The organism is Bradyrhizobium sp. MV1.5 (assembly GCF_055807615.1).
Genome location: NZ_JBVVPL010000003.1, coordinates 1 through 109481 on the forward strand (window position 1 = coordinate 1; position 109481 = coordinate 109481).

The 109481-nt window shown below is 64.6% G+C and carries 121 protein-coding genes, 3 tRNA genes and 2 pseudogenes (1 of these 126 running past the window's edge); 79 read left to right on the plus strand and 47 right to left on the minus strand.

Going from position 1 to position 109481, the window contains the following annotated elements; translation table 11 throughout:
- Positions 1-126: 126 nt before the first annotated feature.
- Entirely contained in the window at positions 127-858 is a 732-nt protein-coding gene (gene phnF, locus AC0L2J_RS03530) for a phosphonate metabolism transcriptional regulator PhnF (protein WP_007615543.1), read from the minus strand.
- Between the two features lie 108 nt (positions 859-966).
- Here phnF and phnG point away from each other — a divergent pair, with 108 nt between their 5' ends.
- Genes phnG through AC0L2J_RS03575 form a run of 9 tightly spaced genes read left to right on the plus strand, consistent with a single transcriptional unit; the run spans position 967 to position 7972 of the window.
- Positions 967-1431, plus strand: coding sequence for a phosphonate C-P lyase system protein PhnG (gene phnG, locus AC0L2J_RS03535; protein WP_473387243.1), 465 nt, complete (start codon positions 967-969; stop codon positions 1429-1431).
- 4 nt (positions 1432-1435) lie between these two features.
- Positions 1436-2044 carry a phosphonate C-P lyase system protein PhnH gene (gene phnH / locus AC0L2J_RS03540; RefSeq protein ID WP_473387246.1) on the plus strand — a complete coding sequence of 203 codons (609 nt, stop codon included), beginning with the start codon at positions 1436-1438 and terminating at the stop codon, positions 2042-2044.
- Positions 2045-2046: 2 nt separating this feature from the next.
- Positions 2047-3162: a carbon-phosphorus lyase complex subunit gene (locus AC0L2J_RS03545; RefSeq protein WP_473387249.1), complete on the plus strand. Its 1116-nt coding sequence runs from the start codon at positions 2047-2049 to the stop codon at positions 3160-3162.
- Positions 3159-4055, plus strand: coding sequence for an alpha-D-ribose 1-methylphosphonate 5-phosphate C-P-lyase PhnJ (locus tag AC0L2J_RS03550; protein ID WP_007615533.1), 897 nt, complete (start codon positions 3159-3161; stop codon positions 4053-4055). Before AC0L2J_RS03545 ends, AC0L2J_RS03550 begins: the two co-directional genes overlap by 4 nt.
- Complete coding sequence (gene phnK / locus AC0L2J_RS03555; RefSeq protein ID WP_007615531.1) at positions 4048-4845, plus strand: phosphonate C-P lyase system protein PhnK; 798 nt, start codon at positions 4048-4050, stop codon at positions 4843-4845. The genes AC0L2J_RS03550 and phnK overlap by 8 nt, the downstream gene beginning before the upstream one ends.
- 38 nt (positions 4846-4883) lie before the next feature.
- The gene (gene phnL, locus AC0L2J_RS03560) at positions 4884-5579 is read left to right on the plus strand and encodes a phosphonate C-P lyase system protein PhnL (protein ID WP_007615529.1); all 696 of its coding nucleotides are present in this window, start codon (positions 4884-4886) and stop codon (positions 5577-5579) included.
- Positions 5580-5590: 11 nt separating this feature from the next.
- Positions 5591-6745 (plus strand): alpha-D-ribose 1-methylphosphonate 5-triphosphate diphosphatase, encoded by a 1155-nt coding sequence (locus tag AC0L2J_RS03565; protein WP_007615527.1) that lies wholly within the window; start codon positions 5591-5593, stop codon positions 6743-6745.
- The gene (gene phnN, locus AC0L2J_RS03570; RefSeq protein WP_473387255.1) at positions 6742-7338 is read left to right on the plus strand and encodes a phosphonate metabolism protein/1,5-bisphosphokinase (PRPP-forming) PhnN; all 597 of its coding nucleotides are present in this window, start codon (positions 6742-6744) and stop codon (positions 7336-7338) included. Before AC0L2J_RS03565 ends, phnN begins: the two co-directional genes overlap by 4 nt.
- A 22-nt stretch (positions 7339-7360) precedes the next feature.
- Positions 7361-7972 carry a pyridoxamine 5'-phosphate oxidase family protein gene (locus tag AC0L2J_RS03575; RefSeq protein ID WP_007615524.1) on the plus strand — a complete coding sequence of 204 codons (612 nt, stop codon included), beginning with the start codon at positions 7361-7363 and terminating at the stop codon, positions 7970-7972.
- Between the two features lie 270 nt (positions 7973-8242).
- Here the strand turns inward: AC0L2J_RS03575 and AC0L2J_RS03580 are convergent, their stop codons facing one another.
- From AC0L2J_RS03580 to AC0L2J_RS03590, 3 genes are all read right to left on the minus strand, one after another.
- Positions 8243-9025, minus strand: a complete 783-nt coding sequence (locus tag AC0L2J_RS03580) for an alpha/beta fold hydrolase (protein ID WP_473387259.1) — start codon at positions 9023-9025, stop codon at positions 8243-8245.
- A 4-nt stretch (positions 9026-9029) separates the two neighbouring features.
- The gene (locus tag AC0L2J_RS03585; RefSeq protein ID WP_473387261.1) at positions 9030-10325 is read right to left on the minus strand and encodes an O-acetylhomoserine aminocarboxypropyltransferase; all 1296 of its coding nucleotides are present in this window, start codon (positions 10323-10325) and stop codon (positions 9030-9032) included.
- 246 nt (positions 10326-10571) lie between these two features.
- A complete protein-coding gene (locus AC0L2J_RS03590) occupies positions 10572-11381 on the minus strand; it encodes an IclR family transcriptional regulator (RefSeq protein WP_473387264.1) in 810 nt (269 codons plus the stop codon).
- Positions 11382-11512: 131 nt separating this feature from the next.
- On the opposite strand from AC0L2J_RS03590, the gene AC0L2J_RS03595 reads away from it, so the two are divergent.
- The 6 genes from AC0L2J_RS03595 to AC0L2J_RS03620 are packed head-to-tail and all read left to right on the plus strand — an operon-like array spanning position 11513 to position 16116.
- Positions 11513-12478, plus strand: coding sequence for a Bug family tripartite tricarboxylate transporter substrate binding protein (locus AC0L2J_RS03595; RefSeq protein WP_063994180.1), 966 nt, complete (start codon positions 11513-11515; stop codon positions 12476-12478).
- A 3-nt stretch (positions 12479-12481) separates the two neighbouring features.
- Entirely contained in the window at positions 12482-13099 is a 618-nt protein-coding gene (locus tag AC0L2J_RS03600) for a flavin reductase family protein (RefSeq protein WP_063994179.1), read from the plus strand.
- A 43-nt stretch (positions 13100-13142) separates the two neighbouring features.
- Entirely contained in the window at positions 13143-14003 is an 861-nt protein-coding gene (locus AC0L2J_RS03605; protein ID WP_473387267.1) for a fumarylacetoacetate hydrolase family protein, read from the plus strand.
- A 2-nt stretch (positions 14004-14005) separates the two neighbouring features.
- A complete protein-coding gene (hpaH, locus tag AC0L2J_RS03610; RefSeq protein ID WP_063994177.1) occupies positions 14006-14809 on the plus strand; it encodes a 2-oxo-hept-4-ene-1,7-dioate hydratase in 804 nt (267 codons plus the stop codon).
- 25 nt (positions 14810-14834) lie between these two features.
- The gene (locus tag AC0L2J_RS03615) at positions 14835-15227 is read left to right on the plus strand and encodes a RidA family protein (protein ID WP_063994176.1); all 393 of its coding nucleotides are present in this window, start codon (positions 14835-14837) and stop codon (positions 15225-15227) included.
- Positions 15228-15240: 13 nt separating this feature from the next.
- A complete protein-coding gene (locus AC0L2J_RS03620; protein ID WP_473387271.1) occupies positions 15241-16116 on the plus strand; it encodes an amidohydrolase family protein in 876 nt (291 codons plus the stop codon).
- A 174-nt stretch (positions 16117-16290) separates the two neighbouring features.
- On the opposite strand, the gene AC0L2J_RS03625 is transcribed toward AC0L2J_RS03620, so the two are convergent.
- Positions 16291-17286, minus strand: coding sequence for an LLM class flavin-dependent oxidoreductase (locus AC0L2J_RS03625; protein WP_473387274.1), 996 nt, complete (start codon positions 17284-17286; stop codon positions 16291-16293).
- Between the two features lie 234 nt (positions 17287-17520).
- On the opposite strand from AC0L2J_RS03625, the gene AC0L2J_RS03630 reads away from it, so the two are divergent.
- The 4 genes from AC0L2J_RS03630 to AC0L2J_RS03645 all read left to right on the plus strand — a co-directional run bounded on the left by AC0L2J_RS03630 (position 17521) and on the right by AC0L2J_RS03645 (position 19889).
- Positions 17521-17943, plus strand: coding sequence for an MgtC/SapB family protein (locus AC0L2J_RS03630; RefSeq protein WP_063994173.1), 423 nt, complete (start codon positions 17521-17523; stop codon positions 17941-17943).
- Positions 17944-18078: 135 nt separating this feature from the next.
- Positions 18079-18582 (plus strand): peptidase associated/transthyretin-like domain-containing protein, encoded by a 504-nt coding sequence (locus AC0L2J_RS03635; protein WP_473387276.1) that lies wholly within the window; start codon positions 18079-18081, stop codon positions 18580-18582.
- 11 nt (positions 18583-18593) lie between these two features.
- Positions 18594-19223, plus strand: a complete 630-nt coding sequence (locus tag AC0L2J_RS03640) for a ferric reductase-like transmembrane domain-containing protein (protein ID WP_473387277.1) — start codon at positions 18594-18596, stop codon at positions 19221-19223.
- A gap of 189 nt (positions 19224-19412) precedes the next feature.
- Positions 19413-19889, plus strand: coding sequence for a Crp/Fnr family transcriptional regulator (locus AC0L2J_RS03645; RefSeq protein ID WP_473247417.1), 477 nt, complete (start codon positions 19413-19415; stop codon positions 19887-19889).
- Between the two features lie 185 nt (positions 19890-20074).
- Here the strand turns inward: AC0L2J_RS03645 and AC0L2J_RS03650 are convergent, their stop codons facing one another.
- Positions 20075-20479 carry a VOC family protein gene (locus AC0L2J_RS03650; protein ID WP_473387279.1) on the minus strand — a complete coding sequence of 135 codons (405 nt, stop codon included), beginning with the start codon at positions 20477-20479 and terminating at the stop codon, positions 20075-20077.
- A gap of 158 nt (positions 20480-20637) precedes the next feature.
- Here AC0L2J_RS03650 and AC0L2J_RS03655 point away from each other — a divergent pair, with 158 nt between their 5' ends.
- Positions 20638-20967, plus strand: a complete 330-nt coding sequence (locus tag AC0L2J_RS03655) for a hypothetical protein (RefSeq protein ID WP_063994167.1) — start codon at positions 20638-20640, stop codon at positions 20965-20967.
- Positions 20968-21112: 145 nt separating this feature from the next.
- Here AC0L2J_RS03655 and AC0L2J_RS03660 read toward each other — a convergent pair whose 3' ends face one another.
- Both AC0L2J_RS03660 and AC0L2J_RS03665 read right to left on the minus strand, forming a co-directional pair.
- A complete protein-coding gene (locus AC0L2J_RS03660; RefSeq protein ID WP_473387280.1) occupies positions 21113-21379 on the minus strand; it encodes a hypothetical protein in 267 nt (88 codons plus the stop codon).
- Between the two features lie 836 nt (positions 21380-22215).
- Positions 22216-22290: transfer RNA gene (locus AC0L2J_RS03665), tRNA-Thr, on the minus strand.
- Positions 22291-22606: 316 nt separating this feature from the next.
- Between AC0L2J_RS03665 and AC0L2J_RS03670 the strand changes: the two genes are divergently transcribed.
- From AC0L2J_RS03670 to AC0L2J_RS03690, 5 genes are all read left to right on the plus strand, one after another.
- A complete protein-coding gene (locus AC0L2J_RS03670; protein ID WP_473247414.1) occupies positions 22607-22831 on the plus strand; it encodes a hypothetical protein in 225 nt (74 codons plus the stop codon).
- A gap of 24 nt (positions 22832-22855) precedes the next feature.
- Positions 22856-24562 (plus strand): FAD-dependent oxidoreductase, encoded by a 1707-nt coding sequence (locus AC0L2J_RS03675; RefSeq protein WP_473387282.1) that lies wholly within the window; start codon positions 22856-22858, stop codon positions 24560-24562.
- Between the two features lie 273 nt (positions 24563-24835).
- Entirely contained in the window at positions 24836-25144 is a 309-nt protein-coding gene (locus AC0L2J_RS03680) for an EthD family reductase (RefSeq protein WP_007615494.1), read from the plus strand.
- A gap of 292 nt (positions 25145-25436) precedes the next feature.
- Positions 25437-25946 (plus strand): hypothetical protein, encoded by a 510-nt coding sequence (locus tag AC0L2J_RS03685; protein ID WP_007615486.1) that lies wholly within the window; start codon positions 25437-25439, stop codon positions 25944-25946.
- 19 nt (positions 25947-25965) lie between these two features.
- Positions 25966-26790 (plus strand): alpha/beta fold hydrolase, encoded by an 825-nt coding sequence (locus tag AC0L2J_RS03690; protein WP_473387284.1) that lies wholly within the window; start codon positions 25966-25968, stop codon positions 26788-26790.
- 6 nt (positions 26791-26796) lie between these two features.
- Here AC0L2J_RS03690 and AC0L2J_RS03695 read toward each other — a convergent pair whose 3' ends face one another.
- On the minus strand, positions 26797-27450 hold the full coding sequence (locus AC0L2J_RS03695) for a TetR/AcrR family transcriptional regulator (protein WP_473387286.1): 654 nt from the start codon (positions 27448-27450) through the stop codon (positions 26797-26799).
- Between the two features lie 82 nt (positions 27451-27532).
- On the opposite strand from AC0L2J_RS03695, the gene AC0L2J_RS03700 reads away from it, so the two are divergent.
- The 10 genes and pseudogenes from AC0L2J_RS03700 to AC0L2J_RS03745 all read left to right on the plus strand — a co-directional run bounded on the left by AC0L2J_RS03700 (position 27533) and on the right by AC0L2J_RS03745 (position 33893).
- Entirely contained in the window at positions 27533-28471 is a 939-nt protein-coding gene (locus tag AC0L2J_RS03700; RefSeq protein WP_007615480.1) for an SDR family oxidoreductase, read from the plus strand.
- 26 nt (positions 28472-28497) lie between these two features.
- Positions 28498-29156: pseudogene (locus tag AC0L2J_RS03705) on the plus strand (NAD(P)H-binding protein).
- Positions 29157-29236: 80 nt separating this feature from the next.
- A complete protein-coding gene (locus tag AC0L2J_RS03710; RefSeq protein WP_007615475.1) occupies positions 29237-29674 on the plus strand; it encodes a DUF2948 family protein in 438 nt (145 codons plus the stop codon).
- A 150-nt stretch (positions 29675-29824) separates the two neighbouring features.
- Complete coding sequence (gene hisD, locus AC0L2J_RS03715; protein WP_007615474.1) at positions 29825-31120, plus strand: histidinol dehydrogenase; 1296 nt, start codon at positions 29825-29827, stop codon at positions 31118-31120.
- Entirely contained in the window at positions 31117-31614 is a 498-nt protein-coding gene (locus AC0L2J_RS03720) for a UPF0262 family protein (RefSeq protein ID WP_063994163.1), read from the plus strand. Before hisD ends, AC0L2J_RS03720 begins: the two co-directional genes overlap by 4 nt.
- 5 nt (positions 31615-31619) lie before the next feature.
- Positions 31620-32087 carry an arsenate-mycothiol transferase ArsC gene (locus AC0L2J_RS03725; protein WP_007615472.1) on the plus strand — a complete coding sequence of 156 codons (468 nt, stop codon included), beginning with the start codon at positions 31620-31622 and terminating at the stop codon, positions 32085-32087.
- Positions 32088-32243: 156 nt separating this feature from the next.
- Positions 32244-32873 (plus strand): Maf-like protein, encoded by a 630-nt coding sequence (locus AC0L2J_RS03730; protein WP_007597557.1) that lies wholly within the window; start codon positions 32244-32246, stop codon positions 32871-32873.
- 155 nt (positions 32874-33028) lie between these two features.
- Positions 33029-33211, plus strand: a complete 183-nt coding sequence (gene yacG / locus AC0L2J_RS03735) for a DNA gyrase inhibitor YacG (protein WP_473387288.1) — start codon at positions 33029-33031, stop codon at positions 33209-33211.
- A gap of 174 nt (positions 33212-33385) precedes the next feature.
- Positions 33386-33461, plus strand: a tRNA-Phe gene (locus AC0L2J_RS03740).
- Between the two features lie 183 nt (positions 33462-33644).
- Positions 33645-33893 (plus strand): hypothetical protein, encoded by a 249-nt coding sequence (locus tag AC0L2J_RS03745; protein ID WP_007615460.1) that lies wholly within the window; start codon positions 33645-33647, stop codon positions 33891-33893.
- A gap of 31 nt (positions 33894-33924) precedes the next feature.
- On the opposite strand, the gene AC0L2J_RS03750 is transcribed toward AC0L2J_RS03745, so the two are convergent.
- From AC0L2J_RS03750 to AC0L2J_RS03760, 3 genes are read right to left on the minus strand one after another with little or no spacing between them, the layout of a single operon-like run.
- Positions 33925-35142 carry an SAM-dependent methyltransferase gene (locus tag AC0L2J_RS03750; RefSeq protein WP_007615459.1) on the minus strand — a complete coding sequence of 406 codons (1218 nt, stop codon included), beginning with the start codon at positions 35140-35142 and terminating at the stop codon, positions 33925-33927.
- A gap of 10 nt (positions 35143-35152) precedes the next feature.
- Entirely contained in the window at positions 35153-35935 is a 783-nt protein-coding gene (locus AC0L2J_RS03755; protein ID WP_473387289.1) for a DUF1365 domain-containing protein, read from the minus strand.
- Between the two features lie 3 nt (positions 35936-35938).
- Positions 35939-37252: an NAD(P)/FAD-dependent oxidoreductase gene (locus AC0L2J_RS03760; protein WP_473387291.1), complete on the minus strand. Its 1314-nt coding sequence runs from the start codon at positions 37250-37252 to the stop codon at positions 35939-35941.
- Between the two features lie 201 nt (positions 37253-37453).
- Here AC0L2J_RS03760 and AC0L2J_RS03765 point away from each other — a divergent pair, with 201 nt between their 5' ends.
- The 3 genes from AC0L2J_RS03765 to AC0L2J_RS03775 all read left to right on the plus strand — a co-directional run bounded on the left by AC0L2J_RS03765 (position 37454) and on the right by AC0L2J_RS03775 (position 39322).
- Positions 37454-38260, plus strand: a complete 807-nt coding sequence (locus tag AC0L2J_RS03765) for a DUF1295 domain-containing protein (RefSeq protein ID WP_473387293.1) — start codon at positions 37454-37456, stop codon at positions 38258-38260.
- A 157-nt stretch (positions 38261-38417) separates the two neighbouring features.
- Positions 38418-38819 (plus strand): DUF2177 family protein, encoded by a 402-nt coding sequence (locus tag AC0L2J_RS03770; RefSeq protein ID WP_063994157.1) that lies wholly within the window; start codon positions 38418-38420, stop codon positions 38817-38819.
- A gap of 2 nt (positions 38820-38821) precedes the next feature.
- A complete protein-coding gene (locus tag AC0L2J_RS03775) occupies positions 38822-39322 on the plus strand; it encodes a TspO/MBR family protein (protein ID WP_007615453.1) in 501 nt (166 codons plus the stop codon).
- 54 nt (positions 39323-39376) lie between these two features.
- Here AC0L2J_RS03775 and AC0L2J_RS03780 read toward each other — a convergent pair whose 3' ends face one another.
- From AC0L2J_RS03780 to AC0L2J_RS03795, 4 genes are all read right to left on the minus strand, one after another.
- Positions 39377-39673 (minus strand): hypothetical protein, encoded by a 297-nt coding sequence (locus tag AC0L2J_RS03780; protein WP_063994156.1) that lies wholly within the window; start codon positions 39671-39673, stop codon positions 39377-39379.
- Positions 39674-39693: 20 nt separating this feature from the next.
- Positions 39694-40278, minus strand: coding sequence for an RNA polymerase sigma factor (locus tag AC0L2J_RS03785; protein ID WP_473387295.1), 585 nt, complete (start codon positions 40276-40278; stop codon positions 39694-39696).
- 79 nt (positions 40279-40357) lie between these two features.
- On the minus strand, positions 40358-41005 hold the full coding sequence (locus AC0L2J_RS03790) for a ChrR family anti-sigma-E factor (protein ID WP_473247404.1): 648 nt from the start codon (positions 41003-41005) through the stop codon (positions 40358-40360).
- Positions 41002-41547 (minus strand): sigma-70 family RNA polymerase sigma factor, encoded by a 546-nt coding sequence (locus AC0L2J_RS03795; RefSeq protein ID WP_035975266.1) that lies wholly within the window; start codon positions 41545-41547, stop codon positions 41002-41004. Before AC0L2J_RS03795 ends, AC0L2J_RS03790 begins: the two co-directional genes overlap by 4 nt.
- Positions 41548-42066: 519 nt before the next feature.
- Between AC0L2J_RS03795 and AC0L2J_RS03800 the strand changes: the two genes are divergently transcribed.
- The 4 genes from AC0L2J_RS03800 to AC0L2J_RS03815 all read left to right on the plus strand — a co-directional run bounded on the left by AC0L2J_RS03800 (position 42067) and on the right by AC0L2J_RS03815 (position 45039).
- A complete protein-coding gene (locus tag AC0L2J_RS03800; RefSeq protein ID WP_473387296.1) occupies positions 42067-42192 on the plus strand; it encodes a hypothetical protein in 126 nt (41 codons plus the stop codon).
- 160 nt (positions 42193-42352) lie between these two features.
- A complete protein-coding gene (locus AC0L2J_RS03805; RefSeq protein ID WP_473387298.1) occupies positions 42353-43027 on the plus strand; it encodes an FABP family protein in 675 nt (224 codons plus the stop codon).
- A 19-nt stretch (positions 43028-43046) separates the two neighbouring features.
- On the plus strand, positions 43047-43757 hold the full coding sequence (locus tag AC0L2J_RS03810; protein WP_473387550.1) for a RibD family protein: 711 nt from the start codon (positions 43047-43049) through the stop codon (positions 43755-43757).
- A gap of 10 nt (positions 43758-43767) precedes the next feature.
- Positions 43768-45039, plus strand: a complete 1272-nt coding sequence (locus AC0L2J_RS03815) for a flavin monoamine oxidase family protein (RefSeq protein WP_473387300.1) — start codon at positions 43768-43770, stop codon at positions 45037-45039.
- Positions 45040-45097: 58 nt separating this feature from the next.
- Here AC0L2J_RS03815 and AC0L2J_RS03820 read toward each other — a convergent pair whose 3' ends face one another.
- The 8 genes from AC0L2J_RS03820 to AC0L2J_RS03855 all read right to left on the minus strand — a co-directional run bounded on the left by AC0L2J_RS03820 (position 45098) and on the right by AC0L2J_RS03855 (position 52485).
- Positions 45098-45418, minus strand: a complete 321-nt coding sequence (locus AC0L2J_RS03820) for a hypothetical protein (protein ID WP_473387301.1) — start codon at positions 45416-45418, stop codon at positions 45098-45100.
- Positions 45419-45582: 164 nt separating this feature from the next.
- Positions 45583-46152 (minus strand): cysteine hydrolase family protein, encoded by a 570-nt coding sequence (locus tag AC0L2J_RS03825; RefSeq protein WP_007615434.1) that lies wholly within the window; start codon positions 46150-46152, stop codon positions 45583-45585.
- A 127-nt stretch (positions 46153-46279) separates the two neighbouring features.
- Positions 46280-46627, minus strand: a complete 348-nt coding sequence (locus tag AC0L2J_RS03830; RefSeq protein WP_007615432.1) for a DUF3088 domain-containing protein — start codon at positions 46625-46627, stop codon at positions 46280-46282.
- Positions 46628-46693: 66 nt separating this feature from the next.
- Positions 46694-48205 carry a sensor histidine kinase gene (locus tag AC0L2J_RS03835; protein ID WP_473387303.1) on the minus strand — a complete coding sequence of 504 codons (1512 nt, stop codon included), beginning with the start codon at positions 48203-48205 and terminating at the stop codon, positions 46694-46696.
- 505 nt (positions 48206-48710) lie between these two features.
- On the minus strand, positions 48711-49286 hold the full coding sequence (locus AC0L2J_RS03840; RefSeq protein WP_473387552.1) for a hypothetical protein: 576 nt from the start codon (positions 49284-49286) through the stop codon (positions 48711-48713).
- Positions 49287-49483: 197 nt separating this feature from the next.
- A complete protein-coding gene (locus AC0L2J_RS03845) occupies positions 49484-50797 on the minus strand; it encodes a tetratricopeptide repeat protein (RefSeq protein WP_473387304.1) in 1314 nt (437 codons plus the stop codon).
- Positions 50798-50810: 13 nt separating this feature from the next.
- Positions 50811-51821: an aldo/keto reductase gene (locus AC0L2J_RS03850; RefSeq protein WP_007615423.1), complete on the minus strand. Its 1011-nt coding sequence runs from the start codon at positions 51819-51821 to the stop codon at positions 50811-50813.
- 238 nt (positions 51822-52059) lie between these two features.
- On the minus strand, positions 52060-52485 hold the full coding sequence (locus AC0L2J_RS03855; RefSeq protein ID WP_473387306.1) for a PaaI family thioesterase: 426 nt from the start codon (positions 52483-52485) through the stop codon (positions 52060-52062).
- 66 nt (positions 52486-52551) lie between these two features.
- Between AC0L2J_RS03855 and AC0L2J_RS03860 the strand changes: the two genes are divergently transcribed.
- Together AC0L2J_RS03860 and AC0L2J_RS03865 are read left to right on the plus strand one after the other, a co-directional pair.
- Positions 52552-53181, plus strand: a complete 630-nt coding sequence (locus tag AC0L2J_RS03860; protein WP_473387308.1) for an NUDIX hydrolase — start codon at positions 52552-52554, stop codon at positions 53179-53181.
- Positions 53182-53251: 70 nt separating this feature from the next.
- Positions 53252-54466, plus strand: coding sequence for a hypothetical protein (locus AC0L2J_RS03865; protein WP_473387310.1), 1215 nt, complete (start codon positions 53252-53254; stop codon positions 54464-54466).
- A gap of 171 nt (positions 54467-54637) precedes the next feature.
- On the opposite strand, the gene AC0L2J_RS03870 is transcribed toward AC0L2J_RS03865, so the two are convergent.
- Entirely contained in the window at positions 54638-54940 is a 303-nt protein-coding gene (locus AC0L2J_RS03870; RefSeq protein WP_007615414.1) for a hypothetical protein, read from the minus strand.
- Positions 54941-55134: 194 nt separating this feature from the next.
- On the opposite strand from AC0L2J_RS03870, the gene AC0L2J_RS03875 reads away from it, so the two are divergent.
- From AC0L2J_RS03875 to AC0L2J_RS03895, 5 genes are all read left to right on the plus strand, one after another.
- Positions 55135-55614 (plus strand): hypothetical protein, encoded by a 480-nt coding sequence (locus tag AC0L2J_RS03875; RefSeq protein WP_007615413.1) that lies wholly within the window; start codon positions 55135-55137, stop codon positions 55612-55614.
- Between the two features lie 163 nt (positions 55615-55777).
- Positions 55778-56725: a TAXI family TRAP transporter solute-binding subunit gene (locus AC0L2J_RS03880; protein ID WP_007615411.1), complete on the plus strand. Its 948-nt coding sequence runs from the start codon at positions 55778-55780 to the stop codon at positions 56723-56725.
- 162 nt (positions 56726-56887) lie between these two features.
- Positions 56888-58999, plus strand: a complete 2112-nt coding sequence (locus tag AC0L2J_RS03885) for a TRAP transporter permease (RefSeq protein WP_473247389.1) — start codon at positions 56888-56890, stop codon at positions 58997-58999.
- Positions 58960-59373 (plus strand): DUF1850 domain-containing protein, encoded by a 414-nt coding sequence (locus tag AC0L2J_RS03890; protein ID WP_473387553.1) that lies wholly within the window; start codon positions 58960-58962, stop codon positions 59371-59373. The genes AC0L2J_RS03885 and AC0L2J_RS03890 overlap by 40 nt, the downstream gene beginning before the upstream one ends.
- Positions 59374-59467: 94 nt before the next feature.
- The gene (locus tag AC0L2J_RS03895; protein WP_473387313.1) at positions 59468-60274 is read left to right on the plus strand and encodes an SDR family NAD(P)-dependent oxidoreductase; all 807 of its coding nucleotides are present in this window, start codon (positions 59468-59470) and stop codon (positions 60272-60274) included.
- Positions 60275-60406: 132 nt separating this feature from the next.
- Here AC0L2J_RS03895 and AC0L2J_RS03900 read toward each other — a convergent pair whose 3' ends face one another.
- A complete protein-coding gene (locus AC0L2J_RS03900; RefSeq protein WP_007615402.1) occupies positions 60407-61177 on the minus strand; it encodes a hypothetical protein in 771 nt (256 codons plus the stop codon).
- A 78-nt stretch (positions 61178-61255) separates the two neighbouring features.
- Positions 61256-62833 (minus strand): cation:proton antiporter, encoded by a 1578-nt coding sequence (locus tag AC0L2J_RS03905; RefSeq protein ID WP_473387317.1) that lies wholly within the window; start codon positions 62831-62833, stop codon positions 61256-61258.
- A gap of 95 nt (positions 62834-62928) precedes the next feature.
- Here AC0L2J_RS03905 and AC0L2J_RS03910 point away from each other — a divergent pair, with 95 nt between their 5' ends.
- From AC0L2J_RS03910 to AC0L2J_RS03930, 5 genes are all read left to right on the plus strand, one after another.
- The gene (locus AC0L2J_RS03910) at positions 62929-63687 is read left to right on the plus strand and encodes a tetratricopeptide repeat protein (protein WP_473387319.1); all 759 of its coding nucleotides are present in this window, start codon (positions 62929-62931) and stop codon (positions 63685-63687) included.
- Positions 63688-63832: 145 nt separating this feature from the next.
- Positions 63833-65218 carry a tetratricopeptide repeat protein gene (locus tag AC0L2J_RS03915; protein WP_473387321.1) on the plus strand — a complete coding sequence of 462 codons (1386 nt, stop codon included), beginning with the start codon at positions 63833-63835 and terminating at the stop codon, positions 65216-65218.
- A gap of 144 nt (positions 65219-65362) precedes the next feature.
- Positions 65363-67297 (plus strand): propionyl-CoA synthetase, encoded by a 1935-nt coding sequence (locus AC0L2J_RS03920; RefSeq protein WP_473387323.1) that lies wholly within the window; start codon positions 65363-65365, stop codon positions 67295-67297.
- Between the two features lie 169 nt (positions 67298-67466).
- Complete coding sequence (locus AC0L2J_RS03925; RefSeq protein ID WP_007597509.1) at positions 67467-67727, plus strand: hypothetical protein; 261 nt, start codon at positions 67467-67469, stop codon at positions 67725-67727.
- Positions 67728-67890: 163 nt separating this feature from the next.
- The gene (locus AC0L2J_RS03930; RefSeq protein ID WP_473387325.1) at positions 67891-68637 is read left to right on the plus strand and encodes an OmpW/AlkL family protein; all 747 of its coding nucleotides are present in this window, start codon (positions 67891-67893) and stop codon (positions 68635-68637) included.
- 87 nt (positions 68638-68724) lie between these two features.
- On the opposite strand, the gene AC0L2J_RS03935 is transcribed toward AC0L2J_RS03930, so the two are convergent.
- Positions 68725-69420 carry a DUF1013 domain-containing protein gene (locus AC0L2J_RS03935; protein ID WP_007597507.1) on the minus strand — a complete coding sequence of 232 codons (696 nt, stop codon included), beginning with the start codon at positions 69418-69420 and terminating at the stop codon, positions 68725-68727.
- Positions 69421-69673: 253 nt separating this feature from the next.
- Between AC0L2J_RS03935 and ispH the strand changes: the two genes are divergently transcribed.
- From ispH to rnhA, 3 genes are read left to right on the plus strand one after another with little or no spacing between them, the layout of a single operon-like run.
- The gene (gene ispH / locus AC0L2J_RS03940) at positions 69674-70642 is read left to right on the plus strand and encodes a 4-hydroxy-3-methylbut-2-enyl diphosphate reductase (protein WP_007597506.1); all 969 of its coding nucleotides are present in this window, start codon (positions 69674-69676) and stop codon (positions 70640-70642) included.
- 6 nt (positions 70643-70648) lie between these two features.
- A complete protein-coding gene (locus AC0L2J_RS03945; RefSeq protein ID WP_473247382.1) occupies positions 70649-71632 on the plus strand; it encodes a homoserine kinase in 984 nt (327 codons plus the stop codon).
- Entirely contained in the window at positions 71629-72093 is a 465-nt protein-coding gene (rnhA, locus tag AC0L2J_RS03950) for a ribonuclease HI (RefSeq protein WP_007615393.1), read from the plus strand. The genes AC0L2J_RS03945 and rnhA overlap by 4 nt, the downstream gene beginning before the upstream one ends.
- A gap of 156 nt (positions 72094-72249) precedes the next feature.
- On the opposite strand, the gene AC0L2J_RS03955 is transcribed toward rnhA, so the two are convergent.
- The 6 genes from AC0L2J_RS03955 to AC0L2J_RS03980 all read right to left on the minus strand — a co-directional run bounded on the left by AC0L2J_RS03955 (position 72250) and on the right by AC0L2J_RS03980 (position 79908).
- Positions 72250-72735, minus strand: a complete 486-nt coding sequence (locus AC0L2J_RS03955; protein WP_027565673.1) for a peroxiredoxin — start codon at positions 72733-72735, stop codon at positions 72250-72252.
- 119 nt (positions 72736-72854) lie between these two features.
- Complete coding sequence (locus tag AC0L2J_RS03960) at positions 72855-73409, minus strand: DUF924 family protein (RefSeq protein WP_473387327.1); 555 nt, start codon at positions 73407-73409, stop codon at positions 72855-72857.
- 15 nt (positions 73410-73424) lie between these two features.
- On the minus strand, positions 73425-75110 hold the full coding sequence (locus AC0L2J_RS03965) for a long-chain-fatty-acid--CoA ligase (RefSeq protein WP_473247378.1): 1686 nt from the start codon (positions 75108-75110) through the stop codon (positions 73425-73427).
- Between the two features lie 191 nt (positions 75111-75301).
- Entirely contained in the window at positions 75302-76762 is a 1461-nt protein-coding gene (locus AC0L2J_RS03970) for a D-alanyl-D-alanine carboxypeptidase family protein (RefSeq protein WP_473387329.1), read from the minus strand.
- Positions 76763-76975: 213 nt separating this feature from the next.
- Positions 76976-78772: a glucan ABC transporter ATP-binding protein/ permease gene (locus AC0L2J_RS03975; protein ID WP_007615389.1), complete on the minus strand. Its 1797-nt coding sequence runs from the start codon at positions 78770-78772 to the stop codon at positions 76976-76978.
- Positions 78773-78861: 89 nt separating this feature from the next.
- Positions 78862-79908, minus strand: a complete 1047-nt coding sequence (locus AC0L2J_RS03980) for an ABC transporter substrate-binding protein (protein ID WP_473387332.1) — start codon at positions 79906-79908, stop codon at positions 78862-78864.
- Positions 79909-80134: 226 nt separating this feature from the next.
- Here AC0L2J_RS03980 and AC0L2J_RS03985 point away from each other — a divergent pair, with 226 nt between their 5' ends.
- The 7 genes from AC0L2J_RS03985 (at position 80135) to AC0L2J_RS04015 (ending at position 85611) form a co-directional block, all read left to right on the plus strand.
- Complete coding sequence (locus AC0L2J_RS03985) at positions 80135-80491, plus strand: hypothetical protein (RefSeq protein WP_007615387.1); 357 nt, start codon at positions 80135-80137, stop codon at positions 80489-80491.
- Between the two features lie 117 nt (positions 80492-80608).
- On the plus strand, positions 80609-81013 hold the full coding sequence (hisE, locus tag AC0L2J_RS03990; RefSeq protein ID WP_007615386.1) for a phosphoribosyl-ATP diphosphatase: 405 nt from the start codon (positions 80609-80611) through the stop codon (positions 81011-81013).
- A 45-nt stretch (positions 81014-81058) separates the two neighbouring features.
- Positions 81059-81661 carry a YqaA family protein gene (locus tag AC0L2J_RS03995; RefSeq protein WP_007615385.1) on the plus strand — a complete coding sequence of 201 codons (603 nt, stop codon included), beginning with the start codon at positions 81059-81061 and terminating at the stop codon, positions 81659-81661.
- Positions 81662-81708: 47 nt separating this feature from the next.
- Positions 81709-82245 (plus strand): hypothetical protein, encoded by a 537-nt coding sequence (locus tag AC0L2J_RS04000; RefSeq protein ID WP_473387334.1) that lies wholly within the window; start codon positions 81709-81711, stop codon positions 82243-82245.
- A gap of 31 nt (positions 82246-82276) precedes the next feature.
- Positions 82277-83677, plus strand: a complete 1401-nt coding sequence (locus tag AC0L2J_RS04005) for an aspartate ammonia-lyase (protein WP_063994130.1) — start codon at positions 82277-82279, stop codon at positions 83675-83677.
- A gap of 149 nt (positions 83678-83826) precedes the next feature.
- Positions 83827-84795: an NAD(P)H-dependent flavin oxidoreductase gene (locus AC0L2J_RS04010; protein ID WP_473387338.1), complete on the plus strand. Its 969-nt coding sequence runs from the start codon at positions 83827-83829 to the stop codon at positions 84793-84795.
- 42 nt (positions 84796-84837) lie between these two features.
- Positions 84838-85611, plus strand: a complete 774-nt coding sequence (locus AC0L2J_RS04015) for a thioesterase family protein (protein ID WP_473387341.1) — start codon at positions 84838-84840, stop codon at positions 85609-85611.
- 37 nt (positions 85612-85648) lie between these two features.
- Here AC0L2J_RS04015 and AC0L2J_RS04020 read toward each other — a convergent pair.
- Positions 85649-87211 (minus strand): annotated as a pseudogene (locus AC0L2J_RS04020) (AMP-binding protein).
- 108 nt (positions 87212-87319) lie between these two features.
- On the opposite strand from AC0L2J_RS04020, the gene AC0L2J_RS04025 reads away from it, so the two are divergent.
- The 4 genes from AC0L2J_RS04025 to AC0L2J_RS04040 all read left to right on the plus strand — a co-directional run bounded on the left by AC0L2J_RS04025 (position 87320) and on the right by AC0L2J_RS04040 (position 90335).
- Positions 87320-88294, plus strand: a complete 975-nt coding sequence (locus tag AC0L2J_RS04025) for an NAD(P)H-dependent flavin oxidoreductase (protein WP_473247374.1) — start codon at positions 87320-87322, stop codon at positions 88292-88294.
- Positions 88295-88433: 139 nt separating this feature from the next.
- A complete protein-coding gene (locus AC0L2J_RS04030; RefSeq protein ID WP_007615367.1) occupies positions 88434-88682 on the plus strand; it encodes a hypothetical protein in 249 nt (82 codons plus the stop codon).
- Between the two features lie 132 nt (positions 88683-88814).
- The gene (locus tag AC0L2J_RS04035) at positions 88815-89522 is read left to right on the plus strand and encodes a hypothetical protein (RefSeq protein WP_007615364.1); all 708 of its coding nucleotides are present in this window, start codon (positions 88815-88817) and stop codon (positions 89520-89522) included.
- Between the two features lie 102 nt (positions 89523-89624).
- Positions 89625-90335, plus strand: a complete 711-nt coding sequence (locus tag AC0L2J_RS04040; RefSeq protein WP_473387343.1) for a hypothetical protein — start codon at positions 89625-89627, stop codon at positions 90333-90335.
- Positions 90336-90433: 98 nt separating this feature from the next.
- Here AC0L2J_RS04040 and AC0L2J_RS04045 read toward each other — a convergent pair whose 3' ends face one another.
- The gene (locus AC0L2J_RS04045; protein ID WP_231170997.1) at positions 90434-90739 is read right to left on the minus strand and encodes a cysteine rich repeat-containing protein; all 306 of its coding nucleotides are present in this window, start codon (positions 90737-90739) and stop codon (positions 90434-90436) included.
- A 152-nt stretch (positions 90740-90891) separates the two neighbouring features.
- Here AC0L2J_RS04045 and AC0L2J_RS04050 point away from each other — a divergent pair, with 152 nt between their 5' ends.
- On the plus strand, positions 90892-91173 hold the full coding sequence (locus tag AC0L2J_RS04050; protein WP_007615357.1) for a hypothetical protein: 282 nt from the start codon (positions 90892-90894) through the stop codon (positions 91171-91173).
- Positions 91174-91290: 117 nt separating this feature from the next.
- On the opposite strand, the gene AC0L2J_RS04055 is transcribed toward AC0L2J_RS04050, so the two are convergent.
- Positions 91291-93228 (minus strand): sensor histidine kinase, encoded by a 1938-nt coding sequence (locus AC0L2J_RS04055; protein WP_473387346.1) that lies wholly within the window; start codon positions 93226-93228, stop codon positions 91291-91293.
- Complete coding sequence (locus AC0L2J_RS04060; protein WP_007615353.1) at positions 93225-93908, minus strand: response regulator; 684 nt, start codon at positions 93906-93908, stop codon at positions 93225-93227. The genes AC0L2J_RS04055 and AC0L2J_RS04060 overlap by 4 nt, the downstream gene beginning before the upstream one ends.
- 407 nt (positions 93909-94315) lie before the next feature.
- Between AC0L2J_RS04060 and AC0L2J_RS04065 the strand changes: the two genes are divergently transcribed.
- Positions 94316-96220: a diguanylate cyclase gene (locus AC0L2J_RS04065; RefSeq protein ID WP_473387350.1), complete on the plus strand. Its 1905-nt coding sequence runs from the start codon at positions 94316-94318 to the stop codon at positions 96218-96220.
- 78 nt (positions 96221-96298) lie between these two features.
- On the opposite strand, the gene AC0L2J_RS04070 is transcribed toward AC0L2J_RS04065, so the two are convergent.
- The 3 genes from AC0L2J_RS04070 to AC0L2J_RS04080 form a co-directional block, all read right to left on the minus strand.
- Entirely contained in the window at positions 96299-96532 is a 234-nt protein-coding gene (locus AC0L2J_RS04070) for a hypothetical protein (RefSeq protein ID WP_473387353.1), read from the minus strand.
- A gap of 156 nt (positions 96533-96688) precedes the next feature.
- Positions 96689-96991: a hypothetical protein gene (locus AC0L2J_RS04075; protein ID WP_063994123.1), complete on the minus strand. Its 303-nt coding sequence runs from the start codon at positions 96989-96991 to the stop codon at positions 96689-96691.
- 169 nt (positions 96992-97160) lie between these two features.
- Positions 97161-97245 (minus strand) — tRNA-Leu (locus AC0L2J_RS04080).
- A gap of 154 nt (positions 97246-97399) precedes the next feature.
- Between AC0L2J_RS04080 and AC0L2J_RS04085 the strand changes: the two genes are divergently transcribed.
- Positions 97400-97939: a disulfide bond formation protein B gene (locus tag AC0L2J_RS04085; RefSeq protein ID WP_063994122.1), complete on the plus strand. Its 540-nt coding sequence runs from the start codon at positions 97400-97402 to the stop codon at positions 97937-97939.
- A gap of 3 nt (positions 97940-97942) precedes the next feature.
- Here the strand turns inward: AC0L2J_RS04085 and AC0L2J_RS04090 are convergent, their stop codons facing one another.
- Entirely contained in the window at positions 97943-99028 is a 1086-nt protein-coding gene (locus AC0L2J_RS04090; protein WP_063994121.1) for an AbrB family transcriptional regulator, read from the minus strand.
- Positions 99029-99127: 99 nt separating this feature from the next.
- Positions 99128-99412 (minus strand): PsiF family protein, encoded by a 285-nt coding sequence (locus AC0L2J_RS04095; RefSeq protein ID WP_007597424.1) that lies wholly within the window; start codon positions 99410-99412, stop codon positions 99128-99130.
- Between the two features lie 202 nt (positions 99413-99614).
- Here AC0L2J_RS04095 and AC0L2J_RS04100 point away from each other — a divergent pair, with 202 nt between their 5' ends.
- Positions 99615-100106 carry a hypothetical protein gene (locus AC0L2J_RS04100; protein WP_473387356.1) on the plus strand — a complete coding sequence of 164 codons (492 nt, stop codon included), beginning with the start codon at positions 99615-99617 and terminating at the stop codon, positions 100104-100106.
- 47 nt (positions 100107-100153) lie between these two features.
- Here AC0L2J_RS04100 and AC0L2J_RS04105 read toward each other — a convergent pair whose 3' ends face one another.
- Positions 100154-100702, minus strand: a complete 549-nt coding sequence (locus tag AC0L2J_RS04105; RefSeq protein ID WP_018453212.1) for a TetR/AcrR family transcriptional regulator — start codon at positions 100700-100702, stop codon at positions 100154-100156.
- 109 nt (positions 100703-100811) lie between these two features.
- On the opposite strand from AC0L2J_RS04105, the gene AC0L2J_RS04110 reads away from it, so the two are divergent.
- The 4 genes from AC0L2J_RS04110 to AC0L2J_RS04125 all read left to right on the plus strand — a co-directional run bounded on the left by AC0L2J_RS04110 (position 100812) and on the right by AC0L2J_RS04125 (position 103187).
- A complete protein-coding gene (locus AC0L2J_RS04110) occupies positions 100812-101240 on the plus strand; it encodes an acyl-CoA thioesterase (protein ID WP_473387359.1) in 429 nt (142 codons plus the stop codon).
- A gap of 97 nt (positions 101241-101337) precedes the next feature.
- Positions 101338-101709, plus strand: a complete 372-nt coding sequence (locus AC0L2J_RS04115) for a CidA/LrgA family protein (RefSeq protein WP_473387361.1) — start codon at positions 101338-101340, stop codon at positions 101707-101709.
- Positions 101710-101717: 8 nt separating this feature from the next.
- Positions 101718-102440: an LrgB family protein gene (locus tag AC0L2J_RS04120; RefSeq protein ID WP_007615340.1), complete on the plus strand. Its 723-nt coding sequence runs from the start codon at positions 101718-101720 to the stop codon at positions 102438-102440.
- 87 nt (positions 102441-102527) lie between these two features.
- On the plus strand, positions 102528-103187 hold the full coding sequence (locus AC0L2J_RS04125) for a DsbA family protein (RefSeq protein WP_473387362.1): 660 nt from the start codon (positions 102528-102530) through the stop codon (positions 103185-103187).
- A gap of 78 nt (positions 103188-103265) precedes the next feature.
- On the opposite strand, the gene AC0L2J_RS04130 is transcribed toward AC0L2J_RS04125, so the two are convergent.
- The 3 genes from AC0L2J_RS04130 to AC0L2J_RS04140 all read right to left on the minus strand — a co-directional run bounded on the left by AC0L2J_RS04130 (position 103266) and on the right by AC0L2J_RS04140 (position 105625).
- The gene (locus AC0L2J_RS04130) at positions 103266-103472 is read right to left on the minus strand and encodes a hypothetical protein (RefSeq protein WP_027514183.1); all 207 of its coding nucleotides are present in this window, start codon (positions 103470-103472) and stop codon (positions 103266-103268) included.
- Positions 103473-103554: 82 nt separating this feature from the next.
- Positions 103555-104625 (minus strand): phospholipase, encoded by a 1071-nt coding sequence (locus AC0L2J_RS04135; protein WP_473387365.1) that lies wholly within the window; start codon positions 104623-104625, stop codon positions 103555-103557.
- Between the two features lie 28 nt (positions 104626-104653).
- Positions 104654-105625, minus strand: coding sequence for a S1C family serine protease (locus AC0L2J_RS04140; RefSeq protein ID WP_473387366.1), 972 nt, complete (start codon positions 105623-105625; stop codon positions 104654-104656).
- A 283-nt stretch (positions 105626-105908) separates the two neighbouring features.
- Between AC0L2J_RS04140 and AC0L2J_RS04145 the strand changes: the two genes are divergently transcribed.
- The 3 genes from AC0L2J_RS04145 to AC0L2J_RS04155 form a co-directional block, all read left to right on the plus strand.
- Complete coding sequence (locus AC0L2J_RS04145) at positions 105909-107327, plus strand: M20 family metallopeptidase (protein ID WP_007615335.1); 1419 nt, start codon at positions 105909-105911, stop codon at positions 107325-107327.
- A gap of 262 nt (positions 107328-107589) precedes the next feature.
- Positions 107590-109380, plus strand: a complete 1791-nt coding sequence (locus AC0L2J_RS04150; protein ID WP_007615334.1) for a peptide ABC transporter substrate-binding protein — start codon at positions 107590-107592, stop codon at positions 109378-109380.
- Between the two features lie 28 nt (positions 109381-109408).
- Positions 109409-109481 carry the 5' portion of an ABC transporter permease gene (locus AC0L2J_RS04155; protein ID WP_007597394.1) on the plus strand. The gene runs 887 nt beyond the window's last position, so only the first 73 of its 960 coding nucleotides appear in the window; it begins with the start codon at positions 109409-109411; the stop codon falls past the right edge of the window.

The window sequence follows — 109481 nt, forward strand, 5'->3', positions numbered from 1 at the left end:
GCGGTTTTGGGGGGCTCCTCCCTCACATTCTTTTCGGTGGGCGCTTTCACAAACCCCCCACCGGGCGCGCCCATAAGGCGGCGAGCCACCCTCTCCCACAAGGGGCGAGGGGAGAGAACAGCCCGTTCACCCGTTCTCCACCAGAAACTCCACCCGCTCCGCGGCAAAGCGCGAATGCTTGGTGACCAGCGGCTTGCCGTCGAGATCGTGGTCGGTGGCGTCGACCACGAGGATCGGCCGTCCCAGCGCCAGATCGAGCCGTGCGGCGTCGGTGGCGTCCACGATGCCGGCGGTGATCCGGGTCGCGCCCCTGCGATAGTCGCGGACGCCGTAATGCTCGAGCAATTTCGTCATCGAGCGGGTCGCGGCAAAGACGTCGCCCGCACCCGGGAACAGCTGCGCCGACAGCCATGTCGTGGAGACGCAGATCGGCGTGCGGTCGGCGAGGCGCATCGCCTCGATCCGCACCAATGGTGCGCCGGCCTTCAATCCAAGTTCCCGCGCGAGTTCGCGGGTCGCGACATCATCCGACGCCTCGATCAAGCGGCCATGCGGTTCGCGGCCGTCCGCGCCGACGATCTCGGAGAAACGGGTCCGCGAGCGCAGCGGATAAGCGAGCTTCTGCGCCTCGACATAGGTTCCGCTGCCGCGTTCGGCCCGCACGAGGCCGCGCTCGGCAAGCGCGGCCAGCGCGCGCCGCACCGTGTGGCGGTTGACGCGATAGGTTTCGGCGATCTCCACCTCGCCCGGCAGCTTGTCGCCGGCCGCAAAGCGGCCATCGGCGATGCCGCGCTCGATGCCGTCGGCAACGAGGCGCCACAACGCGACGCCGGAGGAGGCTGTGTCCTGCATGCTCATGCTACTCCAGAAATCACGCCTTTGTCACGAAACAGTCATGGCGCTCCGCTATCAAGTTGTCTAGTATCATAGACAACTTGGATTCGGCAAGGTGTTGAGAAAAGTTCGGTGGATCTGGTGACCCAGCACAACAATCAGCAAGCCCAGCGCAAGGCCGCAATGGCCGTGCTGGCGCACGCGGAGGTGGGCGAGATCGCCGCTCGCCTCCGCGCTCTCGCTTTGCCGGCGCATCAGGATCTGCGCGCGCCGGAAAACGGCCTCGTCATGCTGCGCGGCCGGGTCGGCGGCGACGGCGCGCCGTTCAACCTCGGCGAAGCCACGGTGTCGCGGGCCGCGGTGCGGCTTGCCAGCGGCGAGGTCGGCTTCGGCTACACGCTCGGTCGCGACGGTGAGAAGGCGCGGCTGATCGCGCTGTGCGACGCGCTGGTGCAGTCCAGCGATTTCGGCGACGCGGTGGAGCGGGACATCATCGCGCCGTTGCGTGAGCAGCTTATGGTCAGGCGCAAGCAGGCGGCGGCCGAGACCGCCGCGACGAAGGTTGATTTCTACACCATGGTGCGCGGTGAGGGGTGAGATCATGACCACGATTGCGGAACTGCCGCCGGGGTTCGCCGACAAGGTGCTGTCGGCGCAATCGACCTTTCGTTCGGTCATGGACGCGATGGCGCGGCCGGGCTCGGTCCAGCGCATCGTGCCGACATCAGGAGCGCCTCACACGATGATGCGCGGCACGGCCGCGATCGCGCTGACGCTGTTCGATCACGACACGCCGCTCTGGCTCGATGCGCGCATGCATGAGAGTTCCGACGTCGTGAAATGGCTGAAATTCCATACCGGCGCGCCGGTGGTACAGGATTCCTCGATCGCGAGCTTCGCGCTGATCAGCGACGGCGGGGCGCTGCCTTCGCTCGACCGCTTCGCGCTGGGCACCAGCGAATATCCGGACCGGTCGACCACGTTGATCCTTCAGGTCGAGAGCCTGATTTCGGGGCGCAGCTTCGAGTTGCGCGGTCCCGGCATCGACGGTGTCGCGACGCTCCAGGCGTCGATCAAGCCGTTTGACCTGTTCGATCGCCTGCGTATCAACGAGGCGCTGTTTCCGCGCGGCGTCGATGTGGTGCTGGTCGCCGACGATGCCGTGGTTGCGATCCCGCGCACCACGCGCGTCGTGAGCAAGGGAAGCTAACCATGTATGTCGCAGTCAAAGGCGGCGAACGCGCCATCGAGAACGCCCATCGCCTGCTCGCGAGTGCACGGCGCGGCGACCAAAGCGTTCCGGAAATTTCCCTGGACCAGATTTCGGAGCAGCTCGGCCTCGCCGTGGACCGCGTCATGAGCGAAGGCTCGCTCTATGACCGCGAACTCGCGTCGCTCGCCATCAAGCAGGCGCGCGGCGATCTGATCGAGGCGATCTTCCTGGTCCGCGCCTTCCGCGCCACGCTGCCGCGCTTCGGCGCCACCGAGCCGGTCGAGACCGGCGCGATGCGGGTGCGGCGTCGGGTGTCCTCGACCTTCAAGGACATTCCCGGCGGCCAGATCCTCGGCCCGACCTTCGATTATACGCACCGCCTGCTCGATCCCTCGCTCGCCGACGGCTTTGTGCCGGAGGCGCCGGCGACGGCCGAAGCATCGACAGCGCCCACGCCGCGCGTGACGGATATTCTCGGCCGCGACGGGTTGATCGAATCATCTCCGCAGGCCGAGGAAGGCGCCAGCGTCGGCGATCTCACCCGCGAGCCGCTGAATTTCCCGGCGGACCGCGATCTGCGTTTGCAGAACCTCGCGCGTGGCGACGAAGGGTTTCTGCTGGCGATGGGCTATTCCACCCAGCGCGGCTACGGCCGCAACCACCCCTTCGCCGGCGAGATACGCTTCGGTGAGGTCGAGGTTGAATTTTCGGCGGAAGACGTCGGCTTCGCCGTTCCGCTCGGCTCGATCGAGCTCACCGAGTGTCAGATGGTCAACCAGTTCAAGGGCTCCGCGACCGAAGCGCCGTGCTTCACCCGCGGCTATGGCCTTGCCTTCGGCCAGAGCGAACGCAAGACCATGTCGATGGCGCTGGTCGACCGCGCGTTGCGCGCGCGCGAGCTCGGCGAAGAGGCGCTGGCGCCTGCGCAAGATGAGGAATTCGTGATGTCGCATTCGGACAACGTCCAGGCGACCGGCTTCGTCGAACATCTGAAGCTGCCGCATTATGTCGACTTCCAGTCCGAGCTCGGCCTGCTGCGCAAGCTGCGCCAAGAGTTTTCTGAAGCGTTCACGGAGGCCAATGCGCCTGACACCCTGAAGGAGGCCGCGGAATGAACGCGCCCGCCTATAATTTCGCCTATCTTGACGAACAGACCAAGCGGATGATCCGTCGCGCGATCCTCAAGGCGATCGCGATCCCGGGCTATCAAGTGCCGTTCGCCAGCCGCGAGATGCCGATGCCCTATGGCTGGGGCACCGGCGGCGTCCAGGTCACCGCGGCGATCCTCGGGCCGCAGGACGTGCTGAAGGTGATCGATCAGGGCTCCGACGACACCACCAACGCGATCTCGATCCGAAAATTCTTCGCCAAGACCGCCGGCGTCGCCACGACGACCGCGACTGAAGATGCGACCGTGATCCAGACCCGTCACCGCATTCCCGAGACGTCGCTGCACGCAAATCAGGTGCTGGTCTATCAGGTGCCGATCCCGGAGCCTTTACGTTTCCTCGAACCGCGCGAGACCGAGACGCGGCGCATGCACGCGCTCGCCGAATACGGCCTGATGCATGTCAAGCTCTACGAGGACATCGCCCGCTTCGGACACATCGCGACAGCCTACGCCTATCCGGTGAAGGTCAACGCGCGCTACGTGATGGACCCGTCGCCGACGCCGAAATTCGACAATCCCAAGATGGACAATTGCCCGGCGCTGCAATTGTTCGGCGCCGGCCGCGAGAAGCGCATCTATGCGATCCCGCCCTATACGCAAGTCGTGTCGCTCGACTTCGAGGACCACCCCTTCGAGCCGTATCGCTTCAACGCGCCCTGCGCGCTGTGCGCCGCGGAAAACTCCTATCTCGACGAGATCGTCACCGACGATAAGGGCAGTCGCATGTTCGTGTGCTCCGACACCGATTATTGCGAGGGCCGCCAGGCCGCCGGCCATCACGGCAGCCTCAGCGCTGCGCCGTACAAGGAGAAGGCGCAGGAGGCATCCAATGGCTGATCAAGACATGCTCGAAAACGACGAGCCGCTGCTGGTCGCAAAATCCCTCAGCAAGTCCTACGGCCGGATCGCCGCCTGCCGCGACGTGTCCTTTGCGCTTTATCCCGGCGAGGTGCTGGCAATCGTCGGCGAATCCGGCTCGGGCAAATCGACGCTGCTGCAGCTGCTGTCGGGTCAGCTCGCGGCCAGCGGCGGCCAGGTCTCCTATCGGATGCGCGACGGTGTCGCCCGCGATCTCGCCACGCTGGGCGAGGCCGAGCGGCGCTTCCTGTTCCGCACCGATTGGGGTTTCGTCCACCAGGATCCCGCGCAGGGTCTGCGCATGGCGGTCTCGGCCGGCGCCAATGTCGGCGAGCGGCTGATGGCGGTGGGGTGGAATCACTACGGTCGCATCCGCGATACCGCGTCGGACTGGCTGACCCGCGTCGAGATCGACATCGCACGCATCGACGATGCGCCGCGGACCTATTCCGGCGGCATGCGCCAGCGGCTCCAGATCGCCCGCAACCTCGTCACCGAGCCGCGGCTGGTGTTCATGGACGAGCCGACCGGCGGCCTCGATGTTTCCGTACAGGCGCGCCTGCTCGACCTCGTGCGCAGCCTCGTCGCGGAGCTACACCTCGCGGTAATCATCGTCACCCATGATCTCGCGGTCGCGCGCCTGCTGTCGCACCGCGTGATGGTGATGAAGGGCGGCCGCGTCATCGAGACCGGGCTCACCGATCAGGTGCTCGACGATCCCCGCGAGCCCTACACTCAGCTCCTCGTCTCCTCGATTCTGCCGCCATGAGCCTTCAACGCCATGAGCCTTGCAAGAAGAGTTTTCCAATGGCCGCCATGATCGACATCGCCGACGCCAACAAGACTTTTACGATGCACCTGCAGGGCGGCATCGAATTGCCCGTCGTCAGCGGTGTGACCTTCCAGGTCAACCCGGGCGAATGCGTCGTGCTGTCGGGGCCATCAGGCGCCGGAAAATCGTCGATCCTGAAGATGATCTTCGGCAATTATCGCTGCGACTCCGGCCGCATCGGCATCCGCCATCGCGGGGCGTTGGTGGATCTTGCCACGGCCGAGCCGCGGCAGGTCCTCAACATCCGCCGCGCGACCATCGGCTATGTCAGTCAGTTCCTGCGCGCGGTGCCGCGCGTCGCGACCGTCGACGTGGTCGCCGAGCCCCTGATCGTCAACGGAGCCCGAGCTGAGGCGCAGCAGCGCGCGGGCGAGTTGTTGCATCGGCTCAATATCCCCGAGCGACTCTGGCAGCTTCCGCCCGCGACCTTCTCCGGCGGCGAGCAGCAGCGCGTCAACATCGCGCGCGGCTTCATCTCGGATCTGCCGATCCTGCTGCTCGACGAGCCCACCGCCTCGCTCGACGCCGCCAATCGCGCCGTCGTGGTCGAGCTGGTCGCCGAAAAGAAGCGCCACGGCGTCGCCATGGTCGCCATTGTCCATGACGACGAAATCCGTCATCAGATTGCCGACCGCATCGTCGACGTCACCAGCTTCGCCGCCGCGGCCTGAAGGAAATGGACATGAACGCCAAGAAGGACATCGTGATCGCCAACGCCAGGATCGTGCTGGCGGAACGGGTGATCGAGCAAGGCTGGCTCGCTCTTGCCGATGGACGCATCGCCGAGATCGGCGAGGGCAGGGCGCCTGCGGGAGCTGAGGATGCTGGCCGCGATTTGATCATGCCCGGCCTGATCGAGCTCCACACCGATCACCTCGAGGCGCATTACGTGCCGCGGCCAAAAGTGTTCTGGAATCCGGTCGCCGCCGTCGTCTCCTATGACGGCCAGCTCGCGACATCGGGCATCACCACGGTGTTCGACTCGCTCCGGGTCTGGCGCGAGGATGGTGCCGAGGAAGTAGATGGACGCGCCGGCGTGCTTGCCGCGGCGATCACGACCGCGCGCGATGCCAAATTGCTGCGTGCCGATCACTTCCTGCATCTGCGCTGCGAAATCCCGATGCCGAGCGTGGTCGAGGAGGCCAGGGAGCTGATCGACCGTCCCGACGTGCGATTGATGTCGCTGATGGACCACACCCCCGGCCAGCGCCAGTTCCGCGACGAAGGCAAGCTGCGCGACTATTACCGCGGCAAGGGCGGCGGCAAGACCGATGCCGAGCTCGACCAGCTGTTCGCGAAGCGCTTCGAATATCAGAAGGCCTATGCGGCGACCAACATGCGTGAGATCGTGGCGCTGGCACATCAGTACAAGATCCCGCTGGCGAGCCATGACGATACCACCGAGGAGAACGTCGTGGACGCCGTGCGCGATGGCGTTTCGGTGGCGGAATTTCCGACCACGCTGGAGGCCGCGCGCGGCCTGCACGAGGCTGGCATCGATATCCTGATGGGGGCGCCGAACGTCGTGCGTGGCGGCTCGCATTCCGGCAATATCGCCGCGGTCGATCTCGCCCGCGAGGGCCTGCTCGACATCCTGTCGTCGGACTACATCCCCTCGAGCCTTCTGATGGCTGCGCTGCATTTGCCCGAGCACGTGCCCGCCATCAGTCTTGCGGCGGCGATCCGCACCGTGACGAAGGCGCCCGCGGAGGCGGTCGGCCTGTCCGACCGGGGTGAGATCGCGGTCGGCAAGCGTGCCGATCTGATCCGCGTCCATGTTGCGGGCCACGTTCCCGCGGTCCGCAGCGTCTGGCGCGAAGGGAGCCGCGTCGCATGAGCGAGACCGTCACCGTGGCGGGAGCGCAGACGGGTGCGATCGGGCCCGGGCGGCTCGTGCTCGTGGTCGGCCCCAGCGGAGCCGGCAAGGACACGCTGCTGCGGCTGGCGCGGGCGGCGTGCATCGAGGATCACGACATCGTCTTCCCGCGCCGGGTCGTGACGCGCGAATCCTCGGCGGACGAAGACAATATCGCGGTGAGCTCTGACGAATTCCGGCGTGCGCGCGATCACGGGGATTTCGCCGTGCATTGGGAGGCGCATGGGCATTCCTACGCGCTGCCGCTCGACCTCAACGACGATATTCGTGCCGGACGCGCCGTCGTGGCCAATGTTTCGCGCACGGTGATCGGCGCGCTACGTCGGACCTATGCAAACGTTGTGGTGGTCGCGATCACTGCACCGCCGGATGTGCTGGCGCAGCGGCTCGCCGCCCGCGCCCGGGACAGTGACGGAAATATCGCGGAACGACTGACGCGCAGCGTCGACGACGCATCGGCGCAGGCCGATGTCACCATTCTCAACGCTGGCAGCGCGGAGTATCACGGCCGCCAGCTTCTACGCGTGATCAGGAATCAAGGCTGGCACGAATAGCCGGCACGACAAGGAGACTGGAATGTCGGTGATCGAAACCGTCGAGCAGCTGGAGGCTATCTACGGCGTCACCAACGACGCCTCGACTGTGAAAGTCGCCGACCACGTCACCCCGCTCTATCGCGTCTTCATCGAAAAGGCGCCGTTCGCCGCGCTTGCAACCATTGGACCTGAGGGGATCGACTGCTCGCCACGCGGCGATATCTCCGGCTTCGTCCGCATTCACGACCCGAAGACGCTGATGCTGCCGGATCGCCGCGGCAACAACCGGGTCGATTCCCTGCGCAACATCGTACGCGATCCCAGGGTGTCGCTGATGTTCTTGATCCCCGGCTCCGGCAATGCGGTCCGGGCCAATGGCCGGGCGCATCTGTCCATCGATCCCGAGCTGCTGGCCTCGTACAAGGTCGACGGCAAGGCGCCGCGCAGCGTGATGGTGATGAATGTCGACGAAATCTACTTCCAGTGCGCCCGCGCCATCGTCCGCTCCGATCTCTGGAATCCCGACAAGCGCATCGACCCCAAGACGCTGCCGACACCTGGCCAGATCCTCGCCGAGATGAGCGAGAACAAGGTCGGCGGCGCGGAGTATGATCGCGCCTGGCCCGAGCGTGCGGCCGCGACGATGTGGTGACTGGTTGTCCCCCCTTCCCCGTCCCACCACAGGAATCGCATATCATATTAACAACACCGTGGGGGGCAGATTGCCTGTGGCCATCCTTCGAGACGCCCGCCTTCGGCGGGCCCTCAGGATGAGAGCGGAGGGGTGGCTGCAGTTTCAAAGTTCGCGCAACCGAGCTGAGCCTCATCCTGAGGAGACCGCTGAAAGCGGGCGTCTCGAAGGACGAGGCGCTGGCTCAGACGTCGCCAAAACGCATGATCGACGCCGGGTTCCTGAGCAGACTCAGCCCGTCAGCGCTGCCAACAATTCATCCGGGCGTTCAGCCATGATCATGTGGCCGGCGCCCGGCACCACAACTGTCTTCGCATGCGGGATCGCGGCGGCAAGTGCCTTGCCGGCCTTCACCGGCGTCATCATGTCCCGTTCGCCGAGGATGAGTGTCGTGGGCACCTTCACGCTCGCGGCTGCTTGAAGCGCATTCGCGTAAGCATTGCAGGCCGACAAATCCCGGAACAGCACGCCCGGCTCGCAGTGTTTCAACACGGCCTGCGCGCCGCCATGCATCCACAGGCCCGGCGCGAGGCTGCCGCCGAGCTCGGCGCTGAAGCCGAGGCCCCAGATCGAGACCATGTCGTTGGCATCCTGCGAATTGGCTTCGGCTGCTTTCAGCAGATCCGGGCCGACGGTCATGGTCGCCGCGGTGCCGATCAGGCTGAGCGCGGACACCTTGTCGGGGTGACGTGCGGCCGTCTCCAGCGAGATCAGCGATCCCATGGAATGGCCGATCAGATGCGCCTTCGTCGCTCCGGCCACGTCGAGCAGGGCCGCCGTCCAGTCGGCCATCTCGGCGATGCTGCCGAGCGAGGATCCGGGCGAGCGGCCGTGGCCGGGCAGATCAGGCGCCAGCACGCCAAAGCCGTGATGGGCGAACCAGCGCGTGTGCAGCGCCCAGGTCGAATGATCGAAGCCGGCACCATGGAGGAAGACGACGGCGGGCAGGGATCTGTCGAAGTCGCGGCCGCCGGTTGCGACCAACACCTCGGCGCCGTTGACGGAGAGCTTCATGGTGTCAGACCTTTTGCGAGATGCGCAGCGCCTGCGCGAGATCGTCGATAATATCGCTTGCGGTCTCGATGCCGACCGAGAGCCGCACCAGCTCCTCGCCGATGCCGGAGGCCTTGAGCTGCTCGGCGTCCATCTGCTGGTGCGTGGTCGAGGCCGGGTGGATCACCAGCGTCTTGGCGTCGCCGACATTGGCAAGATGGCTGATCATGCGCAGCGATTCGATGAACTTGCGGCCAGCAGGCCGGCCGCCCTTGATGCCGAAGGAGACAATCGAGCCGGCGCCGCGCGGCAGCAATTGTTTTGCGAGCTGGTAGTCCGCGTGGTCCTCCAGCGAGGGATGCAGCACCCAGTCCACGGCCTTGTTGGCTTTCAGCGCTTCCAGCACGAGGTGCGTGTTCTGCATGTGGCGGTCCATGCGCACGCCGAGCGTTTCCACGCCCTGCAGGAGCTGGAACGCGTTGGTCGGCGACAGGCAGGCGCCGAAATCGCGCAGGCCTTCGGTGCGCGCGCGCATGATGAAGGCGGCGGTGCCGAACTGCTCGTCGAAGACGATGCCGTGATAGCCGCCATAGGGCTCGGTCAGCACGCCGAATTTTCCGGATGAGCGCCAGTCAAACCGGCCGCCGTCGACGATGGCGCCGCCGATCGCGATGCCGTGGCCGCCGATCCATTTGGTCGCCGAATGCATGACGATGTCGGCGCCGAGCTCGATCGGACGGCTGAGATAGGGCGTGGCAAACGTGTTGTCGATCAGCAGCGGAATCTTCGCGTCATGCGCGATCGCAGCGACCTTCGGAATATCAAGCACCTCGAGCCCGGGATTGCCGATGGTCTCGCCGATCACCAGCTTCGTGTTCGGCTTGATCGCCGCGCGAAACGCGTCGAGATCGCGCGGCTTCACAAAACTAGTGGTGATGCCGAAGCGCGGCAGCGTGTGCGCCAGCAAATTGATGGTGCCGCCATAGAGCGAGCTCGACGCGACGATATGGTCGCCGGCGTTCAGAAGCGTCGCGATGGCGAGATGCAGCGCGGCCATGCCGCTCGCGGTACAGATCGCGCCGACGCCGCCCTCCAGCGCCGCAAGCCGCTCCTCGAGCACGCCGGTGGTGGGATTGGAGATGCGCGTATAGATGTGGCCGGCGCGCTCGAGGTTGAACAGCGCTGCGGCGTGATCGGAATCCTGGAACACGTAGGACGTGGTCTGATAGATCGGCACGGCGCGGGCGCCGGTCGCGGGATCCGGATGCTGGCCCGCATGCAGGCTCAGGGTCTCGAAGGCGGGCGGTTTTGGCGCGGGCATGCGTGGCCTCGTTGCTCGGTCGGCGGAGGCGGCTCTTGTGCCACAAAAATGCGCGCGAAGTCAGCCCATTGACATCGCCGCATCGTCGGTGCGCTCCCTCGCCCCGTTCTTACGGGGAGAGGGTTGGGGTGAGGGGCCTCTCTCCGCACGCGAGATGGTCGAGAGACCTGTACCCCCTCACCCGGATCGCAAGAGCTATCCGACCTCTCCCCGCAAGCGGGGAGAGGTGAAGCGGCACCGTCAGCGCTATCCAGTATTCCCCCGGATCGCCTGCTCGATAATCCGCGCCTCCCGCAGCAAAATCTCCGCGACCTCCTGCTCGCGGCGCGGGCCGAGCCTCGTGCGAACGGCGGAGACGGTCATCGCGGCAGCGGGGCGGCCGTCCGGGGTCTTGATCCAGGTCGAGATCGACTTCGTGCCCTGCACGAGACCAATTTCTCTCATGCCATATCCCAGCCGCCTTGCGGCGGTGACCTGGCCCAGCACCGTCGCAGCGTCGGTCCGGTAGGCCTCCAGTCTCTTCTCATTGGCCGCGACGATTTTTCGCGCGTCCTGGGCCGGCATCGCGGCGAGGATGGCGACGCCTGCGCTGGAGACGCCGAGCGGTCGACGCGCGCCGACCTCGATCGACAGCACCTGGATCGGATAGATGCCGATCCTGCGATCGACGCACAGCGTGTCGTTGCCGGTCCGCACCGTCAGGAACAGCGTGTCGCCGATCTCGGTCGAGGCGCGGTGCAGCGACGGATTTGCCGCGATCAGCAGCCGCGAGGGCCGGGCCCGTGCCAGCGCGAGCTCCGGCACCTGGTTGCCGATCGCATAGCGGCCGGTTTTGTCATGTCGTTCGACGATGCCTTCCTCGATCAGCACGTGGACGATGCGGTGCACGGTCGGGCGGGTGAGGCCGGTCGCCCGCACCACCTCGGCCAGCGGCACGCCGTCTTCGCGGCCCGCGGCAAGAATGCGCAGCACCGCGAGCGCGCGCCGGATTGCCTGCGCGCCCTGTCGCGGTTCCCTAATGCGGCGGGCGGATTTCGCGGAAGTCGTCTTGTCCATAATATGGACAAGAACGCCACAATTCGCTCGACAGGTAAAGCGCGCATCTGGAGATTGCGCTCCGAATCGAGATGCCGTGTACGACGTCAGGCAAATCGACGTAAAATTGGAAGCGCCGCCGGGAGGTTAACATGAGATTAATCTGGATTGCCATCGCTGCCGCAGCGACGATGTTGACGGGACCGGCGTCGGGCCAGCAATGGCCGGCGCGCAACGTCAAGCTGATCGTGCCGTATCCGGCCGGCGGCAATGTCGACAGCGCCGCGCGCATTATCGCCGACAAGCTCCAGGAAAAGCTCGGCCAGCCCTTCATCATCGAGAACAAGGCGGGAGCCGGCGGCATGATCGCGGGCGAGGCCTTCGCGAAGTCCGCGCCCGATGGCTACACGCTGTTCGTCGGCGCCAACGGCCCGGTGCTGTTCGCGACCGAAATCAACAAGCGCGACGTCTACAACTGGAAGAAGGACTTCCTGCCGATCACGACGATCTCGATGACGCCGCTGGTGCTCGAGGTTCATCCTTCTGTGCAGGCGACGAATTTCAAGGAATTCATCGACCTCGCCAAGCGCGAGCCCGGCAAGCTGACGATGGCCTCGCCCGGTCCCGGCACCACCAACCATTTGCTCAGCGAGCTGATGCAGTCCAGCCTCGACGTGCAATGGGTCACCGCGCACTATCGCGGCAACGCGCCCGCGGTCAACGATCTCCTGGGCGGGCAGGTGCAGTTCGCGTTCGACCAGCTCACGGTCAGCCTGCAGCACATCAAGGCTGGCCTGTTCCGGGCGCTGGCCGTCACCAGCCCGCATCGCCTGAAGGCGCTGCCCGACGTGCCGACCTTCACTGAGCTTGGCTACAAGGACTTCGACGGCCAGACCTTCACCGGCCTGTTCGCACCGGCCGGCACGCCGGCGCCCGTGATCGACAAGCTGCACGAGGCGCTGACCGCGATCCTGAAGGACCCCGCCGTGGTCGACAAGTTCGAGAAGCTCGGCGGTGAAGCCGTCGCGATGACGCCCGACGAATTCAAGGCCTATCTCGCGCGCGAGGACGCCAAATGGATTCCGATCGTCCGCAAGGCCAACATCAAGGCGGATTGATCGATGCGGATCGACCCCACCGAGCTCGGCGCCGAGCGCATCTACCGGCTGATGACCGGCATCGTGGTGCCGCGTCCGATCGCCTGGGTGACGAGCCTGTCGTGCTCCGGCGTGCTCAACCTCGCGCCGTTCAGCGCCTTCACCTTCGTCTCGCAGAAGCCGCCGATGCTGGCCATCAGCGTCGGCCGCAAGGGCGCGGATTACAAGGACACTGCGCACAACATTCTCGACACCGAGGAATACGTCATCCACATCGCCGATACCCCGCTGATGCAGGCCGTGCACGACTCATCGGTCGAGCATCCGCCTGAGATCAGCGAGGTCGCGGAGCTTGGCCTGGAGACGATCGCGAGCGAGCGCATCAGGGTGCCGCGGCTCAGCATTGCACCCGTTGCGATGGAATGCCGCTTTCGCCAGTGCCTCGAATTCGGCGATGCCCGCAGCCGCCTCATCGTGGGCGAGGTCGTGATGTTCCATATCCGCGACGGCCTCGTGAACGACGGCAAGGTCGAAACCGCGGCGCTCGATCCGATCGCGCGCATCGGCGGGCCGCGCTACGCCCGGCTCGGCGAGATCGTGACGCTGCGCGGCGTGTTCCAGACTCCCAAATCGAAAGACTGAGCGCGCTGCCCCGGGCGCGGCTCAAGACCATTGGAGAACGACCATGCGACTCGTGAGTTATCTTGTGGACGGAGAGCCGCGCTATGGTGCCGCCATCGAAGGTGGTGTCGTCGACCTGACCCGGCGGATCGGCCGCGACTTCTCCGACGTGAGGGCGCTGATCGCAGCCAACGCGCTGGCCGACGCGCAGGAAGCCGTCGCCGGACAAAAGCCGGACCAAGCACTCGACGATCTCGTGCTGCTGCCGCCAGTGCTGGCGCCGGAAAAGCTCTGGTGCATCGGCGTCAATTACGCCGAGCGCAATGCGGAGTATAAGGACAGCTCCGACCTGCCCAAATATCCCAGCCTGTTCGTGCGCAGCATGTCCTCGATGACGGGCTCCGGTCAGCCGCTGGAAAAGCCTCATGTGTCCGACCAGCTCGATTACGAAGGCGAACTCGTCATCGTGATCGGTCAGGGCGGCCGCCACATTCCGCGCGAAATGGCCTGGTCGCACATTTTCGGCATGACGCTGTGCAACGAGGGCACGATCCGCGACTGGCTGCGTCACGGCAAGTTCAACGTCACGCAGGGCAAGAACTTCGACCGCTCCGGCAGCATCGGTCCCTGGATCGTCACATCGGATGAGCTCGATCCGCGCGGGCCTCACGACATCGTCACGCGCGTCAACGGCGAGGTGCGGCAGCAGGACACCACCGAACGGCTGATGTTCCCGTTCGACTTTCTGATCTCCTATCTCTCCACCTTCGCCACCCTCAAGCCCGGCGACATGATCGTGACGGGCACGCCGACCGGCGCCGGCGCCCGCTTCGACCCGCCGCGCTGGCTGAAAGTCGGCGATGTCGTCGAGGTCGAATCCAGCGGCATCGGCGTGCTGCGCAACACCGTCGCGGCGGAGAGTTAGCCATGCTGGATGCCCCCACGATCGAACGCCTTGCCGCGCGGCTCGACGAAGCCGAGCGCACCAAGACGCTGATCACGATGTTCACCAAAGACTATCCCGATTTCAGCATCGAGGATGCCTATGCCGTTCAGCGTGCCTGGACCAGACTCCAGCTCGGTCGCGGCCGGGTCATCAAGGGCCACAAGATCGGCCTGACCTCGAAGGCGATGCAGAACGCGGTCGGCATTTCCGAGCCGGATTACGGCGTGCTGTTCGCCGACATGTTCTATGCCGATGCCACGCCGATTCCGTTCGACCGTTTTCACGCACCGCGGATCGAGGTCGAGCTCGCCTTCGTGCTGAAGGCGCCGCTGCGCGGGCCCGGTTGCACCATCTTCGACGCGCTCAACGCCACCGACTACGTGACCCCGGCGCTGGAGATCCTGGAGACGCGCATGCACCGCGTCGATCCCCAGACGGGCAAGGCGCGCAAGGTCATGGACACGATCTCGGACAACGCGGCCAACGCCGCTCTGGTGCTGGGTGGCCGGCCGTTCCGTCCGATGGACGCGGACATGCGCTGGATCGGCGCACTGCTGTTCCGCAACGGCGAGGTCGAGGAAACCGGGCTGGCCGCCGGCGTGCTCAACCACCCCGCCAATGGCATCGCCTGGCTCGCCAACCGCCTCGCGCCGCATGACGAGCATCTCGCCGCCGGCGAGGTGGTGCTGGCGGGATCGTTCACGCGTCCGGTCGACATCCGCCGTGGCGACACCTTCCATGCCGATTACGGCGCGTTCGGCTCGGTGTCGTGCCAGTTCGTCTGAACCAATCAGCAAGAGGGAGCGCATCATGACCGGCCACACGCGGCGCAAGAGCATCCATATCGGCGGCTTCAAGCATGCCAATCCGATTCCGAACGCCTGCCGCATCGGCAATCTCGTGATGTCCGGCGTCATCCTCGGCCGCGATGCGGCTGGCGCGATGCCCGAGAGTCTCGACGCGCAATGCGCCAACATGTTCGCGCATATGAAGGCGACGGTGGAAGCCGCCGGCGGCAGCACGGACGACATCATCAAGATGACGGTGTGGCTGAAGGACCGTACGCAGCGCGGGCCCGTGAATGTCGAATGGCTCAAAATGTTTCCGGACGAGCATTCGCGCCCGGCACGCCACGCGCTGCCGATGGACAACATGGACGGCGGCGCGCTGGTGCAGTGCGACTTCACCGCCGTGATCGACTAAGGGAGATTTGCGCATGCCGACCTATCTGCCGTTCGACCCGAACCCGCGCCGTCCGGTCAAGGCGCCGCCGCCCAAAGCCGTCGACAGCCAGTTTCACGTGCTCGGCCCCATCGACAAATATCCGGAGCGTCCCGGCGCGGCCTATCGGATGCCGACCGCGACTTGGGAAGCGGCGCTGCGCGTGCACAAGACGCTCGGCATCGAGCGCGGCATCATCGTGCAGACCACCACCTATGGCGCCGATCATGCCGTTGTACTCGACGGTCTCGCCGCGATGGGCCCGAACTATCGCGGCTGCGCCAACGCGCTGGTGTTCGCGGAGGCGAACGATTCCTATCTCGCCAAACTGCACGATGCGGGTGTCCGCGGCGCGCGCTTCAGCTTCCGCCAGGAGCTCGGCGCTGTGCTGTCGGATGCCGATTTCGCGCGCGCCATTGCGCGCATCCGCGAGCTCGGCTGGTACGTCAAGATCCAGCCCGAGAAGGACGGCATCGTCTCCAGCGTCGCCAAATACGAGAATCTCGACGTGCCCGTGTTGATCGACCACATGGCGCGGCCCGATCCGGAAGCCGGCAGAAACGATCCGAATTTGCGCAAGATGCTCGAGCTGCTCGCCAAGGGCAACTTCTGGGTGATGCTGTCGCTCGGCGAGAAGACCTCGAAGCTTGGGCCGCCCTACGACGACGTGATCCCGATCGCGCGCGCCTATATCGAGGCAGCCGTCGACCGCTGCGTCTGGGCCAGCGACTGGCCGCATCCGGTCTCGGTGAAGCAGCCGCCCAACGACGCCGATCTGCTGGAGCTGATGTACCGCTACGCAGCCGATCAGGCGACGCTGGAGAAGATTTTGGTGCACAATCCGGCCAAGCTGTTCGGCTTTCCGGATTAGGGCTCACGGCCTGCCGCGAGCGCGGTGCGCTCCCTCTCCCGCTTGCGGGAGAGGGTCGGGGTGAGGGTTCTCTCCTCTAGGGGATTGTCCCATTGCGGAAACACCCTCTCCCCAGCCCTCCCCCGCAAGCGGGGGAGGGAGCGCACCTGTCTCGCCGCAACAATTCGCGCCCGCTCACCCCGCCAGCCGATCCCTGACCCCAGCTGCGATCTCGAACGAGCGCAGCCGTGCGGCGTGATCGTAGATCTGGCCCGTGGTCATCAATTCGTCCGCGCCGGTCTCGGCGATCAACGCCTTCAGCTTCGCTTCGACCATGTCAGGCGTGCCGACCGCCGAGCACGACAGCGACTGGCCGACCATGGCCTTTTCCGCCGGCGACCACAGCGCGTCCATGTCGTCGACCGGCGGCGGCAGCGGGCCGGGCGTGCCGCGGCGCAGATTGATGAACTGCTGCTGCAGCGAGGAAAACATGCGCAGCGCGTCCGCATCGCTGTCGGCGGCGAACACGTTGACGCCGACCATCGCATGGGGCTTGTCGAGCTGCGCCGACGGCTCGAACCGCGCGCGATACTCCCGCAGCGCCGGCATCATCATCTGCGGCGCGAAATGCGAGGCGAACGCGAACGGCAGGCCGAGCATGCCTGCGAGCTGCGCGCCGAAGGTGCTGGAGCCCAGGATCCACAGCGGCACCTTCGTCCCCATGCCCGGTACGGCGCGGATCGCCTGGTTCGGCTGCACATCGCCGAGCAGCGCCTGCAACTCGAGCACGTCCTGCGGAAAATTCTCGGAGCTGGTGGCGAGGTCGCGCCGCAGCGCCCGTGCGGTGAACTGGTCGGTGCCGGGCGCGCGGCCGAGCCCAAGATCGATCCGCCCCGGATAAAGCGAGGCCAGCGTGCCGAACTGCTCGGCGATAACAAGCGGCGAATGGTTCGGCAGCATGACCCCGCCGGATCCGACCCGGATCGTCTTTGTCCCGCCCGCGACATGGCCGATCACCACCGACGTCGCCGCGCTCGCAATGCCCGTCATGTTGTGATGCTCGGCCAACCAGAAGCGTTTGTAGCCCCACGCTTCCGCGTGCTGCGCGAGATCGAGCGAGTTGCGAAACGCCTGCGCCGCGTCGCCGCCTTGGCGGATGGGAGCGAGGTCGAGCACGGAGAAGGGGATCATGGGCGGGTCCGGATGGCGCGTGCGACGGGAACGTAGACTCGACATGTAGGAGCCGGCCCCGGGAATACCAGCCGAAACGATCATGGTGCTGCGCCGCCGGCTCAATTACGCGGAGGCGGAGCCATTGCCCGGCCGACCCATGCGGCATATCCGCCTGCACTGAAACCTGGGGCCCCATTGCGGCGTTGCCGGCCGGTTTGATCCATGGCGACGATTTTCATTCGGGGGCTTTCTTTGGACAGATTCAACATCGGCGTTCATGTCGTTGCGCTAGCTGCGGCCTTCGCGCTCGCGGCTCCCATTGGTTGGGACCGCGAGAGGCGGGCGCGAAGCGCGGGCTTGCGCACCTTTCCGCTGGTCGCAATGGCAAGCTGCGGCTTCGTGCAGGCCAGCGAAAGCCTGCTCGTGCATTCGCCTGACGGGATGGCAAAGGTGATCGAGGGCCTCATCACCGGCATCGGCTTCATCGGCGGTGGCGCGATTCTCAAGCAGGGGACTTCGGTGCAGGGCACCGCGACGGCCGCGAGCCTCTGGGCCACCGGCGCCATCGGAGTTTCCGTCGGGCTCGGCGCTTACGATGTCGCGGTGACGGTCGCCGTGTTCACGTTCCTGACGCTTCGCTTGTTGACGCTGGTCAAGGAAGACGACGATCACTGATGCATGCGGGAGCGGCCTGCACCCCGTTCACAACACCGTCATTGCGGCCCGTTGCGCCCCTCGGCCCAACTGGGCGTCTGGCCCCTGTTGTTGTACACTCGCTGAGCCAATGGACGCTCGCCAGGAGGAACCGACATGACCACGGTCGTACTCAATCGCCGGAGCCTCCTCGCCGCGGGCGGCTCGATCCTCGCAACCGGGGTCTTGGCAACCGGTGTTCCCGGCCTGCTATTGCCTGCCCGCGCGGACGGCCTCGCGCCGACCGAGACGATGTCAGGCGGAGCCAACAACTACCGCAAGGGCGCGGCGATCGTGGAGCGGATCGGCAAGGGCGGTTTCTGGATGAGCGGCACCGTACGCCGCGCCGGCGACGGGGCTCCGCTCGCAGGCCAGCGCATCCAGATCTGGGCGCACACCACCGAAGGGCAGGAGCACGAGCCGCAGAGCCATGGCGCCACGCTCACCGACAAGGACGGCAAGTTCCGGCTCGAGATGCCGCAGATCATTCCCATCTTCGGCCAGCCCCATGGCCATCTCGCCTATGACAGCGGCGACTTCAAAACCGTGTTCCTCCGGCCGGTGATGCGGAGCGCCAAGGAAACCAGCCTCGAAGCGCACTTCGTCCTGCAGCCGGCCTGACCGCATTGGAGATGAAAGGGCGGCGATCGGCCCGGGCGCCGCTGATCTGGGTCGGCCTTGCCTTGGCCATCGGCGTGCCGATCGCGCTCGCTGCCGGAAGCGAGCAGCTCGCATGGCGCGGCCCGGTCTACATCCTCGCCGGCTTCGCCGGGATCATCGCGCTCGGTCTCGTGCTCGTTCAGCCCCTGCTGATCGGCGGATATCTGCCGGGTCTGTCGGCCTATCGCGGCCGGCGCGCCCATCACTGGATCGGCGGCGCGCTTGCCCTGGCGGTGGTGATCCACGTCGCCGGCCTCTGGATCACCAGCCCGCCCGACATGATCGACGCGCTGACCTATACATCGCCGACGCCGTTCTCCCCCTTCGGCGTGACCGCCATGTGGGCCATCTTCACCGTCGCGCTTCTGGCGCTGCTCCGCCGACGATTGGGACTGCGGCTGCGCACCTGGCGCATCGTCCATATCCCCCTCGCGATCGTCATCGTTGCCGGCAGCGTCGCCCATTGCCTGCTGATCGAGGGGACGATGGAGACAATCTCGAAGGCGACGCTTTGCGCAGCCGTGCTTGCGGCGACCGTCAAGGTGATGGTTGACCTCTGGAGAACGAGAACGTTGCGCGGCGAGCGTGTTGCTGGGCAATGACATGGCCACGTCCGGGTTCGTAGCCCGGATGGAGCGCAGCGCAATCCGGGACGACCGCATCCACGGCCGCCGGCCCCGGATTACGCTGCGCTCCATCCGGGCTACGCCGCCTTTCACTCGCGTTGAGCATCGTCAACGCCAAGGTGTGCTCTGCTTGCTGCTGATGGCGCCGAGGCTTATCCTCGCGCGATGGCTGTCAGCGCCCCCGACCTGAAAGCATTCCTGCTCGCCACACCGTTCTTCGGCGGTATCCCGGATCAAAGTCTCGACCTCCTGATGTCGATGCTGGTCGAGTGCCGATTTGATACCGGAGCAACCGTCGTGACGGAGGGCGAACCCGGACGCTCGCTGTTCATCGTCAAGTCCGGCCGGCTGGCGGTGAGCAAGCGGGCGAACGCGGGGCGCGTCATCCCGATCTCCGTTCTGGAGCCCGGCGATTTCTTCGGCGAAATGACGCTGATCGAAATGCAGAATCGATCCGCCACGGTGATCGCGGAAAGTCCGACGGTGCTCTACGAGCTGACCGCCCAAAAGCTCTACGCCTGCTACAAGGCCGATATCCACGCCTATGTAATCGTCCTGCAGAATATCAATCGTGAGCTATGCCGGCGGCTGCGTCGCAGCGACGATCGCTTTGCGGGGCATCGGGTGGGTGGCGACAAGTGATCAAGTGATAATGCGGAGGATGGGTAGAGCACTTGCGAAACCCATCATCTTTCGTCACCGCACGAGGCCTCGATGGGCATCGCTTCGCTCTACCCATCCTACGAGCTGCAATGACTGTGGCCGAGCGTGACGGCCATTGGCGGTGGCCATCCGCATGTCGACGACACGAGCGACCCAGCTGCTCGTCAAGATCGAATCGGCTGCCCGATTCCCAGCAAGTTACCTTCGCTGTCGCGGAACCACGCGCCCCGCTCACCGACACCCTTGCTGGGGTAATTCCCGGTAATCGCGGCAATCCCATCAACGGTCTTCAAGCCGGGTAGGTCATATTCCTCGAACTCGACTCCTCGCACGCGAAGCTCGCGCACCGTTGCCTCGATATCCTCGACTTCCCAGCCCATCTGTGTGTGCGCGCCGAATGGCAGTCCGGCCGAGATGAATATCGCAAACTCGCCAGTCGCACAGACGTAACGGAGTCCACCCTCGCGCTGTTCGACCGGCTCGAGCCCGAGTTTTTCCGAATAGAACGCTCGCGCCCGATCCAGGTCTTTGGCTGGAAGCCGGGTTGCCACCTTCGCGTTCCCAAGCATGCCTCTCCCCTTTTCTTAGTCTTAAGCTTGCGTAGGATGGGTAGAGCACTTGCGAAACCCATCACCATTCGTCATCGAGCAAGTCTTCCATGGTTTTTGCTTCGCTTTACTCATCCTACGAACTTCCCGGCACCGTAGGCTTCGAATAGGAAAATAACATGGCTCAAGCCGGAGAAAATGGAAGACTCGCGGCGTTCAAGCACCACGCCAAGGTGCACTCCTTCAGAGTTAGCACTGCTTTGCTGACTTGGATTTTGCTCGGCGCTACGCTCTTTTACAAGCCTGAGTGGGTCCGATGGGCCCTGCGAACCGGCACGCACGCTATTGAAGCTGTCGGCGATGCGCTTCCTGGTTATTGGGGCGCTCAGGCCGAGATTGTTTTACGTGAACTCGGTGGTTTCCTTTGGATCCAGATCACGGCCGCGATCCTGTTTGTCAGGTTCGTGTTTTGGCTGATCGGGGCCTCATGGCGCCGTGGTCGGCGGTAGATCCAGTCAGCGCGCGTAGGATGGGTGGAGCGAAGCGAACCCCATCATGTTTCGTCACCGAGCAATGCTATGCATTTCTTCCAAATCTGACCGTAGCTCTCGCTCGTGCGATGTCCGCAAGTGACCCCAAGCGGACACGGACCGCTTAGTCCTCTGCTCGAATTTCGTAACCAAACCTGTCGACAAAGCGCTGGCGAATTTGCACTAACCACCGGTTTTCATATTCTGCGACGAAGCCCTCGGCCGTCAGTACCGCGTGTGCAAATTGGTCGGCAGTAAGAGTCTTCGTTGACGCAATTCGTTGGGCGTCAGCAGGTGGAATGCAGAAGCCCCAATCAACGCAAAGTTCGCACAGTAGGTGGGACAGGCGGTCTTCCAACGACGAATCCTGCTTGAGCGGCCGAACACCCATGGTTTGTCCCCATTGCCTTACCGGAATGACCGATAGCACAAATAAGGCTTCCGGTCCTGGCCCATAGCGGAAGTCCGCTGGATGTCGGTTTGTGTCCCCTTCCAGATGTGGGCGATATACGTGTTTGGGCCCACGATGTGCGCCAATCTGACCCATCGGGCAAAACACCCTGCCTCTCCAAAACCCCGTCAATCCCCCGCCCAAAAAATATTCCACTTTACCGAAATTCGGAATCGCAGTATCAATCCGCCATCCCGGTCCAGGGAGAGGGGCGATCGTCCGTCGTAACGAACGTGGATTGGGGTGCGGTGGACGCGGCAGTGCCGGGCATGCGAAGGCGGGACCAGGGCGAGATGAACCTCGTGAGATCTTGTCTAGCGTGCGGACGAACGGCGCCAACGCCCTGCGAAGCCCTTTTGGGCGAAGCAGGACGTGTCCGGCGAAGCCTCTTGGCGAAGCCGGATCGCTGCGTACGGCAAAATCGTGTGGTCCTGGCCGTCGTTGCTACGGTCAAGCCTTGCGGAGATGGATCGGGACTCAACCGGGTCTCAATGCATCGTCAATTCGCAAGGCGACGGTGACAAAAAGGAACTCGTCGCCGGGGAGAGCGCGGCATAAGCCGTCAACCCACTGCGCAGGGAAGGCCGAGTGTTCGGCGTCACCTGTATGCTGCTGTGCGGTCTCTTTGCGCTACACTTTCGCGCAGCGGACCGCGGGTGCCAGCCGGCACCCGGTCTTCCCTGCGCCCTCTTCACAGAGGAGGGTCAAGGTAGAAGCAAACCTCGGGCATCTCATGCCGCGAGAAGGCTGCTTCATGCGTGATTTGAGCGAGGGAATGGTGCTGCCAGACAGGATTGAACTGTCGACCTCTCCATTACCAATGGAGTGCTCTACCACTGAGCTACGGCAGCATGTGCTGGGGTAAGAATCGGCCGCAACGAGGGGCCTACCAAGCGGGCCGATATCTGCCACAAGCCCCCCTCCTGTGCAAGCTTGCTAGCTCCGCCAAAGCGATAAAATCGGGTCGATATCGGGGCCAGAATGCCTGTTTGGGCTCGAAATGGCCGACTTTCCGCGGAATTGGTCCCGATATTCCCACCCAACTGGCCAGTTGCCCGATGCGCCGGATTCGATCCATTTCGATTTTCGCACGATCGGAGCGCGCGGGCCTCTTGAGCTGCCTTATTCCTCGGGCATGTTATCGCCGATCGCTGTAATGGACCGGTGATGGCAGACGAGAACGACAAGAGCGAGCGGCAGGATTCGCGACAGGACTCGCGGCAGGCGAGGGCGTCCCGCGACGATCGGCTCAAATCGGCACTGCGCGAAAATCTGAAGCGGCGAAAGATGCAGGCGCGCGAACGGGCCGCAAGTGGCGGCCCCTCGCAGAACGAAGATGATTCCCTAAATGAGGGGCCCGCCGGCAAGATAGCCGGCAAGACCGGCGACTAAATTTTGGAGTGCATGGACGTGGCAATGGGGCAGGACGAATCGCAACGACCCGAGAGTGACGCGCAGATGTCGCGGTTCACCCGCCCTGAACAGACCTTTCCGACGCTGACATCAGCCGAGATCGAGCGTGTCAGGCATTTCGGCGAGGTCCGCAACTATGCCGATGGGGAATTCCTGTTCGAAACCGGGAAGCCCGGGCCGGGCATGTTCGTCGTGCTGAAGGGCCACGTCGCCATCACCCAGCGCGACGGCCTTGGCCACGTCACCCCGTTGATCGACCAGGGGCCGGGGCAATTTCTGGCCGAGCTGAGCCAGCTCTCCGGACGGCCGGCGCTGGTCGATGGCCGCGCCGAAGGCGATGTCGAGACGCTGCTGTTGCCGCCGGAGCGGCTGCGCGCGCTGCTGGTTGCTGAGGCCGAGCTCGGCGAGCGCATCATGCGCGCGCTGATCCTGCGTCGGGTCAATCTGCTCCAGGGCGGCGTCGGTGGCGTCGTGCTGATCGGCCCGTCGCATTCGGCAGGCGTGGTGCGGTTGCAGGGTTTCCTCACCCGCAACGGCCAGCCGCATCATCTGCTCGATCCCGCGCGGGATCGCGACGCCGCCGACGTCATCGCGCGTTATTCGCCCAAGCCGGAAGACTGGCCGCTGGTCGTCACCCCCGATGGCGCGGTGCTGCGCAATCCTGGCGAAACCGAGCTTGCGCGCGCGATCGGCATGATCGGTGGCCCCCGCAACGACCGCATCTACGACGTCGCGATCGTCGGCTCCGGGCCGGCCGGGCTCGCCACGGCCGTGTATGCCGCGTCCGAAGGCCTCTCGGTCGCCGTGCTCGACACCCGCGCCTTCGGCGGCCAGGCCGGCGCCAGCGCGCGCATCGAAAACTACCTCGGCTTTCCGACCGGAATTTCCGGCCAGGCCCTGACCGCGCGCGCCTTCAACCAGGCGCAAAAATTCGGCGCGGAGATCATGATCCCGGTGACGGTGAAGTCGCTCGACTGCACCCGCAAGGACGGCGCGTTTTCGGTGGCGCTCGACGGCTGCGACCCGCTGCATTCGCGCGCGGTCGTGGTCGCCAGCGGCGCGCGCTATCGCCGGCCCGAGATCGAGAACCTCGACAAGTTCGAGGGCCGCGGGGTCTGGTATTGGGCCTCGCCGGTCGAGGCGAAGCTGTGCGCCGGCGAGGAGGTCGCGCTGGTCGGCGCCGGCAACTCGGCGGGGCAGGCCGCCGTGTTCCTGTCGGGACACGCCAAAAAAGTGCTGATGATCATCCGCGGCGGCGGCCTCGGCGCCAGCATGTCGCGTTATCTCATCGAGCGCATCGAAGCCACGCCGAACATCGAACTGATGTTCAACACCGAGATCACGGCGCTCGAAGGCGACGAGGCCTCGCTGCTGCGGCGCATCCGCTGGAAGAGCCGGCTCTCGAGCGACGAGGATTTCGCCGACATCCGCAATCTCTTCCTGTTCGTCGGCGCCGATCCCGCCACCAATTGGCTCGACGGCTGCGGCGTGACGCTCGATCGCGGCGGCTTCGTCGTGACAGGCGCGCAGTCCGAGCAGAACCAGGGCCGGCTGGTCGCGCCGCTGGAGACCTCCGTGCCCGGCGTCTACGCCGTCGGCGACGTCCGCTCCGGCTCCGTCAAGCGCGTCGGCGGCGCCATCGGCGAAGGCGCGCAGGTCGTGGCCTCCCTGCACGGATTCCTCGGCGACGCCGCAAAACCGGCGCTTTAGAGCACGATCCGGAAAAGTGCGCAGCGGTTTTCCGAAAAGATCGTGCTCAAACAATGAGTCAAGGACAAGACAAGCAGACGGCAAGTCGAAAGTGGCTTGCCATCTTGCTAGGTGATGCGTGACTATCTCCCCTCATCCTGAGGAGCGGCCGAAGGCCGCGTCTCGAAGGATGAAGGCCCAGCTGCAAAAGCCGGGCCTTCATGGTTCGAGACGGCGCTCGCGCGCCTCCTCACCATGAGGATCGACAAAGAAAACGCTTAACGGGAGGACTAAATGGCTGAAATCGTCGTGCTGTATAAAACGCCCACGGATGCTGCGGCCTTCGACAAATATTATGCCGAGACCCACATTCCGCTCGCGAAGAAACTTCCAGGCCTGAAGAAGTACGCCATCAGCAAGGGCCCGGTCGGCTCCCCCGCTGGACCTTCCGGAATCCATCTCGTTGCCATTCTCACCTTCGACAGCACGGCCGACATCCAGGCGGCATTCGCTAGCCCGGAAGGTAAGGCGACCGGCGCTGACGTGCCGAAATTCGCCAGTGGCGGCGCCGACCTGTTGATCTTCGACACCAAGGAAGTGTGAGCCGCTTCGACTTCGTCAATAGTTGAGAACTCGTAGCCCGGATGGAGCGTAGCGTAATCCGGGGCCGCTGCATTTGCATGCGAAAATCCCGGATTACGCTATCGCTCCATCCGGGCTACGCACCACAATCTGCCGTCGTTTGTGACAGCGTTGCAAAAAATTCAGCCATGCGTTTGTCGATTCGCACGACGACGCATGGCTGCGCACGCATGTGTGACGCCAGCACCTGTGGCAATCCGATGAGGACCGTAATATCAATCCCGACCTCAATGCGGAGAGTAGGAGAGATGTCATGGTTCTTGGGTTGAGCTTGCCCGCCTTCACGCTGGTTCATGTCATCATCAGCCTGATCGGCATCGCCGCCGGCCTCGTCGTGATGTTCGGCCTGCTCGGCTCGAAGGCGATGCCGGGCCTCACCGCGATTTTCTTAGCGTTCACGATCCTCACCAGCGCCACCGGCTTCCTGTTTCCGTTCAAGGAGCTGCTGCCCTCGCATATCATCGGCATCATCTCGCTGGTCCTGCTCGCGATCGCCTGCCTCGCGCTCTACGGCATGAAGCTCGCTGGTGTCTGGCGCCCGGTCTACATCGTGACCGCGATGATCTCGCTGTATTTCAATGTCTTCGTGCTGGTGATCCAGTCATTCCTGAAGGTGCCGGCGCTCGCCGCGCTCGCGCCCGCCGTGGCACCGAATCCGCCCGGAGGCCCCGTGTTCGCGGTGGTGCAGGGCCTCGTGCTGGTGTTCTTCGTGGTGCTCACCGTCGGCGCCTGGCGCCGCTTCAAGCCGATGGCGTTCGCCTGATCATTCAAGGAGCCTGACAATGCCTATCATCACCACCAAGGACGGCGTCGAGATCTTCTACAAGGATTGGGGAAGTGGCCAGCCGATCGTGTTCAGCCACGGCTGGCCGCTGTCGGCCGACGACTGGGACGCGCAGATGATGTTCTTCGTCACGCGCGGCTATCGCGTCATCGCGCACGACCGTCGCGGCCATGGCCGTTCGTCGCAGGTCGCCGACGGCCACGACATGGATCATTACGCCGATGATCTCGCGGCCGTGACGGCCCATCTCGACCTCAAGAACGCGATCCACGTCGGCCACTCCACCGGCGGCGGCGAAGTGGTGCATTACATCGCGCGCCATGGCGAGAGCCGGGTTGCGAAGGCCGCAATCCTCTCCGCGGTGCCGCCGCTGATGCTGAAGACGGAGGCCAATCCCGGCGGCCTGCCGAAGAGCGTGTTCGACGATTTCCAGGTGCAACTCGCTGCCGGCCGTTCCAGCTTCTACCGCGACATCGCGGCCGGCCCCTTCTATGGCTACAACCGTCCCGGCGCAAAGCCGTCGGAAGCGGTGATCCAGAACTGGTGGCGCCAGGGCATGATGGGCGGCGCGAAAGCCCATTACGACGGCATCGTCGCGTTCTCGCAAACCGACTTCACCGAGGATCTGAAGAAGATCAATGTGCCGGTGCTGGTGATGCACGGCGACGACGACCAGATCGTGCCTTACGCCGACTCCGCGCCGCTGTCGGCCAAGCTGCTCAAGAACGGCACGCTGAAGACCTACAAGGGTTTCCCGCACGGCATGCCGACGACGCACGCCGAGACCATCAACGCGGACCTGCTGGCGTTCTTTAGGGAGTGAGCGGCCTCACGCCAATATCGCCCTGATCGCATCGAAGGTGCGCTTGACGAAAGCTTCCGGCTTCTCCCGCGCCCCTCCGCCGATCCAGCTCTCGCCGCCGACGCGCATCGCGCCGGTGGCGATCATGGCGACGAGCCGCGCCTTCAGCCGGTCCGATTTGGTTCTGGCGCGCTGGGCGAGCCCTTCGGCCAACGCTCGCTCGAGCTTCTCGTATTTGAGCTGGTCGCGCGCCTGAAGCGCGGGATTGTCGCGCTTGAGCCGCGACATGGCCGCGGCCTCCGCCGGATCGATCCGCTTGAGCGTCGCCGCGATCGCGTTCTCCGCCGCGCTCAGCATGGTTTCGCCCGCCGGCCGCGCCACGACCTCCGCGACCAGCGCGGCGGCGGCGCCTTCCTGCCAGGCCGCGACCACGTCCTCTTTCGAGGCGAAATAATGGAAGAAGCTGCGTCGCGACACGTCCGCCGCGGCCGCGATGTCGTCGATGGTCGTGGCCTCGAAGCCGCGCTCCAGGAACAGTGCCATCGCCGCGCGGGTCAACCGCTCGCGGGTCGCTTGCAATTTACGCTGGCGCAGGCCGGTGCCATCGGCGGATTTTGCTCCTGCCGGCAACGGCTTGGTGCGCCTGTCGACTGATTTCCCGGCGACCTTCGAAAGCTTCAAATCATTTCACCACTTGAAAAGTTGCACCCAGTGCACATTTAGACCCGTCGCGGGCCCTTTCCCAGCCCGACGGAGCTATGGCATGACCGACTGGACCACGGCAGACATCCCCTCCCTCAGCGGCAAGACTGCCGTCGTGACCGGAGCGACGGGCGGCCTCGGCTACGAAACCGCGATGGCGCTGGCGGGCGCCGGTGCCATCGTCATACTCACGGGGCGCAACGACGCAAAGGGCATGCGCGCGATCGAGGGCATTTGCGAGCGCTTTCCCAATGCGCTGATCGCCTATGAGCATCTCGACCTCGCCAGCCTCGCCTCCGTTGCCGATTTTACCAGGCGCTTTGCCGCCGGCAACGAGCAGCTCGACCTGCTCGTCAACAATGCCGGCGTGATGGCGCTGCCGAAGCGGCAGCAGACGGCGGATGGTTTCGAGATGCAGCTCGGCACCAATTATCTCGGTCATTACGCGCTGACGGCGCAGCTGTTGCCGCAGCTTCGCCGGGCGAAGGCGGCCCGGGTCGTCAACCTCTCGAGCCTTGCGCACCGCTCCGGTTCGATCAATTTCGACGATCTGCAGGCTAGGCATTCCTATCGTCCGTGGCGGGCTTATTGCCAGTCCAAGCTGGCGATGCTGATGTTTTCGCTGGAGTTGCAGCGCCGCAGCCTCGCCGCAGGCTGGGGTCTGACGAGCCTTGCCGCACATCCCGGCTACGCGCGGACCGATCTGATTGCGAACGGGCCGGGAGCGAACACGTTCCAATCGCGGGTGAGCCGGTGGCTGCAGCCCTTCATTAGCCAGTCTGCCGCGGAAGGCGCGCTGCCGACTTTGTTGGCGGCGACCTGGCCGGCAGCGGAGCCCGGCGGCTACTACGGCCCGAACGGGTTTTACGAATTGAAGGGGCCACCGCGGCCGGCGAAGATCATGCCGCAGGCAAAGGATTTCGCCTCGGCAGCCATGCTGTGGGATGTCTCGGCGACGTTGACCGGTATATCCTTCGACGAGATCGCGGCCGCCGCATGAGCCGCGAGCCTGTCGGGGAGGTCCCGATGCAGATCATCATCTTCGGCGCGACTGGCATGGTCGGGCAGGGCGTCTTGCGCGAATGCCTGATCGATGCCGGCATCGATCGCGTGCTCGTGGTCGGCCGCAGCCCGACCGGCGTGCGCCACGCCAAGCTCACGGAGATCACGCACGGCGATTTCACGGACTACTCGGCGATCGAAGCGCAGCTCACCGGCTTCGACGTCTGCTTCTTCTGCCTCGGCGTCTCCTCGATCGGCATGAGCGAGGAGCGCTACCGTCGTCTGACCTATGACATCACGCTCGCAGCGGCGACCGCGCTGGCACGGCTCAATCCGCAGATGACATTCGTCTATGTCACGGGCGCCGGCACTGATTCTACCGAGCAGGGTTCGCGGATGTGGGCGCGGATCAAGGGCAAGACCGAGAACGATCTGCTCAAGCTGCCGTTCAAGGCGGCCTACATGTTCCGGCCCGGTGCGATCCAACCGCTCCACGGTGCCCGCTCCAAGACCGCGTGGGTGCAGGCCGTGTATGCAGCAAGTTGGCCATTGTGGTCGGTGCTGCGCCGGCTCTCGCCGCGGCTCGTCACCTCGACCGAGCAGATCGCCGCGCCATGATCCGGGTTGCGCGGGAGGGGTATCCGCGAAAGGTGCTGGAGATGGAGGATATCAATAGCCTCTAGTCCAGTGGGGCGTTAGTTCTAGGGAAATTTCGCCGCCCGCGCGCGTTGAGCCCGTCCGCCCGAAGCAGAAAGCGCCGTCGATGTCTCCCCAGCTCAAACTGATCGCACTCGACGCCGACGACCTCTCCGTGATCTCGGCGCACGTCCAGGACGCCCGCGTGCAGCCCTCGGACATCATCTGGCGGCAAAGCGAAAAGCGCCTGGTCGTCGGCATGAGCCGGTTGGACTGGGAGCAGACGCTGGACGGCGAGGCCGAGCCGCGCAGGCTGGTGGCCGCCCTCCGTTTCGACCGCGTGCTCGCCTGCAAGTCGCGCAACATCGACCTCGACGCGCCGGACACTGTCCTGGACCTCGTCGGCATCGAATTCCACGGCCAGGACGCCCCCGGCGGGAGTGCGCTGCTGCTGTTTGCCCAAGGCGGCGCCATCCGCCTCGACGTCGAATGCCTGGAATGCGAGCTGACTGATCTGGGAGCGGATCAGCTGGGGACGGGGTTGGAGGCTGAAGGCGAGGGGTGAGTGGCATCCCAAGGCCACGCATCCCGCGCTCGTCAGGCGACGCCGGAGGGGAACGGCCCGGCCCAAGGGTTGACGCAGCTTCCCCGCCGCGCCATTGAGCAGGGGCCTGGTGAGCCAAACCGCGCCCCCAAAAACCAGTTAGAAGCCAAGATGCCCGTTCGTCTCGACCGCAGCAGCGCCGATTTTGACCAGCGATTCGGGGCCTTCCTCGCCGCCAAGCGCGAGGCCTCGGCAGACGTCGAGGCGGCCGCGCGTGCCATCGTCGACGACGTGGCGAAGCGGGGCGACGCCGCCCTGCTCGAGGCCACGGCAAAGTTCGACCGGTTGACGCTCGATGCATCCGGCCTGCGCGTCACCGCCGCCGAGATCGAGGCCGCGGTGAAAGCCTGCGATGCAGCGACGCTGGATGCGCTCAAGCTCGCGCGCGATCGCATCGAGACCTATCACAGCCGCCAAATGCCGAAGGACGAGCGCTTCACCGATCAGCTCGGCGTCGAGCTCGGCTGGCGCTACACCGCGATCGAATCCGCCGGCCTCTACGTGCCGGGCGGGACCGCGGCCTATCCGTCCTCGGTGCTGATGAATGCAGTGCCGGCAAAGGTCGCCGGCGTGGCGCGCCTCGTCATGGTGGTGCCCTCGCCCGACGGCAAGCTCAATCCGCTCGTGCTGGCGGCAGCAAAGCTTGGCGGCGTCACCGAGATCTATCGCGTCGGCGGCGCGCAGGCGATTGCCGCGCTCGCGCATGGCACCGCGACGATCGCGCCCGTCGCCAAGATCGTCGGACCCGGCAACGCATATGTCGCCGCGGCAAAGCGGCTGGTGTTCGGCAAGGTCGGCATCGACATGATCGCCGGTCCCTCGGAGGTGCTTGTCATCGCCGACGACACTGGCAATGCGGACTGGATTGCCGCCGACCTGCTGGCCCAGGCCGAGCACGATTCCAGCGCGCAGTCGATCCTGATCACCGATTCCGCGCGCCTTGCCGCCGATGTCGAAAAGGCCGTCGAGGCGCAGTTGAAGACGCTGCCGCGCGCCGCGATCGCCAGCGCCTCGTGGGCCGATTTCGGCGCCATCATCATGGTGAAGAACCTCGACGACGCCATTCCGCTCGCGGATGCGATTGCCGCCGAGCATCTCGAGATCATGACGCAAGATCCCGATGCGCTCGCCGCAAGGATCCGCAACGCGGGCGCCGTGTTCCTCGGGCCGCATACGCCGGAGGCGATCGGCGATTATGTCGGCGGCTCCAACCATGTGCTGCCGACGGCGCGCTCGGCACGATTCTCGTCGGGGCTTTCGGTGCACGATTTCCTCAAGCGCACCTCGATCCTGAAATGCGGCCCGGATCAGCTGCGAGCGCTGGGTCCGGCCGCGATGATTCTCGGCAAGGCGGAGGGGCTAGATGCCCATTCGCGCTCGATTGGATTGCGCCTCAATTTGTCATGACCCAGCCGCCCGAACAGGACGACTCGACCAATCGCATCGTGGGCGTCACGCTCGACGAGGACTCGATCGGCCGTTCCGGGCCCGACATCGAGCATGAGCGCGCGATCGCGATCTACGATTTGATCGAGCAGAATCTGTTCGCGCCGGAGGGCGCCAACGGGAAGGGGCCGTTCACGCTGCATATCGGCATCACGGGCAGCCGGCTGATGTTCGACATCCGCCGCGAGGACGGCACGCCCGTGGTCGCGCATCTGTTGTCGCTGACGCCGTTCCGGCGGATCGTGAAGGACTATTTCATGATCTGCGACAGCTACTACCAGGCGATCCGTACGGCGACGCCGGACAAGATCGAGGCCATCGACATGGGCCGCCGCGGCATCCATGACGAGGGTTCGCGCACGCTGCAGGAGCGGCTGAAGGGCAAGGTGCGGGTCGATTTCGAGACCTCGCGCCGGCTGTTCACGCTCATTACTGTCCTGCACTGGAAGGGTTAAGCGCGATGGCGGGTCCGCCACGCGCACGCGATCCGCAATCGGTGCTGTTCGCCTGCGCCATGAACAGCGTGCGCTCGCCGATGGCGGAGAGCCTGCTGCGGCACATGTTTCCGCAAGGCCTCTACGTGAAGTCGGCCGGTGCCAGGCGCGGCGAGCTCGATCCGTTCGCGGTGTCTGTGATGGCCGAGCTCGGCCAGGACATCTCCACCCACAAGCCGCAGACCTTCGAGGAGCTGGAGGATTGGGAGGGGCTGAATTTCGACCTGATCATCACGCTCTCGCCGGAGGCGCATCACAAGGCGCTGGAGCTGACCCGCACGCTCGCCGCCGACGTCGAGTATTGGCCGACGCAGGATCCCACCACCATGGAAGGCAGCCGCGACCAGAAGTTGGCTGCCTATCGCGACGTCTGCGACCAGCTCCTGCTGCGCATCCGCCGGCGATTTTCGAAGGTGGGCGCGGCGAACGGGTAGCATTCGGCGCCCGTAACACCCGCGTCACAGACTGCAGGCACACGCATCCTGTACCCGTCGAATCAGTAAAGTCCGGGTTCCCGGGTTGTGAAATCAGCCTCCGTCCGATAGGTTCCGCGCGCAATTCACCCCCTGCTTCATTCCCCAAATCACCTGATGCTCGGCCGCCCCAAATTCGTTCTCGCCTCCGGTTCGCCGCGGCGCCTGTCGCTGCTCAACCAGGCCGGCATCGAGCCGGACGCGCTCCGGCCCGCCGACGTCGACGAGACGCCGAAGCGGGGCGAGCTGCCGCGCGCCTGCGCCAACCGGCTCGCGCGGGCCAAGGCGGATGCGGCACTCAAATCGGTGCAGCTCGACGACGAGCTGCGTGGCGCCTTCATCCTCTCCGCCGACACGGTGGTGGCGGTCGGCCGCCGCATCCTGCCCAAGGCCAACCTCGTCGACGAGGCCGCGCAGTGCCTGCGGCTGCTGTCGGGCCGCAACCACCGCGTCTACACCGCGATCACTCTGGTGACGCCGCGCGAGGCCTTCCGCCAGCGCCTGGTGGAGACCCGCGTCCGCTTCAAGCGCCTCTCGGAGGATGACATCCAGGCCTATATCGGCTCCGGCGAGTGGCGCGGCAAAGCCGGCGGCTACGCCGTGCAGGGCATCGCCGGCTCGTTCGTAGTCAAGATGGTGGGGTCCTACACCAACGTCGTCGGCCTGCCGCTCTACGAGACCACCACGCTGCTCGGCGGCGAAGGTTTCCCGATCCGCTTCGGCTGGCTCAACGCCACCGCCGTGTGAGCCGAAAAGCCGCTCCTGCAAAAATCGCGAAAACAACCCCATGCACAGTAGAATTGCTCCGCGGGAATCTGGCCGGAACGCCTGCACTTCCGCCGGAGGAACCCCTTTGGCGACAGGCTCTTGAACTCTCTCACCGCGCGTAAGCTGAGCACCCTATGGACGACCAGGTGAAAAAGCCCGCAAGCCCCCTCAAAACCTGCCCGATCTGCGGCAAGCCGCAGTCCGAGGCCGCCCGCCCGTTCTGCTCGTCTCGCTGCCGCGACGTCGATCTGAACCGCTGGCTGAAAGGCTCCTACGTCATTCCCGGCCGGGATGACGAGGCAGACGGGGAGGAATAATTCTGGTTCATCAATTGGTTAATTGAAGAAAACGCCCGAACTGTGCTCCCGCAGCAGTTTTGTTCACAGCCGGGCCGCGCCCGGCAAAGCCACTTGGCGAAGCCGGGTGGACAGGCAGCCTTCAGCCCACTATAAACCGCCCGCTCGATGGGCTTTGGCCCCTCTTTGGAGCACGCCCAGGTAGCTCAGTTGGTAGAGCATGCGACTGAAAATCGCAGTGTCGGTGGTTCGATTCCGCCCCTGGGCACCATTTTCGCTCTCCACGGGCAACATCTTCTCCAGCGCCAGGCCTTGAGCGCCAAGCCTTGACCAGCCGGCTCGCGCAGCAATCCGTTCCGGAACCAGATCGCGCGCGCATTGCTGGCATTCTGCTTGCTCAGTCAGGACCAAAGTCTGGCCTTGGAAGAGAGGCCGTTTCAGGTTGAGGCAAGTGATGCAAGAAATGTCCCGTTCTGGTGCTGCCGGCGAACTGAGGCTCGATGCGTTGGTCGCAGATTTGTGGTGGCGCGTCCGGCTCATCAACACCGACATTCTCGAGGAAGAGGCGAGAGCAGGGGTGTTTGACGTGCTTCAGCCGACATATCCGCTTCTTGCGCTTAATCTTCGCGCGCGACGCGACAATTTGGTCTCGACGATCGGCGTGCTCGAGCAGCGTGCGCGATCAACGTCGGAAGCGGCTTGAGGGTTCGTTCACACCGGAAACGTCAGCGACGTCAGCTCCGGCGCGCGAAGACCAGCTGTCGGACGTCGATCTTTTCGGCCCTGAAACCTGCCTCGCAGTAGCAGAGGTAATATTCCCACAGCCGCCGGAACGGCTCGTCGAACCCGAGTGAGGTCAGGTCCGTCCAGGCATGGCCGAAACTCGCTCGCCAGACCGCGAGCGTCTTGGCGTAGTCCTGTCCAAAGACCCGCTCGCGGATGAGAGGCATCTGCACGCGTTCGCCGAGCGCGCGCAAGACATTCGGCGAAGGCAGCATCCCGCCCGGAAAAATGTATCTCTGGATGAAGTCCACGCGCCGCCGGTAGCTGTCAAAGAGCTCGTCACGGACGGTGATCGCCTGGATTCCGGCAAGACCGCCCGGCTTGAGCCGCTGGTGCAGTTGATTGAAGTACGTCGGCCAAAACGGCTCGCCGACGGCCTCGATCATCTCGATCGAGGCGATACGGTCGAACTGCCCGTCCTGATCGCGATAATCCTGCAACCGGACCTCGACATTGTCGCCGAGCCCGGCTTCGTGGATTCGCCGGCTGGCGAATGCGTGTTGCTCCTTGCTGATGGTGAGCGCCAAGACCTTGGCGCCGCAAGTCTTGGCGGCATATTCGGCAAAGCCGCCCCAGCCGCAGCCGATCTCGAGCAGGGTATGGCCGGGCCGTAGCTCGATCGCCTGTGCGAGTTGGGCATATTTGTGCCGTTGAGCGGCGAGCAGGTCGGTCGCCTCGGGCGAAAACAATGCCGACGAGTAGGTCATGCTTGGATCGAGCCAGGCCGCAAAGAACGCGTTGCCGAGATCATAATGGGCGTGGATATTCAGCCGCGATCCCAGTCGCGTGTTTCGGCGCAACCGATGCAGCGCGCGCCGGCAAAGCCGGACCAGTGCATTGCCGGCGAAGGCGCTGTCGACCAGATCGTCGTTCAGACAGAACACGTAAAGCAGCTGGGAGAGATCCGGCGTGCTCCAATCGCCTCGAACGTAAGCCTCGGCCATGCCGATATCGCCGCCCAGCACCAGGCTTCGCGCGAAGGCGTAACTGTTGAGCTCGATGGTCGCCGACGGCCCCGGATGCGTTCCCCGCAACACCACCGTTCTGCCGTCGGGAAGGCGAACATCCACGGTGCCGAGCTTGAGCCGCGACGCAAGCCGCAGCGCGAGCCGCGCGAGCAAGGGAACGTCATCGAAGCGAGCAGTCTGGTGAGTGGCTGCGAGGTCCATGGCTTCACATTCAGGGTTGGTTCGGACGGGGAACGAAAGGAACATTTTTCAGCCAAAGCCGGATCGCTTCCCAATGAATGGCCGCGACGACCTTGAAGGTGAGAAGTGGCAGAGTGACGAGCGTCGCCAACAGCGAGCGGCTGGTCAGCGGGCGACGTTGTCCGGAGAATGCAGCTGTAAATATAGCACCGTGCTCATCGCTCTGCACGATTCTGACCTTCACTTGATGGTCGGGCGGGGCAATGCTGAAGCGATACTGCGTTTGCATCTCCATGAATGGCGAGACGTAGAACTCCTTCGCCTGGCATTGTCGTATGGCACCGCCGGCAGCAGCATCCTCGACCGGAAGGACGTAGGAATGGATTTCGCCAAAAGTGTTGCGGACCTCGTAGATCAGCAGCGCAAGATTGCCGCTGCTGCCATAGCAGAAGTAGATCGAAAGCGGATTGAACACGTAGCCGAAGAGCCGCGGATAGCACAAAAGGAGGATGTGCCCTCCTGAGAGGTCGACATCGTGCTGTTCGGCGAGGCCTCGCACATGGCTGCTCAAGGAGGCGCCGTCACGCTTGCCGTGATCGGATTCGTGAAAGCTGAAGACTGACGCGCGATTGACGCCGAACAGGCGAGACTGGCGATCCGCTTCATCGAGCCGGTCGAGGTCGATGAGCAGGTTCATGACTCGGTAAGCGAACCTGTGTCGCGCGGGCCGCATGCGTGCGTGCATCACCCGGCCCAGGTAGAGCGCGGCTGCAGATGACGTCGCTGTTCGTTCTGGAGCGCCCGGTTGCAACATGTTCTACTCGGCAGCCTGCGCCAGCAACGCGCCGGACCCTCGCCACGGCACCGCACTGCCAAGTGCCTCGGCGACGGCGATGCCGGAGCGCAAGCCGTCCTCATGGAATCCGTAGCCGGTCCACGCGCCGCAAAACCAGGTACGGCGGCGTCCCTGGATTTCGGGGAGCTTCCTCTGCGCGGCGAACGCGCTTGCGTCATATTGTGGATGCGCGAAAGTGAACTTGCCGAAAGTGAGATGAGGCGCCGGCTCGCAAGGGGGATTGAGGCTGACGAATAGCGGCTTGCTGTCGTCGATGCCCTGCAGCCGGTTCATCCAGTAAGTCACCGCGACGTCGTTCTGGGCAGGCGCTTCGCGTCGCCAGCGCAAGAAGTTCCAGGATGCCCATGCATTGCGGCGTTTCGGCATGAGGCTGATGTCGCGGTGCAGATAGGCCGTGTTTGGAGCGTAACGGATTGCGCCGAGAATGGATCTCTCGCGTGGGTCGGCATCCGACAGCATCGCCAGAGCCTGATCGCTGTGACAGGCCATCACGACAGCGTCGTAGGAGTCCTGATGGCCGTGACTGTCGCCGATCGTCACGCCGTGCTCGGTTCGATGGATCGACGTCACCGCGCAGCCGAGCCGGATGCTGGCCTTGAACCTGGCCGTGAGCTTCTCGACATAGCGCCGGCTGCCACCCCGGACGGTCCGCCAGAGCGGCCGATCCAGATGCAACAGCCGGTGATTGTCGAAAAAGGCGATGAAGTTTTCGGCGGGAAAGGCGAGGATCTCGGCCGAGGGGGACGACCAGATGGCGGCCCCCATCGGTCCCAGATAATCGCTGAACAGGCGCGGGCTGAACGCTGACTTGCGCAGATATTCGCCGAGTGTGAGGTTCTGGAGTTGGCCAGTCCGCAAGTCGGAGACGCTTTCCTTGTTGAAGCGGCGGACCTCGGCCAGCATGCGAAAATACGACGGGGAGAAGAGGTTACGCGGCTGGGCAAACAGGCCGGAGGCGACCTGCAGGAAGGTCTCGCCGCCGCCCCGCCACTCAAATCGACCATGGTCGGCCGACATCGCGAAGCTCATGCATGTCTCCTCGGTCTTCACACCCAGGTGCGCGAACAGAGACGTCAATTCCGGGTAGTTCGGCTCGTTGAACACGATGAAGCCGATGTCGACGTCGATCTCTTCGCCATCGTAGTCAACCCGCACTGTATGACTGTGTCCACCCGGTCGCAATTCGCGCTCGTAGACGGTCACGGCATGACGTTCGGACAGGAGCCATGCGGCGGCATTGCCGGCAATTCCCGTCCCGATCACCGCCAAACGCATGCTTTGTCGCCCCCTAATACCACCAGCGACGGCCGGAACATCCGGATTCGGGCCAATGTCGTCCGTCGCCCGGCTCAGGACAGCTCTCATAGCTGACCCGACCACATGCGCTTGAGGAAACGTTCCAGCGGACGGCGTGGATCACCCGCGAAACCGGGGCACGGGGCGGACGTAAGGATCCGAGTTTGCGTATGGTGAGGTATGGATTTCGTGCAAATACTGATCGTCGCCGGCATCGCTTTCGCCCTTTCGCTGTTGATGGGGCTGGCCTGGATCGTTCAGCAGCGAACCGGCAATTCCGGGTGGGTCGATACGATCTGGACCTACTCCATCGGTATCGTTGGGGCGGTGGCGGCCCTTTTGCCGTTCGCCGAGGCGCTGCCAGTGCGCCAGATGCTCGTGGGCGGGCTCGTGCTGCTTTGGTCGGTGAGGCTCGGGACGCATATCGCCCGCCGCGCCGCGGCGGGTATCGACGATCCGCGATATGCCAGCTATGCGCGGGAATGGGGCTCGCAGGCGCCGCGTCGCATGTTCGCGTTCCTGCAGTCGCAGGCCTTCGTCTCGGTGCCGCTGCCACTCGCGGTCTTCCTGGCTGCACACGGTCCACGGGCCGCCCTGGGAGTTCAGGACTATGCCGGCGCCGCCATCATGCTTGCGGCCGTTGCAGGCGAGGCGATCGCCGATGAGCAATTGCGAGGCTTCAAGCGGGACAAGGCAAATGCGGGCCTGGTTTGCGATGTCGGGCTTTGGCGCTGGTCGCGTCATCCGAATTATTTCTTCGAATGGCTCGGGTGGCTCGCCTACCCGGTCATCGCGCTGTCGCCGGGCTACGCATGGGGCTGGGCGAGCCTGATCGCGCCGGCGATCATGTACTGGATACTCGTGCACGTGACCGGAATACCTCCGCTCGAAGCCCAGATGCTTCGATCCCGTGGCCGCCGGTATCGGGACTATCAGTCACGCACCAGCGCTTTCTTTCCACGGCTGCCCAAGAAGGTGCCGCAATGATCGGAGTTCCGGCGCCGCACGATCAGGTTCAAGGGCCTGACAGGGTTGCGCGGCAAGGCCGAACGAGGGCGCAACGTGATCCAGCGAAGGGCTCATGTCGTTTACAGGCGTTGCCTTTGTCGAACCGGTTGCGACACGACCGGAGGGGAGATCGGACATGAGCCTGCTTTTTACATATCTGTCGGTCGCCGCGACTTTCGTTGCGCTCGACATGATCTGGCTCAAGACCATGGTTGAGAGACTTTACCGCCCGGTGCTGGGCGACATGTTGCGCTCGGAGCCGGACCTCGCCGCCGCCGCAGTGTTTTATCTTGCGTATCCCGTCGGCCTGATCTGGTTCGCGGTGCTGCCGGCTCAGCAAGACGGCGGCGCTCTGCGGGCCTTCACGTCCGGCGTGATGTTGGGCTGCTTCACTTATGCGACTTACGATCTGACCAACCAGGCCACCCTGAGGAATTGGTCGACGGGGCTCACTCTTGCCGACGTGTGCTGGGGATCCTTCCTCGCCGGTGTCAGCGCCTGGACGGGATTTCTCGTCGCTCAAAGGATGGCGCATTGATCATGGACGGGACACACGACGGAGCGCTGCAGCAAGATGGCGACCGTAAGCGCGGCAGATGGTACCGATGCGCCGCTTTCCTGTTTCTGGTTCCTGCTGCGGGGATTTTGATCGGGGTCCTGAACCGTCCGGGAGCGTGGTACGCGGCGCTCAACAAGCCATCCTTCAATCCGCCGGATGCGGCCTTCGCACCGGTCTGGACGGCTCTGTTCCTCATGATCGCCGTTGCGGGATTCCGCACCTTCGAGGCGGAGCCGCGCGGAACGGCGATGCGATTATGGAGCCTGCAGATGATCCTGAACTTTGCATGGTCTCCCATCTTTTTTTCGCTTCATCGCATGGACGTGGCGCTCGGCGTCATTGTTGCGCTGTTCGCCGTGATCCTTGCCTTTGTCTGGCGTCAATGGGCGAACGATCGGCTGGCAGCGACGCTTTTCATTCCCTATGCCGGCTGGGTGGGTTTTGCGACCTTGCTGAACATCTCGTTGCTCCGTTTCAATTAGGATCGGCCGCAGAGCTGACCTCATGGCGTCGAACGGGGGAGCGTGGCGCCGAATTCAGAGATCCGTCGCTCCGTCGTCAAAGGCGTCTCTGGTCGCCGCGATCTTGTCGGAGAGCGACGTGAACGCGATCTGGACATTCCGCTTGGCATCGTCGTCAAGCACGAGGTGCGCAAGATCGACCAGTCGATCACCGAAGCGCTCCATGACGACGAGCAGTTGACCGAGCCCGTCCGCGGGCTGCTCGGCTACCAGACGGTCGACCTCTTTTACCATCTGCTCGAGCCTCGCAACGGAGGTTACGAGCGGGTCCTGGTATCCGCGGTTGGGGAATTCGATGATCTCTGCGGCCACGCGCGGGGTCCTCGCCTGCTTCAGGCTGCAGCCGATGCGGCAAGACAGTCCTTGCGTACCGCCAGAAGAGTTCGGTGCAGCCAGGTCTTGATGGTGCCGACGGGCACACCGAAGCGCCGCGACAAGCTCGCGCGGCTCTCGCCCTCGAGATAAGCCAGCGCCACCAGCCTGCGGCGGTCTTCCGGCAACCGAGCCAGCACGCTGCGTGCGATCGGTTCGGCGCGGGCGTAGTCGAAATCGTCGATCGCCGGCTGATCAGCATTTGTCGGAACCAGAAGCGCCTCGTCCAGCTCGTGAGTGGGCAGTCTTCTGACCCGCAAATGGTCGATGGCGGTATTCCGGGCGATCGCTGACATCCAGGTCATCGCCGAAGCACGGCCGCCGTCGAACCGACCCGCGTTGCGCCAGATCTTCAGATAGCTTTCCTGAAGAATGTCCTCGATGTCGTGGGGCGGAGTTCCGACGGCGAGCGCAGTCCTGCGCAGCCTGCTCCGCGTCAGCATATGCAGCGCTGCGAAGGCGCGGGTGTCGCCCGCCGAAACGCATGCCAGCAGTTCGGGCAATGTTTCGCTCTGCGCCTGTCGTGTCAGGCTTAAGCCGGCCATGACCTGTCTCCCTTGCGTTTCCTTCGAAACGCTCCGGGCTCGCGTTCGGATCACCCGGCGGAAGAAGGAGGCGAGCGGATCAAAGCCGCACGAATGGCCCGATCAACCTGCCGAGCAGGCCGTTCATGCGCAGGTCGCCCGTCATTGCGACGAGGCAAACACATGGACCCTCGTTGCCCACCACAGGCCGATGGTCGATCTCGTCGTCGCCATAGTCGAAATCACCCGGACCAAACCGGCCGCCCTCGTGGCTGAAGCTGCCCTCGAGCACGAGGGTCAGTTCGGTTCCGGTGTGCGTGTGCTCGAGCATGCGGCTCCCCGGCGCGGAGCGAAGCAGAAATGCCCGCGCCGTCCCCGAACCGGACAGCTCGATCGGTCGCATGCTCAGACCTGGAGCGATGCGCCTGCGCTTGCCGATGCGGTAGTTTCGCAGTGCCGCCGGAACATCCTGCTCGCTGCCGCGAGCGACGTGGGCAGTCCGCACCGCTCGCTCTTCAGGAGCGTCGTGAATGCGCGACATCACCTGCTCGAACGCATCCGATGCGACCGGCACCGGCTCGACATCTTCAAGCGCCAAGCCGCCAAGTTGCTCGATGGCCTGCACGAACCGGCCGCACCGTGCGCAACCAGCAACATGCACACCCACCACCAATTGATGGGCTTCTTCCAACCTGCCGGCCGCAAAGTCGGCCAGAAGATCTTCCGGCGGATGATGGCTGATGGTCATGCTTCTTCGTCCAATATGTCTCTCAAGCGGTTCATCGCCAGCCTGATTCGCGATTTGACCGTTCCGAGCGGAATGCCGAGCAGGCTCGCGATTTCCGGGTGCGGCTTCTCCTCGATGAACGACAACCTCACCACCATGGATTGCTCCATCGAGAGCTGCTTGACGGCCGAATTGATCCGCGCGGCGTCCTGCACGCGGGACATGACGGCATCCGCGGGTTCGGCGGGGTCCGGTGTCTCGGGAAGCTCAGAGGTGCCCCGCAGGCGGTCTGCCCGCGCTCTGCTGCGGAACAAATCGATGCGCAGATTGCGCGCGATGGTGAATATCCATGCCGCGGCCCCGGCCGTCGCAGGATCGAACTGACCTGCCTTCCGCCAGACGGCGATCAGGGTGTTTTGAGCAATCTCCTCCGCCTCGTCTGAACTGCACCCGGCCTTCAGCATCAGTCCCTTGATGCGTGGCGCGAAATGCTCGAACAGGCGCTTGAAGGCCTCCCGGTCTCCGGCCGAGGCGACGCGTCCGATCAGATCAGCCCAGTCCACTTTTGTGTTCGGCCCTTTGCTCGTGCCAGTCGACAGCCGCGCTTCAATCCTCCGGGGAAAACCAGCCTTCGCCCGGATTGGCGCATCTAAAGCTCGGATAGCAGCGATCATAGCGCCTCGACAAGCGATCTGTGGGTCTGGGAACGAACGAGGACGGGCCCCGGATCACCGCGGAATGATCATTTCGACAGGTTCCGGCGCCGTCCGCGCAGAGGTCCGGCCGACCGCGCCTCGAAGGATGGCCGCAGTCGAGCCTCCAGCCATATCTTTCCTCACACGCAACCGTCCTGCTCACAGCTGGAAAGACATGGTCATGACGTTGTCGTCACGCTTCGTTGCGTGTCGTTATCCTTCTCGACTGCGTTGCTGCTGTGCGACTTCAGCGGCACGGCGATGTCGCAACCGGGTGTAGCCGAAGCATGATCGCCGCTCCACATCTCCTCCGATCGGACGATGGCTCGACCGTTAGCGCATCGATCATCACCGGGCGCAGTGGTCCACCAGACAAAGGAAACACTGATGCGCAACTCCATCCTCGTGGCTCTCGCAGCGATCGCATTGGCGAACGTGGTGACACCCTCGAACGCAATGACCATCGTCCGGGACCACCGCAATCAACCTGAGGTCCGCGACCACCGCCACTAAGCGCCCTGGCGGCGGAGCCGAACTGAGGAGGTTCGGCTCCGCTTCGCGTCATGGATCGTCTGCGCGTGGCGCGGATGTCCATTCGCGATTGTGAGCCTTGAGAGCGAGCCACGCCCGCGCTCTCATGCTATTGCTGCCTTGCAATGACGCAAGGACACCCATGCTCCCCCTTCCCGCCGATATCTTCACCGAGCCCGAGGACGTCTCCCCCGACGGCCTTGCCAATCTCGGCCCGCTCCGCCGTCTCGCCGGCAGCTGGCAGGCCGACAAAGGTATCGACATCAATCCGAAGGCGGAGGGGCCGGAGCGGCGGACCTTCATCGAGCGCATCCGGATGGACCCGATCGATCCGCAAGCCAACGGGCCGCAGCTGCTCTATGGGCTGCGCTATCACGTCCACATCAACACGCCCGAGGAAGACATCACCTTCCACGACCAGGTCGGCTACTGGTTGTGGGAGCCCGCGACCGGGTTGATCATGCAGACGCTGGCGATCCCGCGCGGGCAGGTGCTGCTGGCATCGGGCAAGGCCGGGCCGGACGACAAGGAGATCTCCGTGACCGCCAAGCGCGGCGACACAGCTTACGGGATCTGCTCGACTGATTTTCTGGAACAAGCGTTCCGCACCGATGCTTACCGCTGCGACATCACCTTCAACGACGACGGCAGTTGGACCTATCTGATCCAGACCGAGTTGTTCGTGCGCGGCGCGCCGTTCAACCATCGCGACACCAACACGCTGAAACTCGTCGCGCCGCCAAAGCTCAATCCCCTCGCGTTGATCGTGAACGATCGCGCCACGGGGAGCGAGAAGGACAATGAGCCGGCAGCCTGAGCGCGGCCCGGAGATGCGCATGAAGCCTTACGTCATTTGCCTGATGCATTCGAGTCTGGACGGCCGCACCCATCCGAGCCGCTGGCGCCCGAAGGGGGCAGGGACGGACTGGTTCGAGAAGATCCACGACGAGCTCGGCGGCGATGCCTGGGTGATCGGCCGCGTCACCGGCTCGGAGTTCGCCAAGGGCGAGCCCTATCCCACGACGGCCGACGCGAACTTTCCGCGTGAAAACTGGTTCGCGCGACGCGACGCGAAAACCTATGGCGTCGTGCTCGATGCGAAGGGCAAGATCGGCTGGGGCCGCTCCGAGATCGGCGGCGATCCGATCGTCGTCGTGCTGACCGAGAGTGTGCCCGATTCGCATCTCGCGGGGCTCCGCGGCGAGGGCGTGTCCTATATCTTTGCCGGCAAGTCCGAGATCGACCTCGCGCTGACGCTGGACATTCTCAATCGCGAACTCGGCGTGAAGCGCCTGCTGGTGGAGGGCGGGGGCGTCGCCAACGGCGCGTTCCTGCGTGCCGGCCTGATCGACGAGTTCAACCTGATCCTCAGTCCCGCGATCGACGGCGCCAAGGGCGCGCCCTTCGTGTTCGATTCCACGGACTCCGACGGCGACCGGCGTGCACCGCTGAGCGCGATGAGGCTGGAGAGCACGCGGGATCTCGGCGGCGGCGTCCTGCTGCTGCGCTATCTGATCCAGAACGATCCGCAGGCCGTGGGCAAGTAGCAGCACCGAGATGTCGGCAACATCAGAGCATATCGTCATCGTCGGTGCCGGCGCGGCCGGCCTGATGGCGGCGCGCGAGCTGGCGCGCGCGGGCAGGACCGTGACGATCCTGGAGGCGCGCGAGCGCTGCGGCGGCCGCATCCATCCGCTGCCTGCTTCGGAGTTCGGCTACCGCGCCGACGGCGGCGCCGAATTCGTGCACGGCGAGGCGCCGGTCACGCGCGCGTTGCTGCGTGAGGCCGGGCTGTCCCTTCAGGAGATCGAGGGCGAGCGATGGGGCTTCGACGGCGCTGACATCGTGCGCGAGGATCGCCACGATCCGCATGAGGCTGAGCTGCACGCCGTGGTTCGGGAATTGAACGACGACCTCACGGTCGCCGATTTCCTGCGCCGGCATTTTGCCGGGGATGAGCACGCGCGGCTGCGCCATGTGATCGAGCGAATGGTCGAGGGCTACGATGCGGCCGATCCCGAGCGCGCCTCCACGCTGGCGCTGCGCGAGGAATGGATGGCTGGCGGGCACTCACCGCAGGCGCGGGTCAAGGGCGGCTATGGTGGGATGATCGACTTCCTGGCAGCCGAGTGCCGCAAGCTTGGCGTGATGTTTCGCTTCGGCTGCGTGGTATCGGCGATCGAGGAGGAGGGCGGCGCGATCGCCGTTCGCTGTGTCGGCGGCGGCCTGCAGGGCTGCGATCGCGTGATCCTCACTGTTCCGTTGCCGTTGCTGCGCGAGATCAGGCTGCCGAGCCGCGCGCGCGCAAAGGCGGCGGCGGCCGACGACATCGGCTTCGGCAACGTGATAAAAATCCTGCTGCGCTTCAGGCGGCAATGGTGGCGCGAGCGCAAGGAAGAGCTCGCGGACATGAGCTTCCTTTTGTCCGACCAGGCCATCCCGGTATGGTGGACGCAATATCCGAACCGGCATCCCGCGCTGACCGGATGGTTCGGCGGCCCGCGCACGGCAGCGCTGTCGCGCCTCGACCCGCAAGCGTTGATCGATGCCGGGCTCGATTCGCTTGCGACCGTCTTCGGTCTCTCGCGTGAGGACCTCGCGCGCGAGCTCGTCGCGGCCGTTGCGACAAACTGGGCGCACGATCCCTACGCCCGCGGCGCCTATTCCTGGGCAACGCCGCGAACGCGCGAGGCGCAGACGATCCTCGCACGCGCCGACGGTCCGGTGCTGTTCTCCGGCGAGGCGCTCTATCGCGGAGCCGACATGGGCACGGTCGAAGCGGCGCTGGCGAGCGGTCGGCAGACGGCGGGGATGATCTTGCGGGGATAGGCTGGCGCGCAAAGAAAGGCCCGCATTTCGCGAGCCTTTCGTGTTGCGGCCTTTCGTCTTACCAGCGACTGCCGCCGAAGCCGAACGTCACGCTCGGACCGCCGCCGCCGTAATATCCGTACGGTCCGCCGCCGTAATAGCCGTGGTGCCGCGGATAATAGCCGTAGCTCCGGTAGTGCGGACGATGATAGCCGTAATGGTGGTGAGGACGCCAGTGATGGCGATGGCCGTTATGGTGGTGCCTGTGCTGCGCGCTGATATCGGTTGACTGGGCGGCTGGCGCGGTGTGTTTCGCGCTTGAATGATTGGCCGCGTTCGCCGCCGATCCGCCGGCAAGCGCCGCAACGCCGACGGCCATCGCGACAATGAGATACTTCATGTCATCACTCCAGTTGAATGTCGTGTGACAACACCTGGTCATCCGGCGCGTTCCGGCCGGTGCGGGCGTCGAAACGACGCAGTTTCATTGGCGTCCGATTCGCGCGGCGGCGTGCGTCTCGTGAGATTTATTGTCGCATCTCGGGCGTGGCCGTAACTCCGCCATCACTCTGCCGCGAATGATGCAATCACGTCATCGGTGGTGACGATGCGCGCGAATTCGCCGTTGAGGTTCGACAGCGTCATCGCATGGATCTCCTCGGCAGAATGTCTGTCACCATCCGGCCCGACCCGCTCGAACGTCCAGGTTGCGTCGCGCACCAGCCGCGCGTCGAAGCCGAGATTGCCGGCCATCCGCGTCGTCGTCTCGACGCAATGATTGGTGGTGGCGCCGCAAATGACGAGAGTGCCGATGTTGCCCGCGCGCAGGCGGCTTTCCAGATCGGTGCCGATGAAGGCGCTGTTGACGCGCTTGACGATCACGATCTCGCCCGGCCGCTCGCGTGCCTCGTCCCTGACGGCATATCCGGAGCTCGTTGGCAGAAATGAGGAGGACGGCTTGGTGCCCTCATGACGAATGTGAAAGATCGGCGCGCCGCTGGTTCTGAACGCCGTCAGGAGATCGGCAATACGTGCCACTGCATCCGGGTTATTGCGCCGCTTGCCCGCCGCCTCCCATTCGTCGAACGCACGCTGGACGTCGACGACGATGAGGGCGGGAAGCGCGAGTGACATGAGGGGCGGCTTTCAGACTTACTTGCAGACTTACCTGCAGCGCCGACTATGCGAGGCGACAGTGACGACACGCAATGTCAATTTTCCCTCGTTTCGCGACGTGATTGCAGGCTACGCGCTCTCCCCCTCACGGATGCGGATCGGGAAAGCCGTGGCGTTCGGAGAGCGCGGCTAGGATGGCGTCCTTGTCAGCAATGAACGCGCGGCCCTGATAGCTGCCGGTCTGGTGCGGCGAGGTCGCTCCAACCGCCAGCACGAGCAGCGGCAACGACTGGTTCTCCTCGCCGGCCAGCGCGATCACGGCTTGCCGCGGGCGTGGCCACGGGATGCGCTCGACGTCGAGCTTGCCGGCGAGCTGCGGAAACGAGACCAGCACGCCCTCGATCAGCGCGCAATGCCAGCAATAGAAGCGGCGTCCAGGAAAAGTCGGGTCCTCGAACCCAGGACGCAGCAGAAACAGGCGGTCGCGCGTCATGGGTCGCTCCGAGGTATGGTGACCATCATATCCGATGGCTGACGTCTGGCGGCAGAAGGCCTCGACTCACGATCGCGCCGCGGCCAGCGGCAGGCTGATATGAAAGACGGCGCCTCCGGTCGGCGCGTTGTCGGCCCAGACGCGCCCGCCATGTGCCTCGACGATCGTGCGCGTGATCGAGAGGCCGATTCCCATGCCCTGCGTCTTGGTTGTGAAAAACGGCTTGAAGATTTCGGTTATCTTTTCTGTGCAGATGCCGTCGCCGGCATCTGCGATCGAGATCATGGCCTGATTGCCCGCAAGGCTGGTTCGACCGACGATGCGTCGCCGATCCTCCGGCAGATCGGCCACCGCTTCGATGGCATTCATGACCAGGTTCAGAATAGCCTGCTGGAGCTGCACTTTGTCGGCAGTTACGCGAATATCCGAGGACGATCGGTCCGTCGCGAGCGCAACGTCGTAGGTCAAGGCCTGCACGGAAAGGAACCGAAACACCTCGCCGACCGCCGCGTTGAGGTCGAGCTCGCTCCGCTCTGTGCTGGCCCTCTTCAGAAATGAGCGCACCTGAACGACGATCTCGTTGGCGCGCTTATCGTCTCGGCGAATGTCACCCAGTATATCCCTGATCACGCCAAGGTCAGGTGCCGGTATCTGCAACAGCTGCTCGGCGGTCTCAGCATTGATCAGAATGGCGGCGAGCGGCTGGCTCAGCTCATGCGCGATCGTGACAGACATCTCGCCCGCGGTGGCAAGGCGATTCATGTGGGCAAGCTCCGACATGCGTTGGCGCGCTTCGACCTCCGCCAGGAATCGCAGCCTGCGCTCGCGCAGGAGGATGACGATCATCGTCGCCTGCACCAGCACCAAGCCGACACTGATCATGACGCGCCAGTAATACTGCTCCCAGAAACTCGGTTCTCGGAAACGCACCTCGCTGCCCGGAGGCAGATTTGCTTCGTCCACATTCCAGAGCTTGAGCTGTCGCCAGTCGAAGATCGGCTTCACGTTGTCCCCGGCAACGGACGGGATGTTCGACGGCGATTCGCCGCCGAGAATCCGCATTGCCAATTGACCGGCCTCCCGTCCGATTGTTTCGGGCAGCAGCAGGAAGCCGCCAACCCCGGTTCGCCCGAGAAATGTGTCGGAGGTGATGATGATCGGTCGGTTCGCGCGCTCGGCGACACGCGCAAGCGCCGCGGCCGGCAAATAGTGGGTGCCTTCGCCGTCGGAATACATCGCCGAGGTCAGAATTGCAGAACGAGGGGGCAAGGAGCCGACCCGTTCGCGCACCTCCCGCAGCACCATCCCGGACAGATCGATGATTTCGAGATCCGGCATCGTGGCCGCGAATTCCTGTTTCCAGTGGCCATATATCAGCGGATTTTTCCATGCATCGCCAACCAGGACGACGCCAGTCAAGTCGGGAACGACCGCGCGTGCCGCAGTCAGTATTTGCGCCGGAGACACCTTGGCAAAGATTGCGGTCGTGCCGGGCAGGAACAGCGCGCGCGTCTCGGGCAGATCGGGCACGAAGCCGTAAACCACGGGTGCGGCGGGCCAGATGTCGTGCTTGCGCACCTGAAGGAATTTCGCCGACGCGACGCCGATCGAGACGATGACGCCGATCGACCGATGTGCGTATTTGGTCTTGAGATGACCGACCAGGCTCTCCTCGTAGTCCGGTCCCGGGAAACGGGCGAGATCGAGGCTTTCGCCGTAGATCACGGTGTGGATCTGTCCATTTTCCTTCGCAGCCGTGCGGATACCTGCAAAGATCTCCGAATAGAATGGCGAACGAAAGTCGGCGTCTTCCAGCACCAGGATAGAGCGCTGCCCCGGACTGTCGGCTGCAGGGCACTCATGTGCCAGGGTTGCGAACAGGCAGGCGATCAGGAGCCGTTTGATCGCGATGACCATCCTCATTGCTGACTCTGCGCCTGGCCTGTGTTTGCAACGGGCGCCTCCTCGATGAGGACGCATCCGAGCATACCTGCCGGTTCCGAAGTTTCAATGAAGGATTTGATCCGGCTGTGCCGTGCAGGTGGCGGTTCACCTCGCCCGCATGCAGAGCGAAGAAGGTCCGCTATTTGAACGGATCCTGGATCGACGGCGCCGACTGCCTGATACGACGCACGCTCACGGGCGTGCCGTCGGAAACGAACAGCAGTTCGTAGCGGCGGCCCTCGCTGTCGGTGGCGGAGCAGGTGACGTCAGTCACCTTCTTGGCGGCGAAATTGCCGGTCTGGCGGCAGAGGCCCGTGGAGGTCTGCTCGGCCGGGACCGGGAGCCCGTCGACCTTGGGGCGGTCCTTGGAATTGAGCAGCATGCGGTCGATCGGCAGCTCATAGGAATTGTCGTCGGCGCGCTTGCCGTTCTCGCCGGAGAACGACACGACGTGATTCTCGTCGGCGGGATCGTCGACCGCGACCGCGAAATTGACCCGGCCCTTGTCACCATGGGCGTAGGCCACCGTCTTGCAGGCAAAGGTGCGGCCCGCGACCTTCAGCGTCTTGCAGTGGCCGGACATCAGCGCCAGCAGGTCGACGAAAGAGTTGGCGGCCGTAGGGTTGTTCACGGAAATCGACAAGGAAGACTCGGCAAAACAAGGGCTTGCCAAGGTCATGAGGGCGGCGGTGAGGACTGGTCCGCAGAGGCGCATCGGAAGGCTCACATGCCAGGGAACCACGGAAAAGTTCCGTCCGATAACCAGCGAACCGCAAATTGGTTGCGATCCCGTTTGTTCAGCCCAATCCGTCTGAAATACCACCGCGCCACCCCAACGGCGATTCGCCCCTATCGCCCAATCCATTCCCGGCCGGCACTTGCCGTCAGGCCGGTGTTTTTTTCGTGGCAGGGCTACCCCATTGCCGCCTGCCAGCGCGCATCGCGCAAGGATGGGCGGCGGTGCAGGCGGGCATCGAGCAGCGCGCGGGCGCGGGGCAGCTCGCCGCTGCGCATCAGGGCAACGACAAAAGTGTCCTCGATCAACTCGCGCTGGGCGTGGCTGCCGCCGACGCGCACGACCTCACGGAGAACCGGCGCGAGCATTTGCACGCACGCCACGTATTGCTCGTCCGCGAAGGCGGCCAGCGCGCGGCAGACCGCCGGTACCACGGGACCGGCCGGCAGCTTGCCATCGGCGAGCCGCTGCTCGATCGCGGCAAGACGTGTGGCGAGCGCTTCGCGATTTTGCGTCGCAGCCGCGAACAGCGCCATGTGGACGTCGGCGAAGGGCAGGCTCGATTTCGGAAACAGTTTTTGCGCGGTGGCATCGGCTTCGACCCAAAGCGCCCTCGGCACGGCGTGGCCGTAAGCCGACAGGCGCCAGAGCAGTGACGCACCGTCGGTGACGACATTGAGCGGCGGCGCCTGTGTGGCCTTTGGCTGCAGCACATCGGCATAGATCGCGAGCGCCCGCGCGGCATCGCTATGCTCCAGCGCGCCCAGCGCCTGATGCCAGCGGATGTGGCCGTGCAAGATCCCGGCGCGGTCGTAACAGGGGATCCAGTCGTCGACGAGCCGGTCGGCCGCTTCGATCGAACCGTCCTCGAACATCGCATGCAGCACGGCGTGCGCGGCATGGGCATTCTGCCGGCGCAGCTCGAAGCCGCGCTCGGTGACGCCGCGGCCGCGACTGAAATTGCCGTTCTCGGTCATCGCCCAGCCGTACATGGTGAGGAACCACCAATCCTCGCCATAGTGATGCGCGACGCGCTCGCATAGCTCCTGCCGCGCGCGGTCGTGATCGGCCATGCCGGAGAACGCGTACAGGCCGAACGCGCCGAGCGGCAGCGACAGCACCAATGCATCGCGCGGCCACGCCTCGACGTGCTTCATCGTCGCCGCGATCGCCTCCGGCAGCCGGCCCTCGATTGCGAGCGCCAGCGTCTCGACATGCAAACGCTCGCGTTCCGTGCCGCGTTTCGCCACGAGCTCGCGCGCGAGGGCCGCCTTCTGCCGCGCCAGATCGCCTTGCTGATAGAAGCCATGCAGGCGGGCGCGGGCGATATGGGGCAGCGCAAAATCCGGATCGGCCGCAATCGCGCGCTCCAGCGTCTCCGCCGTGCCGGTCCAGCCCGCGAGCATGAGGTCGACGCCTTCGCGATAAGCGGATGCCGCCTCGGGCGAAGCGGTGGAGAGCGGCAGGCCGTAGCGATCTTCGAGAGCCATTCCTGTCTCCGGCTTAGGCCGTCCGCGCGCGGCGTCCTTCGATCGGATAGGCCGGGTCGTTGTAGCCCGGCGTCGAGGGATGACCCGGCACGACCAGTCTGTCGATCAGCGCCTCGTCCTCCGCGGTGAAGCGATAGTCGAGCGCGCCGGTGTAGCCGTCCCATTGCTCCTCGGTGCGCGGACCGGCAACGATCGAGGAGACAAAGGCGGAGTTCAGCACCCAGGCGACCGCGAACTGGCCGGCGGTGATGCCCTTTTTCTCGGCGTGGGCCTTGATCTCCTGCGCCAGCTGGAGCGATTCCGGCCGCCATTCGGTCTGCATCATGCGCGTGTCGTTGCGGCCCGCGCGCGTCTCCTTGTCAGGAGCAGCGTCGGGCTTGTATTTGCCTGTCAGCACGCCGCGCGCCAGCGGGCTGTAAGGCACGATGCCGAGGCCGTAATGGGAGCAGGCCGGAAAGTGCTCGACTTCGGGCATGCGGTTCATGGCGTTGTAATAGGGCTGACTCACCGCGGGCCGGTCGATGCCGAGCCGGTCGCAGATGTTGCAGATTTCGGCGACGCGCCAGGCGCGGTAGTTCGAGACGCCGAAATAGCGCACCTTGCCGGCGCGGATCAGGTCGCCCATCGCGCGCACCGTCTCCTCCAGCGGCGTCGAATGGTCTTCCTTGTGCAGATAATAGATGTCGATGTGGTCGGTGCCGAGCCGCTTCAGACTCTCATCCGCCGCCTGCAACACCCAGCGCCGCGACAGGCCGACACGGTTAGGATCGTCCCCCATGGGGTTCGCAAGTTTCGTCGCGAGCACCCAGGCGTGACGGTTGTTGCCGATGGCGCGTCCCACGACCTCTTCGGATGCACCCTTCGAATAGGCGTCGGCGGTGTCGATGAAATTGATGCCGGCCTGGTGTGCCTTCGCGATGATCCGCCTTGAGGTGGCTTCATCGGTCGGCCCGCCGAACATCATGGTGCCCAAGCAGATCGGCGACACTTTCAGGCCGCTGCGGCCGAGTTGGCGATATTGCATAGGCTGTCCTCTGCTTTGCTGGAGCGACCAGCATATCCAGCTAACTCCGTCATTGCGAGCGCAGCTAGGCAATCCCTCAGCGTCGTCCCGGCGAAGGCCGGGACCCATAACCACAGGATGTGGTTTGGCGAAGATTCGGAGTTACCAGCTTCGCGCTGCAATTGTTGCCTCGGAGTATGGGTCCCGGCCTTCGCCGGGACGACGGCGGAATGTGTGGAGCGCAATGAACATAGCACCGCTACCCCGGCCCCTTCAAAATCTTGAACACACCATTGGCCATCACCACGCAGCGGCCGTCCACGCTGACCTCGGTGCTCATGAAGATCAGGCTGCGCGTCGAGCGCACCACGCGCGGGCGGGAGATCAGGACATCGCCGATCTGGCCGGCTTCGACGAAATGAGTGTCGAGCTGCACCGTCGCCATGAACTCCTTGCCGGAGACGTAGCGGGCGGTCATGCCGCAGGTACGGTCCGCGAACGTCATCATCACGCCGCCTTGGACCATGCCGCGCCGATTGTGGTGCTTGTCCTCGGTCGCGAGTGCGAATTCGTACTGGCCGTCGACCTTACGCTCCCATAACGGGCCGATCAGGTGCACGAAGCCCGTGGTCTCCAGGATGGTCCAGCCGTCTGCTTTCAGCCGTGCGGCTGTCTTGTTGGTCATGTCGTCCAATTCCTGCGCGGATCGTGCGATCTCATTTCATCGGGGCCGGACGTGGTGTAGTCAAGCATGATGAGACCGTTCGACGATGCCACACGGCGGAATATCGCGGCCGCCTGCGCGGCCTTCACGCGGCTGGCGGAGGACGAGGCGCCGGCGGCGTTGAAGCGCGCTGCGGTGGCAGTTGCGCTGACTGCGGCCAGCGAGAACGACGACACGGCGTTGCTGCTCACGCTGCGCGCATCGCATCTGCGCGCCCATCGCGGTCAATGGGCCTTGCCCGGCGGACGCTGCGATGCCGGTGAGACGCCGGTCGAGGCGGCGCTACGCGAGCTCGACGAGGAGCTTGGCCTGCGTCTCACCGGCGCGGAGGTGCTCGGCACGCTCGATGATTATCCGACCCGCTCCGGCTATCTGATCACGCCGGTCGTGGTGTGGGCCGCCGATAGTGCCGCGATCAAACCAAACCCGGACGAGGTCGCCTCCGTCCATCGCATCGCGCTCGCGACGGTCGAGCGCGAAGATGCGTTCGATTTCGTCGGGATCCCCGAGAGCACGCGCCGTGTGATCCGCTTCCATCATCAGTCGAGCTTGATCCACGCACCGACGGCGGCGCTGATCTACCAGTTCCGCGAAGTGCTGGCAGGACGGCACACCCGCGTCACCGAGCTGGAACAGCCGGTATTCGCCTGGAAGTGACGCGATAGGCGAAAAAGAGGTAAACGGCGCGTTAACGTGACAGTTACCGGATGCCTGCTAAGAGGGCAGCATGCATCGATCGATTCGAAATGCCGTGAGACTGGTTCCACTCGCGCTCGTCCTGCTCGCGCCTGCCGCGCGCGGTGGCGAATCCGACGCGCTGCCGCCGGCCGTCCGCAATGCCAAAGCCCAGCTGTTGTCGCAGTTTTTCGCGCAAGGTGGCGCGTCACCGGCCGTGCTCGAATATCGTCGCAAGCTTGCGGAATATCAGGCGGCACGTGCCGCCTTCGACCAGGAAGCCGGCGCCTACTGGAGCCAGATCTCCGAGAAGCGGAAAGGTCGCAACGCCAAGCGGCGCAGCGGTCAGCAGATCACGCTGGACGATTACGTGCTGGAGCATCCGCCGCTCTATAGCGGCCCGAAACGGCCGGTGAATCCGGAGCCGGAGGAAAGCCCGGACCGTCCGACGAGAAAGCCGATCCCCGTGGTCGCCGATCTGCTGCGCGCGGCGCAGGAACTCTATCAGTTCACGCCGCAGCGGCCGTCCAGCGAAGTCGAATTCAAGCGCGTCTATGCGCGCTATGCGCTGGCCTCGGGGCTGACGCGCGAGCAGGCGGTGCGGGTCTACGCGTTCGAGACCGGCGGCACCGGCAGTTACGACGTGCAGGCGGGAATCGAGCATGGCGGCAAGCGCGCCATTTCGACCGCGATGGGCTACAACCAGCTGCTGACGACCAACAGCGTCGAGCTGCTGGCCGAGCAAGGCCATGAATTCATCCGCGCGCTCTCTGACAAGGTCGCGCGGACCTCAGGTCCGGCGCGTCAGTCGCTCGAGCACAAGCTCACCGTTCTGAAGAAAATGGTGGCGCATGCCAAGTCGGTGCCCGACTCCTGGTCGGAGCACGAGAAGATCGGCAACACCGCGCAGGGTTGGGCCATGCATGCCATGGTGCTCGACATCGATATCGGTCCGATGCTGCAGACCCACAAGCTGCTCACCTCGGTGCTGTTCGCGCGGGCCAAGGGCTACACCCGCCCGCTCAGCGCGGCCGAGCTCGAGATGATGAACCTCACTGGCGACGGCACCGGCCTCGACATGGTGACGATGCCGCAGGCAATGCGCGAGCAGGTGCCGACCTCGAACTTCTTCCAGCGCGGCGGCTACGAGCGCAACCCGGTCGCGATCCGCCACAACACGGTGGCGAAGCTGCTGGCGGTGACGGACACGAGGATGGACAGCAACAGCAACAATGCCGGCGCGCGGGAACTGGCCGGGGCGTTTTAGTTCACGGTTGCTGTCATGCCACGCGCAAGCGGGGCATCCAGTACGCCGCGGCGTCTCGGTTCAAGCACAACTGCCTCTGGAATACTGGATCGTCCGCCCCAGTGCGCAATTGCGCACAAGGCGGACGATGACACCGAGTGCGTGGTGGCGCCGTCGCCTGCCGTCCCGTCCCTACTGATCCGACCCGAACCTGAACTTGCCGTCGCCTTCCAGGTACGGGCCGCTGCGCATGTAGAGCTGACCGTTGTGGCCGAGGAAGAACAGCGTGCCCTTCGGCACCTTTTTGGCACCCTTCAGAAGTTCGCCGGCATTGCTCGTGCCCATCTTGTAGGAAAAGGTCTTGCCCTCCTTGTCATAGGCGTAGCCGGTGTCGGGCTTGAGCTCCCAAGGTGTTGCAGCGGTCTGCGCCAATGCGGGCGCCGCGAACGCGCCGAGCACGGCCGTCACCAAAAAAGTCTTTGTCGAAAATGCCATCACCCTATCCTCCCCATCGAGGCTCCCGGCTTGAACAAATCACGAACGGCGCTTCCAGGTCAATTTGCGAAAGCGCCGCAGCGCATCACGTCTTGCCGAGCAGTTTGTGATTTTCCCTTCGTCCCCGCGCGACTATGTTCCGCTTTCCGTCTAGAACGCAATTCGACAAAAACATTGGGTAGGGGATGATTCGAATGAACCTCGTCATTAAAGCTTGCTGGGCCGCCGGCCTGATGCTGACGGCGCTTGCGCCGGCCGCCCGGGCCGATGATTACCAGCTCAGCCACAACCAGCGGATTTCGTGCAGCCGCGGCCTGGCCCCAGGCAAGCTGAACACCGCGACCTGCAAGTCCTACACCTACCTCTTCAACACCAAGACCTCGGAATATTTCCGCTGCCAGGTCTCGCTGGCGCTGACCCGCGACAACAAGGAAGTCATCAACGTCCAGACCGACGGTGCCTGCACCAAGAAGCCGCGCATCTTCGAGAGCGACGGCCATTACGATTTCGACGCCACCGAGACCGAGCCTCCGAACACCAATTCGTTCTTCGGCCCCGGTGGCTACTCGGTCTGGGCCGCCGACGTCGGCGCGCAGAAAGTCCGCGGCTGCATCATCATCTCCTCCGGCCTCGGCTCCGACATCTCCAAATGCCTGGACATGACCTTCCAGTGAGGGGCGGCCCCGATCTGGCTGCGCCACCTCGCCGCACCCGCCGGGTTCCGCAAAAATCGAGCCAGGACAGCCATTTACCGCAGTCCTGTTTTGACTTTTGGATGGGTTGACCCGCTCCCCTCATCCGGCCAACTTCCCGGCCGGTTTGGGGAGTAGAAAGATCATGAAACGGACGATTTTCGGCGTGGCCGCGGCTCTTGTTCTGGCGGCGTCGGCACCTTGCGCGCAGGCGCAATCCTTCATCAACGTGCTGACCGGCGGCACCTCCGGCGTCTACTATCCGCTCGGGGTCGCGATCGGGAAGATCTACGGCGACAAGATTCCGAACGTGAAGACGCAGGTGCAGGCCACCAAGGCGTCAGTCGAGAATCTGATCCTGCTCCAGCAAGGTCGCGGCGAGCTGGCGTTCACGCTGGGCGACTCATTGAAAGCGGCCTGGGACGGCGAAGAGGAGGCGGGCTTCAAGACCAAGCTCGACAAGCTCAGGACCATCGGCGCGATCTATCCGAATTACATCCAGATCGTCGCGACCGCCGAGAGTGGCATCAAGACGCTGGCGGACCTCAAGGGCAAGAGCCTCTCGGTCGGCGCGCCGAAATCGGGCACGGAGCTGAATTCGCGCGCGATCCTGGCGGCAGCCGGCATGAGCTACAAGGATCTCGGCAAGGTCGAGTATCTGCCGTTTGCCGAATCCGTCGATCTCATGAAGAACCGCCAGCTCGGCGCGACGCTGCAATCGGCCGGCCTCGGCGTGGCCTCGCTGAAGGATCTGTCGACCTCGAGCCCGATCACGGTGGTGTCGGTGCCGAAGGAGACCGTCGACAAGATCGGCCTGCCCTTCGTCGCTGCGACCATTCCCGCCAACACCTATACCGGGCAGGACAAGGACGTGCCGACCGCGGCCGTGATCAACTATCTCGTCACCAGCTCGGCGGTGTCGGACGATCTCGCCTATCAAATGACAAAGCTGGTCTACGAGTCGCTGCCCGAGCTCGCCAACGCGCATGCGGCCGGCAAGGAGATCAAGCTCGAGACGGCGGCCACCGGCAGCCCGGTTCCGCTGCACCCCGGCGCGATCCGCTATTACAAGGAAAAGGGGCTGATCAAGTAAGGTCGACCCTCGTTATCGGACGTCATGGCCGGGCTTGTCCCGGCCATCCACGTTCTAAGGCCAGGCGAGGAAGATCGTGGATGCCCGGGACAAGCCCGGGCATGACGGCGCGGATGGACCGTGCCAATGCTATAAGCGCTCGACGATTGGGGATGGGTTGAAATGCTCGAGAAGGCAGAGGGCAGCGAAGCGCCCATCAAGGTCGAGTTCGATAATTTCGAGCACGGTTTTCCGGAAGGTTTTGGCCCGGGCTGGTGGGGCGCTCTCGCGTATTGGATCGGCATCGCCTTCGCGACCTTCCAGCTTTATGTCGCGGCCTTCAACTATCTGCCGAGCCAGGTGGTGCGCGGCGTCCATGTCGGCTTCCTCATTCTCCTCACCTTCGGTCTGATCGGCAACTTCACCGCCAAAAGCGATGTCGGCCGCGCGATCGGCTGGCTGATCGGCGGCGCGGGCTTTCTGTGCGGGCTCTATCAATGGATCTTCTATGCGGATTTGATCGCACGTGACGGCGATCCGACGCGCCTCGATCTCGTGGTCGGCACGCTGCTCGCCGTCCTGATCTTCGAGGGCACGCGGCGGCTAATGGGCGCGGCGCTCCCGCTGATGTGCGGCGCCTGTCTCGTCTATTGGTTCTTCGGCCAGTATCTGCCGTCGCCGCTCAACCATCGCGGCTATGATTTCGACCAGATCGTCACGCATCTGTCGTTCGGTACCGAAGGTTTTTATGGTGTACCGATCTACGTCTCGGCGACCTACATCTTCCTGTTCATCCTGTTCGGCTCGTTCCTGGAGCGCGCCGGCATGATCCAGCTCTTCACCGACGTTTCTCTTGGGTTATTCGGCAGGACCCGCGGCGGCCCGGCAAAGGTCGCGGTGTTCGCCTCGGGCATGATGGGCACGATCTCCGGCTCCGGCGTCGCCAACGTCGTCACCGTCGGCCAGTTCACGATTCCGCTGATGATCAGGTTCGGCTATCGCCGCGCGTTCGCGGCCGGCGTCGAGGCGACGGCCTCCATGGGCGGGCAGATCATGCCGCCGGTGATGGGCGCGGTTGCCTTCATCATGGCGGAGACGCTCGGCGTCCAGTACTCGGAGGTCGTGAAAGCGGCCGCGATTCCCGCGATGCTCTATTTCGCCTCCGCCTTCTGGATGGTGCATCTGGAAGCCGGCAAGCACGGCCTCACGGGCATGAAGAAGTCGGAGACCCCGAGCGCCTGGAAGGCGCTGGTGAAGGGTTGGTACCTGGTGCTGCCGCTCGCAGCCCTCGTCTACATGCTGTTCGAAGGCTTCACGCCGCTCTATGCCGGCAGCATGGGGCTCGCGCTCACGGTGGGGCTGATCCTCGGCACCGCCATCACGACGGGCGCGCCTTCGACGGCCATCCGCTACATCTTCTGGATCGGGCTCGCGCTCGTCGTCGCCGCGCTCTCGCGCGACGGTCTTCAGATCGTGCCGGTCGCAGGCGTCGTCGTCGCGCTGATCGTGATCACTGCGTTCGTGCGCGGCGGGTTTTCCGCCCTGCGCGCCTGCCGCGATGCGCTGGCCGAAAGCGCGAAATCCGCCATCACCGTCGGCATGGCCTGCGCCATCGTCGGCGTCATCATCGGCATGATGTCGCAGACCGGCGTCGGCACCATCTTCGGCGGCTGGGTGATCGGCCTCGGGGAGAAGAGCCTGTTCCTGGCGCTGATCATGACCATGCTGCTGTCGATCCTGCTCGGCACCGGCATCCCGACCATCCCGACCTACATCATCACGGCAGCGCTCGCAGCGCCCGCGCTGGCGAAACTCGGCGTTCCCCTGATCGCGAGCCACATGTTCGCGTTCTATTACGGCATCATGGCCGACCTCTCGCCGCCGGTAGCGCTGGCAGCGTTGGCCGCAGCACCGATCGCGAAGGAGAATCCGGACAAGATCGGCTGGGAGGCGATGCGCATCGCGCTCGCCGGCTACGTCATCCCCTTCATCTTCGTCTATTCACCGGCGCTGATGCTGCAGGCCGGCGATCCCATGGCCGCCAAGCTCGGCTTCTACGGCGCGGTGGCGCTGGCGACCTTGAAGGCCCTGGTGGCCATCGCGCTGTTCGGCATGGTCGCGATCGGATTCCTGTTCACGCGCCTGACGTTCCTCGAACGTGTGGTTGCGCTTGGCGCCGCGCTGTGCCTGCTCGGCGACTTCCCGTTCAGCGACACCGCGGGCTTCCTGCTCGCCGCGGCGATCGTGCTGTGGCAGTGGCGGCGGCGTCCGCCGGCGCCGGTCGAGGCGGTGTGAGCCTCTGCTTCGTCACAGCTTCAGGCGTGAAGGCGCTGGCGCTGTCCGCGTTCACGCTGGTGTGGACGCATTCGATCGCGAAGATCGACTGGCAGGAAGACTGGCGCGTCACCCCCGCCGGGCTCGAACTGGTGCAGGCACGCGTCAAGGGCACCGGCCCGGGTATGGAGCCGCCGCCCGAGGCGCGGCTTGTCGACGGCTGGTTTCAATGGAGGCCCGCGCGCGCGCCGATGCCGGAGGTGGTACTGGGCAATTCAGGCGCGGCTGGCGAATGGCGGCTATGCCATGACGGCAAGTGCCGGACGTTGTCCGAGATTGTCGGTCATCCCATTGGTGCTAACGTCACCACGATGAAGGTCTGCAACGATCCGTAGCCCGGATGGAGCGAAGCGCAATCCGGGAACAGTGGCCCCGGATTACGCTGCGCTCCATCCGGGCTACAAAGAACAACAACACGGGAGACATGCGATGGGTCGGCTCGAGGGCAAGGTTGCGATGGTGGTGGGCGCCGGTTCGATCGGACCCGGTTGGGGCAACGGCAAGGCCACCGCGGTGACGTTTGCGCGCGAGGGTGCACAGGTGTTTTGCGTCGATCGCAACGGCGCGGCCGCCGAGGAGACCGCGAAGATCATCACCGGCGAAGGCGGCAAGGCGACTGCCTTCACTGCTGACGTATCTCGCGCGAGCGAGGTCGAGGCGATGGTCGCGGCGTGCCTGAAGGCCTATGGCCGCATCGACGTGCTCGACAACAATGTCGGCATCGCCGAGATGGGCAGCGTTGTCGAAGTGACCGAGGAGAGCTGGGACCGCGTCTTCAGCGTCAATCTCAAGAGCGCCTACTTCGCCATGAAGCACGTCATCCCCGTGATGGTGAAGCAGGGCGGCGGCTCCATCATCAACATCTCGTCGATCGCCTCGATCCGCCACATGGGCATCTCCTACGTCACCTACGGCACCTCCAAGGCGGCGATGAACCAGATGACGCGCACCACTGCGATCGAATTCGCGCGCCACCATGTCCGCGTCAACGCGATCCTGCCCGGTCTGATGAAGACGCCGATGGTGGAGCATTCCGCGGGTCTCGCCGCCAGTTACGCCAAGGGCGACGTCGAAGCGATGTGGCGCGCGCGCGATGCGCAAGTGCCGATGGGCCACATGGGCGACGCCTTCGACGTCGCCAACGCCGCGCTGTTCCTGGCCTCGGACGAAGCGAAATATGTGACGGGGATCGAGCTCGTGGTGGACGGCGGGATCACGTGCAAGGCAGGGGCGTAGCTCCTTGCTCGTCGCCCTGGCGAAAGCCAGGGCCCATTACCACAAGGCTCGGTTTGGCGAAGGCTGCCGGCTCCAGCCTCTGTCAACAATTCGCATTCGGGGTGATGGGTCCTGGCTTTCGCCAGGACGACATTACTGCGCCAGCGCCAGAATCCCGCCGGCAAACGAATGCCACGCCGCGGTCTCGCTGACCGGCCAGTTCAGCACCTTCACCGCCAGCATCGCGAGTATGCCGGCGATGTAGACCGGGTGCACCCGGCCTTCGGTGCGCCAGTCGCGTACCATGGCAACGACGAGCAGCAGCGAGGCGACCATCGCAGGCGCTATGGTGACGGGCACCGGCGGCGGCCCGGGCGGTCCCGGAGGCGCGAGGAAAGTGAGAAACCAGCGCGCGATCGCGGCATCGAGGATGGAGACCGCCGCGAGCAGCATCAGGCGTTTGTGAATCTCGGGCTTTCGCGTGTTCATGATCGCGAGCACGAACACCATTGCGAAGAACGCGATCCCGCTCATCGGCACGATCGAGAAGGCGATGCCGGCCTCTTTCTGTCCGAGCGCCGCGGAATGCTGCATGACATGGACGGAGGCGAGGAAGCCGAAGATCGTCATCGCGGTCGCGAGCGAAACGCCGGCGATGCCGAGCGCACGGTGATTGACCACGCGGCCTGAGGCGGCGAGCCAGGTCTGGATCACGAAATAGAGTGACCACGTGAAGAACAACAGGCCGTGGAAATGAATGACGGGGCTTGCGGACAATGTCCGGTTGGCGAGCGGCACAAAATAGGTCGGTGCGAAGCCGAGAAAGGCGGTGGCCGCGCAGGCCAGTGCCATGTGGAGATAGAAATATCGTGCGGGCGACGCATCTCGCGCGCGCACACGACGGTCGTCGATCAGGGTCGTCATGAGGGATGAGTCTGGAGAGGCGGCGTTTGGTTCAAAAGCCCTAGCCACCTGTGCAGGGCTCTTGTCGGGGACGGGGATTTAACCCCCCGCGCTCAATTCCGCGCGATCGAGCTCCTCCTCAACCCTGTGGAACGCATCGTCGCCGATCACCTCGGTTGCCCGGAGGTCGAAGATCGACTTGCGCGCGGCCTCAATGGCGCGGCGGCGCAGCGGATCGGCCGGCAATTCGCCGTTGGTGATGCCGCCATGGGGATCGTCGTCGGCCTGCATCAGGATGGCGCGATATTCGAGCCGCAGGATTTCGGCCTCCTCGGACGGATCGTCCTCGATCGCGTCGAGCGCCGCGCGATAGGCGACGGCGCGGGCGCGCGCGACCTCGATGCCGACGGGATCGTCGTCCTTGAGGCTGAACGCCAGGATCAGCGGCCGCAGCGTCAGACCCTGCACGACCAGCGTGCCGAGCACGACCGCGAACGCCGAGAAGACGATGAAGTCACGATGCGGAAAGTTTTCCGGCAAGGCAAAGGCGGTGGCGAGCGTGACGAGGCCGCGCATGCCGCACCAGGAGATGATGAGGCCGCCCTTGGCCGAGGCGACCTGCTTCGGGTCCTTGGGGTGATAGATCCCGTGCGCCACCAGCGTGCGCAGCGTCGTCCGGTAGAACGTGATCCAGGCCAGCCGGACCAGGACCACGGTGAGCAGGATCCAGGCCGCGGCCACGCAATACTCCCAGCGCACGTCCGCGTTCAGCCGTGTCCAGATCGGCCGCATCTGCATGCCGATCAGCATGAAGGCGAGCACGTTGAGCACGAACACCATGGTCTCCCATACCGCATAGGAAGGTACCCGCAGCCGCGCAGGCATGCGTGCCCCCGCCGTGCGAGCGATGGTGATGGCGTAGACCACAATGGTGAGGATGCCGGAGAGACCGAGATGCTCGGCGGCAATCCAGACCATGAAGGTGGTGGCGAACTGTACGATGATCGCGCTCGGCGCTTCCTTCACGCGTTCCATGAACAGCGGGATGATGCGGCCAGCGACCAGCCCCGCGACGACGCTGCCGACCAGCGCCAGCGCCATGGTCGGCGCGACCTGATTCCATGTCAAATGTTCCGTGGCGACCGCGCCAACGGCGATGCGATAGATCAAAAGCGCGGTCGCATCGTTGAGCAGGCTTTCGCCTTCCAGGACCTTGACCATGCGGTAGGGCAGTTTCACCTGGCTCAGGATCGCGACCGCGGCGGCCGCGTCCGGCGGGGCGACGATGGCGCCGAGCGCAACCGCGGCGGCCCAGGGCATGTCAGGCATCAGCCGGTGCGCTGCGTAGGCCACAGCGACCGTGGTCAGGCCGACGGCGGCGACCACCAGAGTGGAGACCGGAACCCAATTGTTGCGGAGATCGCGCAGCGAGGTGTCGAATGCGGCATCGAGCAGGACCGGTGCGACAAAAAGAGCCAGTGCCAGGTCGGGCTCCAGCGTCCAGGACGGGCTCGAGGGCACAAAGGCGATCAGCGCGCCCCCAATCGCGAGAAAGGTCGGATAGGGGACCTTGATCCGCCGCGCCAGCGCCGATAATGCAACGGCGCCGAGCAGAAGCACGATGATCCATTCGAATGTCGACACCTTGATCCCCGAAACCGATTTGAGCGGCGCCACAAGCTAGCACCAATCCGGCCGTATGATGGATAGTGCGGCCCCAAGGCAAGACCTCAACCCGGACCTTAACTCAAGACTTTCCGACTGTGACGAGCATGCGTTTTCTCATTCAATGGTCCGGCGCCGCGGTGCTCTTCGCGCTTTCGTTCGTCGTGGCTCATGCCGCGACCGGCGGCGAACCGGCCGCGGTCCCGCAGGTCGACATCGCGCCGTGCCTCGCGGCTGCCGCAACCGACGATATTGACACGGCCGTCACGGCCTGCGCCGCCGTGATCGACAACGAGAAGACGGCGAAAGGCGACCTGATCAAGGCGCTGATCGCGCGCGGCGCGCTGTTTGCTCGGCATGATCAGGTCGACCGCGCGATCGGCGACGACAGCCGCGCCCTGGAGCTCGATTCCGGTCTCGCCGATATTTTCAACGCACGGGGCGAGCTCTGGCTGAGGAAGGGCGACAAGCCCAAGGCGGTGCAGGATTTCGGCGCGGCATTGAAGATCGATCCGAACCACGAGAAGGCCAAAGTCAATCACAAGGCGATGGCGCGCGAGATCGAGCGGATCGGCGCGCAGATGGCGGTCGCGGGCAAGCCCAGCTTCAATTGCAGAGGGGCCCGCCGCCCCATCGAGAAGGCAATCTGTGCCAACCGCGAGCTCGCTGACCTCGACCGCGAGGTCTTTGCCGCCAACGCGCGCGTGTTGCGCGAAGCGCGCAATGCGGGCGAAGCGAAGGCGTTTCAGCGCGAGCAGGACGATTTCATCGCCCGCCGCAATGCCGGATATGGCCGGCCCGGCTACGATCTGAAGAAGGCGATGCAGGAGCGGCTGCAGCGGCTGAACGGAGTGGACGGGTATTGAGGCCTTAAGGCCTCCACAACCTCAAGCCTGGGCATGACGACTTCTCGTGAGAAGGGCGCTGGTGCGCCCCTGGCTGGCTCAATTTTGAACCCATCGCTTCCCGGCCGCGACAATGGTGAAAGCCTGATGTCCCGGAGCCGATGCCATGTGCGGCACGCATCCTTCCGCGCAAATGTTTTCGTTAGCAAAAATCTCGTTTCGCTCGCTCCTGCTCAGCGCGGCAATGAGCGTCGTCCTCGTCGCCCCTGCCTTGGCCGGCGTCGATTGCGTGATGGGGAGCAAGGCCGCCCCGGCTGAGCTGATCCCGGCCTGCAGCGCCATTGTGGACCAAGCCTCAAATCCATCCTCCGATCGCGCCGCGGCATTGCTGGTGCGCGCCGACGCCAATGCGCGGACCTCGGGCGGCCTCACGCAGGCGCTGCGGGACATCGACCGCGCGATTGCGCTCGATGGCAAAAACGCAAAAGCCTGGCGCCTGCGCGGCGATCTTCTGCGCGAAGCCGGCGGCGATCTCAACCGCGCCGCGGCGGACCTCAGCAAGGCCATCGAGCTCGATCCGCAGGATTCGGAGTCCTACGAGCTGCGCGGCGTCGTCTACACGAACCAGCGCCGGCTCGACCGTGCGCTCGCCGATTACGACCAGGCGATCAAGCTGAAGCCTGACAATGCACAGGCCTGGTCCGACCGCGGCGTGACCTATTATCTCGGAGGCGACAACGAGAAGGCGATCCGCGATCTCAGCGAGGCGTTGCGGCTCGATCCGAACCGGCCGCGCAGCTACACCAATCGTGGCGCCGCCTACAAGAAGCTCGGCCAGCTCGACAAGGCGGTTTCCGACGACGGCGAGGCGATCAGGCTCGATCCGAAGGTACCCGAATATTACGACAATCGCGGGCTGTCGCTAGCCGCGATGGGCGAGTACGACAAGGCGATTGCCGATTACGATCAGGCGCTGCGGCTGGCGCCGCGGCCGAATTTCTTCACCAACCGCGGCGACTCCTACCACCTCAAGGGCGAGCTTGGCGCGGCTCTGAGCGATTACCAGGCCGCGCTGAAACTCGATCCGAATTTCGCGCAGACCTACAACAATCGCGCCGTGCTCTACAAGAAGATGGGCGAGCGCAAGAAGGCCCTGGCCGACTACGAGACCGCGCTGCGGCTCGATCCCGGCAACGACAACGCCGCCGCCGGCCGCCGCGCCATGATCGCGGAGATCGCGAAATTCGGCGGCGAGCCGCTGCGGCCGCTCGCGGCGAATTCCGGCAATGGCCCGTCGTTCGATTGTGCCACTGCGAAGCGCGAGGTCGAGAAGGTGATTTGTGCCGATCCGCAGCTGGGTGTCCTCGATCGCCAGATCGCCGAGACCTACGAGCGCGTGCTGAAGTCGGCCGGGTCCCGCTCGGCCGGCGACCTCCGTCGCACCCAGCGCGATTTCCTCGCCACCCGCAATACGAGCTTCGGCCGCCCGGGCTATGATCTGAAGAAGGTCATGCAGGAGCGGCTGCAGCGGCTGAATGCGATGGATAGCTGAGCATTGTTCTTTTCAGCTTGAACCGCGGCCCGTTCCCGGGAAAATACCCCTCAAACATGGCCGGTACTTGATCCCTGTCATGGCGGGACGTTTGTCCTGCCACAAGGTCTAGGCTAGGCGAATAAAGGGAACGGGAGCGCCGGAATGAACGTCCAAGGAAACGTCCAAGGAAACGTCGACGGAAAGAGCCTCTATCACGAGGTTTATGCGCGCTCGCTGTCCGACCCTGAGGGCTTTTGGGCCGAGGCGGCCAAGGAGATCGACTGGATCGAGCCACCGAAAAAGATCTTCGACCCCTCGCAGGGCGTCTACGGCCGCTGGTTCAGCGGTGGCGTGGTCAACACCTGCTACAACGCGCTCGATCGCCACGTCGAAAGCGGCCGCGCCGACCAGATCGCGCTGATCCATGATTCGCCGCTGGCAAATAGCGTCACCAAATTCACCTACGCCGAACTGCTGGCCGAAGTGCAGGCGCTCGCCGCCATCATGCAGGATTTCGGTGTCGCCAAGGGCGATCGAGTCATCCTCTATATGCCGATGGTCCCGGAGGCCGTCGTCGCGATGCTCGCCTGCGCGCGCATCGGCGCGGTGCACTCCGTGGTGTTCGGCGGCTTTGCCGCGAAAGAGCTCGCCACCCGCATCGACGATGCGCAGCCAAAGCTGATCCTGTCGGCGAGCTGCGGCATCGAGCCCGGCCGGATCGTGCAGTACAAGCCGCTGCTCGACGAGGCGATCAGGCTTGCGGGCGCAAAGCCGAAGGCCTGCATCGTGCTGCAACGTCCGCAGCTCGTCTGCGCCCTCACGCCCGGCCGCGACTATGATTGGGCGGGCCTGCGCCGCAAGGCGATGAACGACGGCAAGCAGGCGCCTTGCGTGCCCGTCGCCGCCACCGATCCGCTCTACATCCTCTATACGTCAGGCACGACCGGCATTCCCAAGGGCGTCGTGCGCGACAATGGCGGCCATCTCGTCGCGGTGAAATGGTCCATGTTCAACCTTTATGGCGTCAAGCCGGGCGAGGTCTGGTGGTGCGGCTCCGACATCGGCTGGGTGGTCGGCCACAGCTACATCGTCTACGGCCCGCTGCTGCACGGCGCGACCTCGATCATGTATGAGGGCAAGCCGGTCGGCACGCCCGATGCCGGCGCGTTCTGGCGCGTGATCAGCGAGCATCAGGCTGTCGCCTTCTTCACTGCGCCGACCGCGTTCCGCGCGATCCGGAAAGAAGATCCGGAAGGAAAATTCATCCGGCAATACGACCTCTCGACCTTCCGTACGCTGTTCCTGGCCGGCGAGCGCGCCGATCCGCCGACGGTGGAATGGGCGGAGCAGCAGTTGAAAGTGCCGGTCATCGACCATTGGTGGCAGACCGAGACCGGCTGGTGCATCGCCGGCAATCCGGTCGGCTTAGGCCAGCTGCCGGTGAAGCATGGCTCGCCGACGGTGCCGATGCCGGGCTATCAGGTCGACGTGGTCGACGAAGCGGCAAAGCCGGTCGGCCCGAACACCATGGGCTCGATCGTCATCAAGCTTCCGATGCCGCCGGGCTGCCTGCCGACATTGTGGAATCAGGACGAACGTTTCAAGGAAGCCTATCTCACCGAATTCCCCGGCTACTACAAAACGTCGGACGCCGGCTACAAGGACGAAGACGGCTATGTCTTCGTCATGGGCCGCACCGACGACATCATCAACGTCGCCGGCCATCGGCTCTCCACCGGCGGAATGGAGGAGATCCTGGCTTCGCATGCCGATGTCGCCGAATGCGCCGTGCTCGGCGTCAAGGACGCAATCAAGGGCGAGGTCCCCTGCGGCTTCCTGGTGCTCAAGGCGGGTGTGAAGCGGGCCCCCGCCGAGATCGAGAAGGAGATCATCGCGCTGGTGCGCGACAAGCTCGGCCCCGTTGCCGCGTTCAAGCTCGCCATCACCGTCGGCCGCCTGCCCAAGACGCGCTCCGGAAAGATCTTGCGCGGCACCATCAAGAAGATCGCAGATGGTGAAGCCTGGACCATGCCGGCGACGATCGAGGACCCCAAGGTGCTCGACGAGATCGGCGACGCGCTGAAGGGGCGGGTGTGAGGTTTGCAATGGGGCTTGAATAGGCCGCATTTTTCCGCTCAATCCTCATCCTGAGGAGCGCGCCTGGCGCGCGTCTCGAAGGATGAAAGGCCTGCTGCTGCAGCTTGGCCTGCATGGTTCGAGACGCCCGCTACGCGGGCTCCTCACCATGAGGGATGAAGGGCCTGCCATGAATTCGAAGCCGTTTCTAGCGATTGCATTTGCGGGCCTCATTCTCTCCGCCTGCTCCGCGCGCTACCAGACGCCGGTGGCAATGGGCGGCGATGATGACGACGCGGTCTGCCAGAGCCGCGGCTATGCTGCCGGTTCGCCCGAATACGTGGCCTGCCGCAAGGACCGCGACGTCCAGCGCAGCGCTGCGACCACCCGCGCCGACCGCCGCCAGCGCGACCTCGGCGAATACATGCTGAACCATCCGGACCGGCCATGATGTAAGCTGCAGCAGTATCCTGCCGCGACACATCTGCAACGCCGCAGCCAAATCGCAATCGCATTTGTCCTGATTTGATCGGCATCAAATCCTTCACCATTGGCTTTCTGCTCTGACGCTGATGTCGCGCAACGAAGCGCGCACATGGCCGAAGGGGAATGCAATGGACGGAATGATAAGAAACATGGCGCGGCTCGCGGCGCTGGGTGCGGCGCTGGCGGGGGCTTTTGCCTCGGCACAGGCCGCCGATTTGCCGCTCTACAAAAAGGCGCCGCCGCCGGTAGAAGCATTCAATCCCTGGATGGTGCGTTTGCGGGTGCTTGGCGTGTTGCCGGATGCGGGCGGCTCGACGGTCAATGTGGCCGGCGTTCCGTCGCTGTCATCGCCGAATTCGGGCCTCTCGATCAGCGACCAGGTCGTGCCTGAGCTCGACATCAGCTATTTCTTCACCAGGAACATCGCGGCCGAGTTGATCCTCGGTGTAACCCGGCATTCGATCAGCGGCACCGGCTCGCTCGCGAATCTGCCGATCGGCAAGACCACGCTGCTGCCGCCGACGCTGACCCTGCAATATCACTTCGACAATTTCGGCGCGTTCAAGCCGTATGTAGGCGCCGGCGTGAACTACACCGTGTTCTTCAACAATTCCGCGGCCAACGCGCCGGCCGCGATCGTCGGTCCGCCCGCGATCGTCGCCACCACCACGAGCCTGCATGTCAGCAACGCCTTCGGTGGCGCGGTGCAGTTCGGCTTCGACTACATGCTCGATCGGCACTGGGGCCTCAACGTCGACGTCAAGAAGCTCTGGTTGCGGCCGGACTATTCGGCGACGGTCAGTGGTCTGCCGGTGACCGGCACCGCGCATATTGACCCGTGGCTGGTCGGCGGTGGTGTGACGTATAAGTTCTGAAGTTTGGCGGGAGCTACAGACAAAAACGCGGCGGGTTTGGCCCCGCCGCGTTCGCATTCCCATTCAATGACCAACGGGAACGAAGGATTACTCCTCCTCCTGGTCCTGCTTCTTGCCACCGAGCGTCTTCAGCTTGGCGAACACGGCATCGACGTTGAGATCGTCGCTGGATCTCTCCGCGGGTTCGTACTCGTCCTTCTTGGTGGTTTCGGAGGCCGGCAGCAGGGTGGCGCCGCCATAGGCTGCGTCGATCGGCTTTTCCTTGGCTGCGCGGGCGACCTCGAAATCGAGCTCGATCTGCGAGCAGAGGCCGAGGGTGACGGGATCAATCGGCGTCAGCTGGGAGGTGTTCCAGTGGGTGCGATCGCGGACACTGGCGATCGTGCTCTTGGTCGTGCCGACCAGGCGCATGATCTGGGCGTCCTTGAGCTCGGGATGGTTGCGCAGTAGCCAGAGGATGGCGCTCGGGCGCTCGTGGCGGCGCGAGACCGGGGTGTAACGCGGGCCCTTGCGCTTGGGCTGCGGCGGCAGCACCACCTTGCTCTCCTGGAGGCGGAGCCGGTAGTCCGGGTTGTTCTCTCCCTTCTCGATCTCCTCGCGGGTCAGCTGGCCATTGGAAAGGGGATCCATGCCCTTGATGCCCTGGGCGGCGTCGCCATCGGCGATCGCGCGCACCTCGAGGGGGTGCATTTTGGTGAAATCGGCGACCTGATCGAAGGTCAGCGCGGTGTTGTCGAGCAGCCAGACGGCGGTCGCCTTGGGCATCAGAGGTGCGTTGCTCATGGCAAATCTCCTTTGTGCTTCGCCCACCCCTTTGGAGGCGAAACCGGTGGTCATCAGCGATGACTGGGAATTCGGGCTATATAAGCCCGGAGGGGGTAGCCACGCAATGGTTCTGCTATAGATAGTGCCTTGACAGCGCCCGAAAGGGGGCCCAATTCCCTCTGAAGTCCCTGTAAGACCGTACCCAAGCCCTATTCATCCATCGACCGCTGCCCGCCCATTTGGCGAGGTGATTCGGTCCCGAGATCGCTCAATGTCAGCCAAACCAGACCTCAAGATCGTGCTTTGTTCTCCCCGTGGCTTCTGCGCCGGGGTGGTCCGGGCGATCGACACCGTGGAACGGGCGCTCGATAAATACGGTGCCCCCGTCTATGTTCGCCATGAGATTGTGCACAATAAATACGTCGTCGATGGGTTGAAGAAGAAGGGCGCGATCTTCGTCGAGGAACTCGCCGAGATCCCGGAAAACACCACCGCGCCGGTGGTATTCTCGGCCCATGGCGTGCCGAAATCGGTTCCGGCCGACGCCACGTCCCGCAACTTGTTCTCGCTGGATGCGACCTGCCCGCTGGTCACCAAGGTCCACCGCGAGGCCGCAATCCATTTCAAGCGCGGCCGCGAGATCTTCCTGATCGGCCATTCCCATCATCCGGAGGTGGTGGGCACGCTCGGCCAGCTCCCGACGGGCGCCGTGACCCTGATCGAGACCGCCGAGGACGCCAAGACCATCGCCCCGAAGGACCCGAACAACCTCGCCTTCGTGACCCAGACCACGTTGTCGATCGACGACACCGCGGAGATCGTGGCGCTCCTGAAGGAGCGCTTCCCGAACATCAACGGGCCGCACAAGGAAGACATCTGCTACGCCACCACCAACCGCCAGCTCGCGGTGAAGAAGGTGGCGCCGGTGGTCGACGCCTTGATCGTGGTCGGTGCGCCGAACTCGTCGAACTCGCAGCGCCTGCGCGAAGTCGCCGAGCGTGAGGGCTGCCCGATCGCCGTGCTGGCGCAGCGCGCCACCGAAATCGACTGGAAGCGGTTCGAGAACATCACCAGCCTCGGCATCACCGCGGGCGCCTCGGCACCGGAAGTGATCGTCGAGGAGATTATGGACGCGTTCGCCGAGCGCTTCACACTGCATGTGGAGACGGTCTCGGCTGCGGAAGAAAACGAGTTCTTCCCGCTGCCGCGCCAGGTGCGCCCCGAAGCCGCCGCCGAGTAGACCTCCATGGCGGTCTACACCGACGTTGCCGCCGACGAGCTTGCGGACTTCCTCAACCAATACGATCTCGGCGAGTTGCTCTCCTACAAGGGCATCGCCGAGGGCGTTGAAAATTCCAACTTCCTGCTGCATACGACCAAGGGATCGTTCATCCTCACGCTCTATGAGAAGCGCGTGGCGAAGAACGATCTGCCGTTCTTCCTCGCGCTGATGACGCATCTGGCCGAGCACGGCGTCAACTGCCCGCTGCCGGTGAAGGGAACGGACGGCGAGGCGCTGCGCGAGCTGTCGGGCCGGCCGGCCGCGATCATCACCTTTCTCGAAGGCGTCTGGCCGCGCAAGCCGAACGCGGCCCATTGCGCCGGCGTCGGCGAGGGGCTCGCCAGGATGCATCTGGCCGGCGCGAATTTCGCGATCAGGCGTGCGAACGCGCTGTCGGTCCCGGGCTGGCGGCCGCTGTTCGATGCCGCGTCACAGCGGGCCGACGAGGTGCAGCCCGGCCTGCGCGCGTTCCTGAGCCACGAGCTCGATTACCTCGAGAGCGGGGTCTGGCCGACGCAGCTGCCCGAAGGCGTGATCCACGCCGACCTGTTCAACGACAACGTCTTCTTCCTGGGCGACAAGCTCTCCGGGATCATCGACTTCACTTTCGCCTGCAATGATATGCTGGCTTATGATGTTGCGATCTGCCTCAACGCCTGGTGCTTCGAGCCGGATCATTCCTTCAACGTCACCAAGGCGCGGGCCTTCCTCAATGCCTATGGCCGCGTGAGAAAGCTGTCCGAGGCGGAAGAGGCCGCGCTGCCGCTGCTCGCGCGCGGCGCTGCGATGCGCTTCCTGCTGACGCGGCTGGTCGACTGGCTCAACGTTCCGCCCGGCGCGCTGGTCAAGCCGAAGGATCCGTTGGAATATGTCCGCAAGCTGCGCTTCCATCAGAGCGTTTCCAGCGTGCGCGACTACGGGCTGTCGCCGTCGGGGCTGGTGGCGTGAGCGAGCTCCCGATTGTCACGATCTACACCGACGGCGCCTGCTCGGGAAATCCGGGGCCCGGCGGCTGGGGCGCGATTCTGAAGTTCGGCGACAAGGAAAAAGAACTGAACGGTGGCGAGCGCCACACCACCAACAACCAGATGGAATTGATGGCGGCGATCTCAGCGTTGGAAGCGCTGAAGAAGCCGTGCACCGTCGATCTCTACACCGACAGCCAATATGTCCGTCAGGGCATCACCGGCTGGATCCACGGCTGGAAGCGCAACGGCTGGCGCACCGCGGACAAGAAGCCGGTGAAGAATGTCGAGCTATGGCAGCGCCTCGATGCCGCGCTGAAGGCTCATGACGTGCGGTGGCACTGGGTCAAGGGCCACGCAGGGCATCCCGAGAACGAACGCGCCGATCAGCTCGCGCGCGACGGGATCGTGAAGGCGCGGTTGCAGCAGCGGGTGGCGGAGTAGCGCGGATCCTCGCTGCTTCCTCATGTTCCGCCGTCATCGCCCGGCTTGACCGGGCGCGGCGGCCTCTCGATTTTACAACAAACTGTCTCTGGAATACTGGATGCCCCGCTTTCGCGGGACATGACAGTGTCGTTTGTGGCTGAAAGCGGTCGCCGCTTACAGCTGCCCGAGCAGCGTATCGCCGCCGGACACTTCGACCTTACCCGGCATCGCCTCGAGGTTCAGCTTCTTGACCACGCCGTCCTCGACCAGCATCGAATAGCGCTTGGAGCGGATGCCGAGACCATTGCCGGAGGCGTCGAGTTCCATGCCGATCGCCTTGGCGAAGTCGGCATTGCCGTCGGCCAGGAAAATGGCTTCGTCGCGCTGGTCGGTGTCGCGCTTCCACGCGTTCATGACGAAGGCGTCGTTGACGGAGACGATGGCGATGGTGTCGACGCCCTTGTCCTTCAGGGCGTAGGCGTTGAGGAAGATGCTCGGCAGATGCATCTTGTGGCAGGTCCCGGTATAGGCGCCCGGCACCGCGAACAGCGCTACTTTCTTGCCCTTGAAGATATCGTCGGTGGTCTTCACCTGCGGACCTTCGGCCGTCATCACGCGGAATTTCGCTTCGGGCAGCTTGTCGCCAGTCTGGATCGCCATCGTCAGTCTCCCTGAAAATCGGTCCCGCTTTTTAGACCGTGCGGCGGGCCTGCACAATATTGCCGGCAAGGATAGTGACCCGGGAAGCGGTGAGGGCGGGATGCTTCACCGTGATGTCATCAGCCGGCGAACCCGCCGCCGTCGAGGAAGGCCTGCTCGTCCGCCGTGGTGTCGCGGCCGAGCAGGCGGTTGCGATGGGGGAAGCGGCCAAACCGCCGGATGATATCGGCGTGCTCACGCGCGTATTTCAGGTTTTCGGCATTCTCGGTGTTCTGAAACAGCGCGACGCAGTGCAATTGGTCGGGCAGGTGCTCGGAATGCATGAAGGGCAAATAGAGGAATTCGACCAGGATGGGATCAATCCTGCGATCCGTGCCCCTCTCGATTGCGCGGCGGGCGACGTCGCGCGCCGACGCGTCGCTGGCAAAGGCCTGCGACGTGCCCCGAAACATGTTGCGCGGAAACTGGTCGAGCACGATGACGAGCGCGAGTGCGCCCTCGTCGGTCGCCTCCCATGACGAGAGCTCGCCAGCGACCGCCTTCTGCCACAGCGTAAGAAAGCGGCGCCTGACCTCCGCGTCGAATGCGTCGTTACGCTCGTACCAGGCATCGCGGCCGGCCTCGCGCCAGAAGGCGAGGATGCCGGCCGGGCTGATGTTGCCGAAATCAGTCATGGACCGAAGAGGCGCTTACGCCGCCTCCGCCTTCTTCTCGTCGCGCAGCTGCCGGCGCAGAATCTTGCCGACATTGGTCTTGGGCAGGTCGGTGCGGAATTCGATGTGCTTGGGCACCTTGTAGCCCGTCAGCTGCTCCTGGCAGAACTTGACCAGGGCCTCCGCCGTGAGGTTCGGGTCCTTCTTGACCACGAACGCCTTCACGGCCTCTCCCGACTTGGAATCGGGAATGCCGATGACGGCGCATTCGAGCACCCCCGGGTTGCTCGCGATCACTTCCTCGACCTCGTTCGGATAGACGTTGAAGCCGGAGACCAGGATCATGTCCTTCTTGCGGTCGACGATCTTGGTGTATCCCTTCTCGTCCATGATGCCGATGTCGCCGGTGCGGAAATAGCCGTCCGCGGTCATCACCTTGGCGGTCTCCTCCGGCCTGTTCCAGTAGCCCGACATCACCTGCGGGCCCTTGGCGCAGATCTCGCCGGGCTGGCCGAGCGGCACCTCGTTGCCGTCGTCGTCGCGGATGGAGATCCAGGTCGAGGGCACGGGGATGCCGATGGTGCCGTTGAACTCCGGATTGGTCGTGGTGTTGCAGGTCAGCGTCGGAGATGTCTCCGACAGGCCGTAGCCTTCGGCGATGGAGCAGCCCGTGATGGCCTTCCACTGCTCGGCGACGGGGCGCTGCACCGCCATGCCACCACCGTTCGAGATCTTCAGCTTGGAGAAGTCGAGCTTCTTGAAGTCGGGATGATGCATCAAGCCGTTGTAGAGCGTGTTCACGGCCGGGAAGTTGTTGACTTGGTACTTCGCCAATTCCTTGATGAAGCCCGGGATGTCGCGTGGATTGGGGATCAGGAGATTGCAGCCGCCGGCGCGCACCGCGAGCAGGTAACAGGCCGTCAGCGCGAAGATATGATAGAGCGGCAGCGCGCAGACGACCATGAGTTGATCGACATGCGGCGGCGCGGCCATCGCCGGCTGCAGCCAGGCGTCGTTCTGCAAGACGTTGGCGACGATGTTGCGATGAAGCAGGGTGGCCCCCTTGGACACGCCGGTGGTGCCGCCGGTATATTGCAGGAAGGCGACGTCGCCGGGCGACAGCTTGGGCTTGTTGAACATCATGCCGCGGCCGGCGGAGATCGCGTCGTTGAAGGACACCGCGCCCGGCAGCGACCAGGCCGGCACCATTTTCTTGACGCGGCGGACGACCAGATTGACGATCACGCCCTTGAAGCCGAGCAGGTCGCCCATGCTGCCGACGATGACGTGCTTGACTTGCGTCTTCGCGATCACCTGCTCGACGGTGTGGGCGAAATTCTCCAGCACGATGATGGCTTCGGCGCCGGAATCCTTGAGCTGGTGCTCGAGCTCGCGCGGCGTGTAGAGCGGATTGACATTGACCACCGCGAAACCGGCGCGCAGCACGGCCGCGGTCGCGACCGGATATTGCAGCACGTTCGGCATCATGATCGCGACGCGGGCGCCGCGTTGCAGGCCCCGCCCTTGCAGGTAGGACGCCATCGCCAGCGACATCTGGTCGAGGTCGCGATAGCTGATTGACTTGTCCATGCAGATGAACGCCTTGCGGTCGGCGAACTTGGCGAAGCTCTCCTCCAGGAGGTCGACCAGCGATGAATATTGCGTCGGCTCGATGTCGGCGGGGACGCCGGGCGGATATTGCTTAAGCCAGATGCGCTCCATGGAAACTCCCCTCATTGACCAGAGCCCGTTGTGTCTCGGGCTTGCCTCATTGCCGTCAGTATCGAGCCTGCCGGAACGGGTGGCAAGCGGTCGAGGCTTAAGACAAACGTCAGGGAGTGGCTACCGGAATCCTCGCAAATGGCGCTGCCGCAACTGCGAAGCGCGGCGCGGGTCTCGCCTCGCGTCGGCCCTTAACTGTTGTTGGCCGGCTTGGCGGGCTTGGTCGCGGCCTTGGGCTTGGCGGGCTTGGCCGCTGGCTCGCCGCTCACCGTGGGCTTTGCCACTGCATCGGGCTTGGCTGCGGCATGCTTGTTGCCAGCCGGCTTGGCTGCGGACTTGCCGTCGGCCGGCTTTGCGGCAGCCGCCGGCTTGGCATCGGGCTTCGCCGCCGCCGTCTTGGTATCCTTCGGCTTGTCTGCTGGCTTGTCTGCCGCGTCGGGCTTTTTGGCGACGCGCGACTTCTTGCCACGCGGCTTTGGCGTGGCCTGCTGGTCGGCATCGGCCGCGACCGCCGCGATCAGGGCGGTCCCGGTGCGGGTCGGACCGGTATAGACCAGCACGGGCTCGGCCGCCGCCGGGGCCGAGGCCATCAGCTCGGAGGCTTTCACCAGGGGCGGCTGCAGCCCGGCCGTGAAGAAGGTGACCTGGGCTTCGCCGCCGGTGGCCGAGGCCGATCCGGACGTGCCGCCATTGGTCGCGATCAGCGCGTCGTCATCGTCGCTGGCCGGCCGCTTGCGATGGCCGCCGCACATGTCGTCTCGCAGGTTCGGCGGCGAGGCGTCGACCGGCACCAGCCTGTCGACGGTGCCGAGCGAGGGGCGGAGCCAGGTGAGATTGTCTTGCGAGAAGCCGCGCTCCAGCAGCTGCGCCGCCTTCACCGCGCGCGCCGTCCCGGAGCTGGCGCCCAGCACGACGGCGATCAGCCGGCGGCCGTTGCGGGTGGCCGATGCGACCAGGTTGTAGCCGGAGGCGCAGATGAAGCCGGTCTTGAAACCGTCGGCGCCGGGATAGCGGCCGATCAGTTTGTTGAAATTGCCGGTGACGCGCTTGCCGAAGCGGATTGCCGGAATGTGCACGAAGTACTCGTACTCGGGCAGATCGCGCAGGAACGAGCGCGCCAGAATGCCGAGATCCCGCGCGGAGGTGATCTGTCCGTCGGCGGGCAGGCCGTTCGGATTGACGTAGCTCGTCTGCGTCATGCCGAGCTTCTGCGCGGTGTCGTTCATCAGCGCCGAGAAACCGTCGATCGAACCGCCGACGCCTTCGGCAAGCACGACGGCCATATCGTTCGCCGACTTCACCATCATCATCTTGAGCGCGTTGTCGACGGTAAGCTGCGTTCCCGGGCGAAACCCCATCTTCGAAGGCGACTGCGAGGCTGCCGTCGGCGACACCGTGAGCAGTGTGTCGAGTGTGAGCTTGCCGTCCTTGACCGCCTTCAGCGTCACATAGGCGGTCATGATCTTGGTGACGGAAGCCGGATACCAGGGAATGGTCGCGTTTTCCGCCTGCAACACCTTGCCGCTATCGGCCTCGATCAGGAGCAGCGCTTCCGCGCTCGCCGCGCGCGGCGCGAGCAATGCGCCGCATGCGAGTGCCGCGGCGAGCAGGTTGAACAGGGATTGACGAAGCAGCGGGCGAAGAGCGTGCACTATCCGATTCCGGTCCTTGGAGACCCGCCGGTTCCGGTCGGCTCTCGTGATCTGATGTTCGGTTCTGAATCCAGCGCCGCCGCTTGCGGCGCCGCAAACCTATACCGGCTCGTGCGTCGGGAATAGGGGCATCAGCGGGGTATTCCGCAATGAAATGGGCCGAATTTCGACGGTACTATGGGGACTTGCCAAGGCGACTTGCCAACGCGACTGCTAAGGCGACTTGGCGGCCGTCGCGGCAGCCTCGGCCGCTGTCACGCTGGCCCGTGCGTTCTCCTGAACCATGAACTGGGCCCTGGCGAGGTCGGCGAAATGGCCGCCTTTGGCCACGAGTTCGTCGAAAGTTCCGCTTTCGATCACACGCCCGTTCTCGAACACCAGGATCCGCGTGGCATTGCGGATGGTGGAGAGACGGTGGGCGATCACGAAGGTGGTGCGGCCTTTCATCACTTCGTCGAGAGCGGTATTCACCTTGGCCTCGGTGACGGCGTCGAGTGCGCTGGTCGCCTCGTCCAGGATCAGGATCGGCGGATCCTTCAGCAGTGCACGCGCGATCGACAGCCGCTGGCGCTCCCCGCCGGACAGCATGCGGCCGCGCTCGCCAGCATTGGTCTCGAAGCCGCCGCTGCGCTCGATGAATTCGAGCGCTTGCGCGCGCTCCGCCGCCTTGCGCATCTCGGCCTCGGTGGCGTCCGGCTTGCCGACGCGCAAATTCTCCGCGATCGAGCGGTTGAACAGCAACGCCTCCTGAAAGACCACGCCGATGTTCCGCCGCAACGATGTCAGCGTGATCCCGCGTACGTCCATGCCGTCGATCCTGATGAAGCCGGACTGCGGATCGAACGCGCGGTGCAGCAGCGCAATCGCGGTCGACTTGCCGGCACCGGTTGCGCCGACCAGCGCGATGGTCTGGCCGGGAAGCGCGGTGAAGGAGAGGTCCTCGACCGCCGGCCGCTTGCCGTCATAGGAGAAGGTGACGTCGTTGAATTCGACGAGGCCGGAGAGCCGACCCGCATCGATCGCGTCGTGCCGGTCGTGCACCGCAGGCACCGCATCGAGCACGTTGAAGAACTCGCGCAGGCGCGGGGCTTCCATGAACACGTTGTTGATGAAGCTCACGACCTGCTCCAACTTCTGGATCAGAAGCGTCGCGAAGCTCACGAACATCACGATGTCGCCGACCGAGGTCAGCCCCTGGTCGTGCAGCGCGATGCCGAAAGTGAAGATCGCGAGCACGGTGATCGTGGTGGAGGCGCGCGTGATGACGGTGACGAGTGCCCACCACGACAGCACCGGCATTTGCGCCGCTAGCAACTGGTCGGCGACGGAGCGCAGGCCCTTCACCTCGGATTCGACGCGGACGAAACTCTGCACCAGCGCGACGTTGCCAAGGGCGTCGGACGCGCGCGCGGAGAGCTCGCTGTAGTGCTCCTCCACTTCCATCTGCATGCCGAAGGTTCTGCGCACCACGAAGGTGGTCAGCGCGGTGAAGACGATGCAGAGCACGAACAGCAGGATTGCAAGCCGCCAGTTCAGGTAGAGCGACAGCGGCAGCAGCACCACGACCGAGAGGATGGCGGCAAAATGCTCGCGGAAGAAGCCCAGCCACAGCCGCCACAATGCATCGGTGCCGTTGAGCATGACCTTCATCAGCCGGCCCGAATGGGTGCCGGAATGGAAGGTCAGCGGCAGTTGCAGGATGTGCTCGAAATAGTCCGTCAGGACCGCCTGCCGCTGGCGGTGGGAGAGACGGTCGGCCTGCAACGCCACGAGCGCGCTGCAGGCGATGGTGAACAGCCCGAACGCGACCCATGCAACCAGGAACGGCCAGGCCGAGTTGGAGCCTGCGACCGTTTTGCCGGAGAGCACGTCGACGATCCGGCCGAACAGCACCGGCTCGGCGAATTGCGAGCCCGCAAGCAGGAGATTGACGACCGCGAGCAGCCAGCCCAGCCGTGCCTCCTTGCCGAGCAGCTCGAGAACGCGGGTGTAGAGGCGGAGAATGGGCATCGGCGAGGAGCTCGGGCGGCTGGAACGGAGTGAGCGCATACTCTAATCAGGGATCGCCTGTGAGATATAGCGGAAGCTGTCGGTTTTGCTCAGTTGATCAGCCGCCCTGCGACTGGCGGCAAGAACCCGCCGTCGAAGATGTCGCCCGCCACCGGCCGTTTGCGGAATTTGAAATCCTGCCCGATCTGGTCGATCGAGCGGTCCATGCGCGCCGGGTCGATGTCGCCGAGGCCGTTGCGACGGACCTCGTCGGTCAGGATGTTGTCGACGAGGACGGTGCGCAGGCGCTCCAGCTCAAGATCGCGGTCGCCGCCGTCGATGCGGCTCGCGGCCTCGTCCGCCGCACGCGCGGGGTCCTTGACGGTCGCGTTGATGCCGGCGATCAATGCGCGGATGAATCCTTTCACGGTGTCCGGCTTGGACGCGGCGAAGGCCGGGTTGACCACGACGGCAAAGCCATAGGCCTCGCAACCATAATCGGCATAGCGAAGCGCGACGAGATCACCGCCTGGTACGCCGCGGTCGCGCAGGTTCACTGCCGAGAGATAGCTGAAGCCGGCGACGGCATCGACCTGTCCCGCGGAGAGGATCGGCTCGCGCACCGCGGCGCTGATCTTGTGGAATTTCACGTGAGCCGTGTCGATGCCGTTCTGCTGCGCCAGTGCCAGCCACAGCCGCATCGACAGATCGCTATCGGCAACGCCGACGGTCTTGCCGTCCAGGTCGGGCAGGAGGTGGATGCCGCGGCTCCTGCGGGCGACGATCGCGTAGGGCGCGCGGTTGAACAGCACGAATACCGCCCTGACCGGTGTCGCATCCTTGTCGCGGAAGCGGATCAGCTCGTTGATGTCTACGAGCCCGAGCTCGCTATCGCCCTTGGCGACGCGCGCAAGCGCCTCCGGCGATCCGGCCGCGCTGCTGAAGGAGACGTTGAGACGTTCGGCGCCGAAGCTGCCGTCCTTTGCGGCAAGAAAGAACGGCGCCATGCTCGCATCGATCGGGCGGTCGAAGGTGAAGTGGATCGCAATGGAAGGCGCGGGGGTTTCGGCCGCCGAGACATCGCGCGCCGTCAGCGAGGCAAGCGAGATTGCAGCGGCGAGCAGGCCGCGAAGAGCGGTTGTCGTGAATTCGAACATCAGTCGCGCCGGTCCGGTGTTGTGATGGCTTGGTGACGCTCGGAGCGCCGGCTGGCGACAAGCTTGTCCGCGCCAACATGAACGGCGGATGAGCGGCGGTTGCGTCACGATCACGCAACCCCGTTCAGCTTGTGTTTAGCTTGGGGAACCCAACATGGGATGTGGGTGTTTGAAAGGCATGAGCCTGTCGTCAGGCACCATTCGGGTCCCAAGGAGGGTCCAGACAATGTTCGACAGATTTTCGAGATTTGCCGGCCGCAAGGCCGTTCTCGCTTCCGCCGCGGTGCTGGCGCTGACCGCAATGACCCCGACCGCTTCACAAGCAGGCGGCCGTCACTGGCATGGCGGTGGCGGCGGAGCCGCGGCCGCCGCAGCCTTTGCCGGCATCGTCGGTACCGGTCTTGCGATCGCCGCAAGCCGTAACGCCTACGCCTATGACAGCGGTCCGGGCTATTATTACGGCGGCGGCCCGGTCTACTACAGCAACCCCGGCTACTACTACGGCCCGGGCTATCCGCAAGAGCGCTATGGTGGGTACAACAACGTTTGCGCCCACGGCTATTCCGGCTACAGTTGCTATTGACCGATCCGCCCTGGGCCACCGACCAACAGGCTGTCGCGCTTGCCGCGGCGGCCTGTTTTCTGCTTTTATTGCCGTGTGTTAACACGCTTACAATGTGTTTCGAGTAGTTTGCGTACCATGAGTGATTCGCTTGAGCGGCTATATCTGGCTGTGCTCGCGGCCAGGGATCTTGATCCGGCAACATCGCGCACCGCGCGGCTGTTTCAGCGCGGTCCATCCAAAATGGCGAAGAAGCTGGCCGAAGAGGCGATCGAGGTCGTTATCGACGCGGTCAACGGCGATAGCGAAGCCGTGATCCGGGAAAGCGCCGATCTACTCTACAATCTGACCGTGCTCTGGGCCTCGGCCGGCGTACGCCCCGAAGACGTCTGGCGCGAGATGGCGCGGCGTGAAGACATGCTCGGCATCGCCGAGAAGCTGCCGAAGTCGGCGATGAAGCTGCCCAAAGTTGCGTCACCGCGGGTCGCCGCCAGGCGGCCTATCGTCGCGCTCGAAGGCCGCACCGCGCGCAAGCGCCACTAGTATTGGTACAAATCGGTCCCATCTCGGCATGGACAAATCCGTCCCATGGTGCTTCATCGCGGCGCCATGCTGAAACGTATCTACGACTGGTGCATCGACGCCGCTCACAAGCCTTACGCGCTCTGGATCATGGGCGCCGTGGCTTTCGCTGAAAGCTCCTTCTTTCCCGTCCCCCCGGACGTGATGCTGATCCCGATGTCACTGGCGCGTCCGCAGCGCGCCTGGGTCTATGCGGCGATCTGCACTGCGACGTCGGTGCTAGGTGGCCTGTTGGGCTACGCCATTGGTGCGCTGCTCTTCGACTCGGTCGGCCATTGGCTGATCGAGGTCTATGGCCTCGGTGGCAAGGTCGACGCCTTCCGCGCCTCCTATGCCGAATGGGGCGCCGTGATCATCCTGCTCAAGGGCCTGACACCGATCCCCTACAAGCTCGTGACCATCACGTCCGGCTTTGCCGGCTACAATATCGGGCTCTTCATCCTGTGCTCGATCGTGGCGCGTGGCGGGCGCTTCTTTATCGTGGCGATCCTGCTCAACCGCTACGGCGACTGGATCCGGATCAAGATCGAGAAGCATCTCGGACTGGTGGTGGCAATCGGCGCCGCGGTGCTCGTGCTCGGCTTTGTCGTCGCAATCAAATTGATCTAACCCGAAGGCGCTTTGCCGCCGCGCCTCGTTCGGCTACGGTTGCCGTCATGATGCTTCGATCCGGCAATCCGGTCCTGCGGCTGGGCACGCTGATATTTTCGGTGCTGTCGATCCTGCTCGCTGCCGGCGGTAGCGGATGGCCGCAATCCGCGCCGCCGGCGCTCGGCTTGCAGGAGCAAGGACCGCAGGCCGCACCGGCGCCCTCGACAGCTCCTTCGTCGCCGCCGGCGCATGAGGAAAATCCCGGGCTGATCAACGAAATGGGCAAGCTTTTCGACAAGCTGCCCTCGATCCTGCCGTCGATCAAAAGCCCGAGCGAGACCATGAACGATTTGTCGCGCCTGGCGAAGCCATCGACCATGGTGTCGGGACGCGTGGCCTGTCCGGCCTCGTCGAACGGCGCGCCCGACTGCAAGCTCGCCGCCGACAAACTCTGCCAGAGCAAGGGCTACACGGAAGGCAAGAGCCTGAATGCCGACTCCGCGGAAAAGTGCTCGGCCAAGGTTCTGATTCCGGGCAGGCAACGCAAACCGGATGACTGCCGCACCGATACCTTCGTCACCAGCGCGCTGTGCCAGAACTGAGGACGCCGCGCGAGCTAAGCAAGGAGCGCCCATGAGCCGCACGGAGCAGGACTTCCTCGGACAGCGTGAGATCGCCGACGACATCTATTACGGCGTCCAGACCATCCGCGGGAAGGAGAACTTCCACATCACCGGCATTCCGATGAACCAGGAGCCTTACTTCGTGAAGGCGCTTGGTTACGTCAAGAAGGCCGCCGCCATGGCCAACCGCGATCTCGGCGCGCTGGACGCCAAAGTCGCGGAAGCCATCATCGTGGGCTGCGATCGCGTCATCGCCGGCGATATGATGGACCAGTTCGTCACCGACTTCATCCAGGGCGGGGCCGGCACCTCCACCAACATGAACGCCAACGAGGTGATCGCCAATCTCGCGCTGGAATCGCTCGGCTTTGCGAAGGGCGACTACCAGCACGTCAGCCCCAACGATCACGTCAATTACGGCCAGTCGACCAACGACACCTATCCGACCGCCTTTCGGCTGGCGCTGATCCTGCGGCTGGAGAGCTACATGACGGCGCTGCGCCAACTCCAGGAGGCGTTCTTCGCCAAGGGCAGGGAGTTCGAGCGCGTGCTGAAGATGGGCCGCACACATCTCCAGGACGCCGTGCCGATGTCGCTCGGAGCCGAATTCCGCGGCTGGGGCACCACCATGGGCGAGGAGGTCGATCGCATCTCCGAGGCACGGGCGCTGCTGCGCGAGATCAATCTCGGGGCGACCGCGATCGGCACCTCCGTCACCGCGGCGCACGGCTATCCCAAGCTCGCGGTCCGGCATTTGAGCGCGCTCACCGGCGTCGACTTCATCCTTGCGGGCGACCTCGTCGAGGCGACGTCGGATACGGGCGCCTATGTGCAGCTCTCCGGCGTCCTCAAGCGCACCGCGAGCAAGCTGACGAAGATCTGCAACGACATCCGCCTGCTCGCCTCGGGCCCGCGTGCCGGCTTCAACGAGATCAACCTGCCGCAGCTCCAGCCGGGCTCGTCGATCATGCCGGGCAAGGTCAATCCCGTCATTCCCGAGGTCGTCAACCAGACCAGCTTCCTCGTCATCGGGCTCGACACCACCGTGACGCTCGCGGCGTCCGCGGGTCAGCTCCAGCTCAACGTGATGGAGCCGGTGATCTCGTTCGCGCTGTTCTTCTCGATTCGCACCATGGAGCGCGCGGTCAATAGCCTGCGCGAGAATTGCGTCGTGGGCATCACTGCCAACGAGGAGCACACCCGAAACATGGTGCTGAATTCGCTCGGTATCGTAACGGTGCTGAAGCCGCTGCTCGGCTACAAGCAATGCGCCGAGATCGCGCGCGAGGGCTACAAGAGCGGCAAGTCGCTGCACCAGATCGTCGTGGTCGAACGCAAGCTGTTGACACAGGAAAAATGGGACGAGATGTTCTCGTTCGAGCGGTTGATCAATCCGGATTTACTTGCGTGATGTCGTCGGTCCGCGCTGAATTCCGTCCGTTGGAATTGCGGTAACGGCGTCGTCCGCCGCGCCAAAACGCAATACTTGACAGTGGAAAGATTGCCTTGTTGGTATGGCTCCCAACGTCGATGTGACCGCCAACAGAGGATCGTCTCGCAATGTCCATGCCTGCCTTGTTTAGGGGACGCCTGTCGATCCCCGTGATCGGGTCGCCGCTCTTCATCATCTCGGTGCCCGATCTCGTGATCGCACAGTGCAAGGCGGGCGTGGTCGGCTCGTTTCCGTCGCTGAACGCGCGGCCGCCGGAGCTGCTCGACGAGTGGCTGGCGCGCATCACCGAAGAGCTCGCGGCCTATGACCGCGCGCATCCGGACAAGCCGTCGGCGCCATTCGCGGTCAACCAGATCGTGCACAAGTCGAACAACCGGCTCGATCACGACATGCAGCTTTGCGCCAAGTACAAGGTGCCAATGATCATCTCCTCGCTCGGCGCACGCGAGGAGCTGAACCAGGCCGTGCACGGCTGGGGCGGCATCGTCTTCCACGATGTGATCAACCAGAAATTCGCGCACAAGGCGATCGAGAAGGGCGCCGACGGCCTGATCCTGGTCGCGGCGGGCGCCGGCGGCCATGCCGGCACGATCTCACCGTTGGCGTTCGTTGCCGAGACACGAAAATGGTTCGACGGCCCGATCGCGCTGTCGGGCGCGATCGGCAACGGCAAGGCGATCCGCGCCGCGCGCATTCTCGGCGCCGACTTTGCCTATATCGGCTCGGCCTTCATCGCCACCAAGGAAGCCAATGCGGTCGAGAAGTACAAGGAGATGATCGCGGGCGCGACGGCCGACGACATCGTCTATTCCAACCTGTTCACCGGCGTGCACGGCAACTATCTGAAGCCGTCGATTCTCGCCGCCGGTATGGATCCGGAGAACCTGCCGACGTCCGATCCCTCCAAGATGAACTTCGGCACCGACGCCTCCGGCGAGCGCGCCAAGCCAAAAGCCTGGAAGGAAATCTGGGGTTCGGGCCAGGGCGTCGGCAGCATCGACGGCATCGTGCCCGCCGCCGAAATGATCGCGAGCTTCAAGAAGGAATACGACGAGGCGGTCGATCCGCCACTGTGAGCTTAGTCGTGCTGAACTCCGCACATGCACCACGGAGAAACGATGATCCCCATCTACCGCGTCGACGGCGACAGCGTCGTCACCAGCCCGGAGGCCGCGGGGCCGTGGGACCGGCGTATGCAGCACGGTTCGGCGCCGGCCTCGCTGGTGACGTGGGCGGCTGAGCGCATTCCGACGCCAGTTGCAATGGACATCGCGCGCGTCACCATCGACCTGATGCGCCCGGTGCCGGTGGCACCACTCACGATCGCGACCGAGATCTTGCGCGAGGGCCGCAAGATCCAGCTCTGCGAGGTCAAGCTGCTCGCCGACGGCGTACAGGTGGTCGGCGCCACCGTGCTCAAGATCAAGCGCCAGGCGCTGACGCTGCCCGAGAACATCAAGCCACTCCCGGTTACGCTGCCGTCGCCGGAGGACTCGCTGCTCGAGGACGGTCATGCCGCCACCAGCCCGTTCGTGCGATCGGTGTCGATGCGCGCCGCGCGCGGCCGCTTCGGCCAAGCCGGCGCCGGCGCGATCTGGTTTCGCGTCGACCATCCCCTGATCGCAGGCGAACCGCTCTCGCAGGCGATGCGCGCCGTGGTCGCGGCCGATTTTTCCAACGGCACCGCCTCGTCGCTCGATTTCCGCGCCTGGACCTACATCAACGCTGACCTCACAGTGAGCTTTGCGCGCCAGCCGGTCGGCGAATGGATCCTGCTCGACGGTGATTCCTGGATCGGTCCCGATGGCGCCGGGCTTGCGATGTCGCGGATCGCCGACCGGCAGGGCTATTTCGGCCGCGCCGTGCAGAGCCTGGTGATCGAGAAGCGGTGAGGGGCGGCGTGAGACTGCGTGCCGTCCCGGGCAGGAACTACCCCACCATACGGTCCCGCCCGCTCCAGAATTCCGCGCGCAGCACTTTCTTGTCGACCTTGCCGACGCCGGTCATCGGCAAGTGCCTGACGAACTTGATCTGCTTGGGCGCGTGAGCCGAGCCCTTTCGCGTCCTCACCATGTTGATCAGCTCGTCGGCGTCGGGCTTAGCGCCCTCACGCGGCACGACGACGGCGGTAACGGCCTCACCTCATTTCTCGTCGGGGATGCCGACGACCGCGACCATGGCTACGTCCGCATGCTGCGACAGCACGTCCTCGACCTCGCGCGGAAAGATGTTGAAGCCGCCGGAGACGATCATGTCCTTCTTGCGGTCAAGAATGAACATGTAGCCGCGATCGTCCTTGCGAGCGATGTCGCCAGTGTGCACCCAGCCGTTCTTCAGCGTCTCGGCGGTGATGTCCGGCCGCTTCCAGTACTCCGCCATTGCGTGCGGGGCGCGCACGCAGATCTCACCGGCTTCGCCCGTGTTCACCTCCTGATCGTTGTCGTCGAGGATCTTGACCTCGCACGCCGCGATCGGGAAACCGCATGACAGGAACAGCTCCGGCCTGTTGGGATCGTGATCCGCCTTGCGCAGCACCGAGATTGGATAGCATTCGGTCTGGCCGTAGAGCTGCGAGAACACCGGCCCGATGCGCTCGATGCCCTCGATCAGGCGGCTCGGCGACATCGCGGAGGCGCCGTAGAGCACCAGCTCGAGCGAGGAGAGATCGGTCCTGCTCAATGCGGGATGATCGAGCAGAACATAGATCATGGTCGGCACGAACAGCGTGAAGTTGATGCGCTCGCGCGCGATCGTCGCCAGCACCGCCTCGGGATCAAAACCCTTCAGCATGTGTACGGTGCCACCGCGCATCAAGGTTGGCAGCACCTTCGTGCCGGCGACATGGCTGATCGGTGCTACCGCGAGGTAGCGCGCGCCATCGGGGATCTCGAAGTCGGCAAGGATCGCGGCCGCGGCCCCGGCATTTTCGCGGTGGTAGCGCAACGCGCCCTTCGATTTTCCGGTCGTGCCACCTGTGTAATTCAGCGTGGAGAGATCGTCGGGGCCGGCGAGGCAATGCGCGCTGGCATGGCCTTCGATTTCGATCGCCTGCAAGAGGTCGACGCCATACTCGGCCGGTCCCATGGTGAAGACCGCCTTGAGCCAGCCCGCCTGTGCGGCGAGTTCGCCGCCGCGATCGCGGAAAGCGGCCGCATCGACCACCAGCACCTCGGCCTCGGCATCCTCGAGCTGGAACATCTGGTCTCCCCGCGATCCCAAAGGATGCAGCCAGGTGACGCAGAGCCGCGACAATTGCGCGGCGACGCCGGCGCACCAGGTGTCGGCGCGGTTCGCCGTGAGGAAAGCGACCCGCGCGCCGGGCTGCAATCCAAGCCGCATGAACACGCCCTGGATGCGCCCGATCAGGTCGGTGGTGCCCTGATAGCTCAGCGATCCGCCCGGCCACGCGAACGCGGTTCGGCCCGGATAGCGCGACAGCGCCCGCAGCGCCTGCGCGCAAGTCGGGGACGATGCATGGAGCGGATCGGACATATGTTTCCTCGCTGCTTTGTCATCGGCTTCTGGCGTGCCAATGTTTACCGCGACGCTAGCACAGGGCATGCGGGATGGAACGACTAAGCCCGCGCGAGGGAGGCATGCGTGACGTCAGACCGGCTGCAACATTTCCACGGTCGTCTCGCCCTGCCGCTGATTGCCGCGCCGATGTTTCTGGTGTCGGGCGTCGAGCTCATGGTCGCGGCCTGCCGCAACGGCGTGATCGGCAGCTTCCCCACCGTGAATTGCCGCAGCACCGAACAACTCGATGAATGGCTCACCGACATCGAAGCGCGGCTGCTGCTGAATGAAGATCAAACCGGCCGCAAGGCCGCGCCGCTGTGCCCAAATCTGATCGTGCACCGCTCCAATGCACGGCTGGAGCAGGATCTCGCCGTATTGCTGCACCACAGGCCGGAGATCGTCATCACCTCGGTCGGCTCGCCCGCGCCGGTGCTCAAGCCGCTGCACGACGCCGGCACATTGGTGCTTGCGGATGTTGCCTCGATCCGCCACGCCGAACGCGCGGCGGAAGCAGGTGCCGACGGGCTCGTGCTGCTTACTGCGGGCGCGGGCGGGCAGACCGGCTGGCTCAACCCGTTCGCCTTCGTCCGCGCGGTGCGCGCGTTCTACGACGGCATCATCGTGCTCGCGGGGGGCATCAGCGACGGCCACGCATTGCGCGCGGCCGAAGTGCTCGGCTGCGATCTCGGCTACATGGGCACGAAGTTCATCGCGACGCGCGAGAGCATGGCGGATGAGCGTCACAAGCAAATGCTGGTCGACGGCAGCGCGGACGACATCTTGCTGACCACCGCGTTCACGGGCCTGCAGACCAGCATGCTCAAACCGTCGATCGCCGCGGCCGGTCTCGACCCCGACGATCTGCCGGCGCGCGGTGCCATCGACATCGGCAAGGACATCGACGTCAACGCGCGCGAGAGCCGCCCCAAGCGCTGGCGCGATATCTGGAGCGGCGGGCATTCGATATCGGGTGTGACCGAAGTGATGGAGGTCAACGATCTCGTCGCGCGGACGGTCGCCGAGTATCGAGAGGCGGGTGGCCGCCTCTCCCCGTAAAAACGCGGAGACTGACAGCGCCCGTCGCCTCCATCGCAGTTAATCGAGCGCTCCTTAGAAGCCGTCACTTAACGGCAGATTAACCATCGATCACCCAGAATCCCCCTCAGGCGCCAATCAGGACCGAGAGGGACAGGCGATGGACTTCGACTTTCTCAACGCCAAGACGGCGGCTTCGCTGGACGAAATTCGCATTCGCGTGGCCCATGCGCTGGCCCGCCATCCGCTGTGCCGCAACGTGCGCTTCGACATCGTCAGCGTCCCCCGCACCCGCCGGGGCGGCAATTGGACGGTGGCGCTGCAATCGGTCGAGCCGCGTGGAGTCTGGGAAGCCTCGGAGATCGTGGCCGACATCCAGGACGCTTACGATCTGGCGCTAGCGGCCTGATTTTGTTGAGCTTTCCAGGTAATGTCGCCGCAGTCCGCGCGATTGCCGCCGCGATGGCACGGTTAAGCCTTAATTTTCGCCCAGTTTCCGGGCAGTGATCACGTGGACTTGAAGCCGGTTGCGGAGAGACGTTTGTCGAAAGCCATCACCATCGTCGTGCTGACCTGCTTCCTCGTCCTCGGCGCCGCCACCACCGCCATTCTCGGCCGCGACAGCGTGCCCAGCGTCAGCGCTGAGATGATCTCGCAGACCCCGCCTAAGCCGCTTGCAACCAACCGGGCGGCCAAGGCCGACCGTCTGGTTCCGACGCTGGCGCTAGCCTCGGCCGCCATCGACCCGGTCCAGGTTCCGGCCGACAAGCTCTCGCAAATGCCCGTGTTGACCGAGCCGCTGCGCCAGGCGTTTGCCGCCGCCACGCCATCCGATTTCCCGATGCCCAAGGCGAGCGTGAACGAGGCTCCGGCCGCTGCAGAGATTCCCGCGGTCGAAGTCCCGGCCAAGCCGAAGGTCGTCGCCAAGCCGCAGCCGCAGAAATCCTATTCGCTGCTGTCCGACGTGCAGATCGCGGGCATCAGGGACCGTCTGAAGTTGTCGTCGTCGCAGGAATATTACTGGCCCTCGGTCGAAACCGCGCTGCGCAACGTTGTCCGCAAGATATCGGCCAACAAGCTGTCCAATCCGCACGTGCAGGGCGTGCCGATCGATCCCAATTGCGACGAGGTCCAGCAGCTGAAGTCGGCCGCGATGCCGCTGCTGTTCCAGCTGCGGGACGACCAGAAAGAGGAAGTGCGCAAGCTCGCCCGCATCATCGGGCTCGAGAAGGTCGCGCAGCAGATCTGACGCGCAAGTTCCTTCCGAACCAAGTTCCTCCCGGAACTGCGCCTGTATCGGGAACATCAGGCAATCGACAAGCGTTGCCCGCTCCAAAGAGGGAGTGGACCAATGCGCGCCTCGACAGCCTATTTCGTCGGTGCAGGAACCATCGTCGCAGCCATCGCCATTGGTCTCGGCGGCGGCATTGTCGCCGGCAATATCATGAATCCGGTATCGCCCAAGCAGGGGCCTGATACCAGCAAGATCGCGCAGCGCGCTGACGCCAAGCCCGCCACGACGGACGCGCCATCCGAGCGCCTGCAATATCTCACCGGCTCGCAAGCCTTCGGCGCCATGCTCGCCGCGCCAGCGCAGGCCGAAGCCAAATCCGATGCCAAGGCCGAGTCCACGCCTGAGGCAAAGTCCGAAGCGGTGAAGGCCGACACGCAGACCACTCAGGCCAGCGCACCGCCAGCGCAACAGCCTTCGCGAGCGGCCGCGGTGGAGCCCCCGAAACCGCCACCGGCGTCGCCTCCGCAAGTCGCAAAGCCTGCCGAGCGACAAGCATCGACAGAGCCGTCATCCTCGTCGGACAACGCCTATGCCAAGGCCAGGGATTCTGACGTCAAGCGCGCCACGTCTGAACGGCGCCGGATGGAGCGCCGTGAGCGCTGGGCCGAGCGCCGTCATTACGATTCCCGCGAGCCGCGTGTGATGCGCGACCGCACCGATTGGGACGACGTCGCGCGCAACATCCGTGAGGATGCCGATGCGCGCGAGGTCCCGAGCGGGCCGCGCGGCGGCTTTCCGCAGATCAGGCTATTCGGCGATGACGATTAGCGTCCATCCTCGCCGTCGTGCGCTCGCCCGACTTATAACCGGCGCATCGACGTCTATGGCCTGACGGCATTGGCGCCGGTGCTGTGGACGGCGACCACTCACCCGCCGTGCGACTCCACGACCTTGCGGCAGCCGTCCGAAAGCTTCGACTTGTTCTCGCGCAGGCAGGCATTCATCTGCGGTGGCTTGCCGATGTGTTCGGCGCAGAATTTGCTCGCGTCGCTTCGGCAGGTCATCTGCTCCTGCGGCGTCGGACCGGATTGCGCAGCGGCGGTCTGGGCGGTAGCGGCGAGCAGCAGCACGGCAAGAATCGAAATCTTCATAAACACCTCCTTGGGGATGTCGTTGGTCCGCCTGGGATCAAGCGGGCCGGACCATCTCGCGAGCGCCGGGCGCAGGTCCATGCCATGTTCATGGCATCGGCCAGTCCACCCCGCCGCCGTACCCCCATTTTCATGGCATGTATCAGCGCGCCGTCTTTTGTCATTCAGGCTGCACGTTGGCTGCGAGACCCGGTGATTGCATCGGGACGCCGAACGGGAAGCAGGAGAGCAAGATGTCGAAAAGAGCGGGAGCGCTGAGTGCCGGGCTGGCGATTTTGGCGCTGGCAGGCGTGGTGATGGTTTCGCTGGGCACGAGCCCGGCGCAGGCGGTGGTCTATTGCAAGACGGTCGGCATACCCAAGGGCTGCGTGGTGCGGCCGACAGCGGCAGTGGTGGTTGCGCCGGCCGCCGCGGTCGCGGTCGCGACACCCGGGGTCGGTGCGCCCGGTGTCGGCGTGCGCGCGGGCACGCCGATGAATCGCGGTGGTCCGGTCAATCGCGTCGGCGTGCGCTGAGAAAGACGAAAGAGTTCGGGCGAAGGAGCATTGCGGACGAACCCCCCGTCTTCCGCAGGCAAATCATCCGGCCCGTCCCTCTCTCCGCGCGCCCCATACGTTCGGAGAGGGGGCTTTTCAGCCGACGGCGGCACCGCTGTCGGGGAAAATCTGCGGCAATTGCAGCCGCACGCGCGTGCCTGAGGAATTGGAGCTCAGATCGAGCATCGCCCCGCAGCGCGCGGCACGGCTCCTCATGTTGCGAAGGCCCCGCGCGGTCTGGCTCGCGTTGGTGGCCCCGCCACTGCCGACCGGCGCAGAACCGTTCGCAAAGCCCTTGCCGTCATCCGCGACCTTGATCACACCGTACGGTCCCTGACCTTCGTCGACCGTCTCGATGGTGACCGCGATGCGGCGGGCCTCTGCGTGCTTGACCGCATTGGTCACGGCCTCGTCGAGGATGCGCACGATCTGGATGACATGCCATGGCCTGAGCTCGGGATGCAGCGGCAGCCCCTGCGGCGTGGCCACGTTCCAGTCGAGCGCGATGTCATGCGGTCGCAATTGCGCGGTCGTGCGCTCGCGCCAGGAGCCGAGTGCAAGCATCAGGTCGCCGCCGATGTCGTCCATGGAGTCGATGACGAGGCGGAGGTCTTTCAGCGCCGCACGGGCGGCGTCGGTGATGGTCGCGCCCTCGTGCCCGCGCTCGGACAGTGCCACGATGCTGATGAGCTGGCCGCCGAGGCCGTCATGCAGGTCGCGCATCAGCCGCGTGCGCTCATTGGCGAGCGCGGCTGCCCGTGCACGCTCCTCCTCGCGGGCAAAGCTCGCCTTCAGCCGCTCCTCTGCCTCGCGTACGCGTGTCACGAGCTGGTCGGCAAAGCTGTCCACCTGGTTCAGCGCGCGCGCGAACCGCCAGGTCAAGCCGGCGCCGATCGCGACCAGCATCGCCGAATAGGACAGGCGCGAGAGGAAGATGCGCTCGTCGGTCACGATCTCGAACACCGACAGAATATCGTGGACCCAGCAGATCAGCACGATGGTCACCGCGCAGCCGAGCGTGAAGCTTGCCGCGTCCTGCCGCCGCACCACCGCGGCGGCGGTGACGCAGGCCATCAGCAACAGGCAGAGCCCAACGGTGGGAATCCCCAACAGGAGAAACAGAATGCGCGGCAGCGGCGGGCCGGCGATCAGTCCGACAATGAACACGACGAGCCCCGGCGCGAACAGCAGCATGCCGTAACGCGGCCAGCGCCAGCCGAAGAACAGCACGCCAAAGACGACGACCAGGGCGCTCTCGATCGGTGCGGACGCGAGCAACACCGCGGCGAGCCGGGACGTGTTGACGGGGGGCACCGGTGGCAGCGCGAAGGCCTGCACCACGCCGAGGACCATCGCCACGGCCAGCACGCCGTAAACCGGCTCGCGGCGGCGCATCAGCCACATGATCGCCAGGATAACGGCGAGGATCGATTGCCAGGCGGAGAACACCACGGGCAACGTGACGAACATCAGCGTGCGTGTCTCGAAGGCCGGCCGCAAGGCCGCATCCGGCCCGACATAGACGGTGTCCAGAAAGCCCTTGAGCGGTCCCCAAACCAACAGCCGTACCGTGATCTCGTTCGCGCCCTCGCGCAGCAGCGAGGACGGGATCGACGCGATCTGCGGGGTGTTGCGGTCGGGCCGGTTGGCGTTGGCATCGCGTCGGGAATCCAGGATGACGACGCCGTTGACTGCGACCTCCACCGCGTTGCTGAAGCGCGGCAGGAATACCGACCATCCGGTCGTCCCATCGCCGCGGCGGAACGTGAAGGCACCGGTGTAGAGCGGCGGGTCGGCCATCGAGTAGCGTGACGACGTGAAATGCGGGAGCGTCACGGGACGCGCGACGCCGTCCTCGCGCAGCGAGAATTCGCTCAGGGCAAAGTCGTCGGGGTCGCTGGGCTGGAGCAGCCGCAGCCCGAGGATGGTCGCGACCACTATCAGCGCCTGGAGCAGCAGATAGGGCACGAGGCGCGAGACCAGCAGCCGGCGCCGCGCGGGTTTGACCGGTGCCTTCGCCGCGATCTCGCTCACAGCTTGATCAGGCCCTGCTGCACCGCTTCGAACACCGCTTCGCTGCGGGTGTGCACCTCGAGCTTGCGATAGATGTTCTTGATGTGGCCGGGCACCGTCTGCCGGGACAGGCCGAGATGGCTCGCGATCTCGGCGTAGCTGAAACCTTTGGCGATGCCCCAGAGGATGTCGATCTCGCGTGGGGTGAGCCTTGCGGTGTTGAGCGCGGGACCCGGCGGAGGCTCGGCCGCATTCTGCGCGGTACCTTGTGTTCTGCGCACGATGAAGCGGGCGATCGAGGCCGAGATCGGCGAATGACCGGCGACCAGATCGCGCACGGTGGTGGCGATATCGGTGGGGAACGCATCCTTCAGGAGATAGCCGGTGGCGCCGACCGTGATCGCGGAGATCACACTCTCTTCGTCCCCGAGCGCCGAGATCACCATGATCTCGGTGTCGGGAAAGCGTTGCCTCGTCTCGCGGATCAGCTCGACGCCGTGGCCGTCGGGCAACCGCAGATCGGTGAGCAGCACGCGCGGCGCCTGCTCGCCGAGTCCGGCGCGGGCCTCTGCGAGCGTGCCGGCGCTGCGGACCTCGTAGCCGGCCTTGACCAGCGCGTCGTGGAGCCGCCAGCAGGTCGGCGCGTCGTCCTCGACGAGGAGGATGGTGATGGCTTCACCCGTCTCGCCCTGTTCGGTCATGATCATCGTCCTGCACCCCGTGTCCCCCGCGGCGCAAAGCCAAGCTTAGCCGCGGTGCGGACGCCGCGACACCCATAATCATGGGGCAGAACGCTTGTCCCCCAAGGAGGTAAGAGCTGCGTCAGCCATTCTCCATTAACCAGCCATGGCAGAAGCTCGTTAACCAGTCTGATACATGCGCAAGCAGCCCGCCAAATCTCCCGCAGTTTGCCATTAGGCAAGCTTCGCTTTGATTCTGCTGGTCGAATGTTCGCTTGATGCCTGCGAGCCGCGCATTGCGACGACACACCCGCGCCGTAAGGCTTAACCGAATGGCGACATTTGGAGCCAAGGTTCCATGCGCTGGCAGGGCGTGAAGTCTCGCGGTCCCGCACCGCCAGCATTTTTCATTGAAGGCGTTTGGCACCATGGCATTTAAATTGGCTGAGAAGTCTCTGAGCGTCTCGATCAAGAACTCACTGCTGACCTCCGTCTTTCTCCTCCTGCTGATTCTCGGCGGCGTTTCGGCGATGACCAAGATGCGGCTCACCGCGCTCCAGGATACGATCGAGGCTGTCGGCCGCGATCGGCTGCCAAAGCTGCGTGCGTTGGGCGAGATCAACCTCCTGGTCGCCCGCGTCCGCTCGGCCTCCTACCGCATTGCTCTGACCGCGACCCCCGAGCAGCGCGCGGATGTCGAGAGGGCCTTCAATGCCCGCATCGCGACACTCGACCAGCGGATCGCGGCGCTCAAGGCGACACTGAAGGATGGCAGCGCGCTCAAGCTGATCTTTGAGCAGTTCGCCAACAAGTGGACGCAGTATGGCAAGTACCAAGCGCTGATCCTCGATCCCGAACTCGCAAAGGACCGCCTACGCTACTCCGAAATCGTGAACGTCGAGACCGAGGCGCACTTCCAGGGCGTGGTCGACCTCATCAACGACGGTATCAAGCTTGCCAACCAGGAGGCCGACGCTGCGATCGACGAGGCGATCGCAGAGAGCAAGTTCGATTCACTGATCCTTTGGGCCGTTAACGGCGTGTCCGTCCTGATCGGCCTTGCAACGCTGATATTCGTGATCCGCGACGTCTCCACGCCCATTCACCGCATCACCTCCAGCATGGAGCTGATAGCGAAAGGGCATCTTGATGCCGACATTCCGTATGCCGACCGCAGCAACGAGCTGGGCCTGATGGCCCGCGCGCTGACCGTGTTCAAGAAGAGCTTGGTGGAGAACGATCGCCTCAACGCGGCCACCCGCACCCTCTCGGAGCTCAGCGAATGGCTGCAATCGGCCAAGTCGGAAACCGAGCTCTACGACATGATCTCATCGGTGCTCGGCCGCCTGATGCCGGAATGCAAGGGCAGCCTCTTCATCTATGCCAATTCGCGCGACGTGCTGGAGGTGGCGACGGAGTGGAACGGCAAGTCGCACACGGCGAGCATCCATCCCGAGGATTGCTGGAGCCTGCGTCGTGGTCATGCCTATGTGCACGGCACCAGCGAGATCGAGTTTCACTGCGATCACGTCCATGACGGGGTCAACGACAACTATTGCTGCATTCCGATCGTTGCCCATGGCGATACTGTCGGCCTGCTGCACCTCGAATATACGTTCGACCGGTCGGAGACGGCCGAGGAAGCCAAGGCGCGCTTTGCCGATCGGGCGCGGCTGGGGCATGCCTGCGCCGAACATCTGTCGATTGCCATCGCCAACATGAAACTGCGCGAGGGCTTGCGCGACCAATCGGTGCGCGATGTGCTCACGGGACTGAACAATCGCCGTTACTTGCTGGAGATGGCACGTCGGGAGTTGCTGCGTGCCGAGCGCCACAAGACCCCGTTGAGCGTCCTCACCATCGACGTCGACCACTTCAAAAGCTTCAACGACAATCACGGCCACGATGCCGGCGACGCCGTGCTGCGTCATGTCGGCGAGATATTACGGACTCTCTTTGCCGACGATGCCGTGCCATGTCGCTTCGGCGGCGAGGAGTTCGTCGTCTTGCTGCCGAACACGGACATGGACGAAGCGGTGGCGCGCGCAGAAGCGTTGCGCGGCAAAATCGAGGCTCTCACCATCCGCTATGCCGAGGGGCATCTGCCGCGTGTCACGATCTCGGCCGGCGTCGCCAGCTTCCCGGAGGCAGGCGGCAATTTTACCGAACTGTTGCGTGTCGCCGACGATGCACTCTATCGCGCCAAGCAGAATGGCCGCAACCGCGTGGAAGGGCCTGACCACGCGCTGCCCGATGCCGACCGGATCGGCGACGAAGCCGTCGCTGCACTCGCAACGGTGCGTTCAGTCAAAAGCGAGAGCAAGGCCGCGTAGGCGCTTCGCTCATTCGACCGGTCAAGGCCGCGCCCTGTGGCAAGAGAACAGCGGGCGGCCTCTCACCGGATGGCGGCGCTAGGAGGGCTCAGCCCGCGGCGGCGGATATCGCCGGGCCAGCGCCGACAACGGCAAGTGTCGCTCGCCCTCCGGCAGCTCCAGATAGGCGAGCACGAGCGGCCGTTTCCAGTCACCGACGCCGAAATCCATCGTCATCCATTTCTGCGGTTCGGGGCCTTCAAGACCGCGCACCCAGACGAAATAGCGGGGGAGATCGTCGGCTTCCGTTTCCGTCGCGCGTCTCCTGGCCATCAAAGTTGCTCGCTGCATCAACATACGTTGCCGCACGATATAGGGACTGGCTCCGCGAAGTCGAACCCGTCGGAAGGTCATACCGGGAAGCACGCGGCCCTCTCCTGGCGAAGTGTCCGGGAATGCGGATGCGAGCCGTACGGCCGCCCGCTCTCGTCACTGCCAGAGTTCGCAGGTCGCAACCCGGTTGATGTCGGCGAGCCGCCGGCTGGTGTCGCCCTCGAGGTCGAGGCTTGCGACCAGCGTCAGCAGGCGATGATAGGCACTGTCAGCGACTTCGACGGGCAGCGGGGCCTCGTCGAAGGTCTCGACATAGCTGCCGACGAGACCGCTCAACAGACGGCACAGGCCGCGCTGTTCGGGGGCGTCGCGGCCGAGCGTCTCAAGCTTTTGCTGAAAGATCCGGAAAGTCCGCAGGCCGTGGTGCTGTTGCGAAAGCCACGTGTGCAGGTCGTTCATATGAGCTCCTTCGAATTGCGGAAGAAGCTACCGGTTTATACAGGTGGGATGTGACGATTGCTAGGGAGGGGGAGGTAGTCCGTCTTCGCCAAGAGGCTTCGCCGGACACGCTTCACCCTTTCGGGCTTGGCGCGGGCTGCGCCACGCCGAAGCCCGAAAGGGCGAAGCGTGGTGCCCCTGGCCGGAATCGAACCAGCACTCCTTGCGGAACTCGATTTTGAGTCGAGCGCGTCTACCAGTTCCGCCACAGGGGCCTTCGGTCAGCCCCAAACAGGGCGTCGCGAAGCCGGCGGACTATAGCCATGGACCGGACGGGGTCAACCCGCGCCAAAGTGATCCCGGCCGTTCTCGACAGCCGCATGGGGCGGGGCTAGAGGCTTAGTCCGCATCCATCCGGAAGAGGCCGCCGTGACCAGTCAGAGTGCCGCAATACCTGCATTCAAACCGGCGGCCACGAGCCCCGCGCTGGTCGCTTCGCTCGCGGTCACGCTGATTGCAGCCGCGACCATCGCAGGCGCCTGGTTCTTCCAGCTGGTGCTCGGGATCGTGCCCTGTCCGCTCTGCCTGGAGCAGCGCTACGCCTATTACCTCGCGATCCCGCTCGGCCTGCTCATCGCACTCGCGGCGCGGGGCGGGGCGCCGAGGCCGCTGCTGCTCGCGGGCCTTGCGATCCTTGCGCTGGCAAGCCTCGCCAATGCCGGGCTCGGCACCTACCACGCCGGCGTCGAATGGGGCTTTTGGAAGGGACCGACCGACTGCTCCGGTCCCGTCGTCAATCTCGGCAGCGCCACCGACCTGCTGTCGCGGCTCGACACCGTGAAGGTGGTCCGCTGCGACGAGGTGCAGTGGCGCTTCCTCGGCCTCTCGCTTGCCGGCTACAATTTGCTGATCTCGCTGTTGATGGCTGCGATCGCCGCGTGGGGATTCGTTGCGACGGCGAAGCGCTGAGGCTCAATCATCCACATCGTCCTGCGTCCGGCCGAACAGGTGCACGATGCCCGGCGTCGCGATCGTCACGAAGACGAAACGCGAGAGGTGATGTGCGCCGACGAAGATCGGGTCGATGTGCAGCGTCAGGGCCAGCGCCAGCATGGCGTCCATCGCGCCTGGTGCGTAGGCGACCACGACGTCAGAGAATTTCACCTGCGTGGTGAGCGCCACGATGCCGACGAAGATCGCGGAGACGGCGATGGCGACGGCAAACGAGCCCAGCGCCGCGTTGATGTGGCCGGCGAGCGTTTTGATCCGCATCCGCGCGAAGCGGCTGCCGATCAGGGCACCGATGCCGACCAGCGCCACGCCGCGTACCCAGTCCGGCAGGCCGCCCTCGACCCAGCCTGCGCCATGCAGCACGCTTGAGCCGATCATCGCGCCGAACATCCAGCTCGCCGGAAACTTTATCAGCCGCAGGACGAGTGCCGCGGCCAGCGATGCCGCGACCAGCTCGACGAGGTCGAGCGGCGAGGCGATCGTCGTCGTCAGCGATGGCGCGACGGAGGGCGCGACGCCGGCGAACGCCAGCACCATCGGCAGTGCCGCGGTGAGGATGATGACGCGCATGGTCTGCACCACCGCGATGCCCGGCAGGTCGGCGCCGCGCTCGACCGCCAAAATCGTGATCTGCGACAGCGCGCCGGGGCTGCCGGCGAGGAAGGCCGAGGTGCGGTCCCAGCCGTGGATGCGCTGGAGATAATAGCTGGAGCCGAAGGTCGAGCAGAAGGTCGCGAGCGCGAGCAGCCCGATGGTGAGCGGATAGGCACTGACCTGTTGAAGCAGGTGGCGCGAGACGACTGATCCTAGCGAAATGCCAAGCAGCACCAGCACGGTCTGGGTCAGGATCGGCGGCAGCGTCAGCTGCCGACCAGCGATCGCGGCGATCCCGACCGCGATCATGGAGCCCGAGATCAATCCCCCCGGAAGGCCCGCGAGCAGAAACACGAGGCCCCCGGCGGTGCCGATGACGAGCGTTTCCGCCGTGCTCAAGATCTTGGCACGGCTCGGCCATCCGAACGGCAGGGAGGCGGTGATTTGCTTCACGCCACCTTATCGCAAATCGGTGAGAGGCGCACAATTGCGGCCGCGTCATGCCGCAATGCGCGCGCCTCTCGCCGAAGCCGCGAGCAGGGGGGGAAGGACTTACTTCTTGTCCGCAGCCGGCGCGGCCATGCCGGCCTTGGCGGTCTTGATGCATTCGGAGCGGAATTTCTTGCGCTCCTTGCCGTGCAGGCCCTTGGCGTCGGCCTGCTTGGAGCATTCGAGCGACTCGGCCGAGTGCTCCTTCGGTGCCTTCTTGTCCATGGGGGCGGCGGTTGTGGTCTTGGTGTCGGTCTTGGCTGCCGGCGCGGCGGTCTGCGCGAAGGCAGTGCCGGTGGCGAGCAGGGAGGCGAGCGCGACGACGGCGAGGCGAGATGTGAAGGTCATGATGCTGCACTCTTCTTGCGGGAATTGCGAAGGGCGCGAAAGTCGGCTGGCCTTGCTGAACGCGACATGAATAATTCGAATGTGGAGGCTCACTATATTTTGGCGGCAGCAGCCATCGCTTCCTTGTCGCGAGCGGGCGGCACGCTAGGATAGCAATCCTCGGTTCACTTCCCTCGGGGGAAGATCAAGGAGGAGACCAAGGATGACCATTCAATCAAAGTTGCTGTGTGCAGCTGCGCTGTCGGGCTTTGCCGCGCTGGTGGCAAGTGCGCCGGCGCAGGCGCTGACCTCGCAGGAGTGCAGCGCGAAATACCAGGCCGCCAAGAAGGACGGGTCGCTCGGCACCACGAAGTGGAATGACTTCCGCAAGGCCCAGTGCGGCGCGGACGCGACGCCAGCGGCTGCACCGACCGCGGCCGCTCCTGCTGCGCCCGCCGCTCCCGCCGAGCCGAAGCAGGCGAAGAAGGAGGCCGCCCCGGCTGCTGCGCCGACCCTGCCGGCCGGCCCCGCGATCTATCCGAACGCGGTCGATCCGAAATACGCCAAGGAGACCCCCGGCAAGGGGCGCCTGCACACCTGCGTCGACCAGTACAACGCCAACAAGACCACCAACGGCAATGGCGGCATGAAGTGGATCGAGAAGGGCGGCGGCTATTACAGCGAATGCAACAAGAAGCTGAAGGGCGCAGCCTGACGCTTCAAGACGACGCAGAGGCCGGAGCCAAGCTCCGGCCTCTTGCTTTAATCCAGTAGCTTCTCGGCCGATTTCGCCACGAGCTGCGATCGCTTGCGCGGGCCGCGCTCGACGAACAGCAGGCTCTGGCCGAAGATGAAGCAGTAGAACAGGAAGGCCTGCGCTTCGGCTGCCTCGGTATCGAGGCCGGTCGCGCGATAGAGTTCGGCGACGTGCTTCAGCCGCGCCGCGTCCACGTTCGCCACCGCTGCCGCGGCGCCCTCGTCCGAGCGGGCCCATTGCCGGATCGCAAGCTCGATTGCCATCCCGTCCGGATTGAGCCGCTCGGAATAGAGCTGGATTACCGCCCGCAGCCGTTCACGGGGCTCCTGGCCATCAAGGCTCGTCTGCTGCGCGATCGCCGTTGAGCGCCCCTCGCGCCAGCGTTCCAACATGGCACCGAGCAGCGCGGCACGGTCGGCAAAGCGGCGGTAGAAGCCGCCCTTGGTGACGCCCAGATTCTTGGCGAGCACCTCGACCCGCACCCCCTCGACACCCGATCGGGCGAGCTCGGTGAGCCCTGCCTCGACCCAGACATCGCCTTTGCCGTCACTCATGCAGGCAGCCTCGCCGATTCTTGATACGGTGCCGTATTGCTAGCGCGGGAGGAGGTTGATACGCTACCGTATCAACAATCAAAGGCAGAAAAGGCCAGGGAGAATTGCGATGGAGCAGGAGGCGACCTATCGCGGCACGGTCTATCCGTGGCAGTGCGATCACGTCGGCCACATGAACATCATGTGGTATGTCGGCAAATTCGACGAGGCCAACTGGAATATGTTTGCCCGCCTCGGGCTGACGCCGAGCTATCTGCGCGGCTCCGGCCGCGGCATGGCCGCCGTGCAGCAGAACATCACCTACAAGCGCGAGCTGCTCGCCGGCGACATCGTCGAGATCCGCAGTCGCCTGCTCGAGATCCGCGACAAATCGATCCGCTTCCGGCACGACATGACCAATGCCGAGACCGGCGACATCGCCGCGTTCTGCGAGATCACGGGCGTGCACATGGACCGTAGCCAGCGCAAATCGGTGCCGTTCACGGATGCCATCCGCGAGATCGCCTTGAGGCATCTCACCGAGCCGGCGGAGGCCTGAGCCATGGCCGCATACGAGCCGCTTCGCACGAGCCGCGCATGACCGCTGCATAGCGGCGATTGACAAGACTGCCGGGGCATCCCTTGATACTCCGGTCATGCTTGCAAGCCTTGGTCTCATCCTGCTCTGCCAGTTGATCGGCGAAGCCGTCGTGCGCGGCCTCGGCCTCCCGATGCCGGGCCCGGTACTCGGCCTCTTGCTGCTCCTCATCCTGCTGCTCGCGCGCGACCGCTTTGCGCTTCTCGCGCGCGGGCCGCTGGGCGATGATGGCGTCGAGAGGGCCGGCAAGGGTCTGCTGGCGCATCTGTCGCTGCTGTTCGTGCCGGCCGGGGTCGGCGTCGTGCAGAAACTCGATCTGCTCGCGTCCCACGGCATCGCTATCATCCTCGTGCTCGCGCTGTCGGTGGTCGTCACGCTGCTCGCGACCGTACTCACCTTCCGCCTCGCCAGCCGGCTGTTGAGGCAATAGGACGCGCCGTGAAGGACAATCCGTTCTCGCTCTGGGTCTACCTCTCGCAGTCGCCGCTGCTTTGGTTGACCGTGACGCTGCTGGTCTATGCCGGCACGGACGCGGTGTCGCTGGCGACGCGGCGTCATCCGCTCGCCAACCCCGTGCTGCATGCGATGTGGATCGTCGGCGCGTTCCTGCTGTTGACCGGCACCTCCTACACGACCTATTTCGCCGGCGCGCAGTTCGTGCACTTCCTTTTGGGGCCCGCGACGGTCGCGCTGGCTGTTCCCCTCTACGAGAACCGCAAGCGCGTCGTCGCCTCGATCGTGCCGATGCTGGTGGCGCTGGTCGCGGGATCGGTCACCGCCGTGGTGTCCGTGGTGTTGCTGGCCGAGTTCGCCGGTCTGCCGCGCGACGTGGTTTTGTCGCTCGCACCGAAATCCGTCACGGCCGGCGTTGCCATGGGCATCGCCGAAACCCTGCACGCCGATCCCTCGCTGGCTGCGGTTGCCGTCATCCTCACGGGCATCATGGGAGCGATCATCGTGACGCCGCTGATGAACCGCACCGGCATTACCGACTTCCGCGCCCGCGGCTTTGCGGCCGGCCTTGCCGCGCACGGAATCGGTACCGCGCGTGCGTTCCAGGTCGACGAGATCGCCGGCGTCTTCTCCGGCATCGCCATGAGCCTGAACGCTTTGGTGACCTCCTTCCTGGTACCTTTGGCGATCACGCTGTTGGTGCGATGACATCGGCGCCGCGACACTCTATATGACCTGTAACAATTCCCGGTCTCGAACCGTATCGACGGAGATGGGACCGAAACAGGACGAGATATGGCTGGATTCAGGAACAAAGGCCTTGTGCCGACGCGGCGCGCGGCGCTGACGCTGATCGGGGTGGGTGCCCTTGTCGCGGGTGGGATCACCTCGGCGCGCGCGGCGACCGACGAAGACGAGGTGCTGACCGAAGCCAAGGTGCTGCGCGATCCCGACGTTCCCGTGGCCGGTAATCCCGACGGAAATATTAGCATTATCGAATGGTCCGACTACAACTGCCCCTATTGCCGCAAGCTCGAGCCCGAGTTGCGTCAGGTCATCCAGGACGACGGCAAGGTCAGGCTGGTGATGAAGGACTGGCCGATTCTCGGTCCGGTTTCGGTCACGGCGGCGCGGACCGCGCTCGCGGCGAAATTCCAGGACAAGTACCACCAGGCCCACGACGCCATGATGGGCGTCAGCTCGCGCCTGACCGAGCCGCGCATCAACGAGTTGCTCGCGGCCGCCGGCGTCGACATGGATCGGTTGAAGCGCGATCTCGCCGATCACGCCAAGGACATCGACGCCGTGCTCAAGCGCAACAACGAGCAGGCCGAAGCCTTCGGTTTCCGCGGCACGCCGTCCTTCATCGTCGGCAAGTACCGCGTGCCGGGCGTTCTCAGCATGAACGAGTTCGAGCAGGTCATCGCCGACGCCCGCAAGGCGAAAATGAACTAAGGCGAGCTGTAATTCACAGCGCAACACAAAGGCGCCGCCGCGGACCCGCGACGGCGCCTCATTCAATATGCCACGTCGTTACTTCGAGGAGATGCGGACCCAGTCCTTGTGCGCGCGATCACGCAGCGCGTCCCAATCGGCTTTGGCGACATCCCAGTTTACGATGGTGCGATTGGTCGTCGCGACCTCGCCATTGGCGACCGACGACGTCTGCATGGAGTCATAGACGTACACGCCGCAGCCGAGCAGCAACGCGCCCAAAATCATTCCAAGAAACATCCGCATGGCGAAACCTCCGATGACGGGCGATAACGTCGACCCGGAGTGATTGTTCCGCGACAGTGCGGCGCAGGTAAGGACGATCCGTTCACGCTTCATTCAGCCACTGCACCAGCTCCGCGTTGATCTCGCGAGGATAGGTGTGGCTGAGGTCGTCGATCTCGCGATAGGTGACATTCGCGCCGGCGGCGGCGAGGGCCGCCTGTGTCTGCCGCGCGGTCTGCACCGGAAACATCCAGTCGAGCTTGCCGTGCGTGATGAAGATCGGAAGGCGCTGCAGGCGCGTGGCGTCAGCCATCTCTGCCATCAGGGGATGGAAGGTTGCCGACACCGGCGCGAGATGCGTGAAGGGCGAGGCGCCGTCGAGCCCGGTGACGTAGCAGAAGGTGCCGCCGTCGCTCATGCCTGTCAGCAGCATGCGCGAGGCGTCGATGGTCCAGCGGCTGCGCACGGTTTCGAGAATGCGGATGAGGTTGGGCGTGTCGGAATCGTCACCCATCAGGGCCCAGGTCGGGCCGGTCGCGGTCGGCGCCACCAGGATTGCACCAAGACTGCGGGCGTCACGCAGCCAGCTCCACAGAAAACCGCGGCCGTTGCCGCTGCCGCCATGCAACGCCATCACCAGCGGCATGGCGCGGTCGGGCCTGTAATATTCGGGCACGTAGACCGAAAAGCCGCCGCGGCTGCCGGGCTCGTTGTGATCGTGGATGATGCCGGTGTGCGCGTCCGCGCTGGCTTCGAGCCGCGACAACAGGTCGGCGTTCTCGCGCATGGCGGCGTTGAGGAAGAAGCTGCTGACCGGCGGAAACTGCACGGCCAGCGGATAGAGTGCCTCCTGCGCGCGCGGCAGATGGCGCAGCGCGCGGAAGACCGCGACGAGGTCGCCATTGCCACGCTCGACCTCGCGCAGGCCGGAAAAGGCGGCGAGCGTCTCGTCGCAGGCACGGTCGAGTCGCTCGCGCAGTCCGGTGAACTGTTCCGGCCATGCTCCGATTGCCGCGCGCGCCGTTTGCAACGCCTCGTCGGGCGCGCCGATCGCGTTCATCACGGAGCCGAAGGCCGGCGGGTGCAGGTTTCGCTGAAAGAAGCCGAGCGCTTCCAGCGCATTGAGCAGCGGCGGCAGCACGGCCACGATGTCGTCAACGACGGCCTCGCTCATCGTCGTTTCCCTGCTTCAGTTCGGCTTGTCAGTGCAGCTTCGGCGCCTTCAAGAGCTTAAAGCGATCGGTCGAGGTCACCGTGACGTCGAAGGTGACACCTTCATGATGTACCGTCAGCGGCACGTCGACGCCGGCGGCGCCGAGGCCCCACAGCTTGTTGTAGAAGCCGGTCTGGCTCGTGACCTTCTCGCCGTCGACCGCGAGGATGACGTCGCCGGTCTTGAGCTCGGCACGGGCGGCGGGACCGTTGGCGGAGATCCCGATCACCACCACGCGGTTGTCGATCTCGGTCGAAAAGAGTCCGAGCCATGGCCGTGCCGGCTTGTTGACGCGGCCGAATTTGCGCAGATCGTCCAGGATCGGTTTCAACAGGTCAATCGGCACGATCATGTTGACGTGCTCGGCCTTGCCGTCGCGCTCGCGTTCGAGCTGGAGCGAGCCGATGCCGATCAACTCGCCGCGCTCATTGAGGAGCGCCGTGCCGCCCCAGTTCGGGTGCGCGGGATGGGTGAAGATGGCCTCGTCCAGCAGATATTCCCAGTAGCCCGCGAATTCCTGCTTGGCCACGATCTGGCTCGCGACCGAGCGCGTGCGTCCGCCGGCGCCGCCGACCACGACGCGGTCGCCGAGCCGGGTCTCGGCCGAGATGCCGAGCGGCAAGGGATCGACGTCGAGCTGGCCGAGCGCCTGCACCAGGCCAAAGCCGGTGACGGCATCGAACCCGAGCACATGTCCCTCCACCACGCGCCCGTCTCCGACATGCAGCCACACGGACTCTGCCTCGGTGATGAGGTAACCGATGGTGAGCACCAGCCCGTTGTCGATCACGACGCCGTTGCCGGCGCGTTCGGTGCCCAGTGTCTCGGCACTGAAAGCGTCCGGCGGGATGATGGCATGCAGGCCGACGACGGAGGCGAGCGCGTGGTCGAGATCGAAACCGTAGTCGCTCGCACGCGGCTGATTGGCCGGCGGCACTCTCCATTCGGTCAGGGCGGGCATGGAGTTCTCCTGGCTGAGTGCATCGCTCCGCCGTGGGTAGCGGAGCGACGCGCGAAGCACGGATAATTTAGGGCGGAGGAGGCCGTCTTGAAAGCCTCGTTCCTAACTATTCCAGAGAACGCCGTGTGAAATCTTTGAAAGGCAGGGGAACGGTTTATGCACGGTCGGTCGGGCGGCCTCCGGCATTGGCCGCATGGCTGCTGTCCGGCGAGGTGCTAGGCGCCGTACAATGAAGCTGCTAACCATTGCCGCTTCGTTTGACCCAGGGATCACGGACCGAAGCATGGACAACCGCAGCGACATCTGGCGTGGCATCGACACGATCAAGGCACGTTTCATCGACCTCAGCGACAAGGTCTGGGGCATGCCCGAAGTCTGCTACACCGAGGCGCGGTCCGCCGCCGAGCATCTTGCCGAGTTGCGTCATCAGGGTTTTCGCATCACCGAGCAGGTCGCGGGCATTCCGACCGCAGTGATGGGCGAATGGGGCGAGGGCGGACCGGTCATTGCCTTCATGGGGGAATATGACGCGCTGCCGGGCCTGAGCCAGGAGGCGGGCGTCGCGGAGCATCGTCCGGTCGAGACCGGCGGCCACGGCCATGGCTGCGGCCACAATCTGCTCGGTTCCGCAGCTCTCCTGGCCGCGACGGCGGTGAAGGACTGGCTTGCCGAGAACAAGGTGCCGGGCCGCGTGCGCTATTACGGCTGCCCCGCCGAGGAAGGCGGCGCGGCAAAAGCCTTCATGGTGCGCTCCGGCGCATTTGAAGACGCCGACATCGCCATCACCTGGCATCCGCACAGCTTCTGGGAAGTCGCGGTGACGCCGTCACTCGCCAACACCCGCGCCGATTTCATCTTCACCGGCCGCACCTCGCATGCGGCAGCCTCGCCGCATCTCGGCCGCTCCGCGCTCGACGCGGTGGAGCTGATGAATGTCGGCGTGAACTATATGCGCGAGCACATGCCGAGCGACGCGCGCGTGCACTACGCGCTGCTCGACACCGGCGGCATCGCCCCGAACGTGGTGCAGGCGCATGCGCGCGTGCGCTATTCGATCCGCGCCCGTGATCTGCCCGGCATGAACGAACTGGTCGGACGCGTGAGCAAGATCGCGGACGGCGCGGCGCTGATGACCGAGACCAAGGTCGAGATGAAGATCATCTCCGCGGTCTCCAACATCCTGCCGAACACGCCACTGGAGCAGGCGCTGCACCGGGTCATGGAAGAGCTCGGACCGCCGCATTTCGACGACGCAGACAAGGGCTTTGCCACGGAGATACGCGCGACGCTGAGCGACAAGGACATCGAGTCGGTCTATTACGCGATCGGCATGGAGCCGACCGAACGGCCGCTGGCCGACTTCCTGGTGCCACTCGATGCCAAGCGCAATCCGCTGGTCGGCTCGACCGACGTCGGCGACGTAAGCTGGGTGGTGCCGACCGTGCAGGTCCACGCACCCACGGTTGCAATCGGCACGCCCTTCCACACCTGGCAGGTGGTCGCGCAGGGCAAGAGCGCGCATGCGCACAAAGCCATGGTGCAGGCCGCCAAGGCGATGGCCGGCATCGGCATCAAGGCGCTGACGGACCCTGAGCTGATCAAGGCTGCCAAGGCTGACCTCGAGAAGCGGACGGCCAAGACGCCTTACGTCTGTCCGCTGCCGGATCACGTCGCGCCGCCGCTCGACATGTCCGTGGCGTAGAATTTCGCCTCGATACTTCGTCTGATGCGGCGATCAAATTTTCTGCAGTGCAGCGCGGAATTCAGCGTGTTTTGATGCTGGATTGCCGAACGGATGGGCTGCGGAATATGGTTTTGCCCAACAGACAGTCAGAAGACCGTTTGCATACACACGGTCGTAGTTGACGCGCACCCCATTCGGTGTGCCATCTACCGCCAGCCAAGCCCGGTGGTCGTCTCGCGCGACCGCCTGCATCCATACGGGAACCAGACGGGGGACAACCATGCTGGATAAAGAACTGCGTTCGATGATCGGTGACGTGAAGGACGGGCGGATGGATCGCCGCGGCTTCATTCAGCGCCTGGCTGCCGTGGGTCTCACCGCGCCTTTGGCCAACCAGATCCTCGCGCTTGGCGGCGTCGCGATGGCCGAGGGCGTCTCGACCTACAAGCCGACCAAGCGCGGCGGTGGTGGTGCGCTCAAGCTGCTGTGGTGGCAGGGGCCGACCCTGCTCAATCCGCATTTTGCCACCGGCACCAAGGACCAGGACGGCGCGCGTCTGTTCTACGAGCCGCTCGCCTGTTGGGATCCCGACGGCAATATGAAGCTGGTCCTGGCTGCCGAAATTCCCTCGATCCAGAACGGCGGCCTCGCCGCCGACGGCAAGTCGGTCACCTGGAAGCTCAAACCCGGCGTCAAATGGCATGACGGCACGCCGTTCACAGCCGACGACGTCGTCTTCAACTGGGAATATGCCAAGGATCCGGCGACCTCCGCGCTGACCATTGCGACGCTCCGCGACATCACGGTCCAGAAGGTGGACGACCTCACGGTCCGCATCCTCTTCAACAAGCCGACGCCGTTCTGGGCCGACGCTTTTGTCGGGGCTCCCAATACCATCATCCCGAAACATCTGTTCAAGGACTATATGGGGTCCAAGTCGCGGGAGGCGCCGACCAACCTCTCGCCGGTCGGCACCGGCCCCTACAAGTTCGTCGAGTTCAAGCCGGGCGATCTCGTCCGCGGGGTGATCAATCCCGATTATCACATGGCGAACCGGCCCTATTTCGATTCGATCGAGATGAAGGGCGGCGGCGACGCCGTCTCTGCCGCGCGCGCGGTGATCCAGACCGGCGAATATGATTTCGGCTGGAACATTCAGGTCGAGGACGACGTGCTGCTGCGCCTGGAGAAGGGCGGCAAGGGAAAGACCGTCTACGCCGTCGGCGGCGACACCGAATTCATCGCGCTGAACTTCACCGATCCCAACACCGAGGTCGATGGCGAGCGCTCCTCGATCAAGACCAAGCACCCGCTGTTTTCCGATCCGGCAGTGCGCAAGGCGCTCTCGCTGCTGATCGATCGCGAGTCGGTCAAGAAGGCGATCTACGGCCGCGCCGGCCGCACCACCGCCAACTTCCTCAACGGACCGGAAAAGTTCGTGTCCAAGAACACCTCGTGGGAGTTCAGCGTCGAGAAGGCTTCGAAGATCCTCGACGATGCCGGCTGGAAGCCGGGCGCCGACGGCATCCGCGAGAAGGATGGCAAGAAGCTGAAGCTCCTCTACCAGACCGCGATCAACGGGCCGCGCCAGAAGACGCAGGCGATCGTCAAGCAGGCCTGCCAGAAGGCGGGCATCGACGTCGAGCTGAAATCGGTCGTCGCCTCCGTGTTCTTCTCCTCCGACGTCGGCAATCCCGACACCTATTCCAAGTTCTACGCCGACATGGAGATGTTCCAGATCCCGCTGAGCCAGCCCGATCCGTCGCAGCACATGCGTCGCTACCTTTCGAACCTCGTCGCGACCAAGGAAAACAAGTGGCAGGGCACCAACTTCCCGCGCTGGGTCAACAAGGAGTACGACGCGACCATCCTTGCCGCGGACGGCGAGATGGATCCGGTCAAGCGCGCGGCGTTCTACATCAAGGCCAATGACCTCATGTACCAGGACATCGTCTTCATCCCGGTGCAGCACCGCCTGAAGGTCGAGGCGGCCGCCAACAATCTGCGTCCGGTCGTTTCCGGCTGGGCCAACGAAACCGACAATTTGTTCGACTGGTACCGCGAAGAATGATGACGCACGCCTAGAGCGGTCCTTCTTCATGAGCCAGTATGTCCTGCGTCGCCTCCTGATCGCGATTCCGAGCCTGCTCGGAATTTCGCTCGTGCTGTTCG

Bases quoted from the DNA above. Each gene is read 5' to 3' on its own strand.
- phnF (WP_007615543.1), bottom strand. From the start codon at position 858: ATGAGCATGCAGGACACAGCCTCCTCCGGCGTCGCGTTGTGGCGCCTC.
- phnH (WP_473387246.1), top strand. From the start codon at position 1,436: ATGACCACGATTGCGGAACTGCCGCCGGGGTTCGCCGACAAGGTGCTG.
- AC0L2J_RS03545 (WP_473387249.1), top strand. From the start codon at position 2,047: ATGTATGTCGCAGTCAAAGGCGGCGAACGCGCCATCGAGAACGCCCAT.
- AC0L2J_RS03550 (WP_007615533.1), top strand. From the start codon at position 3,159: ATGAACGCGCCCGCCTATAATTTCGCCTATCTTGACGAACAGACCAAG.
- phnK (WP_007615531.1), top strand. From the start codon at position 4,048: ATGGCTGATCAAGACATGCTCGAAAACGACGAGCCGCTGCTGGTCGCA.
- phnL (WP_007615529.1), top strand. From the start codon at position 4,884: ATGGCCGCCATGATCGACATCGCCGACGCCAACAAGACTTTTACGATG.
- AC0L2J_RS03565 (WP_007615527.1), top strand. From the start codon at position 5,591: ATGAACGCCAAGAAGGACATCGTGATCGCCAACGCCAGGATCGTGCTG.
- phnN (WP_473387255.1), top strand. From the start codon at position 6,742: ATGAGCGAGACCGTCACCGTGGCGGGAGCGCAGACGGGTGCGATCGGG.
- AC0L2J_RS03575 (WP_007615524.1), top strand. From the start codon at position 7,361: ATGTCGGTGATCGAAACCGTCGAGCAGCTGGAGGCTATCTACGGCGTC.
- AC0L2J_RS03580 (WP_473387259.1), bottom strand. From the start codon at position 9,025: ATGAAGCTCTCCGTCAACGGCGCCGAGGTGTTGGTCGCAACCGGCGGC.
- AC0L2J_RS03585 (WP_473387261.1), bottom strand. From the start codon at position 10,325: ATGCCCGCGCCAAAACCGCCCGCCTTCGAGACCCTGAGCCTGCATGCG.
- AC0L2J_RS03590 (WP_473387264.1), bottom strand. From the start codon at position 11,381: ATGGACAAGACGACTTCCGCGAAATCCGCCCGCCGCATTAGGGAACCG.
- AC0L2J_RS03595 (WP_063994180.1), top strand. From the start codon at position 11,513: ATGAGATTAATCTGGATTGCCATCGCTGCCGCAGCGACGATGTTGACG.
- AC0L2J_RS03600 (WP_063994179.1), top strand. From the start codon at position 12,482: ATGCGGATCGACCCCACCGAGCTCGGCGCCGAGCGCATCTACCGGCTG.
- AC0L2J_RS03605 (WP_473387267.1), top strand. From the start codon at position 13,143: ATGCGACTCGTGAGTTATCTTGTGGACGGAGAGCCGCGCTATGGTGCC.
- hpaH (WP_063994177.1), top strand. From the start codon at position 14,006: ATGCTGGATGCCCCCACGATCGAACGCCTTGCCGCGCGGCTCGACGAA.
- AC0L2J_RS03615 (WP_063994176.1), top strand. From the start codon at position 14,835: ATGACCGGCCACACGCGGCGCAAGAGCATCCATATCGGCGGCTTCAAG.
- AC0L2J_RS03620 (WP_473387271.1), top strand. From the start codon at position 15,241: ATGCCGACCTATCTGCCGTTCGACCCGAACCCGCGCCGTCCGGTCAAG.
- AC0L2J_RS03625 (WP_473387274.1), bottom strand. From the start codon at position 17,286: ATGATCCCCTTCTCCGTGCTCGACCTCGCTCCCATCCGCCAAGGCGGC.
- AC0L2J_RS03635 (WP_473387276.1), top strand. From the start codon at position 18,079: ATGACCACGGTCGTACTCAATCGCCGGAGCCTCCTCGCCGCGGGCGGC.
- AC0L2J_RS03640 (WP_473387277.1), top strand. From the start codon at position 18,594: ATGAAAGGGCGGCGATCGGCCCGGGCGCCGCTGATCTGGGTCGGCCTT.
- AC0L2J_RS03645 (WP_473247417.1), top strand. From the start codon at position 19,413: ATGGCTGTCAGCGCCCCCGACCTGAAAGCATTCCTGCTCGCCACACCG.
- AC0L2J_RS03650 (WP_473387279.1), bottom strand. From the start codon at position 20,479: ATGCTTGGGAACGCGAAGGTGGCAACCCGGCTTCCAGCCAAAGACCTG.
- AC0L2J_RS03655 (WP_063994167.1), top strand. From the start codon at position 20,638: ATGGCTCAAGCCGGAGAAAATGGAAGACTCGCGGCGTTCAAGCACCAC.
- AC0L2J_RS03660 (WP_473387280.1), bottom strand. From the start codon at position 21,379: ATGGGTGTTCGGCCGCTCAAGCAGGATTCGTCGTTGGAAGACCGCCTG.
- AC0L2J_RS03670 (WP_473247414.1), top strand. From the start codon at position 22,607: ATGGCAGACGAGAACGACAAGAGCGAGCGGCAGGATTCGCGACAGGAC.
- AC0L2J_RS03675 (WP_473387282.1), top strand. From the start codon at position 22,856: ATGGGGCAGGACGAATCGCAACGACCCGAGAGTGACGCGCAGATGTCG.
- AC0L2J_RS03680 (WP_007615494.1), top strand. From the start codon at position 24,836: ATGGCTGAAATCGTCGTGCTGTATAAAACGCCCACGGATGCTGCGGCC.
- AC0L2J_RS03685 (WP_007615486.1), top strand. From the start codon at position 25,437: ATGGTTCTTGGGTTGAGCTTGCCCGCCTTCACGCTGGTTCATGTCATC.
- AC0L2J_RS03690 (WP_473387284.1), top strand. From the start codon at position 25,966: ATGCCTATCATCACCACCAAGGACGGCGTCGAGATCTTCTACAAGGAT.
- AC0L2J_RS03700 (WP_007615480.1), top strand. From the start codon at position 27,533: ATGACCGACTGGACCACGGCAGACATCCCCTCCCTCAGCGGCAAGACT.
- AC0L2J_RS03710 (WP_007615475.1), top strand. From the start codon at position 29,237: ATGTCTCCCCAGCTCAAACTGATCGCACTCGACGCCGACGACCTCTCC.
- hisD (WP_007615474.1), top strand. From the start codon at position 29,825: ATGCCCGTTCGTCTCGACCGCAGCAGCGCCGATTTTGACCAGCGATTC.
- AC0L2J_RS03720 (WP_063994163.1), top strand. From the start codon at position 31,117: ATGACCCAGCCGCCCGAACAGGACGACTCGACCAATCGCATCGTGGGC.
- AC0L2J_RS03725 (WP_007615472.1), top strand. From the start codon at position 31,620: ATGGCGGGTCCGCCACGCGCACGCGATCCGCAATCGGTGCTGTTCGCC.
- AC0L2J_RS03730 (WP_007597557.1), top strand. From the start codon at position 32,244: ATGCTCGGCCGCCCCAAATTCGTTCTCGCCTCCGGTTCGCCGCGGCGC.
- yacG (WP_473387288.1), top strand. From the start codon at position 33,029: ATGGACGACCAGGTGAAAAAGCCCGCAAGCCCCCTCAAAACCTGCCCG.
- AC0L2J_RS03745 (WP_007615460.1), top strand. From the start codon at position 33,645: ATGCAAGAAATGTCCCGTTCTGGTGCTGCCGGCGAACTGAGGCTCGAT.
- AC0L2J_RS03750 (WP_007615459.1), bottom strand. From the start codon at position 35,142: ATGGACCTCGCAGCCACTCACCAGACTGCTCGCTTCGATGACGTTCCC.
- AC0L2J_RS03755 (WP_473387289.1), bottom strand. From the start codon at position 35,935: ATGTTGCAACCGGGCGCTCCAGAACGAACAGCGACGTCATCTGCAGCC.
- AC0L2J_RS03760 (WP_473387291.1), bottom strand. From the start codon at position 37,252: ATGCGTTTGGCGGTGATCGGGACGGGAATTGCCGGCAATGCCGCCGCA.
- AC0L2J_RS03765 (WP_473387293.1), top strand. From the start codon at position 37,454: ATGGATTTCGTGCAAATACTGATCGTCGCCGGCATCGCTTTCGCCCTT.
- AC0L2J_RS03770 (WP_063994157.1), top strand. From the start codon at position 38,418: ATGAGCCTGCTTTTTACATATCTGTCGGTCGCCGCGACTTTCGTTGCG.
- AC0L2J_RS03775 (WP_007615453.1), top strand. From the start codon at position 38,822: ATGGACGGGACACACGACGGAGCGCTGCAGCAAGATGGCGACCGTAAG.
- AC0L2J_RS03785 (WP_473387295.1), bottom strand. From the start codon at position 40,278: ATGGCCGGCTTAAGCCTGACACGACAGGCGCAGAGCGAAACATTGCCC.
- AC0L2J_RS03790 (WP_473247404.1), bottom strand. From the start codon at position 41,005: ATGACCATCAGCCATCATCCGCCGGAAGATCTTCTGGCCGACTTTGCG.
- AC0L2J_RS03800 (WP_473387296.1), top strand. From the start codon at position 42,067: ATGCGCAACTCCATCCTCGTGGCTCTCGCAGCGATCGCATTGGCGAAC.
- AC0L2J_RS03805 (WP_473387298.1), top strand. From the start codon at position 42,353: ATGCTCCCCCTTCCCGCCGATATCTTCACCGAGCCCGAGGACGTCTCC.
- AC0L2J_RS03810 (WP_473387550.1), top strand. From the start codon at position 43,047: ATGAAGCCTTACGTCATTTGCCTGATGCATTCGAGTCTGGACGGCCGC.
- AC0L2J_RS03815 (WP_473387300.1), top strand. From the start codon at position 43,768: ATGTCGGCAACATCAGAGCATATCGTCATCGTCGGTGCCGGCGCGGCC.
- AC0L2J_RS03820 (WP_473387301.1), bottom strand. From the start codon at position 45,418: ATGAAGTATCTCATTGTCGCGATGGCCGTCGGCGTTGCGGCGCTTGCC.
- AC0L2J_RS03825 (WP_007615434.1), bottom strand. From the start codon at position 46,152: ATGTCACTCGCGCTTCCCGCCCTCATCGTCGTCGACGTCCAGCGTGCG.
- AC0L2J_RS03830 (WP_007615432.1), bottom strand. From the start codon at position 46,627: ATGACGCGCGACCGCCTGTTTCTGCTGCGTCCTGGGTTCGAGGACCCG.
- AC0L2J_RS03840 (WP_473387552.1), bottom strand. From the start codon at position 49,286: ATGCGCCTCTGCGGACCAGTCCTCACCGCCGCCCTCATGACCTTGGCA.
- AC0L2J_RS03845 (WP_473387304.1), bottom strand. From the start codon at position 50,797: ATGGCTCTCGAAGATCGCTACGGCCTGCCGCTCTCCACCGCTTCGCCC.
- AC0L2J_RS03850 (WP_007615423.1), bottom strand. From the start codon at position 51,821: ATGCAATATCGCCAACTCGGCCGCAGCGGCCTGAAAGTGTCGCCGATC.
- AC0L2J_RS03855 (WP_473387306.1), bottom strand. From the start codon at position 52,485: ATGACCAACAAGACAGCCGCACGGCTGAAAGCAGACGGCTGGACCATC.
- AC0L2J_RS03860 (WP_473387308.1), top strand. From the start codon at position 52,552: ATGATGAGACCGTTCGACGATGCCACACGGCGGAATATCGCGGCCGCC.
- AC0L2J_RS03865 (WP_473387310.1), top strand. From the start codon at position 53,252: ATGCATCGATCGATTCGAAATGCCGTGAGACTGGTTCCACTCGCGCTC.
- AC0L2J_RS03870 (WP_007615414.1), bottom strand. From the start codon at position 54,940: ATGGCATTTTCGACAAAGACTTTTTTGGTGACGGCCGTGCTCGGCGCG.
- AC0L2J_RS03875 (WP_007615413.1), top strand. From the start codon at position 55,135: ATGAACCTCGTCATTAAAGCTTGCTGGGCCGCCGGCCTGATGCTGACG.
- AC0L2J_RS03880 (WP_007615411.1), top strand. From the start codon at position 55,778: ATGAAACGGACGATTTTCGGCGTGGCCGCGGCTCTTGTTCTGGCGGCG.
- AC0L2J_RS03885 (WP_473247389.1), top strand. From the start codon at position 56,888: ATGCTCGAGAAGGCAGAGGGCAGCGAAGCGCCCATCAAGGTCGAGTTC.
- AC0L2J_RS03895 (WP_473387313.1), top strand. From the start codon at position 59,468: ATGGGTCGGCTCGAGGGCAAGGTTGCGATGGTGGTGGGCGCCGGTTCG.
- AC0L2J_RS03900 (WP_007615402.1), bottom strand. From the start codon at position 61,177: ATGACGACCCTGATCGACGACCGTCGTGTGCGCGCGCGAGATGCGTCG.
- AC0L2J_RS03910 (WP_473387319.1), top strand. From the start codon at position 62,929: ATGCGTTTTCTCATTCAATGGTCCGGCGCCGCGGTGCTCTTCGCGCTT.
- AC0L2J_RS03915 (WP_473387321.1), top strand. From the start codon at position 63,833: ATGTGCGGCACGCATCCTTCCGCGCAAATGTTTTCGTTAGCAAAAATC.
- AC0L2J_RS03920 (WP_473387323.1), top strand. From the start codon at position 65,363: ATGAACGTCCAAGGAAACGTCCAAGGAAACGTCGACGGAAAGAGCCTC.
- AC0L2J_RS03925 (WP_007597509.1), top strand. From the start codon at position 67,467: ATGAATTCGAAGCCGTTTCTAGCGATTGCATTTGCGGGCCTCATTCTC.
- AC0L2J_RS03930 (WP_473387325.1), top strand. From the start codon at position 67,891: ATGGACGGAATGATAAGAAACATGGCGCGGCTCGCGGCGCTGGGTGCG.
- AC0L2J_RS03935 (WP_007597507.1), bottom strand. From the start codon at position 69,420: ATGAGCAACGCACCTCTGATGCCCAAGGCGACCGCCGTCTGGCTGCTC.
- ispH (WP_007597506.1), top strand. From the start codon at position 69,674: ATGTCAGCCAAACCAGACCTCAAGATCGTGCTTTGTTCTCCCCGTGGC.
- AC0L2J_RS03945 (WP_473247382.1), top strand. From the start codon at position 70,649: ATGGCGGTCTACACCGACGTTGCCGCCGACGAGCTTGCGGACTTCCTC.
- AC0L2J_RS03955 (WP_027565673.1), bottom strand. From the start codon at position 72,735: ATGGCGATCCAGACTGGCGACAAGCTGCCCGAAGCGAAATTCCGCGTG.
- AC0L2J_RS03960 (WP_473387327.1), bottom strand. From the start codon at position 73,409: ATGACTGATTTCGGCAACATCAGCCCGGCCGGCATCCTCGCCTTCTGG.
- AC0L2J_RS03965 (WP_473247378.1), bottom strand. From the start codon at position 75,110: ATGGAGCGCATCTGGCTTAAGCAATATCCGCCCGGCGTCCCCGCCGAC.
- AC0L2J_RS03975 (WP_007615389.1), bottom strand. From the start codon at position 78,772: ATGCCCATTCTCCGCCTCTACACCCGCGTTCTCGAGCTGCTCGGCAAG.
- AC0L2J_RS03980 (WP_473387332.1), bottom strand. From the start codon at position 79,908: ATGTTCGAATTCACGACAACCGCTCTTCGCGGCCTGCTCGCCGCTGCA.
- AC0L2J_RS03985 (WP_007615387.1), top strand. From the start codon at position 80,135: ATGTTCGACAGATTTTCGAGATTTGCCGGCCGCAAGGCCGTTCTCGCT.
- hisE (WP_007615386.1), top strand. From the start codon at position 80,609: ATGAGTGATTCGCTTGAGCGGCTATATCTGGCTGTGCTCGCGGCCAGG.
- AC0L2J_RS03995 (WP_007615385.1), top strand. From the start codon at position 81,059: ATGGTGCTTCATCGCGGCGCCATGCTGAAACGTATCTACGACTGGTGC.
- AC0L2J_RS04000 (WP_473387334.1), top strand. From the start codon at position 81,709: ATGATGCTTCGATCCGGCAATCCGGTCCTGCGGCTGGGCACGCTGATA.
- AC0L2J_RS04005 (WP_063994130.1), top strand. From the start codon at position 82,277: ATGAGCCGCACGGAGCAGGACTTCCTCGGACAGCGTGAGATCGCCGAC.
- AC0L2J_RS04010 (WP_473387338.1), top strand. From the start codon at position 83,827: ATGTCCATGCCTGCCTTGTTTAGGGGACGCCTGTCGATCCCCGTGATC.
- AC0L2J_RS04015 (WP_473387341.1), top strand. From the start codon at position 84,838: ATGATCCCCATCTACCGCGTCGACGGCGACAGCGTCGTCACCAGCCCG.
- AC0L2J_RS04030 (WP_007615367.1), top strand. From the start codon at position 88,434: ATGGACTTCGACTTTCTCAACGCCAAGACGGCGGCTTCGCTGGACGAA.
- AC0L2J_RS04040 (WP_473387343.1), top strand. From the start codon at position 89,625: ATGCGCGCCTCGACAGCCTATTTCGTCGGTGCAGGAACCATCGTCGCA.
- AC0L2J_RS04045 (WP_231170997.1), bottom strand. From the start codon at position 90,739: ATGGACCTGCGCCCGGCGCTCGCGAGATGGTCCGGCCCGCTTGATCCC.
- AC0L2J_RS04050 (WP_007615357.1), top strand. From the start codon at position 90,892: ATGTCGAAAAGAGCGGGAGCGCTGAGTGCCGGGCTGGCGATTTTGGCG.
- AC0L2J_RS04060 (WP_007615353.1), bottom strand. From the start codon at position 93,908: ATGACCGAACAGGGCGAGACGGGTGAAGCCATCACCATCCTCCTCGTC.
- AC0L2J_RS04065 (WP_473387350.1), top strand. From the start codon at position 94,316: ATGGCATTTAAATTGGCTGAGAAGTCTCTGAGCGTCTCGATCAAGAAC.
- AC0L2J_RS04070 (WP_473387353.1), bottom strand. From the start codon at position 96,532: ATGGCCAGGAGACGCGCGACGGAAACGGAAGCCGACGATCTCCCCCGC.
- AC0L2J_RS04075 (WP_063994123.1), bottom strand. From the start codon at position 96,991: ATGAACGACCTGCACACGTGGCTTTCGCAACAGCACCACGGCCTGCGG.
- AC0L2J_RS04095 (WP_007597424.1), bottom strand. From the start codon at position 99,412: ATGACCTTCACATCTCGCCTCGCCGTCGTCGCGCTCGCCTCCCTGCTC.
- AC0L2J_RS04100 (WP_473387356.1), top strand. From the start codon at position 99,615: ATGACCATTCAATCAAAGTTGCTGTGTGCAGCTGCGCTGTCGGGCTTT.
- AC0L2J_RS04105 (WP_018453212.1), bottom strand. From the start codon at position 100,702: ATGAGTGACGGCAAAGGCGATGTCTGGGTCGAGGCAGGGCTCACCGAG.
- AC0L2J_RS04110 (WP_473387359.1), top strand. From the start codon at position 100,812: ATGGAGCAGGAGGCGACCTATCGCGGCACGGTCTATCCGTGGCAGTGC.
- AC0L2J_RS04115 (WP_473387361.1), top strand. From the start codon at position 101,338: ATGCTTGCAAGCCTTGGTCTCATCCTGCTCTGCCAGTTGATCGGCGAA.
- AC0L2J_RS04125 (WP_473387362.1), top strand. From the start codon at position 102,528: ATGGCTGGATTCAGGAACAAAGGCCTTGTGCCGACGCGGCGCGCGGCG.
- AC0L2J_RS04130 (WP_027514183.1), bottom strand. From the start codon at position 103,472: ATGCGGATGTTTCTTGGAATGATTTTGGGCGCGTTGCTGCTCGGCTGC.
- AC0L2J_RS04135 (WP_473387365.1), bottom strand. From the start codon at position 104,625: ATGAGCGAGGCCGTCGTTGACGACATCGTGGCCGTGCTGCCGCCGCTG.
- AC0L2J_RS04140 (WP_473387366.1), bottom strand. From the start codon at position 105,625: ATGCCCGCCCTGACCGAATGGAGAGTGCCGCCGGCCAATCAGCCGCGT.
- AC0L2J_RS04145 (WP_007615335.1), top strand. From the start codon at position 105,909: ATGGACAACCGCAGCGACATCTGGCGTGGCATCGACACGATCAAGGCA.
- AC0L2J_RS04150 (WP_007615334.1), top strand. From the start codon at position 107,590: ATGCTGGATAAAGAACTGCGTTCGATGATCGGTGACGTGAAGGACGGG.